Source organism: Haemophilus sp. CCUG 66565 (genome assembly GCF_001679495.1).
GTDB classification, from domain to species: Bacteria; Pseudomonadota; Gammaproteobacteria; order Enterobacterales; family Pasteurellaceae; genus Haemophilus; species Haemophilus haemolyticus_K.
The window spans coordinates 1-115,343 of record NZ_LZOX01000016.1; the positions used below are offsets into that span (position 1 = coordinate 1).

The following is a 115,343-nucleotide window of genomic DNA, read 5'->3' on the forward strand; positions in this document are numbered from 1 at the left end:
AAAAACAACGACGCACTTGGAAACTTAAAAACTTCACAACAGTGCGTCGTTGTGTGCGGTGCATTATAGGGATTTTCAAATCCCTTGCAAGTACTTTTTGGTAAAAATATTTAAAAAAATGTTCTTTTGGATAAAGTTAATACAAAAAGGTCTATTTAATATCAATTTTAGTCTATTTTTATTACATCTAAAGATTCAAATCCCCATAGGTGTAAAGCTTTTTTAAATTGAGATTCTTCAGAAAAATGGTCGGTACAAAACATTTGATTATGTTTTTCACCTTGAGCACGTATACTTTTACCATCGAGCAAATATTTTATCCGCTTAGCAATCGCCGCTCCAGGATCCATAAAATATTTAATTTGTGGCAAGCACAACTGAATTTCATCTTTGATGAGTGGAAAGTGAGTACAACCTAAAACTAATGTATCCAAATCTGCCATGTCTGCCCATGGAGATAACTCATCTTTTAAATCAATTAGATCAACGGAATGACCACGAATTTTTTGCTCCGCAATTTCTACTAATTTTGTTGTCCCCAATCTCTCAACAATACAATCTTGCGCAAATTTATCAATCAAATCATTGACATAATGACGTTTTACAGTACCCTTTGTAGCTAATAAACCAATATGTTTTGTCTTTGTCATTTCTGATGCAGGTTTAATAGCGGGCACAGTCCCAACGATAGGAATATCAAAAGCAGCTCGCAAAGGCGGAAGCACAACAGTACTCGCTGTATTACAAGCTATCACGATTGCATCTAATGGATAACGTTGATTAATCAGTTGGCAAACCTCTAAAGTGCGGTGAATAATACTTTCTTCTTCGCGTTCTGAATAAGGGAAGCCGGCATTATCAAAACAATAGAGATAATGCCAATTTGGTAATAACTTTCTGGCTTCACGATATACGCTAAACCCACCGACTCCAGAGTCAAAAAAAAGTACAGTTGGGCGTTTTTCTTTTGTATCCATTTAAAACTCTTTGAAAATTGACCGCACTTTTAAGCGTTTGAATAAATCTCTTTATTATTTAACCAACGACGAATCAGACTTTCTGCTAGATCAGGGTATTTTTGGATAAGTGATTTCGCATAAAATTGCACCGTTGGTATCATTTTTCTATCTCGCATTAAATTTGCTACTCGCAATTCAGCGATGCCCGTTTGTTTCGTTCCAAGCACTTCACCTGGTCCGCGAATTTCTAAGTCTTTTTCAGAAATAACAAACCCATCTTGGCTATCTCGTAGCACTTGCAAACGTTTTTGCGAAACTTTACCGAGCGGAGGTTTATACATTAGCACACAAAAAGAAGCCGTACTGCCTCGACCGACCCGCCCTCGTAATTGATGAAGCTGAGATAAACCTAAACGCTCTGCATTTTCGATAATCATCAAACTAGCATTCGGAACATCAACACCCACTTCGATTACTGTCGTCGCCACCAATAAATCCAATTCTGCATTTTTAAAACGCATCATGACATCTTGTTTTTCTTGTGGTTTCATCCGCCCGTGCACTAACCCAATATTTAACATAGGTAATGCCTTAGTTAAATCTTCCCAAATCGCTTCAGCAGCTTGAGCTTCTAACACCTCTGATTCATCAATTAATGTACACACCCAATAGGCTTGGCGTTTTTCATTAACACAAGCGTTTTTTACACGCATTACAATTTCAGCACGACGTTCTTCAGAAACAACTACGGTTGTTATCGGCGTACGTCCTGGAGGCAATTCATCAATAATTGATGTATCCAAATCTGCATATACGGTCATTGCCAACGTTCTTGGTATCGGTGTGGCCGTCATAATTAACTGATGGGGATAAAATCCCGCTTTTTCGCCTTTCTCACGCAACATTAATCGTTGATGCACCCCAAAACGGTGTTGTTCATCAATAATCACCAATGCTAAGTCGGAAAACTCGACTTCTTCTTGGAATAAAGCATGCGTCCCCACCACCATTTGTACGGCACCAGTTTTGATTTTTTCAAGCTCCGCTTGTCTTAATTTTCCTTTTACTTTACCGGCTAACCAACCAACTTCAATACCGAAAGGCTCAAACCAACGTCGAAAATTATTCGCGTGCTGTTCTGCAAGAATTTCTGTTGGCGCCATTAAGGCGACTTGTTTGCCATTATCAATTGCAGTTAAAGTAGCCAATGCGGCAACCAATGTTTTTCCCGATCCTACATCCCCTTGCACTAAGCGCATCATCGGATAATCTTTGATAAGATCTTGTTCAATATCCGATACGACTCGCTTTTGCGCATTAGTTGGTTGAAATGGCAAGGTGGCTAAAAATCGCTGTTTCAAATCTGTTTGATAATGTAGCGGTAAAGCAGAAAATTGCTGCGTTCCTAACCGCACTTTTTGCATAGCGAGATTATGCGCCAATAATTCTTCAAAAATTAATCGTTGTTGTGTAGGATGCTTACCTTGCTCTAACATTTCTAATGAAATATCAGGCGGCGGACGATGCAATAATCGTAATGCTTCTTTTAAACTATATTGATGTGGATTAAATTCATTAGGCAAAATTTCTGCAATCTGAACTTTGTCGAGTAATGCCAAAGCCTGCTCCGTTAATTTTCGTAATGAATTTTGTTTGAGCCCTTCCGTCGTAGAATAAATCGGCGTTAGGGTTTCTTCCAATACTATAGGCGCATTATCTCGCACAATTTGATATTCTGGATGATGAATTTCAGGCATGTGACGCCCACGTTTTACCTCTCCAAAGGCCTTTACTCGCACACCTACTTGAAAACTATTACGCATTCCCGCATTAAAATTGAAAAAACGTAACATAATTTTCGATGTGCCGTCTGACAAACTCACGGACAGAATCGGGCGACGGCCAAAAGTAACTTCACAGGTTTGAACAACGCCCTCGATTGTAAAATATTGTTCGGGGCGAAGATTAGCGATTGGCGTAATTCGCGTACGATCTTCATAGCGAATAGGTAAATGAAAGAGTAAATCTTGCAGGTTATGAATACCGATTTTAGCCAGTTTATTAGAAATGGCCGCACCAACACCAGAGAGGCTGGTCAAAGGTACGGCATCAAGAAGTTCAAGGCTCATAGCTCATTAATATTGCGTTTGACATTAACGACGCCAGTGATGCCTTTAATGCGATGAACGATATTGGCAAGGTGTTTGATATCTTTTACACATACCTGCAAAATCACAAGCAATAAATTGTTCTCTAATTCTTCCGTCCAAATATTTTGAAGACTGCTTTCGCTCGCAGAAATTGCAGTCATTAAACTAAGCAAGGCATTCTGCTCATTCAATATTTCTATTTGTAATTCTGCCTCAAAATTCACCGCACTTTGAACGTTATCCCATTTAGCCAGCGATTGGTGACAAGCATTTTTCAAACTTGCACAATGTTGATGGTGTACTACAACTGTGTTTTCTTGTGTACTACATCCCACAATAGGATCACCAGGGATTGGATGGCAACATTGAGCAAATTGTGTTTTACCCACTTGCATTGGTGCAATAGTGAGTATTTTGGATTCAAATTTAAAATTCTGAGTATTAGAAGATTCTAACGGCACGCCCACAAATTGATGCGCAATTATGGAGGCAGACTGATTACCTAAACCAATTTCTCGTAATAATTCATCTAAAGAAGAAAGTGCTAAAGCATCTAATACAGTTCTAATTTGTTGAATAGAAAAATCACCTAAATTATGAGGCTGTAATGCTACATTAAGCTCAACCTCACCTAATTTCACGGCATCCTCTTCACAACGCTGTTTGAGATAATGGCGAATCCGTGTTTTCGCACGAGCCGTTACGACGAAATTTAACCATGCAGCTTCAGGATGAGCATTTGGATCGGTGATGATATTGACCGTTTGCCCAGACTCAAGAGCTTGCGAAAGCGGATAAGGTTTATGCTCAACAGTCACACCAACACAAGTATTTCCCACATCTGAATGCACGGCATAAGCGAAATCTACTGCTGTTGCGCCCATTGGCAATTCAACAATTCGACCTTTTGGCGTAAAAACATAAATTTCTTTCGGGAAAAACTCTGATTTTACATTCTCAATAAACTCAAACGAATTACCTACACTTTGTTGAATTTCGACCAAACTTTGCAGCCAGCGTTGTGCGCGAATTTGTGCGGTTGTACTGTCGTTTTTACCATTTTCTTTATAAACCCAATGCGCAGTAATGCCCATTTCGGCGACTTGTTCCATATCCTCAGTATGGATATGAACTTCTACGGGGACACCTTTCGGCCCAATCATTGAAGTTTGCAAAGATTGATAGCCATTTGCTTTAGGTACCGCGATATAATCCTTTACTCGGCCAGGTCGTGGCTTATAAAGATTATGCATTTGGCCTAAAACGCGATAACAATCATCAACATTTTTTACAATCACACGGAACGCATAAATATCCATAATCGAGTGGAATTCTTGATCCTTTATGCGCATTTTTTGATAGATCTTGTAAAGGTGTTTTTCACGCCCCCACACACGAGCAAAAATCCCCGCATTTTCTAACCGCACTTTAATCTCTTGTGAAATACGTTCGATTAAATCTTGTCGATTACTACGCGCCACATCAATGAGTTTTTTTAACACCTCATAACGATGTGGATGCATTGCTTGAAAAGATAAGTCTTCTAATTCATTTTTGATATGCTCAATGCCTAAACGATGAGCAAGCGGACAATAGATTTCAAGCGTTTCTTTCGCAATACGACGGCGTTTATCCGGTCGTAACGCACCAAGCGTGCGCATATTATGTGTGCGGTCAGCAAGCTTGATTAACACAACGCGAATATCACGCGTCATCGCCAAAATCATTTTGCGAAAATTCTCGACTTGCGCCTCTTGGCGAGTACGAAATTTCAACTTATCGAGTTTTGATACACCATCCACAATTTCAGCCACACTGGCACCGAACTCTTCTTTCAGTTGTTCTTCCGTATAAGGTGTATCTTCAATAACATCGTGCAAAAGCGCAGCCATTACCGCTTCGTGATCTAAATGTAGTTGAGCAATAATGGAGGCTACCGCCACAGGATGAGTAATGTAAGGTTCGCCGCTGGAGCGAAATTGTCCTTCGTGCGCATCTCTTGCAATCACAAACGCACGCTTGATGAGTTCAATTTTATCTGCGGGCAAATACCCTTGAATAATTCGATCTAAATCCGCAAACAGTTCCAAAGGAGACCTACTTATCGTTGAAAGAGAAAGTGCGGTTAAAATATCGTGATTTTTTACCGCACTTTTAAAAGATTATTCTGTAATTAATGCAACAGCTGCTTCTTCCGTTTCTTGCACTTTCGCCATTTCTTGGAATTCTTGTGCATCCATAATATCTTGATTAATCAAACCTTTTTCGATTTCACGCAGTGCGATTACTGTTGGTTTGTCATTATCTTCTGGCACTAACGGCGCACTTTGGTTAAGTTGTAATTGTCTTGCACGACGCGCAGCCGTTAAAATTAAATCAAAACGGTTACCAATTTTTTCTACTGCATCTTGCACAGTAACACGAGCCATAATTTACTCCGATTTGTCAAAAATTACTCTATTGAAAGGGCGTTATAATACTCAATTTCGCCCTATTTTGCTAGTAGCTGTTGAATTAACATTGCATTTTGTTTTTGTTGATAATCTTTAGTTAAGCGTTCCGATTGCAAAATACTTTGTAAATCTTTTAATGCTTTCTCAAAATCATCATTCACAATGACATAATCATATTCGTCATAATGCGAAATTTCACTTATCGCTTTTGACATTCGTTCAGCGATAACCTCTTCACTATCTTGCCCACGACCAATTAAACGACGCTCCAATTCAGGCAATGAAGGCGGTAAAATAAAAATGCTTTTTACTGAAGGCACTTTTTTACGGATTTGTTGAGCCCCCTGCCAATCAATATCTAAAAATACATCAATGCCTTTTGCTAAATTTTCTTCAATCGCAGGTAAAGAGGTTCCATAATAATTGCCGCCAAAAACTTTGGCATATTCTAGAAATAAATCTTGCTCAATGAGTGATTCAAACTCTTCTTTTGATACAAAATAATAGTGTACGCCTTCAACTTCACCTGGACGTGGGGCGCGGGTCGTATGTGACACAGACACCATTTTTTGAGTTGAACTATCTGATGCCAATAATGCTGAAATTAATGAAGATTTTCCCGCACCACTTGGTGCAGACAAAATATAAAGATTACCTTGAGACATAGAACATTTAACCTTCTCTAACAATTTCAGTCTATTATGCAGATTTCTCTATAAAAAATCATCAAAAGTGCGGTGATTTTTTACGGTACTTTTTCATTCTAATCATGATTTGATATAGATCACAAAAAAGTAGTAGGGTTTATAGTTTTATAAAAATGCTCGTGCTATACTCTGTGCGCTGTCTTACTGAGTGAGCAGTATTACTCAAAGCAAACAGATTTGTTTAACTTAAATAAAAGGTGAAAATCTTATGGCAATTAAAATTGGTATCAATGGTTTTGGTCGTATCGGCCGTATCGTATTCCGTGCAGCACAACACCGTGATGACATCGAAGTTGTAGGTATTAACGACTTAATCGACGTTGAATACATGGCTTATATGTTGAAATATGATTCAACTCACGGTCGTTTCGACGGCACTGTTGAAGTGAAAGATGGTAACTTAGTGGTTAATGGTAAAACTATCCGTGTAACTGCAGAACGTGATCCAGCAAACTTAAACTGGGGTGCAATCGGTGTTGATATCGCTGTTGAAGCGACTGGTTTATTCTTAACTGATGAAACTGCTCGTAAACACATCACTGCAGGCGCGAAAAAAGTTGTATTAACTGGCCCATCTAAAGATGCAACCCCTATGTTCGTTCGTGGTGTAAACTTCAACACATACGCAGGTCAAGATATCGTTTCTAACGCATCTTGTACAACAAACTGTTTAGCTCCTTTAGCACGTGTTGTTCATGAAACTTTCGGTATCAAAGATGGTTTAATGACCACTGTTCACGCAACAACTGCAACTCAAAAAACTGTGGATGGTCCATCAGCTAAAGACTGGCGCGGCGGCCGCGGAGCATCACAAAACATCATTCCATCTTCAACAGGTGCAGCGAAAGCAGTAGGTAAAGTATTACCTGCATTAAACGGTAAATTAACTGGTATGGCTTTCCGTGTTCCAACTCCAAACGTATCTGTTGTTGACTTAACTGTTAACCTTGAAAAACCAGCTTCTTACGATGCAATCAAACAAGCAATCAAAGACGCTGCTGAAGGTAAAACTTTCAATGGCGAATTAAAAGGCGTATTAGGTTACACTGAAGATGCGGTTGTTTCTACTGACTTCAACGGCTGTACTTTAACTTCTGTATTTGATGCAGACGCTGGTATCGCATTAACTGATTCTTTCGTTAAATTAGTATCTTGGTACGATAACGAAACTGGTTACTCAAACAAAGTATTAGACTTAGTAGCTCACATTTACAACTACAAAGGCTAATTAAAACTTTGAAAAAATTAACCGCTCTTCGGAGCGGTTTTTTATTATCTAAAATTTAGTTTACGATCTAAAAATGAACAAGGGATCACTAAAAATAATTTAAAACAATCAATATACTTCTAGCTTTTATTCCTATTTAAGATTATATTAGCGCACAACTGTTCGCTCAATAAAATCAAAAAATAGGGTTAATATGAATCTCGATCTCCATTTTGTTCATCGTATTCAACAACAAGCCAAAACTCGTGCAAATATGACCGCACTTCGCTATAAAGAACACGGCTTATGGAGAGACATCTCTTGGAAAAATTTTCAAGAGCAACTCAATCAACTTTCTCGTGCATTGCTTGCTCACAGTATTGGCGTGCAAGATAAAATCGCTATTTTCGCACATAATATGGAACGTTGGACAATCGCTGACATTGCGACGTTACAAATTCGAGCAATCACAGTACCTATTTACGCAACCAATACAGCCCAGCAAGCAGAATTTATCCTAAATCACGCCGATGTAAAAATTCTATTCGTTGGAGATCAAGAGCAATACGATCAAGCATTGGAAATTGCTCATCATTGTCCACAATTACAAAAAATCGTGGCAATGAAATCCACCATTCAATTACAACAAGATCCTCTTTCTTGCTCTTGGGAAAGTTTTATTGAAACAGATTCAAACGCCCAACAAAATGAACTAACCCAGCGCTTAAATCAAAAACAATTATCGGATTTATTTACGATTATTTATACCTCTGGCACTACTGGAGAGCCAAAAGGTGTCATGTTAGATTACGCTAATCTCGCTCATCAATTAGAAACACACGATCTTTCACTTAATGTGACAGATCAGGACATTTCACTTTCTTTCTTACCGTTCTCTCATATTTTTGAACGAGCTTGGGCGTCTTATATTCTTCATAGAGGTGCAATACTTTGCTATTTAGAAGACACCAATCAAGTGCGGTCAGCTTTAACGGAAATTCGCCCAACTTTAATGTGTGCCGTCCCACGTTTTTACGAAAAAATTTATGCAGCCGTATTGGATAAAGTTCAAAAAGCACCAAAACTTCGCCAAATAATGTTCCATTGGGCAATTTCCGTAGGACAAAAACATTTTGATTTACGTGCGAATAACAAAGCTATTCCGTTCTTATTGAAAAAACAATTTGCTTTGGCGGATAAATTAGTGCTCTCAAAACTTCGCCAATTATTGGGTGGTCGTATAAAAATGATGCCTTGCGGAGGAGCAAAATTAGAACCCGCTATTGGGCTATTTTTCCATGCTATTGGTATCAATATTAAATTAGGCTATGGCATGACAGAAACAACTGCGACCGTTTCTTGCTGGCATGATTGCCAATTTGACCCAAATTCAATCGGCACACTGATGCCAAAAGCGGAAGTGAAAATTGGGGAAAATAATGAAATCCTCGTGCGTGGCGGAATGGTGATGAAAGGCTATTACAAGAAGCCAGAAGAAACGGCTCAAGCCTTCACAGAAGATGGTTTCTTAAAAACTGGCGATGCGGGAGAATTTGACGAACAAGGGAATTTATTTATTACCGATCGCATTAAAGAATTAATGAAAACCTCAAACGGCAAATATATCGCGCCACAGTATATCGAAAGCAAAATCGGTAAAGATAAATTTATCGAACAAATTGCGATCATCGCCGATGCGAAAAAATATGTATCCGCGCTTATTGTGCCTTGCTTTGATAGTTTGGAAGAGTACGCTAAACAGCTCAATATTAAATATCATGACCGTTTAGAATTATTAAAAAATTCTGAAATTCTAAAAATGTTTGAGCAGCGTATTAATGCGCTGCAAAAAGAATTGGCTCATTTCGAGCAAGTAAAAAAATTCACGTTACTTTCTCAAGCATTTAGCATCAAATTAGGTGAAATTACACCAACATTAAAATTACGTAGAAAAGTGATTTTAGAACGTTATCGTAAGCAAATTGAAGATATGTATAATTCAAAAGAATCAAAAAATTCATAACTAAAAGGCTCTCGTTTGAGAGCCTTTTTCTTGCCAATTATTCAGGAAATTTTTCTTCCAAAATTAATGCTAGCCCATCTTCATTATTAGTCGCGGTGACTACATTTGCAGCTTGTTTAATTTCATCAGGTGCATTTCCCATTGCCACCCCAAGCCCCGCATGTTCTAGCATATCCAGATCATTAAAGTTATCACCAAACGCAATCACCTCATTGGTTTGTACGCCAAAATAATCTTCCAAAAAACGAACCGCACTTCCTTTGGTTGCACTCTTATGCATCACCTCTAAAAAATTAGCATGGGAACGGCAAATACTCAGATGTGGAAATTTTTCCTTTAAAATAATTTCAATCTCGATGATTTCTTCAGCTTCCCCAATAATTTGAATTTTATGCGGCGAACGTGTCGCCACTTCATCGAAAGGATGAATCTCAATTTTTGTGACGCCACGTTCAAAAATCACCCATTTATTTTCTACGTCACGAGCATGGCAATCATTATTTGTATAATAATTCACGCCAAGCAAAGGATGAGCCGCCAAAACGGTATTAATGTCTAAAATATCTTTTGGATCGATTTGTACGCTATAAATTGGTTCAAGGTGTTGATTCAAAATAAGCGCGCCACTAAATGCAACAAGCACATTATTCGTTTCAAGCTGTTTCCAATAAGGCAAAATACCTAAAGGAGAACGCGCCGAAATTGGCACAAAAGGAATACCATTCGCCGTTAAACGCTTAATTGCTGCAACAGTTCGAGGGGAAATAGTATGTTGAGAGGTTAATAAGGTGCCATCAAAATCACTAAATACCGCTTTATACATCATTACTCCGAATAAAGATTATTTCTCTGCTAGATAAGGATCATCAAAACCTAATCCTTGCATAATTTGGGTTTCTAAACTTTCCATTTCTTCCGCTTCATCGTCTTCAATATGATCATAACCGAGTAAATGTAAGCTACCATGCACGACCATATGTGCCCAATGTGCCATTAATGGTTTCTCTTGTTCTGCGGCTTCTCGCTCCACGACTTGACGACAAATAACGAGATCCCCTAGCAATGGCAACTCCACCTCATCAGGGCATTCAAATGGAAATGAAAGTACGTTAGTCGGGCGATCCTTGCCACGATAAGTTAAATTTAATTCATGGCTTTCGGCTTCATCCACAATACGAACCGTCATTTCAACTTCATCCCCTTCCGGTTGAACTGCAGCTGTTGCCCACTGCACAATCTGTTCTTCTGTTGGCAAACCCTCTATATTTTCTGTGGCAATTTGCAGATCAACGAATATACTTCCCATTTTACTCTCCTAAATTCTTTTCAATTTCTGACCGCTCTTTTTCACGTTCGGCTTTACGAAGCTCCACTAATTCTTTTCGACGAATTTTATCTTGCACTTCCCATTCTTCGTATGCTTGCACGACTTTAGCCACCACCGGATGGCGCACAATATCTTTACTATCAAAATAGTTAAAACTTAATTCTGGTACTTTTTCCAACACTTCAATCGCATGGCGTAAACCAGATTTTGTGCTACGAGGTAAGTCAATTTGCGTAATATCGCCCGTAATCACGGCTTTAGAATTAAAACCAATGCGGGTTAAAAACATTTTCATTTGCTCAACTGTCGTGTTTTGGCTTTCATCTAAAATAATAAAACTATCATTAAGTGTACGCCCACGCATATAAGCCAAAGGCGCAATTTCAATAACATTACGTTCCATTAATTTTTGCACTCGCTCAAAACCTAGCATTTCAAACAAAGCATCATAAAGCGGACGTAAATAAGGTTCGATTTTCTGACCTAAATCCCCCGGTAAAAAACCTAGCTTTTCGCCCGCTTCTACCGCAGGGCGAGTAAGTAAAACGCGACGAATTTCTTGACGCTCTAAAGCCTCAACTGCTGCAGCAACCGCTAAGAATGTTTTCCCCGTTCCTGCTGGGCCAATACCAAAACTAATATCGTGAGTTAAAATATTATGTAAATATTGAACTTGATTTTCGCCTCGAGGTTTAATCACACCTCGCTTAGTTTTAATCGTTGTACTGAAAACATTATTTTCAGCACGGTTCGGTTCAACTTGAGATAGCATTCGGCTTTCTTGTAAAGCCATATGCACATCTTCCAAATCTAACTCTTTCACTTTACCTTTTACGGGCGCAGTTTCAACATATAAATCTTGAATTAATTTCACCGCACTTTTTATCAATTTTGCATGATAAGGTTTTGGATCCTCTTCCACACTATCAATATGAAACGTGAAATTATGACGAGCAATGACAAGGTTAAATTCTTTTTCAATAAGTTTTAGATGATCATCAAATGCACCGCATAAAGATTGCAAACGTGCGTTATCTTGAGGTTCGAGAGTAAATGAAAGCATGGGGATACTAAGCTGGTGAAAATTGCGGTTATTCTAGCGTAATTACCACTTCATGGGAAACAATCATCACTTTGTTTTCACCCATATCCCCACTATAATATGCATCCTTGATTATGTGACAAGCTGAATATATTATGACTGAACAAAATAACCCTTACGACGAACTTAGATACTACTCAAGACCCTTTTCTTATACGAGCATTGCGCTTCTGGAAGGGAATGCAACATTATGGGGATTAACCCCTCCAGCACTCAAAGGTGCTAAAGTATTAGAATTAGGTTCTTCTTTTGGTGGAAACTTAATTTCTCAAGCGGTTTATTATCCAGATACTGAATTTGTAGGTATTGATTTAGCAGATAGTCAAATTACTCAAGGTAATGAAATTATTCAATCAATGGGATTAACAAACGTTCGTTTAGAAACAAAAAATATTCTCGATATTACGCCTGAATTTGGCATGTTTGACTACATCATCGTGCATGGTATTTATTCTTGGGTACCTGATAATGTTAAAGATAAAATCCTTAAGGTTTGTCGTGAGAATTTAACGCCAAATGGTATTGCTTATATTTCTTACAACACCTATCCCGGTTGGAAAAGCCGCGAAGTTGCACGGGATATTATGCTCTATGCTAATAAATACACTCAGAATTTACCACTCTCTGAGCAAACTCGTCGTGGCAAAGCCGTTGTTCAATTATTCTCAGATGCAATTAAATCGATTGAGTCTGAAAAAAACAATAATAAGAGCCGAATCAATAACTTCGATAATATTCAAACTAAAGGCGATCATTACATCGCACATGAATATCTCGAATATCACAACCACCCTTTCTATTTGAATCAATTTGTTGATAGCCTACATCAACATCAATTAGCTTATATTGGCGATACGGATTTTCAACTTTCATATATTTCTTGGATGCCACAACATCTACGTGACATGATCAATCAATTATCCGAAACAGATTATGTTGCACGTGAGCAATGCCTTGATTATCTTTACGATGTAGCATTCAGAAGAAGTTTACTATGCCATGCTCATTTACAAGATAAAATTAACCGTACAGAAACTATTGATAAAGCATTATTAAATAAATTAACTTTTATTGGACAGAACAAAGAAAATAATCTGAGCCATATATTCAATAATAAAGACGTAGAAAAATTACTTGAATACTTTATCTATCAAGTAGTTCATTTCACTATTCAATCATTAATTGATCACGTTGCTGAGCATAAAGAATTTGAAAATCTCACAGAGAATGAAATTTACTCTTCCGTATTGTTAGCAATTATCTTCGGTTATATCAATGTTTTTCTCACACCTTATCAAACATATACGTTTGAAGATAACAAAACTTATGTACCAAAACGATTTACTCAATATGTACAGGTCTTATTAGAAGGTGCAGATCAATATATCGGTGCAGGCAATATGTATAATGGAGGCGTTGAAAATTTAAATGAACTGCATGTTTATATGATGTCTCAAATGGAAAAACCGACAACTAAAGCGGAACTTAATGCGTCACTCAAAGCATATTTAATTGAAAATGGCTACAAAGATATGAACAACAACGAAAAACTCATTGATGAAGAATATGATTGTTCAGGATTATGTGATTCTATTTGTAAAGTATTAGCAGACTTAGGTTACATCCAACCTGCTACACCATAAGCAAAAAGCAAAATTGAAAGCAAGTAACATACTAAAGGAGATCGATTAGCTCTCCTTTTTTTGTCCCAATCGCAAAATTCAAATTGAAAACTATTTGCATTTATTGGATTTTAGAAATAGAATGAAGCCAATTCAATATAAATTAAGATCCATTCTCAAAAACAAGGAGTTTTCAATGACGTTAAAATCATTCAAAATTGCGACACTCGCTGCCGCACTTACATTCTCAGCAAGTAGCTTTGCAGATATTACTGTCTATAATGGTCAGCATAAAGAAGCAGCAAAAGCTGTTGCTGATGCTTTTACACAAGAAACGGGTATTAAAGTTACTTTAAATAGTGCTAAAAGCGAACAGTTAGCAGGTCAACTTAAAGAAGAAGGCGATAAAAGCCCAGCCGATGTATTCTATTCAGAACAAACCTCTCCATTTGCCACACTTTCTGAAGCAGGTTTATTAGAACCACTTTCAGCCAATACGATCAAACAAACCTCTCACCAAGGTGTACCAGTAGCACCTAAAAAAGATTGGATTGCATTAAGTGGTCGTTCTCGTGTTGTAGTTTATGATCACACTAAATTATCTGAAAAAGATATGGAAAAATCAGTACTTGATTACGCGACACCAAAATGGAAAGATAAAATCGGTTATGTACCAACCTCTGGTGCATTCTTAGAACAAGTTGTCGCTATTGTTAAACTAAAAGGCGAGAAAGTTGCACTTAATTGGTTAAAAGGCTTAAAAGAAAATGGTAAACTTTACGCGAAAAACAGTGTTGCATTGCAAGCTGTTGAAAATGGCGAAGTGCCTGCAGCCTTAATTAATAACTACTACTGGTATGCATTAGCAAAAGAAAAAGGCGCAGAAAACTTAAAAACTCGTTTGTACTTTATTCGTCATAAAGACCCTGGTGCATTAGTCACTTACTCTGGTGCTGCAATCTTAAAATCATCTAAAAATAAAGAAGAAGCGAAAAAATTCGTGGACTTCTTAGCAAGCAAAAAAGGTCAAGAAGCTTTAGTTGCTGTACGTGCAGAATATCCATTACGTACAGATGTGACTTCTCCATTCAATATGGAACCTTATGCTAAATTGCAAGCGCCAGTAGTTTCAGCAACTACTGCTCAAGATAAAGAACAAGCAAATAAATTAATTGAAGAAGCTGGTTTAAAATAAGCCCGCTAACGTTGCAACTGTATTTTCACCAAAAGTGAAGATACAGTTGCCACATATAAAGGATTATCTTTTGACCCGAACTCCCCCACTTTGGCTCACCATCATTATTTTACTTATTGGTTTACCGCTCTTATTACCATTTCTGTATATTCTTTTCCGTGCGATTGAAGTCGGATTAGATCGTAGCTTTGAGCTTCTTATTCGCCCGAGAATGGCGGAATTACTGAGCAACACAATGCTTCTCATGGTCTGTGTAACCATTGGTTCCATTTCTCTCGGTACTCTTTGTGCATTTTTACTTGAACGCTACCGTTTTTTCGGCAAATCATTTTTTGAAGTGGCGATGAGCTTACCACTTTGTATTCCAGCCTTTGTGAGTTGTTTTACTTGGATCAGCCTAACCTTTCGAGTAGAAGGTTTTTGGGGAACGATTGGCATCATGACATTAAGCTCTTTCCCACTCGCTTACTTGCCTATTTCAGCTACACTTAAACGACTTGACCGCTCCCTTGAAGAAGTAAGCCTTTCATTAGGAAAAAGCCAAACTTACACCTTTTGGCACGCAATTTTCCCACAATTAAAACCAGCAATCGGTAGTAGTTTATTGCTAATAGCATTACATATGCTGGTAGATTTTGGTGCGGTTTCTATTTTGAATTACCAAACATTCACCACAGCTATTTTCCAAGAATATGAAATGTCTTTTAATAACAGCACCGCAGCACTACTTTCTGCTGTATTAATGGCAATTTGTAGCATTATTGTGCTGGGAGAAACATTCTTCCGCGGTAAACAAACACTTTACAACAGTGGAAAAGGTGTCACTCGTCCTTATCCAGTAAAAACACTTTCCTTTGGCAAACAATGTTTAACCTTCGGATTTTTCTCTAGTATATTCATCTTAAGCATTGGCGTGCCTGTGATTATGTTAATTTACTGGCTTATAGTGGGAACTTCACTCGAAAGTGCAGGTGATTTTTCAGAATTTTTATCGGCATTCAGTAATTCATTTATCATTTCAGGACTAGGCGCATTGCTTACCGTAGTTTGTGCTTTGCCATTGGTTTGGGCAGCTGTACGCTATCGTAGCAAATTAACCGTTTGGATTGATCGCTTACCTTACCTATTACACGCCGTACCCGGCTTAGTTATCGCATTATCACTGATCTACTTTACGATCAACTATGCCAACAGCTTATATCAAACCTTTTTAGTTATCATCGTGGCTTACTTTATGCTCTATTTACCAATGGCACAAACCACACTTAGAGCCTCACTTGAACAACTTTCTGATAATATTGAGAAAGTAGGACAAAGCCTAGGACGAAGCCCATTCTATATTTTCCGAACTTTAACATTACCAGCAATGCTACCAGGCATTGCGGCGGCATTCTCTCTAGTATTTTTGAATTTAATGAAAGAGCTTACGGCAACACTTTTGCTCACGCCAAACGACATCAAAACCCTTTCGATTGCCGTTTGGGAATATACTAGTGATGCGCAATACGCTGCAGCAACGCCTTATGCACTCATGCTCGTTCTCTTTTCAGGGATTCCTGTGTTTTTATTGAAAAAATATGCATTTAAATAAAATGATAAATAATCCGTTATTAGCCGTTAAAAATCTCAATAAATTTTTTAATGAACAACAAGTTCTTCACGATATTTCCTTTACCTTGCAACGAGGTGAAATCCTCTTTTTGCTTGGTGCCTCTGGTTGTGGAAAAACAACGTTATTGCGAGCGATCGCAGGATTTGAACAACCTAATACGGGCGAAATTTGGCTAAAAGAGCAGTTAATTTTCGGCGAGAATACAAATGTGCCAACGCAACAGCGTCATCTAGGTTATGTGGTACAAGAAGGCGTGCTTTTCCCTCACTTAAATGTCTATCGCAACATTGCTTATGGATTAGGGAATGGAAAAGGGAAAACGGATGAAGAGAAAATGCGGATTGAGCAGGCAATGCAACTCACTGGAATTAGTGAATTGGCAGAACGTTTTCCTCATCAGCTATCAGGCGGACAACAACAACGAGTGGCTCTTGCACGAGCATTGGCGCCGAATCCAGAACTGATTTTATTAGACGAACCTTTTAGTGCCTTAGATGAACATCTTCGCCAGCAAATTCGTCATGATATGCTGAAAGCGCTGCGTCAAAGTGGTGCATCAGCGATTTTCGTCACCCATGATCGTGATGAAGCATTACGTTATGCGGATAAAATCGCTGTTATCCAACAAGGAAAAATTTTACAAATCGACACGCCTCGTACACTTTATTGGTCGCCTAATCATATTGAAACCGCAAGTTTTATTGGTGAAAACATCGTGCTATCGGCGAATCTGATTGATGAAAACACAGTTCAATGCCAATTAGGTAATATTCCTGTAAAAAACAAATCAATCTCGCTGAAACAAGGTAAGATTTTACTTCGCCCAGAACAATTTAGCCTGTTTAAAACATCGGAAAATCCAACCGCACTTTTCAAAGGGCAAGTAAAACAAATCGAATTCAAAGGGAAAATTACCGCTATTCAAATTGAAATTAATGGCTACGCAATATGGATTGAGAACATCATTTCCCCCGATTTATCTATTGGCGATGAGCTACCAATTTATTTGCATGGAAAAGGGCTTTTTTACGCCTAAGAATAAAGCCTTATCTTCACGATAAGGCTTTATTTTTAAACAATATATTCAGAAAAAATTTGTTCAAGATTTGATATTAAACAGTCTGCGCCTAAAATATTTTCCTCTTTCCATGCCTGTTGCAAAATGTCTGGAGAAAATTGCTGACTTGCCAATTCAGCTAACGGCAAATAACTGATATGCCAAGGCTCCCGCCCCACTTTCTTATTGGACTGTATATTCATAAAAGGCAAAGCAAAATCAAAGTGCGGTAAATTTTCGGTAAGAAACTCACTCAATTCAAAGAAGTAGCCGCCTTTTTCATATTCCCAAGGCTCCAGTTGTAAAGATTGCCCCTGTGGCAAAAGATCAGGATCGAAAATATCCACTTCCGTTCCCCAATGATGACGGCTAGCCCCTGGCAATGCAGACCAACGTAAAATCGCCTGACATTTTTGCCAGTCATCTAATTGGCTCAACTCTAATGCTTTGCCTGTGTCATCATGGACTTTTCTCTCGCCCTTAAATTTACTATTCCAAATAAGCTGTTGGCGTTCAAAATCACGAAAACTGCTCGCTGGCTGTAAATTAAAGCCATTTTTTGCCGCACTTTTTTGCAGCCCTTGAAATGCGTTCACCGCTTGCGTTTGCAAAAAATGATTTGATGAATGATTTGCGGGTAAATTGACTAAATGCTCACGAGACTTTCCTGTAAGCATTTCTGGCGTTAATTTCATTTTAGCTATCCAATAAATTCACTAACATTTTGTGATAAATCTCACCGCACTTGCCAAGATCTTCTACACTGACACATTCATTTACTTTATGAATTGTTGCGTTAAGTGGACCAAATTCCACCACTTCAGCGCCCATCAATGCAATAAAACGACCGTCTGATGTACCACCACCTGTTTCAGCCTTTGGCTTTATGCCTGTAGTTTCCTCAATAGCGGAGGTTATCGAATCTAATAATTTACCTGGTTTTGTTAAAAACGGTTTACCTGATAAATTCCATTCAATACGATATTTCAAATTATGTTTTTCTAGCATTTCAGCTACTTTTTGCTTAATGATTTCATCTGTTACTTCTGTGCAATAACGCAAATTGAACTGAATATATAACTCGCCTGGAATCACATTATTACTTCCTGTTCCCGCATGAATATTAGCAATTTGTAGGCTTGTTGGAGGGAAAAACTCATTACCTTCATCCCATTGATAGGTCGTCAATTCTTGCAAGAATGGGGCGGCTTTATGGATTGGATTTTCAGCTAAATGCGGATATGCCACGTGTCCTTGAATCCCCTGAATATAAAGGTTTCCTGTAATTGAGCCTCTACGACCATTTTTGACAACATCGCCTAAGTTTTTAGCACTCGATGGCTCGCCAACCATACAATAAGTAATTTTTTCACCACGCGCCATTAAAGTCTCAACCACACGCACAGTGCCATCTTTTGCGGCGGCCTCTTCATCAGACGTAATCAATAATGCAATTGTGCCTTTATGATTAGGATTTGCTTTTACATATTCTTCAGCCGCCACAATCATTGCAGCAAGGGATCCTTTCATATCCGCCGCACCACGACCATAAAGCATGCCATCAATAATCTCAGCAGAAAACGGAGGAGACGACCACTGATTTTCATCACCTGTAGACACAACATCCGTATGACCTGCAAAAGCAATAACTGGCTCACCCGTTCCGTGTTTTGCCCACAAATTCAGCGTATCATTAAAAGGCATCCATTCAATTTGAAAACCTAACTTTTCTAAACGTTCGGCAATAATTTGCTGACAGCCTTGGTCATTCGGGCTAATAGACGGGCGACGAATTAAATCTTGCGCCAACGAAATCACTTTTTCTCTCATAAAAACTCCTAAGAAAATAACCGCACTTTAAGCAAAAGCAACCTGATATTCCTTTTCATTAAATCCAATTAATGCCTTCCCATCTTGTAAAATAATTGGGCGTTTAATTAAGGTTGGATTCTCAGCCAACACGGAAAGTGCGGTAGCTTTATCAAGAGAATTTTTAACTTGCTCATCCAAATTACGCCAAGTTGTACTGCGTTTATTCACCAACACATCCCAGCCAAATTGAGCTTCTGCTTGGACTAAAAAATTCGAATCCAAACCATCAACACGGTAATCATGGAGTTTGTGTTCAATATTGTGATCCGCTAGCCATTTCAACGCTTTTTTTACTGTATCGCAATTTTTAATGCCGTAAACTGTAATCATGTTTCACCTAAAAAAATAAGAAAAATCCTCAATCTAATCAGACTGAGGATTTTAACCCTTATACTACTTCATCTCAAATGAATTAACCTAACAACTTATTTATGCGTTTAATAAATGCAGCTGGGTTTTCCAAAGAGCCACGCTCTGCTAGCATAGCTTGTTCAAGTAATAATTCCACCCAATCAGCAAATTCTGTTTCATCTGCAATATCAGCTACTTTTTTCACTAAGTGGTGTTCTGGATTAAGTTCAAAAGTGTATTTTACGTCAGGTACAGGTTGCCCTGCGGCTGCGAACAATTTCGCCATTTGGGTCGTCATTTGATCGTTATCTGTCGAAACCACCGCTGGTGTATCTGTTAAATTGTGGGTTAAACGCACCGTTTTCACTCGTTCACCAAGTAAATTTTTCACACGCTCAATAAAACTACCAAAGGCTTCATCTTGTTGTTTTTGCGTTTCAGATTCTTTATCAGCTAAATCGCCTAAATCCAAATCTGCTTTTGTGATACTTTGTAATGGTTTACCATCGAATTCAGTTAAATAGCTTAACATCCATTCATCAATGCGGTCGGAAAGCAATAAAACCTCAATGCCTTTTTTATTGAATAATTCCAAGTGTGGGCTATTTTTCGCTGCAACATAACTATCCGCTGTAATGTAATAGATAGCTTTTTGCCCCTCTTTCATACGAGAAATGTAATCTTCTAAAGAGACAGTTTGCTCGCTGCTATCATTATGTGTTGAAGCAAAACGCAATAACTTCGCGACAGTTTCTTTGTTAGCAAAATCTTCTGCAGGGCCTTCTTTCAAGACTAAACCAAACTCTTTCCAGAATTGAAGATATTTTTCTGCATCATCTTTTGCTAATTTTTCTAGCATTTGTAATGAACGCTTAGTTAATGCTTTGCGTAATGCAGCAGTAATTTTGTTATCTTGTAAAATTTCACGAGATACATTTAATGGCAAGTCATTGCTATCGATTAAACCACGCATAAAACGTAGATAATTCGGCATAAATTGCTCAGCATCATCCATAATAAATACACGTTGAACATAAAGTTTTAAGCCGTGTTTATGTTCGCGATTAAATAAATCCCAAGGTGCTTTCGCTGGCACATAAAGCAAACTAGTATATGCTTGATTTCCTTCCACTTTGTTATGCGCCCAAGTCACAGGATCAGCAAAATCATGGCTTAAATGTTTGTAAAACTCTTTATATTCCTCATCGGAGACATCATTTTTAGAACGCGTCCAAAGTGCATCGGATTTATTAATTTTCTCCCATTTTTCACCGCACTCTTTGCCTTCATCATCATATTCTTTCGTTAGCATTTCTACTGGCAAGCCAATATGGTCAGAATATTTACCGATAATTTCACGTAAACGCCATTCATTTAAAAATTCTTTTTCATCTTCGCGTAAATGTAAAATCACATCAGTGCCACGGGATTTTTTCTCAATATCCGCCACAGAATATTCGCCTTCACCCGCAGATTCCCAAAGTACAGCTTTATCCGCCTCTTCGCCAGCTGCTCTAGTTTTTACAGTCACTTTATCTGCCACAATAAAAGCTGAATAAAAACCCACACCAAACTGCCCAATAAGTTGGCTATTTTTTGCTTGATCCTGGCCAAGTGCGGTTAAAAATTCTTTTGTTCCTGATTTTGCAATCGTACCTAAATGATCGATGACTTGCTCGCGAGTCATACCAATGCCGTTATCGCTAATTGTAATAGTGCCTTTATCCGCATCAAAGCTAACACGCACACGCAAGTCACCATCACCTTCATATAAAGCAGGGTTGGAAAGTGCTTTAAAGCGTAATTTATCTGCAGCATCAGAGGCATTAGAAATTAATTCACGTAAGAAAATTTCTTTGTTGGAATACAAAGAATGAATCATTAATTGGAGGAGTTGTTTGACTTCAGATTGAAAGCCGCGAGTTTCTTGATTTTGTGACATAATTTTTTCCTTCATAAAGATAAAAATTGAACGTCACAGATATAAGAATAAAAAGAAAGATTTCAAGGGGAAAACCAAAGTGCGGTGAATTTTCACCGTATTTTATTCAAACATTTTCCTAAAATATCTAGAAATGAATAACGGTGATCACCATAAGCAATCACCGTTAAACCAAAAGTGTTTTCTTAAGGAGATTTGGGTACTCTAAAAATTAGAATCCGTAACCCACACCAACTTTTGCACCATAGTTATTAACTTTAGTATTATCAAAACTACCTAGACGATTGTATTCAACACCGCCATTTGCATACCAGTTACCATCTAATTTATATTTAGCACCCGCTACAACACCATAGCCAATTTTAGTTTCAGAAGAACTTTTATATACTTGGTTAGCTCGATTATCATATTTGAATTGGTTAGCTGCAACACGAGCGCCTACATAAGGTTCAACTTTAGAATTCGTGTCAAAATCATATAATACTGATGCACCTAAACCGTGAATTTTCGCACCATCAACTTTTCCGTGATGAGTATAATCACCTGCGACACGTGTATTTCCTAATTTATAACCAACCGCTACACGAGGTTCAACTCGAGTATTATTGCTACCGTTTGCTTGAGTTTGAGATAAACCGATATCGCCTTCAGCATAGATATTCGCATTTGCAGCAGAAGCAAAGGCAAATGCCCCAACAATAACGGCTAATAAAGATTTTTTCATTGGATAACTCCTTTATTTATTGAATAAACTGGAAAAATATATCACAAAAATTATTCTATTTCATCGACAAAAACTAATTTTCCCTTACATTTTCTACATAAATATTCAATCTTTTCTCTTACTATTCTAGTATGACGGCGAATACTTAGAAAATGTGGTTGGCACGCACAACGATATTCAAAGGTTTTACCTCGCACATTTTTTATATCAAATTGATGACAAGTATCCGCAGGAAGCTTAAAAATTTCATTCATTACAATCTGCCATTCCCGACCATGAGGTTTTACACGACCAAACATTTGATACACAATCAAATGCGCAAGCTCATGTGGCACGACTTGTCGAATAAATTCATCTGCATTTTCTAATAACAAAGTGTGGTTAAATTTTATTTCATTTTTTTGTAGGTAAGCCACGCCTGCCTTTATTCCACGTAACTCATAATTTACCTCAGGCATTGTAAATTTTCGCTTAAAATAAGCCTCTGCAAGCTGCAAAGACTGATTCAATTTACGTTGCACTTGCATTTTTAAATGACGAAATGGAATTTGCTCTATTGATGTCATGATTGAAAAGAAAAAACCGCTAGATAAGCGGCTTTTATATAATTTACTAAATTAAAAAATAAGATTATTTTAATCCTGCTGCAACACGTAATTCTGCTGCACGATCCACTTTTTCCCAAGGGAATTGCTCACGACCGAAATGACCATAAGCTGCTGTTTCACGATAGATTGGTTGAATTAAATCTAACATTTTAATCAAGCCATAAGGACGTAAATCAAAGAATTCACGAACTAATGACACTAATAATTCATTCGCAACTTTTCCAGTTCCAAAGGTTTCTACCATGATAGATGTTGGATCTGCCACACCAATCGCATAAGAAAGTTGGATTTCACAACGATCTGCCAAACCTGCTGCCACAATATTTTTTGCGACATAGCGTGCAGCATAAGCTGCTGAACGGTCAACTTTAGATGGATCTTTTCCTGAGAATGCGCCACCACCATGACGAGCAGCACCACCGTAAGTATCTACGATAATTTTACGACCAGTTAAACCACAATCGCCCATTGGCCCACCGATAACAAAACGACCAGTAGGGTTGATGAAGAATTTTGTTTCTTTAGAAAGCCATTCACTTGGTAATACAGGTTTGATAATATCTTCCATCACACCTTCATGTAAATCTTTTTGGCTAACTTCTTCAGAATGTTGAGTAGAAAGCACAACCGCATCCACACCAACAATTTTATTATCTTCATATTTTAACGTTACTTGGCTTTTCGCATCTGGGCGTAACCATGCTAATTTACCGCTTTTACGCACTTCAGCTTGTTTTTCCATTAAGCGATGTGCATAAGTAATAGCTGCTGGCATTAATACATCCGTTTCATTGGTGGCATAACCAAACATAATACCTTGGTCGCCTGCGCCTTGATCTAATGGATTTTCACGATCAACGCCTTGATTAATATCTGCAGATTGTTTACCAATCGCATTAAGCACTGCACAAGAATGGCCATCAAAACCCATTTCAGAATGCTCATAACCAATATCACAAATCACTTTACGCGTTAAATTCTCAATATCGACCCATGCTGATGTGGTAATTTCACCACCCACCAATGCCATACCAGTTTTTACGTAGGTCTCACAAGCTACTCGTGCTTTTGGATCTTGTTTTAGGATTTCATCAAGTACCGCATCAGAAATTTGATCGGCAATTTTATCTGGATGCCCTTCAGATACAGATTCAGATGTAAATAAATAGCTAGACATATTTTCTCTCTTTTTTAAATTTAGATGTATTGACGTATAGACGTCTATAATACGTATTTTAGCTTAATAAGCAAGCGCTATTATTGATTTATCGTCGTAGGAATAGTCAACCAATTACGCAAAATTTGCTCACCAAAGTCTGACATATAAGATTCAGGATGAAACTGAACCCCATAAATTGGTAAAGATTTATGCTGCATAGCCATTACCACGCCTTCATCACAAAATGCTGTGATTTCTAGGCTGCAAGGAAAATCGTCTTCCTGTACGCCCCAAGAATGATATAGCCCGATATTAAATTCGCTTGGAAGGCTAAAAAATAATGGAGAATTTGACCGCACTTTTAAAATTCGTTTTTGGCCATGACGGACTTTCTCTAAGTTATACAATGTACCACCAAAAAATTCACATAAGGTTTGATGCCCTAAACATACACCTAAAATAGATTTCTGCTGATAATATTTTTCCAACATAGAAAAAAGTTGTGGATAAGCTCGTGGCACATCAGGCCCTGGTGAAATCAATATATGACTATATTTTTCTGCTGTACTTTCCTTTAAATCTTCCACGTTTAAAACATCATAAGGCACATTTAATTTTCGAATTAAATCTACCAAGTTAAAAGTAAAAGAATCGTGATTATTAATGATGAGTAATTTCATAACCGCTCGGCATTCGTTATAATCGGGCAATTTTACGCAAAATGGCACAAAGCACAATGCAACATTTTATTGAACAGGCTAATCATTATGGCAAACAACGTACGCCATTTTTCTTTCTCATTGATTTTGAAAAAGAAAAACCATTGATTTGTCCACTCGAAAATTCTGCACAACAAGGCATTTATTTTGATATTTTAGGGAAAAGAAATAGCACGGTTTCTCCACAACCTCTCCCTCTTAATTTTACCAAACATCCAATGCTCTTCTCGCGTTATCAACAAGGTTTTAAACTTGTTCAAAGTGAATTGCAGAAAGGCAATTCTTATTTATTGAATCTCACCTGCCCCACTGAAATTTCAGGTAATCTGTCACTTGAACAGATTTTTCATCAAACAAATGCACCTTATAAATTGTGGTTACAAGACCAATTTGTTTGCTTCTCACCAGAATGTTTTATCAATATTCATGACAACCGCATTTTTACTTATCCCATGAAAGGGACAATTAATGCGTCTCTGCCCGATGCAGAAAATCAGTTACTCACAAATGAAAAAGAACAACGCGAGCATCACACAATTGTTGATTTAATGCGTAATGATTTATCCATGGTGGCAGAAAACATTCAGGTGAAAAAATTTCGTTATATCGATCGCATCAAAACACAAAAAGGCGAAATACTGCAAACCAGTTCTGAAATTTACGGAAAATTGAATGAAAACTGGCAAAATCAAATTGGGGATATTTTAGCGAAACTCTTGCCGGCTGGTTCTATTAGTGGCGCCCCAAAAGAAAAAACCACACAAATTATTCAACAAGCAGAAAAACAAAAACGCGGTTATTACACAGGAATTTTTGGCATATTTGATGGTGAAACACTACAAAGTGCGGTAGCAATTCGATTTATTTCTCAAATAGATGAAAAATTTTATTTTCATAGTGGAGGTGGAATTACCATTCATAGCAATGTGCAAGATGAATATGAAGAATTGTTAGAAAAAGTCTATTTACCGATTGAAGGGGCTCATTAATGTATCCTCTATTTGAAACCCTTTGTATTGAAAACGGGAAAATTCAAAATATCGATTTACACCAAGCACGATATGAACGTAGTTTGCATGAATATTATGGCAAAAGTGCGGTAAAAATTTTTAATCTTTTTTCACTCATTCAACTGCCAGCCCTCTTACAAAATCAATTAGTTCGCTGCCGCATTGATTACAATGCCGAAACCACACAAATTCAATATTTTGAATACTATCGAAAAATTTACCGTACTTTCCAACCTGTAATTTGTGACAATATCGAATATAGCTTGAAATATTCTGATCGCAGTTTAATTAATAAATTGTTTGATCAACGAGGCTCTTGTGATGAAATTATTATTATCAAAAATGGAAAAGTGACAGATTGTTCCATTGGTAATTTAATTTTCCGCCAAGGGAAAAAATGGTACACACCAGACTCGCCATTGCTTTTAGGCACACAACGAGAAAAATTATTACAAGAGGGGAAAATTCAAGAGCGCACAATATTCCAAGAAGATATTGTCAATTTTGATGAAATTAAAATCATTAATGCAATGAATACGCTCTAAAACGGGTATTACCTCTCTTTACAAAATTTTTTTAAAATTTTATATTGCCTAGCGACTTGGCTTAACATGACACTATAATCATAAGGAAAAATATGGCACAACCTCTCCAAACATCATTAAAACTCACTTCACTTCTTGGACTAGCTGTACTAAGTGCTACCTCTACCGCTCAAGCTGCAGGTAAACTTACCGTCTATTGCAGTGTTCAAAATACAACTTGTGAACAAGTGACAAAAGCATTTGCTCAAAAATATCAAATAGAAACACAGTTCATTCGTAATAGCACAGGGACCATTTTAGGTAAAATCAAGTCTGAAAAAGAAAATCCTCAAGCAGATGTTTGGTATGGGGGCACTATTGAACCGCATTTACAAGCAGCCGAGTTGAACTTGCTTGAAAAATACCGCTCCCCAATACAAAAACAGATTATGCCCAAATTCAAATCCTTAATGGCTCAGCGCGGTGATTTCACATCTGTTATTTACCTAATGGAAATGGGAATTGGCATTAACACTAAAAAACTAGCCTCATTGGGGATTACACCACCAAAATGTTTCGCCGATTTAACCAAACCTGAATTCAAAAATGAAATTCAATACGCAGACCCACGTGTTTCAGGAACCGGTTATTCGTTATTAAGCACGCTCATTTCTCTATGGGGTGAAGAGAAAACGAATGATTACTTAAAAGCCTTGGATCACAATGTTTCCCAATATACAAAAAGTGGGCTCGCAACTAGTTATTTGGCAACGGGTGATGTCGCAATTGATATAGGTTTCATGCTCAATTATGCTAAAGAAAAGAATAAAGGCGCACCCGTTGAAGGTGTTTTACCTTGTGAAGGTGTTGGATACGCATTAGGGGCTGCAAGCATTATTAAAGGGGCGCGTAATTTAGATAATGCAAAATTATTTATTGATTTCGTGTTAAGCAAAGAAGCTCAAGAAATTCCTTGGCGATTTGGCGATTCTTATCAGTTACCGACCAATATTTATGCCCAACCAGCACCAGGCTTTACACCCGCAGACAAACTTAAGCTTATAGATATGAATTTTATAAAATTTGGATCTGATAAAGAAGGTAAACGCTTGATTCAACAATGGGTATCAGACATTAAAGAAAGAGGTTAAATATCCCTAAACAAAACAGGAAATAGAAGAGGCACATTACCCTATTTCCTGTTTTATATTCACTAAAATTTCAACCGCTCTTTACCACAGTACACATTCCCCCGCCCTTCTCTCGCAAACCCAATTAGGGTTAAATTATGCTCATTCGCCATTTTCACCGCCAAATCTGTAGCCGCAGAAATTGTCACTAACATCTCTATACCGCAAGCTATTGTTTTTTGAACCATTTCATAACTCGCGCGACTAGAGGCTAAAATAAATCCCTGAGGTTTATCAGTTTTTGCACACCAACCAAGTAGCTTATCTAGTGCAACATGTCGCCCTACATCCTCACGAATTGCAAGCATATTGCCTTGTAAATCAAAAAAAGCACAAGCGTGTGTCGCTCCTGTTTGTTGAGCAAGTTGTTGATGAATTTGTAATGTAGTTAAGCAACTATCTAACCGATTAATATCAAGCTGAAAGGTTTGCTCTAATTTTGGGAAGTGTTTATAAACTTGATTAAGCTGCTCTGTACCACAAATACCACAGCCAGTTCTCCCAGTCAGGTTTCGACGATGTTCTTTTAATGTCATAAATTTTCGACTAGAAAGTTCAATTTGAACTTCTATACCATTACAAGCTTCTATCACGTCAATACCATAAATATCCGAAGGTTTATCAATAATTCCCTCTGTTAGAGAAAAACCCAATGCAAAATCTTCTAAATTCTTTGGTGAGCACATCATCACGGCATGAGAAATACCGTTATAAACAAGAGAAACGGGGATTTCAACAGCAAGATCATCCTCTTTCTCGGTTAAAAGTGCGGTAATTTTTTCTTCTTTTTTATTTGTTCTAAACAAATAGATTGAGTGTCGTAAAAGCCAGTTCATTTCTTGTTATATCCATTACATACATGTAATAATTTTGTTAAATTTGTTTCATTTTTATGATCTAGATCACTTATTTTTAGCAATCTAATGTAATTTGATTATAGATTTATGGTTAAAAAATCGTTATCCTTAGGCCCACTTAAATTGGTGTTTTTTGCTATCGCCTTTTTATGTGACCTTTCGATAAGGCTATTTTATCGAAATCAATCAAATTATCTAAGCGAATTTTTTACTATCTAAAAATCTAAAACACATTAACGCTCACTGTTAATGTAAAGGAGTGATTATGCAGATCTCAAGAAGAAAATTCTTTAAGGTCTGTGCAGGTGGTATGGCGGGAACTTCAGCCGCAATGTTGGGCTTTGCGCCTACAAGTGCATTGGCTGCACCGCGTGAATATAAATTATTACGCGCATTCGAATCTCGTAACACCTGTACATATTGTGCCGTAAGCTGCGGTATGTTGTTATATAGCACTGGAAAACCTGCTGATACATTAAGTGGCCACACCAGCACAAATACTCGTTCTAAATTATTTCACCTTGAAGGTGATCCAGATCATCCAGTAAGTCGTGGTGCACTTTGCCCTAAAGGTGCTGGTGCATTAGACTATGTAAATAGTGAAAGCCGTTCTTTATATCCTCAATATCGTGCACCTGGTTCTGATAAATGGGAACGAATTTCTTGGCAAGATGCTATTAAGCGTATTGCCCGTTTAATGAAGGATGACCGTGATGCTAACTTTGTTGAAAAAGATGCAAGTGGCAAAACCGTGAACCGTTGGACAACTACAGGTATTATGACTGCATCAGCCATAAGCAACGAAGCCGCACTACTAACTCATAAATGGGTGCGGATGTTGGGTATGGTACCGATGTGTAACCAAGCGAATACTTGACACGGACCAACGGTAGCAAGTCTTGCTCCATCATTTGGTCGCGGTGCGATGACAAATAACTGGGTTGATATTAAAAATGCCAACCTTATCATTGTTCAAGGCGGTAACCCTGCTGAAGCTCACCCTGTTGGCTTCCGTTGGGCAATTGAAGCGAAGAAAAACGGTGCGAAACTTATTGTCATCGATCCACGCTTTAACCGTACAGCCTCTGTTGCAGATTTACATGCGCCAATTCGTTCTGGTTCAGATATCGCATTTTTAATGGGTGTCATCCGTTACTTATTGGAAACAAACCAAATTCAACATGAATACGTTAAACACTATACTAATGCTTCATTCTTAGTTGACGAAGGTTTCAAATTTGAAGATGGTTTATTTGTAGGTTATAACGAAGAAAAACGTAACTACGATAAATCTAAATGGAACTATCAGTTTGATGAGAACGGACAGGCTAAACGTGATATGACATTACAACACCCTCGTTGTGTCATTAATATCTTAAAAGATCATGTTTCACGTTATACCCCTGAAATGGTTGAACGTATCACGGGTGTAAAACAAAAACTCTTCCTACAAATCTGTGAAGAAATTGGTAAAACCTCTGCCCCAAATAAAACGATGACGCATCTATATGCGTTAGGTTTTACTGAGCATTCAATCGGTACACAAAACATTCGCTCAATGGCGATGATCCAATTACTTTTAGGTAATATGGGTATGCCTGGTGGTGGTATTAATGCATTACGTGGTCACTCCAATGTGCAAGGTACAACAGATATGGGCCTATTGCCAATGTCTTTACCAGGTTACATGCGTTTACCAAACGATAAAGATACCTCTTATGAGCAATACATTAACGCGATTACACCAAAAGATATTGTTCCAAACCAAGTGAACTATTATCGTCATACTTCAAAATTCTTTGTTAGTATGATGAAAACCTTCTATGGTGATAAAGCAACTAAAGAAAATGGTTGGGGTTTTGATTTCTTACCAAAAGCAGATCGCTTATATGACCCGATTACTCACGTTAAATTGATGAATGACGGCAAATTACACGGTTGGATTTTACAAGGCTTTAACGTATTAAACTCATTACCGAACAAAAACAAAACTGTTGCAGGAATGAGTAAGTTAAAATTCTTAATCGTGATGGATCCGCTTCAAACTGAATCCTCTGAATTCTGGAAAAACTTTGGTGAATCAAACAACGTGAATTCTTCAGAAATTCAAACTGAAGTCTTCCGCCTACCAACAACCTGTTTCGCAGAAGAAGATGGTTCAATTGTAAACTCAGGACGTTGGGCGCAATGGCACTGGAAAGGTTGCGATCAGCCAGGTGAAGCATTACCAGATGTTGAAATTCTTTCTATGATTCGTGAAGAAATGCATCATCTTTATCAAAAAGAAGGTGGTCGCGGTATTGAATCCTTTGAAGCAATGACTTGGGACTATGCTCAACCACACTCACCAAGTGCGGTAGAATTAGCCAAAGAATTAAATGGTTATGCGCTTGAAGATCTTTATGATCCAAACGGTAACTTGATGTACAAAAAAGGCCAATTACTCAATGGATTTGCACATTTACGTGATGATGGTACAACAACATCAGGTAACTGGTTGTACGTTGGTCAATGGACTGAAAAAGGTAACCAAACCGCAAATCGTGATAATTCAGACCCATCAGGTCTAGGTTGCACCATTGGTTGGGGCTTTGCATGGCCTGCAAACCGTCGTGTACTTTATAGCCGTGCATCATTAGATATCAATGGTAATCCTTGGGATAAAAACCGCCAATTAATCAAATGGAATGGTAAAAACTGGAACTGGCATGATGTAGCAGACTATGGTACACAACCACCAGGTTCTGATACAGGACCATTTATTATGTCTGCGGAAGGTGTAGGTCGTTTATTTGCAGTTGATAAAATTGCAAATGGTCCAATGCCTGAACACTACGAGCCAGTTGAAAGCCCAATAGATACTAACCCATTGCACGCTGCAGTGGTAAGTGATCCTACAGTACGTATTTATCCTGAAGATAAAGAATTTATCGGTTCAAATAAAGAGTTCCCATTCGTGGCAACAACTTACCGATTAACGGAACACTTCCATAGTTGGACAGCACAATCTGCATTAAATATCATCGCACAACCACAACAATTTGTGGAAATCGGTGAAAAATTAGCGGCAGAAAAAGGCATCCAAAAAGGCGATATGGTAAAAATTACTTCTCGTCGTGGCTATATTAAAGCTGTTGCCGTGGTTACAAAACGTCTTAAAGATCTAGAAATTGATGGACGTACCGTACACCATGTAGGTCTTCCAATTCACTGGAATATGAAAGCCTTAAATGGTAAAGGTAATCGTGGATTTGCTACTAATACCTTAACACCATCTTGGGGCGAGGCAAACACGCAAACACCAGAATATAAAACATTCTTGGTGAATATTGAAAAAGTTGGGGAGGCATAATATGGCAGGAACTGCTCAAGGCGTTCAAACGCAAGACGTTATTAAAATCTCCGCAACTTCAGGCTTAACACCTGCACCACACGCGCGAGATCATAAAGTTGAAGTCGCAAAATTAATCGATGTTACTACCTGTATTGGCTGTAAAGCTTGTCAGGTAGGCTGTTCAGAGTGGAATGATATCCGCTCTGATGTCAATGCTCAATGTGTAGGGATCTATGATAACCCTGTTGATCTCAATGCAAAAGCATGGACAGTAATGCGTTTTAACGAAGTAGAAGAAAACGATCGTTTAGAATGGTTAATTCGTAAAGATGGTTGTATGCACTGTGCTGAACCAGGCTGTTTGAAAGCTTGTCCATCACCAGGCGCAATCATCCAATACGCCAATGGTATTGTAGATTTCCAATCTGATAAATGTATTGGTTGTGGCTATTGTATCGCAGGATGTCCATTCAATATTCCTCGAATGAATCCTGAAGATAATCGAGTATACAAATGTACCCTTTGCGTGGATCGCGTATCTGTAGGTCAAGAGCCTGCTTGCGTGAAAACCTGTCCAACTGGTGCAATTCGTTTCGGTTCTAAGGAAGAAATGAAAGTATACGCAGAACAACGCATTGCTGAATTAAAAGCACGTGGTTATGAAAATGCGGGACTTTACGATCCTGAAGGTGTTGGTGGTACGCATGTAATGTATGTATTACATCATGCGGATAAACCTGAACTTTATTCAGGTCTTCCTAAAAACCCAAGCATTGATCCAAGCGTTACTTTATGGAAAGATGTGTTAAAACCAGTTGCGGCAGTGGCAATGGGTGGTTTAGCCCTTGCAGAAATCGCACACTACTTAACTGTTGGTCCAAATGTAGAAGAAGATGTGGAAGATCATCACCACGAATTTGAAGAAGAAAAATCAACTAAGGGGGAAAACCATGAGTAAAATTGAAATTAGCAACGATACTCGCGTTATCCGCCATAGAACGCCTGCGCGTATCAGCCACTGGATGTTGGTAATTTGCTTTTTTATGACAATGTTCACTGGGGTTGCCTTTTTCTTCCCAGATTTTGCGTGGTTAACAGAAATTTTGGGAACACCACAAATTGCACGTGCAGTTCACCCGTTCACGGGGATATTAATGTTCTTTGCTTTTATTTACTTAGCTTTATTATACTGGGATCACAATATTCCAGAAAAAAATGATATTCGCTGGGCAAAAGGCATATTAGAAGTATTAAAAGGTAACGAGCATGCTGTAGCTGATAATGGTAAATATAACTTTGGCCAAAAAATGTTATTTTGGACATTAAATTTAGCTATGGTGACATTATTAGTAACAGGCATCATTATGTGGCGCCAATACTTCTCACATTACTTCTCAATTCCAGTATTGCGTATTGCAATTTTGCTTCACTCATTAAGTGCTTTCATGCTATTCACTGGCATCCTAGTACATATGTATATGGCATTTTGGATCAAGGGCTCTATTCGTGGTATTGTTGAAGGATGGGTAACTGTTCGCTGGGCGAAAAAACACCATCCAAAATGGTATCGTGAAGAGGTGTTAGAAGCACTAGAGAATGACCTTATTAACGAAAAAAATGACAAAGGTGGGAAAACCAAAGTATTATTTAAAGGCTTTGGAAAATAACCCCCTAGTATGAAAAAGTGCGGTTAAATAACCGCACTTTTTATTAGTGACAATCAAGAGTATCTTATGAGTATTAAAATTCTTTCAGAGGATGAAATTAAACAAAAAAAGAACGCTTATGATGTTCCACCTGTTTTATTTGCGAATCCTAAAAACCTTTACCAGCGTCGTGCAAAACGTCTGCGTGATTTAGCGAAAGATCATCCACTAAGCGATTACTTAAATTTTGCTGCAGATATTGTAGAAAGCCAACTTTCTACATTAGAAAAAAATCCTTTACCTGCTCATCCATTTAAACAGTTAAATGAAATTGAGCCCTTAAATGCAAAAACTTTTCAACGAAATAATATTTGGAGAGAATATCTCACAGAAATTATTCACGAAATAAAACCTAAAGCTAATGAACAAGTATTAGCAACCATTGAACAGCTTGAAAAAGCATCATCTTCAGAATTAGAAGATATGGCAACTAAACTTCTTACTCAAAAATTTAACTTAGTAAGTAGCGATAAGTCTGTTTTCATTTGGGCAGCCCTGTCCCTCTATTGGTTACAACTCACTCAACAAATTCCACATAATAGCCAACTGGAAAATACTGAAAATCTCCATCACTGCCCAGTTTGTGGCTCATTACCTGTCGCGAGTATTGTACAAATTGGTACATCACAAGGTTTACGCTACTTACATTGTAATTTATGTGAAAGTGAATGGAATTTAGTACGCGCACAATGCACCAACTGTAATAGTCATGACAAACTTGAAATGTGGTCATTAGATGAAGAACTTGCACTTGTTCGTGCTGAAACTTGTGGTAGCTGTGAAAGTTACTTGAAAATCATGTTCCAAGAAAAAGATCCTCATGTAGAGCCAGTAGCCGACGATTTGGCTTCTATTTTCTTAGATATTGAAATGGAAGAAAAAGGTCTCGCACGCAGTGGATTAAATCCCTTTGTTTTTCCTGCAGAAGAAGCATAAAAAAATATAGCCTAGGATAAACATTCTAGGCTATATCATTTGTATCTATAAATAACAGGCCATTACTACGGCATTTTCTCGTCCACCACTGGGGTTTGGATAATAATTTTTTCGAATATCGGCTTCATTAAAACCAATTTTTTCATACAAGAAACGAGCTGGATTAGACTCTCTGACTTCTAGCCATAAGGTCTGTACACCTTTTTCTTTCAACTGAGCGATTAACTCATTCAACAATAATTTCCCCAATCCATTACCTTGATGAGACGGTACAATAGCAATATTAAACAACGTCGCTTCATCCAATACTGTTTGGCAAATAGCAAAACCGATAATCTGATTATTCTCAATTAATTTTAAATTGAGATAACGATCCCCTTGATTATTTTTTAATGTACCAAATGACCAAGGAACCAGATGTGCTTGCTGCTCGATTTCATACAATCGGTCGAAATCACTGGCTTCAATTTGGGAAATAATAGACATAATTAAGGCTGCTGAATTTGTTGCCATAACTCTCGTTTGGCTTGGTGATTAAATTGAAATTGTTGCCAACTTGGCGAACGATAAACGCGCTCAGCCTGCATACAAAATGATAAAGTGCGGTCAATTTGGTCGCTATTTTCTGATAATAACCAATAACGAATAGGCTGCTTACATTCGATATGCTGGATTTGATCGTAATTCAAACATAAGCAATCTTCTTTTTTAAGATCAAGGCTGAGTAGCACATCAGCCAACAAAGGCGAGCCACTTATATTTTTATCAGAAACAGTGATAAAGCGGATATTCTCAGCAACACTAATTCCTACCGAACCTTGTAGCACCTCTGGACGATATAACGTCCACTGGGAAATGCCCATTTCTTGTAAAAGAAGATCGCGTCTATTCATATTAACGAGCAATACTATCAAATGGATAATCGACTAATGCCTTAATAATCGCACGTTCTTCAGCCTGTGTAGGTTCTACTTGATATGAGGTATAACTACGATAAGCAATAATATTTTTATCTTTATGCACTAAAGCAACATAACGTTTAAATTTATCACTGGCACAAGCATAATAATCATGAATATCTGATTTCACAGCCTGTAACTGACAGGTTTCTTTATTTTTTGCAAAATAACGTTCCGTAATAGCTTTCTCATGAGAAACATCAGTTAAATAGAATGTATCACTTAACACGGCTTTACGTGACTCACTATTTTTACTTAATGCTAGACTCACAAAACGAGGATCGTCACCTTTTACCGCTTGTGTTTGTTTCACATATTTCTCGCCATTGAATTCAATTTCGATACCTTTAGCTGAAATACGCTGAAACTGCGCATCTAACTTTTGTAATACTTCAGTTTGAGCAGGAGTTAATATCGGCTTTGATACTTTAGATGCCTTTTGAGGCGTACCTTGAACAAGATCGAGAACTTGACATCCAGATAGTAACGTCGCCATTAAGGCTGCAGAGAGAATTTTTTTCATAAAGGATTTTCCTAAAATAGTTTTAATCAATTTTTATTAATAATTTTGCTAAAATAGCGCGTAATTTTAACTAATAACCCACAGGATTCAAAGCGTGATTTCTCTAGAGAGCCAAGTTTTAGAACGACATCTTTCATTTTTTGATGGTAAATCAGTATTATTTGCTGGAGGTATTTCTGATAATTTTCCTCAAACATTAACCTCTAAATGCCAATCAATCCAAATTTGGAGTTGCTATTTTGACTATGCAAGAACGCAAAGTGCGGTCAATTTTTCCGTTGAATTTCAAGGTCAAGCTGATTTAATCGTTTATTATTGGACTAAAAACAAACAGGAAGTCAATTTCCAACTGCTTCAACTATTAGCTCAAGCACCTATTGGCCAAGAAATATTAATTATTGGAGAAAACCGTTGTGGCGTGCGTTCAGTAGAAAAAACATTAGAACCTTATGGTGAAATAGCGAAAATTGACTCTGCTCGCCGTTGCGGTTTATATCATTTTTCACTACAAAACAAACCGCGCTTTGAACTTAAAAATTTCTGGAAAGCCTATCAACATTCAACACTTGAAGACTTAACTATATATAGTTTACCTGGGGTATTTAGTGCAGCAGAATTAGATACGGGCACGGAACTATTACTTTCAACCATTGATAATAAAATAAAAGGAAAAGTGCTCGATCTTGGCTGTGGGGCGGGAGTAATTGGATCTATGATCAAAAAACGCGCGCCTAACGCACAAATTACCATGACTGATATTCATGCGATGGCATTAGAATCAGCGCGTAAAACTCTTTCTGAAAATCAATTACAAGGAGAGGTTTACGCCAGTGATGTCTTTTCTGATATAGAAGGAAAATTTGATTTGATTATTTCGAATCCTCCATTCCATGATGGTATTGATACCGCCTATCGAGCAGTGACAGAACTCATCACGCAATCAAAATGGCATCTCAATCAAGGTGGAGAATTACGCATTGTCGCCAATGCATTCTTGCCTTATCCCGAATTACTTAGACAACATTTCGGTGATTACGAAGTTGTTGCTCAAACAGGAAAATTTAAAGTGTATTCAGTTAGAAATTAACTACAATAAAGGCGGATTTTTCCGCCTTTATCATTAATGAGTAAATTCTCTTACTAATGAAAGCACTGTCTGAATATCAGAGGCAGACAACTGGCCTTCCTTTACAAATTTTACTTTACCATTTTTATCTAATACGATAATCGCACTTTCTTTGGCATTTAAAGCCCATGCATTTTTTACCGCACTTTTATCATCTAACACGACTTGGCTATGTGGATTCTCTACCTTGCCTTTTTCCGCACTACTTTTCACAAACATTCCTGTACCAACAATAGCATCATCAGCATTAATAATTGTTGTTGTTTGATATTTTGCAGGATTAAAATGTGACGCCTTAATTGCATCAATCATTGCTTGATTTTTCTCTTTTGCTGAAGTTCTTCCCGCTAAATGATGCACGATTCTCACTTTTCCAGGTAGCGTAGAAGATGTCCAAGATTGGAATGCAATATCCTTTCCATTTAACACAATTTCCCCATAATCAGATACTTTCACAGCAGGTAATAATTGATCTATTTGTAAATTATGTGCAAACGTAGAACTGCTCAACATCGCTAACCCCAATCCCAGCACTAAAAATTTTTTTTTCACGTAATTTCTCCAAAACTTTATCGAAAAAAAGCCCACCTTAGTTTATTTTGGCGAACTTGACATTTTTTGCTATACTCGCGCGCCTATTATATGCTAACCAAGAAGGAAAACCCAATGGATCAAATGCCTGCTTGTCCAAAATGCCAAAGTGAATATGTTTATCACGACACGGTTAATTTTGTATGCCCTGATTGTGGTAATGAATGGAATAGTAATGAACAAATTGAAACTGATGATGATCAACTCATCGTCAAAGATAGTAATGGTAATTTACTTGCCGATGGTGATGATGTGCTACTCATTAAAGATCTAAAATTAAAAGGCTCATCAGAAGTATTGAAAAAAGGAACAAAATTCAAAAATATTCGCCTAGTTAATGGTGATCACAACGTAGATTGCGGCAAAATTATGCTTAAATCTGAGTTTTTGAAAAAAGCTTAATAAAAAATAAACCGATTCTTATTCAGAATCGGTTTATCATTTAGGCAATTCCACCTGATTTCATCAATTCAGCATGTGCTTTTTTCTGCTCTTTCATCTTAGCACTTGTTTCTCGACGCTGCTTTGAAAGCTCTGCATTACGAATAGTGTAATCATCCACTCGTCCTTCATAATCATCTCGCATACTTTCAATAATTCCGCGCACTTCTTCAATGCTCATATCGTCACGAATATATTGATTCAAATTATCTAACAATAATACTCGTTTTTGGTTATCACGAATTTTACGGTTGTTGTCTTCCATATCACGTTTAATCTTATTCTTTAAACGATACATTCGGACATACTCCAACACATCCTGGAAAGATTGCTTATTTACATTTTCCATAATTACTCTCTTTTAAATAGACAAAGTGAACTTCACTAATTTAGCTTTTTTTCATCTATTCGTCAAAACCTTACCAATAACTTTTAACAACATTCCCCCAAATTGATGGATTTATTTAAAAAGCGTTGATTATCCGCTTTTGTAGTGATAAAAAGAGACCAATATCATTCATAAAAATAAGGAAACACAATGTCACAAGTCTTTAATTTTAGTGCAGGTCCTGCAATGATTTTCCCAGAAGTTCTTCATAAAGCACAAAGTGAGCTCACAAATTGGCTTGATCAAGGGGTATCTGTCATGGAAGTCAGTCATCGTGGCAAATACTTTATGGAGCTTATCACTCAAGCTGAAAAAGATTTGCGTAATATTTATCATATTCCTGATAACTACCGTGTCCTTTTCTTACAAGGTGGTGCGCGTGGTCAATTTGCTGCAATCCCAATGAATTTAATTGGGAAAAAAGGGAAAGCACTTTATTTAAATAGTGGGCATTGGTCTGCCACAGCAGCAAAAGAAGCGCGTAATTTCGGAGAAATTGATGAAATTACAATTGTAGAAAACGGAGACAAAACGCGTATTGCTCAACTCGATTTTAGTGATATTGCGGAACAATATGACTATGTTCACTATTGTCCGAATGAAACTATTAGCGGAGTTGAAATTTTTGATATTCCTAAAGTGGGAGATGCCGTATTAGTTGCAGATATGTCATCAAATATCCTCTCTCGCCAAATTGATATCAGCAAATTTGGAGTGATTTATGCCGGTGCACAAAAAAATCTTGGCCCAGCAGGGATTACATTAGTCATTATTCGTGACGATTTAATTGGTCATGCCCGCAAAGACACGCCCTCTATTTGGAACTATGCGGTACAGCGTGATGCCGATTCAATGATAAATACGCCACCAACCTTTGCATGGTATCTATGTTCTCTAGTATTTAAACATATTCAATCAATAGGTGGCTTAGACATTATTGCTAAACGCAATACATTAAAAGCGCAAACGCTTTATAATTACATTGATTCAAGCAAACTATATAGAAATGTTATTGCAAAAGAAAATCGCTCAACTATGAATGTGACTTTTATCACTGGTAATGCTGAACTCGATGCAAAATTTGTAGCTGAATCAACGGCAGCAGGCTTACAAGCATTAAAAGGACACAAAGTCCTTGGAGGAATGCGTGCATCTATTTACAACGCCATGCCATTAGAAGGGGTAGAAGCGCTGATTAAATTTATGAAAAAATTTGAAGCAGAAAATAGCTAATCAGAACAGGCTTAACGCCTTTTTCTATAATATCCACAATATGAATAAAAAAACGTATAAAAACAATGCAGTACATTAACATCGCCAATCAAGGGGTTAAATTCCTTTCACCTTACCAAGCAGGAAAGCCAATAGAAGAACTCGAACGTGAGCTCGGCATTTCAAATATTATTAAACTCGCCTCAAATGAAAATCCATTTGACTTTCCCGAAAGTGCTAAACGCGCTATAAATGCACAACTAAATCAACTCACACGTTATCCCGATGCCAATGGTTTTGAACTCAAACAAACTATTGCTCAAAAATTTGGTGTTCAACCTAACCAAATTACACTTGGAAACGGATCAAATGATTTATTGGAACTCTTTGCCCATACTTTTGCTAGTGAACATGATGAAGTCATTTATTCACAATATGCCTTTATTGTGTATCCACTAGTCACTAAAGCAATTAATGCAGTAGCAAAAGAAATTCCTGCTAAAAATTGGGGACATGATTTAAACGGATTTTTAGCCGCTCTTTCTGATAAAACGAAGCTTATTTATATTGCGAATCCAAACAATCCAACAGGTAACTTTTTAACTGAGCAAGAAATCGATGCTTTTTTAGCGCAGATTCCTGAAACTGTCATTGTTGTGTTAGATGAGGCTTACACAGAATTTACCCAAAAAGAAGAGCGCATAGATTCTTTTAGTCTTTTAAAAAAATACCCTAATCTTATTGTTTCTCGCTCACTTTCTAAAGCTTACGGATTGGCAGGATTACGTATCGGTTACGCAGTATCTAATCCCGAAATTGCCGATTTATTAAATCGTGTTCGTCAACCTTTTAACTGTAATGCATTAGCATTAACGGCAGCAGTTGCCGTGATGAATGATGATCATTTTGTTGAAAAAGTGGCGGAAAATAACCGCTCAGAAATGATTCGCTATGAAACATTCTGCCAAAAGCACAACTTAGAATATATTCCTTCAAAAGGAAATTTTATTACGATTAATTTTAAACAACCTGCCGCACCAATTTATGATGCCTTATTGCATGAAGGTGTGATTGTTCGTCCAATAGCAGGCTATGGAATGCCAAATCATCTTCGTATAAGTATTGGTTTACCAGAAGAAAATGATCGATTTTTCACCGCACTTTCTAAGGTGCTACATCTCCCTCTCATAAAATAGGAGCTTTTATGACAAAAGTAACAATGATGGGTAATCCCATTGAAGTAAAAGGCCATTTCCCACAAAAAGGCGAAAAAGTAGAAAATGTACACTTTACAAATAAAGATCTAGCTGATGTAAGCTTAGGGGATTTTTCTGGTAAACGTAAAGTCCTTAATATTTTCCCAAGTATTGATACTGGTGTATGTGCAACGTCTGTACGAGTATTTAATCAAAGAGCAGCCACATTAGAAAATACTGTCGTACTCTGTATTTCAGCGGATCTCCCTTTTGCACAAGCACGCTTTTGCGGTGCCGAAGGAATTGAAAATGTACAAACATTATCAACCTTCCGCCATAAATCCGTACATGATACGTTAGGCGTTAATATCACTACAGGTCCAATTGCAGGATTAACTGCGCGTGCAGTCATTATTCTTGATGAAAATAATAATGTCATACACAGCGAATTAGTCTCTGAAATTAAAAATGAGCCGAATTATGATGCGGCTTTGGCTGTGCTATAACTTACATTAGCTAATTAAAATATCCCCTATTTGCAAAAACTAGGGGATATGATAAAAGTGCGGTCAATTTTCTTAATATTTTACACATCCACTAAAATCAAAATTGCCGCCTCACCGCCCCATTCTCTTGGCGCTTGATGTAATGCCCGCACTTTGGGATGTTGTACTAGCCAACTTGGAATTTGTTTTTTCAATGTAAAGGTGCCATAGCCCGTCATGATACTGGCACAATCAACATGCTCATTTTCACAAGCTAGTAAAAGTGCGGCTAATTCTTGCTTAGCTTGTTCACGGGTTAAACCGTGTAAATCTAAAAACAATTCTGGTGAAAAATCTCCACGACGAAGTTGTTTTAATAAATGGGAATCTTCCCCATCACGTAAATATTTCACAACACCATCATGCTCATTCAGTAACGGTTCATATTCATCAGAAAAATAGAACAATGTATCTTCTTTCGCTCGTAATTCTTTCAATTCTATTTTTTTCTGATCACGTTTTTGGCGGGGGGCAACAAAAGTATCTTGTTTAATTGGCTTAATACCTTTGGTTTCCGCTCGGAATAAATCAAATTCGTCTTGCATTTTTTCTCATTAATTTCAAATTTTGCGTATCATATCATAGTTCTACATTCTCATCTGTGGTATAACTACGCCAAATTTTCATACCGAATTTTATGCTAACTTTTCTACTCACTTTTATGGAGAAATGCGATGGAAACCTCACATAACCAAGAATTAGTTGCAACTATCTTGGAAGATAATGTTGCAAACGAACTGCAAACCATCCAAGATTTTCTGCGTTGGACGTATAGCATTCTCAATCGATCTGATATTTACTTCGGGCAAGGGCACGATAATCCTTGGGATGAAAGCCTGCAACTCGTTTTAAGTGGCTTACATTTACCCATTGATTTACCTACCGAATTATTTAACAGTCGATTAACCCCATCTGAAAAAGAAACCCTAGTTCAACTTGTATTAACCCGAATCGAACAACGTGTACCAGTGGCATATTTAACAAATAGCGCTTGGTTCTGCGGTCACGAATTTTATGTAGATGAACGAACCATTATTCCACGTTCTCCAATTAGTGCGTTAATTCAAGATCGCTTTGAAGATTTAATTTCACAAGAGCCGAATCATATTCTCGATCTATGCACAGGTAGCGGTTGTATTGCCATTGCTTGTGCTTATGCTTTCCCGAATGCGGAAGTAGATGCGGTAGATTTATCAGTTGATGCACTTAATGTCGCGGAGATCAATATTTCACGTCATCAATTAGAACATCGCGTATACCCGATTCAATCAAACTTATTTGAAAATATTTTGGGTCAAAAATACGATCTTATCGTGACCAATCCACCTTATGTGGATGAAGAAGATCTTGCCGATATGCCGGAAGAATTCCATTTTGAACCAGAGTTAGCCTTAGGTTCTGGCCATGATGGCTTAAACATTACCAAACAAATTTTAAAACAAGCGCCAGATTACTTAACCGAAAATGGCGTATTGGTGTGTGAAGTGGGCAATAGCATGGTAAGCTTAATTGAGCAATATCCAGATGTACCATTTGAATGGGTAGAACTTAAAAATGGCGGACTAGGCGTATTTGCTATTCAGCGTAAAGATTTAGTGAAATATCACGATCTATTTTAATCTTTCAAGTGTGGTGAAATTTTAATATCAATTTCAACCGCACTTATAAAACTTATGGCGCGCGTTATTCAACGCGTGCTTTTCTTTTTTATCATTTGACTCTATGAATTTACAAAAACTTTTACTTACTCGGCGTTTCTTTTCCACCCTTGCATTTTTTTCTGTGCAAACGGTATTTCTGATTTATCTACAAAGTAAAGGATTGAGCAACAGCGAAATCGCCTTTTCCTTATCACTACTCTTTTTCTCAAACCAAGCCCTTTCCATTCTTGCTGGTATTTGGGGCGATCGTTATGGTTTAGCCAAAATGATGTTGCTCGGCTGTTTTTTAGATGTAATCGCTTATATTTTCTTTCTCGCAGCAGATAATTATTTATTACTTCTTATTGCGACCACTTGTTTTGGTTTAGGCAGTTGCTTATTTGGAACCAATGCCAAAGCGTGTTTGCTTGTGCTGGCTGGGGATGAATACAAAGAAAAAACGCGCTTGCAAGGGAAATATCTAAAAGTGACCTCCATGTCATCCATGTTTGCGCCGCTTTTAGTCATTCCATTTATTAAATACGAACATATCGACTTGCTCATTTGGGTCTGTTTTTCAATGGAAGCCATATTATTCACCTTAATGGTGAAGCCTTTCTATCAAATTCAAACCTTACAAACGTTGGTGAAATTTCGTTTTACTCAAATTAAAGAAATTATTACAAAAGAATTTCTTATGGTGCATTTAATGCTCTTTTTACCTCTTGCCATTGCGAGCTCTTTCTTTGTCATTTTCCCATTTTTATTTAACAATAAACTTGGCATGCCTGAACATTCGCCGATAGCATTATTTGGCAATGGCTTACTTACCGTACTATTACAAAGCTATTTTTCCCGAAAAATTAATTTAACAATCAAACAAGCCGCATGGGTTGCCCCTATATTGGCTATTGGAATTATCGTACCTTGGTTTATCACCTTACGTTATCTTTCTGTATTTTCAGCCTATACCTATCTTGTCATTTTTACCGTCATTGAAGTGTATGCCCTCACAGCGATGGCAAACTTATTAGTAAAATTTGATAATGGCACTAATCGTGGTTTTATTTTTGGCGCATCAAGATTATTGCTTTCCATCGCGACAGTTGGTGTGATGAACCTTGTTCCAGTTCTATTTTTAGTATAAAAGAGTGCGGTTGAAATTCTTATTAAATTTCAACCGCACTTTACACCATATAAATAAAATTATTTCACTTCTAATTCAATGCCTTCAAATAATCGCTTCACGGCATTGTTATCACGCAAATGTTCCGCCTTTTCAACAACAGGACGCGTTAAGTGTGGCGAAAAATATTCCATAAAATCATACATATAATTACGTAAAAACGTACTATGTTTAAAAGCAATATTTGTCATACTGGCACGGAATAAATGACTCGCATCAATTGCAACAAGATCCTTGTCAAGCTCAGTATGCGCCATTGATGCCATAATACCCACACCTAATCCTAAGCGCACATAAGTCTTAATGACATCCGCATCAGTAGCGGTGAATACAATATTAGGCAATATTCCTGCGCTATTAAAAGCATAATCTAGATCGGATACGCCTGTAAAACCAAAGGTGTAAGTAACAAGAGGATATTTTCCTAGTGCTTCAATCGTTAGTTTTTCTGCATTAACTAAAGGGTGATCTGGTTTTACAATGACGGAACGGTTCCACCAATAACAAGGTAATTGAATTAAATCATCATACAAATGTGGGGCTTCAGTTGTAATCGCCAGATCCACTTCACCGGACATTAACGCATCGTGAATTTGTGTTGGTGAACCTTGATGAATATGTAAACTCACATCTGGATATTGTTTAGAAAAACGTTCAACAACTGCAGGTAGCATATAACGAGCCTGCGTATTCGTTGTCGCAATACGTAGTACCCCATGGTTAGGTTGCGTATATTCATCTGCTACCGCACGAATCCCCTGTGCTTTCACTAATAATTCACGCGCAATCGCAACAATTTTCTTACCAGCAGGTGTTACTGCCTTAATATGTTTGCCATTTCGCTCAAAAATCTCAAGTCCAAGTTCATCCTCTAACAGACGCACTTGCTTACTTATACCGGGCTGAGAGGTATAAAGCGCATTCGCGGCTTCTGTGACACTCAAATGTTGATTTACAATCTCAACAATATAGCGCAGTTGCTGCATTTTCATAAAAAAAGTCCTTATTTTTTATAACGTTTGCTCAGTTCAGAATAACGTTTTACCGCTTTACGAATTTGTCCAGATTTTGGACGACGACGTGGTTGTGTAACATCTAATTTCGTTTCGGTTTCAGCTGGTAATCCTACAAGTTCACGCAAGTAATTGACGTTTTCAAGATCCATTTCTTCCCAGCCACCACGAGGCAAACCTTTCATCAGTTTGATATTTCCGTAACGAATACGAATCAAGCGGCTGACTTGAATCCCTTGAGATTCCCATAAACGGCGAACTTCACGGTTACGTCCTTCCATCAAGGTTACGTCATACCATTGGTTAATACCCACACCGCCTGTAAATTTAATTTCTTTAAAGTTAGCAGGGCCATCTTCAAGCTGAACGCCTTTGCGTAAACGTGCCAACATTGCATCATCTACTTGACCAAATACACGAACCGAATATTCACGTTCCACTTCACGGCTTGGATGCATTAGGCGATTTGCTAATTCACCATCAGTAGTGAAAAGCAACAAACCTGATGTATTAATATCTAAACGCCCCACCGCAATCCAACGAGATCCCGTTAAACGAGGCAAACGATCAAACACGGTCGCGCGCCCTTCTGGGTCACTACGAGTACAAAGTTCACCTTCAGGTTTGTAATACATTAACACGCGGCAAATTTCTTTTTGTGCGTGGCTAAGATTAATGATTTGGCCATCAATACGCACTTTCACGCCAGAATGTACGTCAATACGATCACCTAAAGTCGCAATTTTACCCTCTACGCTCACTCGGCCTGCGGCAATCATCGTTTCAATTTCACGACGAGAGCCTTGCCCAGCACGCGCTAAAACTTTCTGTAATTTTTCGCCCTCTACTTTAGATTGATTCGAGGCTTTTACAACAGGTTTCGCTTTTGGCTTAGATAAAAATTTGTTGTCATAATTAACCGCACTTTTTTTCGTATTTGCTGTTTCTACGCGAGCAGTATGAGACACTGAACGTCTATCATTTTTAGCTGAAAAATCACTTTTCTTTGCTGAATCTTTGGAAAAGTGCGGTTGTTTTTGAGTTTGTTTTTGACTAGGTTTCATTGTTTTCCTTAAATAATGGAAAGGTCGCTTTCACAAGCGTCTATAAATTAAATAAAAGGATCAGTGCTTCCACTTCCTTCGCGCAAAATCACTGGCGATTCTTCCGTTAAATCCACCACTGTTGTAGGCTCTTGCCCTAAATATCCACCATGAATAATTAAATCGACTTGGTGCTCTAAACGATCTCGAATTTCCTCAGGATCAGATTGCGTAGTATGTTCTTCATCTGGCAACATTAACGAACAAGATAAAATCGGCTCACCTAAAGCTGAAAGTAAATCTAAAGCGATTTTATTATCTGGTACGCGTAAACCAATAGTTTTACGTTTTGATGTCATTAAACGACGCGGTAATTCTTTCGTTGCTGTAAGAATAAAAGTATAACGCCCTGGCGTATTATTTTTAATCAAACGATACGCAGTATTGCTCACCGTTGCGTAAGTTGAAAGTTCCGACAAATCACTACACACCAACGTAAAATTATGTCCTTCAGGCAATTTACGAATCGCCACAATGCGATCCATTGCATGTTTATCGCCCATCATACAGCCTAAGGCATATCCCGAGTCCGTCGGATACACAATCACACCGCCTTTTTGTAAAATCTCTACGGCTTGATTAATCAAGCGCGCTTGTGGATTTTCAGGGTGGATATAAAAAAATTGGCTCATCTGTTTCTTCCTTAAAAAGTATGCGCTGATTATAGCAGTTTTGCGCGCACTTTATAATGGCGAGCATATAAAAATAAAGGCGTAGAGAGTCAATCTACGCCTTGTCAAACCAAAGTGCAGTTAATTTTCTGAAATTATTTTAATACCTTTCTCAAGGCTGCACCAATTTCAGCGAGACTTTTTACACAGGTCACACCTGCGGCCTCAAGCGCTGCTATTTTTTCTGCGGCAGTGCCTTTTCCACCACTAATAATGGCACCAGCATGTCCCATCCGTTTACCTTTTGGCGCAGTGATACCCGCAATATAGGCTACCACGGGTTTAGTGATATTATCTTTAATGAAGGTTGCCGCTTCTTCCTCTGCGGAACCGCCGATCTCGCCAATCATCACAATAGCTTCTGTTTCAGGATCTTGTTGAAATCTTTCGAGAATATCAATAAAACTAGAACCTGGAATAGGATCGCCACCGATACCCACACAAGTCGATTGCCCAAAACCTTCATCTGTAGTTTGTTTTACCGCTTCATACGTTAAAGTACCAGAACGAGAAACAATACCCACTTTGCCTTTTTTATGTATGTGTCCGGGCATGATGCCGATTTTACACTCATCAGGCGTAATCACACCTGGGCAATTTGGCCCAATCATTACAACGCCAGTTTCATTTAATTTTTGTTTTACCTTAAGCATATCCAATGTAGGAATGCCCTCAGTAATGCAGACAATTAACTTAATCCCTGCATCAATGGCTTCAATTATGGCATCTTTACAAAATGGTGCTGGTACATAAATGACTGTCGCTGTTGCCCCCGTATTTTCGACAGCTTCATGAACAGTATTAAATACAGGCAAACCAAGATGGGTAGTTCCACCTTTATTTGGTGATACGCCACCGACTAATTGCGTTCCATAGGCTAATGCTTGTTCAGAATGAAAAGTCCCTTGTCCACCAGTAAAACCTTGGCAAATCACTTTGGTATTTTTATCAATTAAAATCGCCATTAGTGTTCCCCTTTTGCTGCATTCACGGCTAATTCTGCGGCTTGTTGTAAACTGTGCGCGGTAAGAATATTAACGTCGCTTTCCGCTAAAATTTGGCGACCGATTTCAGCATTCGTTCCTTCTAATCGCACAACCACAGGCACTCTCACGCCCACTTCATTTACTGCAGCAATCACGCCTTCAGCAATCAAATCACAACGAACAATGCCACCAAAAATATTCACTAAAATCACCTTCACGGAAGGATCGGTTAAAATAATTTTGAACGCTTCAGAAACCCGCTCTTTCGTTGCACCACCACCGACATCAAGAAAATTTGCAGGCTTTCCACCATAGAGTTTCACAATATCCATTGTTCCCATTGCAAGCCCTGCTCCGTTTACCATACAACCAATATCGCCCTCTAAAGCCACATAGTTTAACTGGAATTTTTCAGCTTCTGCTTCACGGGCATCGTTTTGAGTTAAATCTTGCAATGCAAGGAGATCTTTATGACGAAATAAAGCGTTATCATCAACAGATATTTTGGCGTCGAGACAAACCAAATTGCCTTGTTTAGTTAGAACAAGCGGATTGACTTCCACTAAAGATAAATCTTTTTCTAAAAACAAACGAGATAATCCCATAAAGATATCGGTAAACTGTTTGTTTTGAGCACCACTTAACCCTAATTTAAATGCCAATTCACGGCCTTGATAAGGCAATCCTCCAAATAAAGGATCAATAGTGACTTTGTGGAGTAAGTGCGGTGAATTTTGCGCGACTTCTTCAATATTCATTCCACCAGCAGGAGAAGCAATAAACACCACTTTTTGAGAAGCGCGATCAACAACCGCACTTAAGTAAAATTCTTTATCAATATCGCAAGTTTCTTCAAAATAAATCTGGTTTACTGGCTGACCTGATTTATCCGTTTGAAAAGTGACTAAACGTTGTCCTAACCATTTTTCTGCAAAAGATCTTGCTTCCTCTACATCATGTACCAATTTAACGCCACCCGCTTTACCACGTCCACCAGCATGAACTTGACATTTCGCTGCCCACTTATCGCCTGAAAGTTGAGCCAGTACCAAATCTACTTCATCAACAGATTGACAGACCGCCCCATTTTTTACGGGTAATCCATAATGCTCAAATAGTTGTTTTGCTTGGTATTCGTGTAAATTCATTCGCGACGTCCTTTTTGGTTATGAAAACAATTCACTCAAGGTTTTAATGCTATATGTACCGTGATTTCTTCACGATCGTGATATAAATGTTTTGCTTGAATATCAAAATTTAAATTCTGCTCAGCCAACATCACAGCCAAATTTTCTAAGCATAATATCACTTCTTGATAACGTTTTTTCATGGGTAATTTTAAATTGAAGATCGTTTCTCGGCACCAACCATTCAACAACCATTTGCCAATCAATAAAGAAATACGACTTGGTTGTTCCACCATATCACAGACTAACCAATCCACTTTTTTCCTTTTTGGGGGCTGAAATTTAAAACCATCTTCCGCACAATGTTCAATGCGCCCCGTATCATGCAAACTCGCCGCCATTTTTCCGTGATCAACTGCATAAACAAATAAACCGCGTTTGACTAATTGATACGTCCAACCGCCAGGGCAAGCCCCTAAATCAACGCCAATCATATTTTCATTTAAACGTTTATTCTCTTCTTTACGCGGAATAAAAGTCAAAATAGCTTCTTCCAGTTTTAACGTAGATCGACTCGGCGCATCTGCCGGAAATTTTAAACGAGGGATTCCCATAAAATGAGGAGAATGATTATCTACATAAGAATATCCCACATAACAGCAATTCGGTTTCACAAAAAAACAATGTAAAAATTGACCGCTCTTTTGACTCGCCTTTGCCGAAAGCCAACCTTGTTTTTTCAATGCCTGACGTAAAGGCACGGTAAATTTACGACAAAAAGTGGAAAGCTCCTTCGCTTCATTTGTATCTGCAGTTTCTACAAAAAGCTCGCTAGATTGAGCAAAATTAATTTGTTGTGATAATTCTTCAAACGCCGCGACGATGGGACTAATACGATCAGCGGGATCTAAATCTTCCAATAAGTCGGAAATAACCATCATCTGACGAGCAAAAATCAAACGATTAAAAGGAATATCTCGAGCAAGGCGATCAGCCTCATCAGGTTGATAACATTCAAAAATGACATAGCCCGAATTATCTTGTACTCGTGCAAAACCAAATACACCTAAATTACTTGCTTGATCGGTGATCTCTGCGGCGACTTCTTTCTCAAAACCTGGGCGACAATATAATGCGAGTTTATTCATTTTCTTCTTGTTTAATTGAGTTAATAATCCACTGACGAAATGCTTGAATTTTTTGGTCATCAAGGCGATCAAGATGATTGACCACATAAAATGATTTTGGATCAGGTAAATTGGTTGGCAATACCACTTTTAAGGAGCCATTTTCAATTTCTTGCAAGGCTAATAAGCGATTAGCTAATACAATGCCTTGCCCATGAATAGCCGCCTGTAACGCCATAAATGTATGACTAAATAACGGCCCTTGCTGAATATTTAAATCATCTAACTGTAAATGATTTGCCATCGCTTGCCAATTATCACGCGTATGAATGTGAATTAATGTGTGTTTTTTTAAATCTTCAGGCTGAATAATTGGATTTTCTGCTAACAATTCAGGCGACGCTAAAATCAATAAATTTTCTCCGCCAAGACGATCCACTTGGAGATTCTGCCAATTACCCAAACCATAATAAATAGCAAGATCAATTTCTTTATTTAACAAGCCTTCATCTTGATCCACACCAGTTAAACGAACCTCAATTTGCGGATAAAGCTGATTAAATTCACTTAAATGTGGCACGAGCCATTGGATACCAAAAGTTTGTGGCACACTAATATTTAAATGAGGATCCGTTTTTAACGTTAACAATCGCTCTGTTGCTTCATTTAAACGACGTAGAATTTTATTAATATCAACAAAATAAGCTTTTCCAAGCTCTGTTAATTCTAAAGAACGATTCTTTCGCTTAAATAATTCAATTCCTAAGAACTCTTCTAATAATTTAATTTGATGACTAACTGCCGCTTGTGTCACACAAAGCTCATCTGCCGCTTTAGTAAAACTTAAATAACGAGCAGCTGACTCAAAAGCTTTTAGCGAATTCAACGGTGGCAAACGTTTATACATAAGTATTTCCATTCATAAAATTTTTGTCTATAATAGACAAGATTTAATTCGGATTAGTTTTTCTAATACTTCAAATAAAAAAACGTCATTTGTCCTTTTCTACCCTTTTTCCTTACAATACAAACATACTTAATGATTGGTAATTCCTTACTAGTTAATGAGTTTCGGACTTAAGTATGATGTTGTGTTTGCATATAGTTCGGGTAACCGAACTTGAGTAACAAAATCAAGTTACTCATTTACTTCCTGTATATTTAAACCTTATTGGTTAAACGCTACTCTTCTTGAGTGGCGTTTTTTTCTTCCTGATTCTATCACAGTTGCATCTTGATTTTCTGATCGACTTCACAAATTTCACAATTATTAGTTAATTTTCTAAAAATTAACCAATTTTGAAAATTTAAGATTCAAATTCCCATAATAATGATGTAGATTAACCCCTATTTCATTCATAAAAATAAATTAAGGAAGCAAAATGAAAGACTTAGACTGGAATAACCTTGGTTTTAGTTATATTAAAACAGATTACCGTTTCATCGCTCACTGGAAAGATGGCAAATGGGACAAAGGCAAACTCACCACAGACAATACCTTACATATTCACGAAGGTTCTACCGCACTTCACTACGGTCAACAATGCTTTGAGGGCTTAAAAGCTTATCGTTGCAAAGACGGCTCAATCAACTTATTCCGTCCACAAGAAAATGCAAAACGCATGCAACATACATCAGATCGTTTACTCATGCCACAGGTGCCAACAGAATTATTTATCCGTGCATGTAAAGAAGTAGTGAAAGCAAACGAAGAATGGGTCGGACCTTACGGCTCTGGCGCAACCTTATACTTACGCCCATTCTTAATTGGTGTAGGTGAAAATATCGGTGTGAAAGCTGCGCCAGAATTTATTTTCTCTGTATTCTGCTGCCCTGTTGGTGCCTATTTCAAAGGTGGTTTAACACCATCTAACTTTATTACCACCGAATACGATCGTGCAGCGCCTATGGGAACCGGTGGCGTAAAAGTGGGTGGTAACTACGCAGCAAGCCTTCTGCCACACGTATTAGCAGCAGAACAAGGTACGCCAGAACGTAAATTCGCTGATGCCATTTATTTAGATCCAAAAACACACACTAAAATTGAAGAAGTCGGTGCGGCAAACTTCTTTGGAATCACAAAAGATAATAAATTCATCACACCAAAATCAGAATCTATTTTACCAAGTATCACCAAATACTCTCTTTTACATATCGCAAAAGAGCGTTTAGGTATGGAAGCAATTGAAGGCGATGTTTATATCGATGAGCTAGATCAATTTGCTGAAGCTGGCGCTTGTGGTACTGCAGCAGTCATTTCACCCGTTGGAGGAATCCAACATAAAGGCAAATTCCATGTGTTCTATTCTGAAACTGAAGTTGGCCCAATAACACGTCGCCTTTATGAAGAGCTCACAGGCATCCAGTTCGGTGATGTCGAAGCGCCTGAAGGCTGGATTGTGAAAGTAGAATAATAAATAAGTGCGGTGACTTTTCACCGCATTTTCTTTATCTCATCTTATTCCATTTCGCTATAAATCATTCATTTCAATTCTTTCTCAACATAAAAAATCTCTTTTATTATCTTTTTACAAACAATGCTTTCATAAAAAGAAAATGAACTGGGATTATATCATTAACGTTTTTCCGCGATTTGTAGATGCAACATTAATGACACTTGCTCTCTCCTTTTGGGGAATCTTACTTTCGCTGATTATCGGCACTATTTGTGCAGTGATAAGTACTTACCAAGTGAAATCATTAAGCTGGCTAGTTAAAAGCTACATTGAACTTTCTCGTAATACCCCACTTTTAATTCAAGTGTTTTTCCTTTATTTCGGCTTATCTAAAGTTGGCATTAAATTAGATGGATTCACTTGTGGTGTAATTGGATTAGCTTTTTTAGGTGGGAGCTATATGGCTGAGGCCATTCGCGGGGGATTAGAAGCAGTATCAAAAGGGCAAATAGAATCTGCACTTAGCATCGGTTTAACACCTTTTCAAGCTTTCCGCTATGTGATTTTACCTCAAGCCTTTGCTATTTCTATGCCAGCTATTGGAGCAAACTGTTTATTTTTAATGAAAGAAACCTCCGTTATTAGCGCAGTTGCTGTCGCAGAATTAATGTTTATTGCAAAAGAAATCATTGGTATGGATTACAAAACAAATGAGTCCTTATTTTTATTGGTTGTATTTTATCTAATTATTTTATTACCGATGTCAATTTTGATTCGCTATTTAGAAAAACGTACTCGGAGAGCAAAATATGGGGCTTGAATTATTATTCCAAGGTAACCAATTAAACCGCTTACTCCATGGGCTTTGGATTACCGCTGAAATTGCATTTATTTCAGTATTTTTTGCTTGCTTCTTCGGGATTATTTTAGGCGTACTGATGACAAGTAAAAATAATATTATCAAAGCAATTACAGGCTTTTATCTTGAATTTGTACGCCTTATCCCATTATTAGTGTTGTTGTTTCTTGCCTATTTTGGATTAGCAAAATGGTTTGATATCCATTTAGATAGTGTCACCGTCTGTATTCTTGTCTTTATTTTTTGGGGAACAGCAGAAATGGGAGATCTCGTGCGTGGTGCGCTCACCTCCATTGAAAAGCACCAAATTGAATCGGCTTACGCCCTAGGCTTAACGCCCTTGCAAACGTTCATTTATATTTTACTTCCTCAAAGCCTAAAACGAGTGACACCAAGTATGATTAACTTATTCACACGTATGATAAAAACCAGTTCACTTGCCATGTTAATTGGTGTGGTTGAAGTTATCAAAGTTAGCCAACAAATTATTGAACATTCTCTTTTCACTAATCAATCCGCTGCCCTTTGGATATACGGTGTAATTTTCTGTTTATATTTTTTAATTTGTTATCCACTTTCATTATTTTCTCGTTATTTAGAAGCGCGTTGGGAAAATTAAGGAACCAAAATGGCATTATTAGAAATCAAAAATCTTGTTAAAAATTATGGCGATGTAGAAGCATTAAAAGGAATAAGTCTTTCTGTTGAAAAAGGGGAAGTTGTCGTAATTTTAGGACCATCTGGCTGTGGGAAAAGCACTTTTTTACGCACACTAAATGGCTTAGAACCAATAAAGAGTGGTCAATTATTACTGCAAAATGCAGGCCTACTTGGCAAAGACATCAGTTGGGTAAAAGCGCGCCAACGTATTGGTATGGTGTTTCAAAGTTATGAATTATTTGCTCATTTATCGGTGATCGACAACATTCTACTTGGACCATTAAAAGTACAAAAACGCGATCGTGCTGAAGCAGAAAAACAAGCAGATGAATTACTCAAACGAGTGGGATTATATGAGCGTAAAAATGCCTATCCACGCGAGCTTTCAGGTGGGCAAAAGCAACGCATAGCCATTGTGCGTACCCTATGTATGAATCCTGAAATTATTCTATTTGATGAAGTGACCGCTGCATTGGATCCAGAAATGGTACGCGAAGTACTCGATGTTATTTTAGGTCTAGCCAAAGATGGCATGACAATGTTGATTGTGACACATGAAATGAATTTTGCACGTCAAGTCGCACATCGCATTGTATTTATGGATAAAGGTCAAATTATCGAACAAGCCAAGCCTGAAGATTTCTTCACGAATCCGACCACGGATCGGGCGAAAACATTCTTAAACATCTTAAACTATGAACCAAGAGGGACAAACTATGAAGAAAACATTTAAAAAATTAACCGCACTTTTTGCCACGGCAGCACTTGCTTTTGGATTATCGGCCTGTAACGATAAAGAACAGGTCAAAGAAACGAAACAAGCTTCTGCAATTGAACAAATCAAACAAGCAGGCAAAGTACGCATTGGCGTATTCAGTGATAAACCGCCATTTGGCTATGTAGATACCCAAGGAAAAAGCCAAGGTTTTGATGTGGAAATCGGTAAAGCGATTACGAAGGATCTATTAGGCGATGAAAATAAAGTGGAATTTGTGCTTGTAGATGCGGCAAACCGCGCTGAATATTTACTTTCCAAGAAAGTAGATATTATTCTAGCGAATTTTACTGTCACCGCAGCACGTAAAGAAGTGGTCGATTTTGCTAACCCTTATATGAAAGTTGCACTTGGCGTGGTGTCTAAAAATGGTGAAGTCATCACAAACCTTGAACAATTAAAAGATAAAACCCTGATTGTGGATAAAGGGACTACCGCGGATATTTTCTTTACCAAAAATTATCCCAACATCAAATTACTTAAATTTGAACAAAATACCGAAACCTTTGAAGCATTACGTGACGGACGTGGTGATGCACTTTCTAATGACAACACCTTCTTATTTGCTTGGGCAAAACAAAACCCAGGCTACACAGTAGGCGTAAAAAGTTTTGGCGATCAAGATGTTATTGCCCCTGCAGTACGCAAAGATGCGCCAGATTTACTCAATTGGTTAAATACTGAAATTGTGAAACTTTCTAAAGAAGGCGTATTAAAACAAGCCTATGAAAAAACATTATTGCCAGTTTATGGTGATAGCGTCAGCGAAAGCGATATTGCGGTTCAATATAAATAATAAATGCAAATAAAAATAAGCGCTGGGAAACCAGCGCTTTTTTATGAATGAAAATAGGGCTAAAACCTACCGCGCTTTATGGGTTCATTCCCCAATGACGTGTATTTTTATCAAATTTGATTCCAGAATGCGAACCTTCCGCCCCATTAAAATACACATCTTTATTCGCACAAGCTGAAACAACTAATGCAGCAGCGACCACTAACAACCATTTTTTCATGATTTATCCTTTATTGAAAATTGAATGATGGAAAAATTATAGCATATAGATTTAAACTTTGCCTGACTTTCTACCCTCATTAAAATTCAGGTGTATTAAAAAAGGCACTTAGTGAAGAATCTTGAGCCAGTCTATCTGCTTGCTTACGCAAAGTGGTTTTATAACCCTCCGCTAACACATCACACTGTAAGGTTTGTTCTAAAAAGGCTTTATTTAAAGTATTGGCTGGTTTTGAAAGCAGTTCATGCACTGCCATCACAGTTAATGCTGGATAAGGACGTTTAACCAAGACCAGTTCATCATCTTGATGAATTTCACCTGCCTCTAATACACGCGCATACCATCCCACCAACCCCATTTCTACCACCACTTTTCGTGTTTCTGGTACATTCGTATTTTGAGATAACGTATTACACGGCTTGCGGGGTTGGCAAACTTCAATTAACGCTTCGCCAATACGAAACTGATCGCCAATACAAACATTATTTTCATCCAAATCAGACACCACAAAATTTTCGCCAAAACGTGAATCTTGTAAATAATCATACGACAAAGCCAAAAGTGCGGTCAGTTTTTCTAAACTTTTTTGTCCATTGAAAAAAATAGCTTTATCAACCCCACCATGATGTTTAATGTTCGCCACTTCATCCCCAACAGGGCCCAAACGTTCAACCCGAATGTGCGATACCGAATGTTTACGAATAGCCGTTGTAATTTGTTTACCATCAGATAATGTGAGCACGCTCGCTTTGGCGGCTTTCACGGCTAGAATTTTGCTCATTTATATTACTCCAAGTTTCATCTAAACCTTATTCCCAGATTTTATCATGAACCATCATTTCTTTAACATATTGTAGATAAAAAAGCGCCCAGCATTTGCCGGGCGCTTCACTTACTTTAGAGATTTATTATTGTTATTAGATTACCATTGGTATCCGTATGCGGCACCAACCATCGCATCTTTTTTACCAGAAAGGTTAGATGCACCGCTGAATTTGATAATGTGTTTACCATTATCAGATAAGCGAGAATAACCCACCGCTAAAGATTGCTGACCACGATAGCTTGTCGTTGCCGCAGAAACCATTGAACGACCTGAAATATGTGGCTGCGGTAACATACCCATTGCACCAGCAGTCGCGATACCACGGCTTGCGCGTTTATCCACACCATCAATTTTGTTGTTCAATTTACCCATTTTACCATCAATATCACCTAAACGATTGTTAATATGATCGATTGCTTGAGTATTTTTATTTACTTGCTGAGCAACTTTATGTAATTGATCACCATTTACTGCATCTTTCGATCCTGCTTCAACTTTACCGCCATTTACTTGAAGGTTATTGATCACAGTATTTCCACCAGCAGGGTTATTAATGTTCATTATAACATCTTTGTTATCCACTTTTTCGCCTGTTGGGTTGCCGTTAGCATCCGCTTTTACGTAATTGCCATTATCATCACGAACAACATTGTTACCATTTTTATCCGTGAATTTAATGCCATCTACATCAACAGAAATTGAGGTTTCATCAGATGCAGTTGGTGTTGCACCTTTTTTCGTTACCGCTTTCACCGTTGTGCCGTTACCATTTTTGAAGTTAACGGTATCTTTCGGGGTGACTTTTTCTGTTTTGGTTAATGGATTGCCGTTAGCATCTAAGGTGTTTTTGCCATTTTGTTTAATTGCAAAACCAACATCCTTATTATTCAATACATTCTCAATATTATTGCTGATATCATTTGCAATATTTTGCTTATCGGCATCAGTTAAACCACCTTTAATAGTTACAGTGTTATCTTTACCTAAGCTTACTGTTACACCATTTTCACCTTTAAATGTGACTTTATCATCTTTAATTGGGTTTTCATTTTTACCATCAGAGATAGTCCATGCACGGTTGCCAAGAGCCGTGACGTTTGTATTGATATCACCTAACTTAGTATTAATATTTGCAATATCACCTTCATTTTTAGTTACACGACCATCAAGATTTTTAATATCGTCCTCATTTTTAGTCACACGAGTGTCAAGCGCAGATGTCATACCATAAAGCTGCGAACCATTGATTGCATCGGTTGAGTCTGCATCAATCCAACCAGCTGCAACGTGTTTGATTTGACGTTCCTCACCTTTTTTACCAATAGAAACAAAGCGACCTTGTTTATCTCCAGCGGCATCAGCAGGTTTACCATCTTTATCTTCACCACCTAAATTACCCTTAAACCCTGAGTAAGTAGTTTTACCAACTGTTGCTGAATTCACAGCTTTAACAGTATGTTCTTTACCTGTACTATTATGACCTAATACTACTGCTCCGTTACGTGTTTTACCGTTATTATCAATTTCAACATTGTTACCTAAAACCATCACTTCTTTGGTATCTACAATATTATTTGTACCGATAGCAGTGCTGTCTGTACGTGTGTTACCGAATGTTTTACCAACAATTGTTTTATAACCTATAGCATTTGAGCGATCACCTTCAGCTCTAGCCTCATAACCAACAGCATTTGAACCTGCTCCGTAAGCTCTTGCTAAGCGACCAATTGCCGTTGTTTGATAGTTGTTAGCATGAGCGCTAGAACCAATCGCTATAGAAAATTGAGTATTACTATCTTTATTGGAAAGACGAGTTGCATCTTTCTTCGCTCGTTCGATTGCTAGATTGATTCTTTCCAATGTAGCTGTCGCAGAAGCTACTTTGAATTTATTTTCAGCAGAGCCATCATCTTTTAGACGATCTTGAGCCTTATCTAATACGTCTTTAGCTCTGCCCCACAATGCTTGTAAACGAGCAATTTCACCATCATTTTCCTTTTTCATTTGCTCTACTTCAGCCTTAGTTAAACCACCCGCAAGAGCATTATCACCTATCGCAAGGGAGTTATCTTTTACAGCGTGTGCACGTACACCAACAGCCGTTGAGTTTTCACCAAACTTCGTATTTGCAACACCAGTTACCGCTTCAAAACCTAAAGCTGTTGAAGCACCACCACGTGCACCAGCTTTATAACCAACCGAAGTGAGACCTTGACGGACATTACTTGGACCATAACTTTCTAAAATTTGATATTTAGCTTTATCTTTACCTGCTTGATCAATTCCAGGATTAAATTGTTCACCAATACCGCGATCTTCCCAATCCGCTGCTGCACCAGAAAGCGCGCCTATAGCAACAGAATTATCATAGTTTGCAGCCGAAAGTGCACCAATAGCAGTAGTGCCATTTTTATTATCTGCGGCCAAAGCGAAAGGTCCGACTGCAACAATACCTTCTTTAACTGAATCCCAACCTTGGTATGCTCGCATATCTGAACGAGCACCAACCCCCATTGCTACAACAGGGCCTACAGCTTGAGAACCATAACCTACCGCAGTACTAAATGAATCTTGAACATTTTTAGCTGTATCACCAGCAGTTGTACCATCAGAACCACCTAAGGTAATGTGATGACCGATAGCAACGTCCCCAGCCTTGCCTGCTGATTTCCCGTTTTCACTATAAACTTGAGCAGGGCTATTGATTTCATAACCAATTAAAATTTGCCCATCATAAACTTGCTTATTTTGTGAACCAACTACAATAATATGCTTAGGATTACCATCCTTACTATTTGTTTCAGTCGTAACACTATTTTTACTATCGTTATTAATTATAATAATCGTTTTTCCATCTTTAGTAACGATATTAGTAGCAGGTGTCTGTTCGACAGATGTTAATTTTGGCACTGCATTGTCTGCCGCCATTGCACTTGATACGCCTAATATGGATACCACAGAAAGTGTGGCTAATGTTGAAACTGTTTTTGATGCACTTTTGCCTTTTGCAGATGCTAATTCTCCTGCCACAGTCCATGATTGAGTAGCAGCATTCCAGATAGTTTTATAAATTCGATTCATTGTTTTATCCTAAAATAGTTAAACCGATAATGGTTAAATATGGTTCTAAAAGTTCTTTAGATAACCCAATAACCATACATTATTCCCGATTAATCTAAAGACGCGTGAATTATAGTGTTTTTCTTAAGGGAATAAAGTAAATTTACAATTCTTTACATTATATTTACATTCCGCTTTTCACCGGCACTCACAATTCAGCATAAAATCCCTTTTCCTAACTGACATTATCAACATTATTAAGCACCTAAATTAAATGACAAAGACTGTAAAATATTTAAACAATATTGATTATTTTTATAGCAAATATAAGTGGAACAAAAAGGCGGACTTAAGTCCGCCTAATGATTAATGATTGGCAATGCCTTTATGTCTTAACAACGCATCTAATTGCGGTTCACGGCCTCGGAAGCGTTTGAAGAGTTCCATTGGTTCTTCTGAGCCACCACGAGTGAGAATTTCATCTAAGAATGATTTGCCGGTGATTGGGTTGAAAATACCTTCTTCTTCAAAGCGTGAATAAGCATCAGCCGATAAGACTTCAGCCCATAAATAGCTGTAATAACCTGCAGCGTAGCCCCCTGCAAAAATATGGCTGAAGCTGTGCGGGGTTCTTGCCCAATCTACACCTTTTATGACGGCTACTTGTGATTTTACCGCTTTAAGTGTTTCTAGAATTTGATTGGTTTTTTCCGCATCAAAGGTGTGATGCAAACGGAAATCAAAAATCCCAAATTCAAGCTGGCGTAAGATAAACATCGCGGCTTGGAAATTTTTCGCTTTTAACAATTGCGTGAGTTTTTCTTTTGGCAACGGCTCGCCTGTTTCGTAATGCCCTGAAATAAACGCCAAAGCCTCTTCTTCCCAGCACCAGTTTTCCATAAATTGACTTGGTAATTCCACGGCATCCCAAGGCACACCGTTAATCCCCGCCACATCAGAGACATTAACTTGCGTAAGCATATGATGAATGCCATGACCAAATTCGTGGAATAGCGTAGTAACTTCATCGTGCGTAAATAACGCTGGCTTATTCCCTATCGGTGCGTTGAAGTTGCAAGTTAAATAAGCCACAGGAGTTTGAATACTGCCATCGAGTTTACGCTTGCGCCCAATACAATCATCCATCCACGCACCACCACGTTTGTGTTCGCGTGCATATAAATCAAGATAGAAACTGCCACGGAGTTGATCATTTTCATCAATTAAATCAAAGAAGCGCACATCTTTATGCCAAGTATCCACGCCTTTGCGTTCAACTGCACGAATATTGAAAATGCGTTTAATTAATTCAAACAACCCTGAAATTACGCGATTTTCAGGGAAATATGGGCGAAGTTCTTCATCATTAATGGCGTATAAATGTTGTTTTTGTTTTTCGCTGTAAAAACCAATATCCCAAGGTGCAAGTTCAGTGACACCAAATTCTTTTTCGCAGTAATCTTTCAATTCTTGTAACTCTTTTTCGCCTTGTGGTTTGGCACGTTCGGCAAGATTATCTAAGAAATCAAGCACTTGTTGTGGGTTTTCTGCCATTTTGGTGGCAAGTGAAAGTTCGGTGTAAGTATTAAAACCGAGTAATTTCGCCAATTCCACGCGTAATGTAAGAATTTCTTCCATGACTTTACTGTTATCCCATTTGCCTGCGTTAGGGCCTTGTTCAGAGGCGCGTGTTGCATAAGCACGGTACATTTCTTCACGCAATGCACGATTTTCGCAGTAAGTCATTACAGGCAAATAACTTGGGATTTCTAACGTAAAACGATAACCTTTCAATCCTTTACTTTCGGCAGATTGTTGTGCTGCTTGCAGTGCAGATTCAGGTAAACCAGTAAGTTCTGCTTCGTTTTCAATGAGTTTTTCCCAGCCCATTGTTGCATCTAATACGTTATTACTAAATTGTGAATTTAATTCGGATAAGCGCGCCACAATTTCGCCATAACGTTGTTGTTTCTCTTCTGAAAGCCCGATACCTGAAAGTTCAAAATCACGCAGTGAATTTTCAATGGCTTTCTTTTGCGCAATAGAATAGTCCGCAAATTCAGCACTATTTTTTAAAGCTAAATAGGCATTATAAAGCCCTTTATGCTGACCAACCCAAGTGCTGTATTCAGAAAGTAACGGTAAGCACGCTTGATAGGCTTCACGTAATTCAGCACTGTTTTTTACTGAGTTGAGATGAGAAACGGGTGACCAAGCACGATTTAAGCGATCATTGGTTTCCGTTAAAGGTAAAATGAAATTTTCCCAAGTAAAGTGCGGTTGTTTTAACACTTGTTCTATCGTATCGCGACAATCTTGAATTAATTTTTCAATAGCCGGTTGAATATGTTCTGGCTTGATTTGTGAAAATGGCGGTAAGCCTTGAATGTTAAGTAATGGATTTGACATAGACATAAATGTTCCTTTTTTGAAAACTACTTTTTATGTGACGGCAAATTCTATAATATCAAGGTTGAAAAATCTAAAAAATCAGTAATAATGGTTCGCATTTTCTTTTTATTAGGAACATTATGAAGTTTATTTACATTGTTTTAGGTTTTCTTTCTCTTGCACTTGGCATTATTGGAATTTTCCTTCCTATTTTACCTACCACGCCTTTTTTATTACTTACTTTATTTTTCTTTGCAAAAGGTTCAAAACGCTTAGAACAATGGTTTTTAGGCACAAGTATTTATCAAAAACATCTTAAGTCTTTTAATGAAAATCGATCATTAAAGAAAAATACCAAAATTTGCATTTTGAGTTTTGCGACAACCATGCTACTCATTGGCTTTTACTTTACGCCAAGCGTGGTGGGGAAAAGTATTATTGCGGTATTAATTTGCATTAAATTTTGGTTCTTTTTATTTTGGGTTAAAACCGAGAATGAATAATTTTCTAACTTTGTGCCAGCGAAGTGCGGTTATTTTTTCCATTATTTTTACGGTGGTGGCTTGTGATAAATTGGATAATCCCAAGCCTGTTTCGCCACAAGTTGAGGCACCGAAAAATCCTCAATTGGAATCTAACCGTGTTGAATTAAAACGTGGCGTTTATGGCGATTTGACTTTGCAACCTTGGCAAGCAAAAAACGAAGAACAAACCCAATTATTACGCGATCTTTTTGAAGGCTTAACGGCTTATGATGTGCAAGGTAATCTTGTTCCTGCCGTAGCAGAAAGCTGGCAAACTAAAGATAATAAAACGTGGATTTTTACTTTGCGTGAAAATGCCAAATGGTCAAATGGTGAAGCCGTAACCGCATCTGATTTTGTGCAATCTTGGCAAGCACTTTCTCAATCTGAAAGCCCACTTAAAAATTATTTGGCTTTCATGAATGTGAAAAATGCGAAGGCAGTATTGGAAAAAACACAAGCTGTGAAATCGCTTGGATTATTTGCCGAAAATGACCGCACTTTACGCATTGAATTAGATAAAGCATCACCATATTTACCTTCTATGCTGGCGCACGTCAGCCTTTTACCTCACTATACAAAATCGACTAAAATGCTTATCAGCAATGGCGCCTATCAATTACAAAGTCAGGCTGAAAATCAGCACATTTTAACTGCCAATCCTTATTATTGGGCGAAAGAAAAAGTGATATTTCAGCAAGTGAAGTATCAAAAAATTGTAGCAGATACAGATTTGTCTGATTTTGATATTGTATTAAATCCACAAAAAACCGTTCAAAATATCCAAGATTATCCTCAACTTTGTACTTACTTTTATGAGTTTAATCTTGCCGATCCTATGTTGCAAAAAAGTGCGGTAAGAAAAGCGATTACTTCGATGGTTTCCACAAAAAATTTGGTTGCCGATATTGCTCATCTTCATCCTAGTAATACTTTTTTACCAAAATCTATGCTAGGTGAACAAGAATCTGTTTGGGAGCCTGTTGTTGCAGAACAGCTTCTTTCCCAAAATCAAATTAGTGAAACTCATCCGTTGAAATTACGCATTCGTTATGATGATTCTTCTCTGAATCAAACCATTGCAATGCGATTAAATCGCCAATTATCGCAATCAGATTTATTACGAGTTGAAAATCAAGGGATGAGCTGGCAAGAATTGCAAACAGCTCGCACAAAAGGCGATTTTCAATTAATTCGTTCTGGCTGGTGTGCTGATTTTAATGATCCCGTCGCTTTCTTAAATTTGTTCTATTCCAAAAGCCCTGATAACAAAAATGGCTATAAAAATGCAGAATTTGATCGTTTATTTGAAAGTGCAATGACGACGACATCCGAAAAAGTGCGGTTAGAAAATTACGCAAAATTAAAAGGGATAGTTCAACAAGAATATTTAGTATTACCCATTTTTCAATATAGTACACCAGTTTATCTCGCACCAAGTATAATGGGCGCGCAAGTAAATTCTGTGGGAACCATTTATAGTAAAGATTTATGGCGAAAGGTTAAAAATTAGTAATCTCGCTTGCAATCAAGGAAAGAATTCTTTAAGATTGGAGGCATTGGGGACAACTCCGACATCGTCCCCGTAGCGATTATCTTAGATAACTGTTCCGGAACAGCTAACTAAACAACAGATAATCAAGAAAATGAAAAAGAGCGTTTTTTTCATTTTACTTACTCCTGATAAGCCCCGATCTTTGGAATACGAGACGGGGTTTCTCGTTTTTAGCTATATGCTAAAAAATCTTTTGATTATTCCATGGCATAAAGTTTAAATAAAAAAGCCACACTGTTCAATACAACAGTATGGCTTTTTTAACATGTATTATTTTATTAAATAATCTCTTCCTGGCAATGCGGGCAGGTCATTAAATGTTGCTCATCATTGTTATGCACAATGTAATGCCCCATTTTTTTCGCTTTGGTATCAAGATATTTTGTGTTGTAGCGGTTTTCGCCCACATTAAGCGGTACTCGTTCAACCACGTTGATACCTGCTTTTTTCATGGTTTCTACTTTTTCTGGGTTGTTGGTCATCAAGCGAACTTTTTTGACACCAAGTTGCTCGAACATATCGGCACAGACCTCAAAGTTACGTTCATCTGCTTTGAAACCTAAAGCGAGATTGGCTTCAATGGTATCCATTCCTTTATCTTGTAAAGAATACGCGCGGATTTTATTAATCAAACCAATTCCGCGGCCTTCTTCACGATGATAAATTAAGACACCGCGACCTTCTTCTTGAATTTGTTTCAATGCTGTCGCTAGTTGGAAACCACAATCGCATTTTAAGCTGTGGAGCGCATCACCAGTTAAACATTCAGAATGGATGCGCGCTAATACAGGTTCATCCACATTAGAAATATCGCCCATCACTAAGGCTACGTGCTCTTTTTTAGTATCTGGAAATTCAAACCCCACCATTCTGAAAAGACCGTATTCAGTGGGTAAATTGGCTTGCGTAACTAACTGAATTTTTGCCATAAAGTGATCCTTATTCGTCATCATTTCTGCTAAAATGCGCGCGTTATTTTTTATTCTCAAGGGGCGAGCATGTTTAAAAGGCTGTCATTATATACGTTATTACTTTGTCTTGTACCATTTTTTATCTGGGGTATTTCCTATCAGTGGCATGGCAATAGCCAATTAACTGAAGCTGATTATTGGCTTTATTTACTCACTGAAACAGGAAGTGTACCTTATGCGTTGATCACCTGTGTGTTATTTGCGCTTTTGTTTGCGTTTTTATTCAAAAATCCAAAACAGTGGATATTAGGTGTAATTGTGATGGGGATTTCAGTTATTGCCACTCAAGCCGCAAAAACGGGGGCAAAAGCATTGTTTGAAGAGCCTCGTCCGTTCACCGTTTATCTAGCTGAGCAAACTCATTCAACACCTGAAAACTTTTATAAAAATGACCGCACTTTGCGTGCAGAAATGGCTAAGAATTTTTATTCGATGGATGCTATCACTCCAGCTTGGTTAGTCCATCATTATGAAAATGAAACAGGGTATTCATTCCCTTCTGGACATACGATTTTTGCAGCAACTTGGCTAATGCTTGCTGTTGGCTTCACCCAATTATTGGGTAACCGTTCTTTTAAAGCAAAATTACTGGTAGCAGGTATTGCTGTGTGGGGCTTGTTAATGTTGATTAGTCGCGTGCGATTAGGCATGCATTACCCAATAGATTTATTGGTGGCGACATTGCTGGCATGGTTGATTAATAGCATTATTTTTGCTTTTTTAAAGAAAAAGGCAATTTTTGCCACTAAATCATGATTTAAGTGCGGTTAAAATTTTTCCTAATTTTAACCGCACTTCTTTATAAAGGAGCAGACTATGTATTATGGTTTAGATATTGGCGGTACAAAAATAGAGCTTGCCGTATTCAATGAAAAATTAGAAAAATTATATTCTGAACGGGTGCTAACACCTAAAACCGACTATGAAGAATGGCTTAACACGATTGTAGATTTAGTCAATCGTGCTGATGAAAAGTTTGGTGAAGTGGGCACAGTAGGTTTGGGCATACCAGGTTTTGTAAATCAACAAACTGGATTAGCCGAAATTACCAATATTCGTGTGGCAGATAATAAACCAATTTTACGCGATCTGTCTGCGCGTTTAGGGCGTGAAGTGCGGGCAGAAAATGATGCAAATTGTTTTGCGTTATCTGAAGCATGGGATACGGAAAATCAGCAATATCCGACTGTACTTGGTTTAATTCTTGGGACCGGTTTTGGTGGCGGCTTTGTCTTAAATGGTAAAGTTCATTCAGGTCAAGTGGGAATGGCGGGAGAGCTTGGTCATTTACAACTAAATTATCATGCCTTGAAATTATTGGGATGGGATAAAGCCCCAATTTATCAATGCGGTTGTGGCAACAAAGCTTGTTTGGATAATTATCTGTCTGGTCGTGGTTTTGAAATGCTTTATCGAGATTTGAAAGGCAAAACATTATCTGCTCGTGAAATTATTGATTTGTTCTATCAAGGCAATGAAAGTGCGGTAGATTTTGTGAATCTTTTTGTTGAATTAGCGGCGATTTCTATTGGCAATATCATTACGGCATTTGATCCGCATATGATTGTGCTAGGTGGTGGATTATCTAATTTTGATTACCTTTATGAGGCTTTACCAAAAGCATTACCGCCTCACTTGATGCGGACAGCAAAAGTTCCGCCAATTAAAAAAGCGAAACACGGCGATTCTGGTGGTGTACGTGGTGCGGCCGCCTTATTCCTTTCAAAATAATCTTACTCTCGCCTATCCGATTGTTAGGATAGGCGATATAAGAACGCATTGTTATTCAACTAACATATCCTGAAGTACTTCATCATATTACGTCTTAGTCAATTCGCACGATGATAAAAAAGTATGGCTATTATTCACCGCACTTTTATGCGCTATACTACTCTTTCTTCAATAAGAAAATACCGTGATCAGATAAATTTACATAAGCTTGTTTTAAATCGGCATTAAAATCTTCTGGCTTACAATTCACCAATAAATCTTTTCCTGCCCAATTTGCGACAACTTCCCAATGATTACCCATATAAACCGCACTTTTAATCTCACAACGTTGTGCATCACTGCCCTCTGCAGCAAGATAAATTGCTTCTGGACGAATACCTACTAAGCATTCACCATCGGGTAAATTAAACTGTGCAGCGTCTTTTAAAGATACATTATAGCCATTAATATCCACCACGCTATTTTCTAATTTTCCATCGAAAATACTGGATTCACCCATAAAGTTTGCTAAGAACAAAGAATTTGGTCGGAGATAAAGCTCTTTCGCTGGCGCTTTTTGCATAATTTTACCTTTATGCATAACAATAACTTCATCAGATACAGCAAAAGCTTCTGTTTGGTCGTGTGTCACATAAAGCGAGGTAATGCCTAAACGTTGTTGCAATTCACGGATTTTTTCACGCATTGAACGACGTAAGTTTGCATCCAAATTACTTAATGGCTCATCAAACAATAGGACTTTTGGTTTCAATACCAAAGCACGAGCCAATGCAACACGTTGTTGTTGACCGCCAGAAATTTGATCTACAAAGCGGTCTTCAAAGCCTTCTAAGTCCACCAATTCTAAAGCTTCTTTTACACGTTGAGCACGTTCTTCTTTGCCAATGCCTTGCATTTTTAAGCCGTAGCCTACGTTATCGCCAATGCTCATATGCGGGAATAGTGCATAAGATTGGAAGACGATACAAATATCTCGATTCTGAATAGAAGATTTTGTTACATCTTCACCATCAATAAATATTTGACCAGATGTTGGATTTTCTAACCCCGCAACCAAACGCAATACAGTTGTTTTGCCGCAACCTGACGGCCCCAACAATGTCACCATCGTGCCACGTTTGATCGTTAAATCTAAATTATCAATGACGACTGCTTTACCAAATGCTTTGGTGATATTTTTTAATACTAAGAAATCATTATTACTCATAATATTTACCTACAACTTAACGAGTTAATTCATTTTTTTCGCTTTAGAACGAGAGATACGTGTATCACCTACAATCCAGTCGAAGAATAAAATAATTGCCATCATGACAACAATTAAGATTGAGCCGTACGCAATAGCAATACCGTATTCGCCATCTTCAACGCGATTTAGGATATAAGCTGTTGCAACCCGAGTATCTGCTGTCACTAAGAATATAATTGCGCTCACTGTCGTCATTGCACGAACGAAGCTGGTAACAAGCGCTGAAAGCAATGCTGGTTTTAATAATGGCAAGACGATATACCATAAGGTTTTCCACGAACTTCCTTTTAAAGAAAGCGATGCTTCATCAAGAGATTTATCAAGCTGCCCTAACCCTGCAATCGCTGCTCGCATACCAATTGGTAAATCACGCATAACCATTGAAATAATCACGATAATGCTGGTGCCCGTAATATAAAGCGGTGCATTGTTGAAGGCTAAAATGTAAGACACCCCAGCCACTGTACCCGGTACGGCAAAACAAAGCATGGTTAAGAACTCAAGGGATTTTTTACCTTGGAAATCTTTACGCACAACAATGTACGCAATTAATAATCCAAAGAATGCGGTTAATGGTGCGGCAATACCTGCATAGATTAAGGTATTGATCAGTGACGGCCACGCGCCATCGCTCAATCCTTGCCCGAATAACATGGCATAGTTTTTCAAGGTTAAAGTGTAATCTACGCCCCAGTTTACAGTGAAGCTTCCGTAGAAAATACTTCCGTAAAGCGCCATATTAAAGATTACCCAGAATCCAAGCATACCGATGATGGTATATTTCAAACCAGTTGGAAGATCTTGCACATCACCACGATAAGATTTACCTGAAACGGTGACATAAGAGCGGTTACCAATCCAAATGTATTGAATGATAAAAATCGCTAGAGAGAAAATTAATAATATTGAACCTAAGGTACTTGCTGATGCGTAATCTAATTGTGAACCCGCAATATAGAAATAAATCTGTGTTGCAATCACATCAAAGCTACCACCCAATACCAATGGGTTACTAAAATCTGCAAGCGATTGGATAAATACAATTAAAAATGAGTTCGCCAATGCTGGGCGTAACAATGGGAAAATGATGTTATAAAAAGTTTGATAGCGATTGGCTCGTAACGTATAAGAGGCCTCTTCAATAGACGGGTGTACCGATTTCAATGCGCCATCTAAAATCATAAAAGAAATAGGAGCAAATGCGAGAATTTGAGCAATTGCAATCCCATTAAAACCATACAACCAGTTATGATTGGTGAAACCAAAATTCGTACTTAAAAATTCGGTTACATAACCAGAACGGCCAAGCATTAAAGTTACCCCTAATCCCACAACAAATGGTGGCGTAACAATTGGCAAAATAGAGAAAATTTTTCCGATAAATGCCGTTCTACGAGCGATACGCGTAGTATAAAGCGCAAAGGCTAAACCAAATACAGTAGAAACGATGCCCACAAAGCCCGATAAGAAAAGAGAATTGGTAATTACGCGAACAATATAGCTCTGCGTTAAAATACGCATCACTTGTTGTGGCGCAAACGTATCACCGTCATAAAACATTGAAACGAAAATCGCCAATGTTGGATAAACGATAAAGAAGAAAATAAGCAAAATAATGCAAAGTAAAGAAGCGATAATAAACTTATCCCCTTGCATTACTTTAAGTTTGGCCAATGAAAGCGTCGCCAATGCTGTATATCCTACAAGCAACACGATCACAGAATAGCCCATACTAATTTTGTACAGCGTCGCACTGATAAACATAAACAGTACAGAAAGTGCGGTCAAAAATAGCTCTGTTTTTGCTTGAGTTTGCTGTGGCAATCTCAATAACGGCAAAGCACCATACACAATAACAGGCAGGAACCAAGCCCAAGTTAAATTGAAAGAAGCCCAGCCCATTGCATCTAAATATTCATCTGAAGTACTTTCAAACAAACCGTAATCAAGTGCATTGGAAGGCAGAAGCGCAAACGCTAACAAGGATAAAATAATCCAAAAATAAGCAGAATGCATTATGGAAAGTTTTTTTGCGTTCATACAACCTCGCATAAGGTAAAAAAACGAAGCGATATGCGACATATCACTTCGTTAGTGACATCATTATTTGGCTAATTTTACTTCATCAACCCATTTTGTGATTAAGCGTTTACGTAAATCAGTCGCACCGTATTTATCAAAATCATAGTTAATTAAATTAATAGATTTAAAATCTAACGCATAAGGCGATTGTTGTGCAGTGGTGTTCGTTAAAATGGAATACGCCTCACCTTTTTGCCAAGTTAATTCTTGCGCCTCTTTGGATAACGCCCAATCAACAAAAAGTTTCGCATTATCTAAATTACGCGCCCCTTTAATGACACTCACACCACCAATTTCATAGCCAGTACCTTCACAAGGTACAACTAATTCTACTGGCGCGCCTTTCGCTTTTTCTAAAGAATATTCATGTAAGAAACCAATGCCAATTGCCGTTTCTCCTCGCGCTGTATTACGTGTTGCCGTATTACCAGATTTGGTATATTGCGATACGTTTTTATTCAACTCTTTTAAAAATTTAAACGCCTCGTCTTCTCCCCAAAGTTGCATATAAGTGGCTAGCTGAGTGTAACCCGTACCAGAACTTTGTGGATCTGCGGCTTGAATTTCATTTTTGTAAATTGGGTTAGCTAAATCCTTCCAGCATTTTGGAATAGGTAAATTCAATTTTTTCAAACGTTCTGGATTCACGCCAAAACCTAACACGCCTAAATAAATCGCCGAAGAATAATTCCCTTTCATTTTGGCTGGATCACGGAATTTTTCTACGATCTGAGGAAGATTGGATGATTTATAAGGTTCTAATAACCCCATTTCCCCTGCTTGAGAATGAGGATCCATCGTTCCACCATACCAAACATCACCTTGTGGATTATCTTTCTCAGCATCAATTTTCGCTAGAATAGTACCTGTTCCACCACGAATAAAACTTGTTTTAACATCAAATTTTTTCTCAAATGCCATCGCTTCTTGCTCGCACATCGTATTTTGCGCACTGCAATAAATGACTAAGCGTCCTTTTGCAAAAGATGAATTACTTAACACTAATCCACTTAGCATCACACCAGACAAGGTTACTGCGATTTTTGATAGTTTCATCTGATTATAACTCCCTTATGAATGAAAATTTTGCAATCTCTTAGAGAGAAAACGAAATCACATTAAAAATACGAAAAAGTGCGGTCAAAAAATTCAGTTTTTTTACCGCACTTATTCACCGCTATTTCGCCAATTTAACTTCTTGTACCCATTTTTCAATTAAGGCTTTACGTTGTTCTGTTGCACCGTATTTTTCAAAGTCATAATTGATCAATTTAAGTTTATTTGGATCAAATGCAGTTGGTGATTGTTCTGCGGTCGTGTTAGTTAAGATTTGTAAAGAATCCCCTTGTTTCCAAGCTAATTCTTGGCCTTCTTTTGATAAAGCCCAATCGACAAATAATTTTGCATTATCAATATTACGCGCACCTTTTAAAATACTCACGCCACCTAACTCATAACCAGTTCCTTCACAAGGCACGACTAATTCTAACGGTGCACCGTTGCGTTTTTCTAATGCATAATCATGTAAGAAACCTACCCCAATTGTCGCTTCGCCACGCGCAGAGTTACGTGATGGCGTAATACCCGATTTGGTATATTGAGAAACGTTAGGATGCAAGGCTTTTAAGTATTCAAACGCCTCTTTTTCACCCCATAATTGGACAAAAGTTGCCAATGCTGTGTAAGCTGTCCCCGCACTTTGAGGGTCTGCAATTTGAACTTCGCCTTTTAAGCGTGGATCTGTTAGGTCTTTCCAACATTTCGGCACTTCTTTAATGCCTAATTTAGCCAAACGTTCAGTATTCACACCAAAACCTAAGATCCCCATATAAATTGAGGAAACATAGTGACCTTTCGTTTTCGCTGGATCACGGAAACGTTCTACGATTTCATCAATGTGTTTGGATTTATAAGGCTCAATTAAGCCTAATTCTGCAGCTTGAGCTTGAGGGTCAAAAGTACCACCGAACCAAACATCCGCTTGAGGGTTATTTTTTTCAGCTTCAACTTTGGCAAAAGTACTGCCTGAACCATTACGAATAAAGGATGTTTTCACATCATATTTTTCGCCAAACGCCTTCGTTGTTGCTTCGCATAGCGCATTCGTTGCACTACAATACACTACCAATCTACCCTTTGCACTAGCCGAACCAGAAATTGCTAAGCCAGCCGCTAAAAGTGTGGCAGAAACAGAAAGAGAAATCTTGTTGAACTTCATAATAAATACTCCTTATTGGATAAAAACATCAAAATCTTACGTTAAACCCCAAAATAATACCGTGATGAAGTTCACAGTTTTAGAAATTATCAGAAAAAAATAAACGTGAAATTCACCGCACTTTTACTTATAATTGCCGAAATTTCCCTTACATCAAAACACAATTATGTCAGATTCTTGTATCATCATCGCCATCACTGGCGCATCCGCATCAGGAAAAAGTTCTATCGCCTCTACCGTTCACAAAGAACTCTGTAATGAATTAGGCTGCCAGGAAATTGGAATTATTGCCGAAGACAGTTATTACAAAGATCAAAGCCATTTAGAAATGAGCGAACGCATAAAAACAAATTACGACCATCCGAGCTCAATGGATCGCGATTTGCTCATTCAACATTTAAAAGATTTAAAATCAGGCAAAACGGTTGATGTGCCTGTTTATAGCTATGTTGAGCATACTCGTACAGGTGAAACCACAACATTTACACCAAAACGTATTGTGATTTTAGAAGGGATTTTACTGCTTACTGATGAACGCGTTCGTCAACTTGCGGATATTTCCGTATTCGTGGACACACCATTAGACATTTGTTTTATTCGTCGTTTACAACGCGATATGGAAGAACGTGGTCGCTCCCTACAATCGGTTATTGATCAATATCGTGCAACCGTGCGCCCAATGTTCTTACAATTTATTGAGCCTTCTAAACAATATGCGGATATTGTCATTCCTCGCGGTGGTAAAAACCGTATTGCAATCAATATGTTAAAAGCTCAAATCCTTCATTTATTGAATCAAAAATAGGAAATCTTATGCGTCTTTGCGATACTGATATTGAACGCTATCTCGATGATGGCATTATTTCTTTAACGCCTCGTCCAAATAATGACAAAATCAACGGCGCGACAATTGATGTTCGCTTGGGTAATTCTTTCCGCGTATTTCGTGAGCATTCCGCGCCTTTCATTGATTTAAGCGGCCCGAAAGAAGAAGTATCCGCCCAGCTTGAATCTGTAATGAGCGATGAGATTATTATTCCAGACGGAGAAGCATTTTTCCTACATCCAGGTACTTTAGCGTTAGCAACCACACTTGAATCCGTGAAATTACCCGCCAATATTATCGGTTGGTTAGATGGTCGCTCTTCTTTAGCGCGTTTAGGCTTAATGGTACACGTCACGGCACACCGTATTGATCCAGGTTGGGAAGGAAAAATCGTGTTGGAATTTTATAATTCAGGGAAATTACCATTAGCATTACGCCCAAATATGGTGATTGGTGCATTAAGCTTTGAAATATTAAGTGGCGAAGCGAAACGACCATACAGTAGCCGCAAAGATGCAAAATATAAAAATCAACAAAGTGCGGTTGCGAGTCGTATTGACGAAGACAAGGAATAATCGATGAAAAAGTTCGCGCTTGGCGTAGGGATCGTCGCTTTGACGATCTTTTCTTTTTTGTATATCCAGCTTTATCGAGCACAAAGTTCCATCTCTGCACAACTAGCACAACAAAATATTGCGGTTCAATCAGTCAATCTATCTCTATTTCCACCCGCACTTTCTCTCGAGAAAGTTCAGTCTGAACAATTTTCTGTGCAAAAGATTGAAAGTCAATTCAACCTTTTGCCACTTTTTTACGGTAATATTAACCTTTCCTCACTTCAACTTAAACAGCTCAAATTAGGCAATAAAGCACAAAATCTAGCCGATATAAAAATGCATTTTTCAGCGCTTTCTTTAACGCAATTATTGGCAAAAAAAATAATTTTAAATGGTAATAATCAAATATCTATTAAGTTAGAAAAACCATTTTATGGGAAAAATAAAACCTTTGATTTTACTTTTACTAAAGCTAATATTGACCTCTCTAATGAAAAATCATCGCTCATTCAGTTTGTCAATGCCAAATTAAATAATCAATCACTTGGTTATATTGAAGCTCATGGTGATTTTAACAAGCCATTAAAACGGCTTGTTACCTATATCAAACCACAATGTGATAATAATTGTTTAGCTATAGTTAATTATCAGAGTGTGGGTGATCAAAGCATGATCAATTTTTCTGGTAAGGAGTTTCCTGTCAAGCCATTGCTTAGCTTATTGAGCTTTCCTGAATCCTTGAGTGGTTACACTGATTTTAAAATCAATTTAGGTTTTAAGAATTCTGAAATAACACAAGGAAAATTCAATTTTCAGGCAAAAAATGGCGAAATTATCGGTGTAAATTTATTAGATATTGTCTCACAATATTTCCCGATTAATTACAGCAATGATTTATTAGCGAATAAAGAATTAAATACGCCGTATGAACAATTTCAAATACAACTCTCACTGTTAAAAGATCAATTAAATGCTGAAAAATTTGAATTAAAAACCCCCACACTTTTGGGAAGTGGTACTGGTGTTGTCTCATTAAATCAAATGCAATGTGATATAAATCTTACAATACGTTCTACAAATAAAAATTATCAAAATCTTATCTTACCAATCCGATTCTTTGGGGATTGTTATTCACCTCAATATAAATTTAATTTTACAAGAGAATTTCGTCATCAACTCATAGACATCATAAAAGAGAAGCTACATTAATGTCACCACTAAATATAAGAAAAATTCAATCATGGCGAGTCCTATTAATGGCATTCGCAGGGTTTATTTTTAATACAACTGAATTCGTCCCTGTTGCAATGTTAAGTGATATAGCAACCAGTTTTGATATGCAAACTGCCGATACAGGACTAATGATGACAGTATATGCCTGGACAGTACTTATTGTATCTCTTCCAGCAATGCTTCTAACAGGTGAAATGGAGCGGAAAAATTTACTTACCAAGCTCTTTATTATTTTCATCATAGGGCATATTTTATCTGTTATAGCATGGAATTTCTGGATTCTACTTATTGCTCGGGTTTGTATTGCTATTGCCCATTCTGTCTTCTGGTCTATTACGGCTTCGCTTGTGATGCGAATCGCACCGAAAGATAAAAAGACACAAGCGCTAGGAATGCTTGCTATAGGAACATCCCTTGCAACAATTTTAGGGTTGCCTATTGGAAGAATTATAGGACAACTCGTAGGCTGGCGTGTTACTTTCGGAATTATTGCGCTTTTAGCATTCTTCGTTATGCTACTAATAATTCAACTCTTACCAAAACTACCAAGTAAAAACGCAGGTTCTATTGCAAGCTTACCAATACTTGCTAAGCGTCCGTTACTCATTGGGCTTTATATCGCCACAATGCTGATTGTTGCCGCACATTTTACGGCTTATACTTATATTGAGCCTTTTATGATTGAAATAGGCCATTTGGATCCAAATTTTGCAACTTTTGTACTTCTTATTTTTGGTATATCTGGCATTTTAGCTAGCCTTTTATTCAATCGATTACACCGTTTTGGCCCTACTAAATTTGTTGTTGTCGCAATGGCTTTGCAAAGCCTTTCTCTCTTACTATTACTCCTTTCAACAGAATATATCATCACAATGCTTGCTCTTTCTTTTCTTTGGGGAATTGGTGTTGGTTGTATTGGTCTTGCTTTACAAATACGCGTATTAAGACTTGCACCTGATGCAACAGATGTGGCTACGGCTATTTACTCTGGTATTTATAATGCAGGTATCGGTACTGGGGCATTATTTGGAAATCTTGTGGCAACCCATATAGGGCTAGACAAAATTGGCTATATTGGCGCAATGTTAGGATTATGTAGCCTTATTCTTTTTATTGGATCACATTTAAAATATCGTCATACATTTCTCTCTAAATAATTGAAGCCCTGAATATTCAACAAAAAATAACCGCACTTTAATTTCTCAAAGTGCGGTTAAATATTTCAAGATTTCAATTAGCCGTGATAACGCCCTACACCTAATTCATCTTCTTTACGTGTACGATTCATCACTTCTTGTGGAGACTGTGCAATACGTAACCCCATTTCATCTTCAGTACGCACCACTTCTCCACGTAGAGAATTGGTATAAACATCAGTGATTTTCACGTCCACAAATTTTCCAATCATTTCTGGAGAACCTTGGAAATTGACAATACGATTCGTTTCAGTACGTCCCGTTAATTCCATGATGTCTTTCTTCGATGGCCCTTCAACCAGCACACGTTGTTCTGTGCCAAGCATGCGACGGCTAAACTGTGCAGCTTGTTGATTAATACGCTCTTGTAACACATAAAGGCGCTGTTTCTTTTCATCTTCTGTTACATCATCTGGCATATCTGCAGCTGGCGTACCTGGTCGGGCTGAGTACACAAAACTGAAACTCATATCAAAGTTCACTTGTGCAATCAAATTCATAGTTTGCTCAAAATCTTCCGCAGTTTCACCAGGGAAACCAACAATAAAGTCAGAGCTGATTTGAATATCAGGACGTACAGCACGAAGTTTACGAATAATAGATTTATATTCTAATGCTGTATGACCACGTTTCATCATTGTTAATACACGATCAGAACCAGCTTGGACTGGAAGATGTAAGAAACTCACCAATTCAGGCGTATCACGATATACATCAATAATATCATCTGTAAATTCTATTGGATGACTGGTTGTAAAACGTAAACGGTCAATACCATCGATAGACGCTACAAGACGAAGCAACTCAGCAAAGCTACAAATTTGACCATCATGTGTCGGACCACGATAAGCATTCACGTTTTGTCCAAGTAGGTTAACCTCACGCACACCTTGATCCGCAAGCTGCGCAATTTCAAATAAGACATCATCCACAGGACGGCTGACTTCTTCACCGCGTGTATAAGGTACAACACAGAAAGTACAGTATTTATTACAGCCTTCCATAATCGAAACAAATGCCGTTGGACCTTCTGCGCGAGGTTCAGGTAAGCGGTCAAATTTCTCAATTTCAGGGAAACTTACATCTACAACAGAACTCTTACCACCACGAATTTGATTAATCATTTCAGGCAGGCGGTGCAAAGTTTGCGGACCAAAAATAATATCTACATAAGGCGCACGATGACGAATATGTTCACCTTCTTGAGAAGCCACACAGCCGCCTACGCCAATCACTAAATTTGGATTATTTTTCTTTAATTCTTTCCAACGACCAAGTTGGTGGAACACTTTTTCTTGTGCTTTTTCACGAATAGAGCAGGTATTCAATAATAATACGTCTGCTTCTTCAGGAATTTCGGTAAGTTCTAATCCATGAGTACTTAATAAAAGATCTGCCATTTTAGATGAATCGTATTCATTCATCTGGCAGCCCCAAGTTTTAATATGTAATTTTTGAGTCATTTTCTACAATATCGTCAGGTGTTATAAATAATTAGTCGAATAAAACGGTCGGCTATTTTACAGGCTTGCAATAATTCTGGCTAGTAAATATTCGGTGAAAAAAATATCAAAAATAAACCGCACTTTTGTGACATGCCAAAAGTGCGGTTTAATTCAGCGCAATTTTTAATTACTTCACCAATCCGCCACTGGCTTGTAAATCAGCATGATAAGAAGAGCGAACAAATGGCCCACAAGCCGCATGTTCAAAGCCCATTTCATTGGCTTTTTCACGGAATTCATCAAATTCAGCTGGCGGTACATAACGGGCCACTGGCAAATGATGGCGGCTAGGTTGAAGATATTGCCCCAACGTGAGCATTGTCACACCGTTATCACGTAAATCTTGCATGACTTGTAAAATTTCCTCGTTGGTTTCTCCTAATCCCACCATTAAACCAGATTTAGTTGGGATATTCGGGAACATTTCTTTAAATTCACGCAATAATTTAAGTGACCATTCGTAATCTGCTCCAGGACGAATCTCTTTATATAGGCGCGGGACGTTTTCTAAATTATGGTTAAAGACATCTGGCGGATTATCTTTTAATTTTTCCAATGCCTGTGTAATGCGACCACGGAAATCAGGCACTAAAATTTCAATCTTAATGTTAGGATTAAGTTCGCGCACCGCTTTTACACATTCTGCAAAATGACCTGCACCACGATCAGGCAAATCATCGCGATCCACCGATGTAATCACCACATATTTAAGTTTCATATCTTGGATAGTTTCAGCTAATTTTTGTGGCTCTTCAGGATCTGGCGGTAATGGTTTCCCATGCGCAACATCACAGAACGGACAACGGCGCGTGCAAATTGCGCCTAAAATCATAAAAGTTGCTGTTCCATGATTAAAACATTCGTGTAAATTTGGACAAGATGCTTCTTCACACACGGAATGTAAACCATGACGACGCATTCCATTTTTGATGCTTTCAATTTTAAGTGAATTTGCTGGAAGTTTAATTTTCATCCATTCTGGCTTTTTTAATAGCTCTTGGTTTGGATCAATATTTTTAACTGGAATAATCGACGTTTTTGCCGCATCGCGATATTTTACACCGCGTTCCATTTTGAAAGGCGTTGACATAAGCGTTCCTAAATAAAAATGCCCAAACCGGGCATTTTTGATCATTAAATATTACAAATTTGTTACATTATAGCCTAAAAGCTCAGCAAAGTGTTTAATTAATTTTGGTGAAACCTTATCGCAATTAGCTTCATCCTGATTAACAAAATCTGCCAATTGACACATTTCAAGACCAGCATAGCCGCATGGATTAATATAATGAAATGGATTCAGATCCATATTGATATTCAATGCTAACCCGTGAAAAGAGCAACCACGACGAATACGCAGTCCAAGAGAACAAATCTTTTTTCCATCCACATACACGCCTGGTGCATCAGGTTTTGGATAACTTTCAATGCTATATTCAGCTAAAGTTTTTACCACCGTTTGTTCAAGTGCGGTAACTAATTGACGTACATTTAAATTCTCATGACGCCTAATATCAATGAGCACATACATCACTTGCTGACCGGGTGCATGATAGGTTATCTGCCCACCACGATCGGACTGCACCACAGGTATTTCACTACGTTGTAAAAGATGTTCAGGTTTACCTGCTTGCCCTTGAGTAAATACAGGGGGATGTTGCACCAACCAAATTTCGTCTTGCGTTTCCACGGTGCGGCTATCTGTAAAATTCTGCATTTTATGCCAAATTTCTTGATAATCTTGCAACCCTAACTGACGAACGATAAGGGAATTATTCATGCTAGATAACCATTTTTACGCCTTCAACTTTAGCAAGTTCTTTATAAAGTGTTTCTACCTGCTCAAAGTTTTCAGCAATAATGTCGATTGAAACCGAATTATAGGTACCTTTACTACTCCGTTTTTCCTTAGGAATATAATCGCCTTTAACATATTTTTGGACGACCTGAATTAGATCTTGCGCTAACCCCTCGCGATTAATTCCAGCAACTTTAAATGTCATTTTTGCTGGAAATTCCATTAATTCTTTAAGTTTTGCGTAATCGTTTTCTGTTGTCATATCATTTCCCAATAATAAAAATGATGTGTGGATGGTACACTACCCACACATTACGAATGCCTCAGTTAAAAATGAAAAAAGTGCGGTAAGTTTCTGGCATATTTTATGCAAATAAGCCTTTTACAGTGAGCACGAGCCAATCCCAAGCTTTTCCGAAAATACTAGCTTCGCCCACTTCATCCATCACTTGTAAGTTTACCGCTGCAATATCTTTACCTTCTAATTGATAAATGACTTTACCAACGACTTGTCCTTTTGCTAAAGGCGCTTGTAAGTTTTTACTTTCTAACTCATATCGAGCTTTAAGCTCATTTTGTTTACCTTTCGGAACAGTGATAAAACTATCTTGTAAGGTTCCTAATTTCACACTACCTTTATTACCATAATAAACAGGTTGTTCTGAAACTTCTTTGCCTGCCTCTAAAGTTTTAAATGTTTCGAAATTAGCAAAGCCCCATTGTAAAAGTTTTTTACTTTCTACTTCACGACCTTTGTAAGTTGGAACACCCATTACTACAGAAATTAAACGCATATTGTTTGGTGTAGTCGCTGAGGCAACTAAGTTATATCCTGCTTGGCTAGTATGGCCTGTTTTCATTCCATCAACATTGATGGTTTTATCCCATAATAGGCCATTACGGTTAGGTTGTTTGATTTTATTAAATGTAAAATCTTTTTCTGAGTAAATTTTATATTCTTCAGGTAAATCACGAATAATATGTGCTCCAATAAGCGCCATATCACGAGCAGAAGAATATTGATTAGGATCGTCTAAACCATGCGGCGTAGTGAAATTTGTATTTTTCAAACCAAATTGTTGAACATATTTGTTCATTGTTTCTACAAAGTTCGGTACATTGCCAGAAATATGTTCAGCCAATGCCACTGTTGCATCATTACCGGATACAACAATCACACCACGATTCAAATCTGCTACAGATACTTGTGTATTTAAATCTAAAAACATTTTTGATGAGTCAGGGAAATTACGCCCCCACGCACTCTGACCAATAGTTACCATATCGGTATTGTGAATTTTACCCTGTTTTAAAGCGCTCCCTACCACATAACTTGTCATCATTTTTGTTAATGATGCAGGATATTGACGCTGATCCGGATTAAGTGCGGTTAGAATCGCACCTGAATTATAATCCATCAATACATAAGTTTGCGCTGTAATCTGTGGTGGTGTTATGCCATATTGGATATCTTCTGCAGAAGCAGAAAAAGTTACACTTGCCACTAATCCTGATAAAATTAAAATTCTTGTTGTTTTCGTTAACATAATGCATTCCTACAATAACTTAGTTTTTATATGTATAAACAATTAATGGCTTATTGCTCACCATTTTTTGTAATTGGCTTCTAACCTGAGTCAGTTGTTCCTTATTATCAAAAGGTCCAATATGAATTTCATACTTACTTCCAGCACGATTGACTTCAGTTTTCACATTTTCCAAAGATAATTGTGTGATCAACTTATCAGCCTGACTACGTGAAGTTAGCTCAAGCATTTTTAATCTATAACTATCTTTTTCAGAGATATTTTTTGCGGCTGTCTGGCTGACTAATATATTTTTATTTAATCTCAAACGTTCTGCAGCCTCTTTTGTTTTAGCATGCATTGCTAAAGTTTTGGTTGCAGCCCCTGACAATTGTCCATTTTTCGCTACATGTAAAGCCTCAATTCTTACTTGTCCTGTTCCTTGAGCAATTAACCCTAATTCCTTAGCCGCCGCATGAGAAAGATCAATTAAACGTTTATCACTAAAAGGTCCTCGATCATTAATACGTACAATCACTTTTCGATTATTATGTAAATTCGTCACCAAGGCATAAGAATTGATTGGAAGCGTTTTATGTGCTGCAGTAAATAGAGATGAATTATAAATATCTCCGCTTGCAGTTTTGTTTCCGTTAAACTTTAAATGATAATAACTGGCTAAGCCCTCTTTACTGTAATTTTTTGCTTCATCAGCATCTTTTGTTGTATATATTTTTCCTTTCACAGAATACGTATTGGGAGCGGGAACAGTCGTCGCAATAGATAATTTATCGCCTTGAATACCATACATTTTCTGAGGATCCGCTTGTGATGGGAAAGTCGTCACTAATACAAAAAATGCAAGTGCGGTTAAATTTAATAACATTTTTAATTTCATACGTCTCTCATTCTTTTATTTCATATTTATATAAGAAAAGCAAAAATGAAATTAGTTCCCTTTCATAAATTTGCTCTTATGTGTGTGAATTGACATAAGCAATCCAAAACTTGCCATAATCGCGACATATGACGTCCCGCCATAACTAAATAATGGCAAGGGGACACCTACCACAGGCAAAATACCACTTACCATTCCAATATTCACAAACACATATACAAAGAAAATTAGCGTCGTTGCGCCCGCTAAAATACGACCAAAAGAAGTTTGCGCATTTACAGCAATCATTAAACCTCTCACTATAATAAACATATAGATTACCATTAAAATGAGGAAACCGATCATCCCATGTTCTTCACCCATTACCGCAAAAATAAAATCGGTATGAGGCTCTGGTAGAAACTCAAGTTGAGATTGCGTTCCTTGCATCCAGCCTTTTCCCCAAAGCCCTCCTGAACCAATCGCAATTTTTGATTGTAAAATATGATAGCCTGCTCCTAAGGGATCTTTTTCTGGATCAAGCAATGTCAGAACTCGCGTTCGTTGATAATCATGCATCAAATAAAGCCACATAATTGGTATAAATCCCGCCAATCCAACAACTGCAGCTAAAATTATCCACCAACTCATCCCAGCTAAAAATACTACAAATAAACCTGAGGCGCTCACTAATATTGAAGTCCCCAGATCAGGTTGAATCGCGACCAACAATGTTGGTACCATAATCATCGCTATCGCTATAAATGTTTCACTTAATTTAGGAGGAATCGGACGATTTCCTAAATAAACGGCAACCATTAAAGGCACTGCAAGCTTCACAATTTCAGAGGGTTGGAAACGAATAAAACCAAGATCGAGCCAACGTTGAGCTCCTTTACTTGTCGTACCAATCGCATCCACTAAAACTAACATTGCAAATCCAATTAGATATAAATATGGCGCAATACGTTGATAAAACTTAGGTGGAAATTGCGCGATAATCAGCATGACCATAAATCCAAGCATCACCTGTATAATACGGTTTTGGAACATGGTTTCACTCGCACCAGTAGCGCTATAAAGCACAAGCATGCCATAGGCTGTTATTGCAACTAAGCCAATAAAAAGCCAAAAATCAATATGCAAACGTTGCCATGCGCGCAACCAGAAAGGGATTTTATCTTCCATTTATCTGCTCGCCCTCTTGTGGTAAATCTTCTTTTTGCTGAATATTTGCATTATATTTTTCAACTTGTGGTAAACGCTGATTTAAATAGTAATCCATCACTTTACGCGCTAACGGTGCGGCATTACTTGAACCACCACCCGCATTCTCTAAAATAACTGTCACAACCAATCTAGGGTTTTCATAAGGTGCATATGCGGTAAACCATGCGTGATCGTGCAATTCTTTTTTCAATCCAGCCGCATTGTATTTTTCATTTTCTTTGAGACTAAAAACTTGTGCCGTACCAGACTTACCCGCAACTCTATAATTAGCACCGGCAAATGCCTTTCGTCCAGTGCCTGCAGCAGAATTAACAACATTATACATTCCACGTTTTGCTGCATCCCAATAATTTTGTTTTGGCTCACTAATATCAGGATAAATCAATGGATCTTTATAAGGTGATAATTCCGCACCTTCAATAGCTTTCATTAAATGTGGTGTATTTACTTTACCGTTATTTACTAATATTGCTGTTGCTTTTGCTACTTGTAACGGCGTAGCAGTCCAATAACCTTGCCCAATACCAACTGAAATCGTATCACCCAATACCCAAGGACGTTTATATCGTTTTTGTTTCCATTCACGACTTGGCATATTGGCAGCCGCTTCTTCCTGAATTTCAATTCCTGTTGGCATGCCGAAACCAAAGCGTTTCATCCATTCCGAAAGACGGTCTATCCCCATATTATGAGCAACTTGATAAAAATAAGTATCGGATGATTCTGTAATCGCCTTATTTAAATCCGTATATCCATGACCTGATTTTTTCCAATCGCGAAAACGTTTTGAGGTATTCGGTAAAATCCAATAGCCTGGGTCAAAAATGGTTGTATTTTGCGTAATCACATTTTCAGTTTGTGCGGCTACGGAAATAAAAGGTTTCACTGTAGAAGCGGGAGGATATACCCCCTGTGTAGCCCGGCTATACAATGGACGGGCTGGATCATTTAATAAACGTTTATAATCTTCAGATGAAATGCCATCCACAAAAAGATTATTATCATAACTCGGTGTCGAGACCATTGCTAACACGCCACTATCTTTTGGATCTAGAACAATAATTGCACCTTTTTGCCCAGATAAAAGCTCCGTAATATAGCGTTGTAATTCTAAATCAATGGTGAGATGAATACTTTTTCCTGCTATAGCAGGTTGTTCTCGTAATTTACGAATTACCTTTCCACGGTTATTAATTTCAACCTCTTCAAATCCCGTTACACCATGTAAACTATCTTCATAATAACGCTCAATACCTAATTTTCCCATATCACTCGTTCCCGAGTAATTAGCAAATTTTTCCTCTTTTTTCAGGCGCTCTACATCTTTATCATTAATTTTTCCCACATAACCTAAAATATGCGTCATAATCTCGCCATATAAGTAATAGCGTTTGAAATAAGGACGTACATCTAAACTCGGATATTGATAGCCACTCACCGCAAAACGTGCGATTTGTTCTTCTGTTAAATTCGGTTTCAATAAAATAGGCGTGTAACGCGTTCCGCGGCGACGTTCCTTTTTAAAATTTTCAATATCGTTATCCGTCAATCCCACAATGTAGCGTAATTCATCTAAAGTGCGGTCTAAATTTTCAGTTTTTTCTGGCACAATGTATAAACCAAAAAAAGTAAGATTTTCGGCTAATAATTTGCCGTAACGATCATAGATCAAGCCACGTGTTGGAGGTAAAGGTAATAATTTAATTCGGTTACCATTAGAACGCGTTTGGTAAGTATCGAAATTAACAATCTGTAGCTGATAAATATTAGTGAATAACACCCCTGTTAGTAGCAAAATCCCCAAAAAAGCCACTAAGGTTCGGCGTGCAAAAAGGTTACGCTCCGCTTTTTTATCGCGGAACGGCTCATGAGTTGGCGTATTGAAGAATCTTTTTAAATTCATCTGACTAAAAATGAGGATTTACTATTCTCGGTGATAAGGATGATTAGTCGTGAGCGACCACGCACGATACAAACTTTCAGCCACCACAACACGAACAAGTGGGTGAGGTAATGTCAAGGGTGAAAGCGACCAGCTTTGCTCTGCAGCAGCTTTACATTCAGGTGAAAGTCCCTCTGGACCACCAATCAACAAACATACATCACGACCATCATTTTTCCACGCTTCTAGTTGCTCGGCTAACTGCGGGGTGGTCCAAGGTTTACCTGGAATATCTAACGTCACAACTTTGCCTTTTCCACAGGCCGCTAACATCGCTTTACCTTCTTGTTCTAAAATACGTTTAATATCAGCATTCTTTCCACGCTTGCCCGCTGGGATTTCAATCAGTTCAAAAGGCATATCTTTTGGGAAACGGCGTTGATATTCCTCAAAACCCGTTGTAACCCAAGAAGGCATTTTTGTTCCAACAGCAATTAACGTGATTTTCACAAGTCATCCTTATCTAAAAGTGCGGTTATTTTACACCGCACTTTACTAAAGTTTACGCCCAAAGTTTCTCTAATTGATACATTTCACGCGCATCACGTTGCATGATATGTACGATTGCTTGACCAAGATCCACCACAATCCAATCTGCAGTATTTTTACCCTCTTCACCAAAAGTTTCAAAACCTGCTTTTTTACATTCTGTAATTAAATTATCTGCCATTGCAGAAACTTGGCGGCTCGATGTACCCGTGCAAATAATCATATTATCCGTAATCGAGGATTTTCCACGTACATCAAAATGTACAATATCTGTTCCCTTTAAGCCATCTAAGGTTTTCATCAAAAATTCAACTAACGCCATTTTGTTCTCGCTTCGAAATAAAAGTGTGAGATTCTATCATTGAATACCCTCTCGCGCAAAATCCACGCAAAAAATAAGCGCGAAATTAACCGCGCTTTTGTTTGTATAAATTGAACTTATTTTGACTATGCTACCCACAATAGCACTGCTAATAACTGCGGCGACATTATCCGCAAGAACATCACCAATGGATACACAGTGGCATAAGAAAGTGCTGCTGCACCGTTATCTTCTTTAATTTCATTAGCAAATGCTAAAGCTGGAGGATCTGTCATGGAACCTGCAAGTAAACCACAGATTGTAAGGTAATTCAGTTTGCCATATAGACGAGCCAAAATACCGGTAATCATTAATGGAATAAAGGTGATAAAAATACCGTATCCCATCCATTCAAGGCCTGAACCATTCAATAAGGTGTCAAAGAAACTTCCGCCTGATTTTAAACCTACCACAGCCAAGAAAAGAACAATCCCTATTTCGCGCAATGCCAAGTTAGCACTAGGTGGCATAAACCAGTAAAGTTTACCAATCGTGCCAATTCTCGCTAAGATCAACGCAACCACCAATGGCCCACCAGCAAGTCCTAATTTTAACGCGACAGGGAAACCGGGAATATAGAATGGAATCGAACCAACGAGTACCCCTAAACCAATACCGATAAACACAGGTAACATTTGCACTTGAAGCAATTTTTGTTGTGCATTGCCAATTACGGAAATAGCTTTGTTTAGCACATCGGTATGCCCTACCATATGAAGTACGTCACCAAATTGCAAGGTTGTATTCGCTGTTGGCACTAATTCAATACCCGCTCGATTCAAGCGAGAAATCACTACGCCATATTTTTGATGAATCCCCAAAGTGCGGATCTTTTTACCTAAGACTTTTTCATTAGTAACCACTACGCGTTCGGCGCGAATCTCTCCACTATAAGAGGATGTCGGTGCATCTACCTCATGACCAATAATCAAGCGCATTTTTGAAAGCGCAACATCATCGCCGACTAATTGCAAAATATCATTGGTACGAATTTCTGTGCTAGCCTTTGGAACAATTTCCATGTCCTCACGTTTTAGGCGAGAGCAAACCACTTCCTCATCACTAAACCCAGGCACTTCAATCAGGGTTAAACCATCTAAATTTTGGTTCGTTACTTTCACAGAAATGCTATGCAAACTTTCTTTTTCTTGACCGCTCTCTGCATTAAAACGAGCGGCTTCATCGTCCACTCTGACTTTAAAAAATAAGCGGATTAACCACATTGCAAGTAAAATACCACAAATCCCGAATGGATAAGCCATCGCATAAGACATCCCCATTGTCACTGTAGTTTGTTGCACGCCAAGTTCAGTCAAAATTTGCTGACCTGCACCAAGGGCTGGCGTGTTAGTTACTGCCCCTGCGTAAATACCAAGTGCAATATCTAACGGAACATCAGCAACCTTATGCACGATCACAGCAGCAACAGAACCGAGCACAACGATTAAAATGGCAAAAGCATTGAGTTTTAAACCTGATTTTCTTAAAGATGCAAAAAAGCCAGGCCCAACTTGAATCCCAATCGTATAAACGAACAGGATCAAGCCAAATTCCTGCACAAAATGCAACGTACGTGCATCTAATTGCAAGCCATATTGATTAGTGAAATGAGCCACAATGATGCCGCCAAACAGCACACCACCGATACCAAGCCCAACCCCACGGATCTTCCAATGCCCGATCCATAAACCAATTACGGCAACAAGGGCAAGAAGGCTAATCGTGATTGCAATATCACTCATATTGACCCCTTAAAAATGAAATTTAACTCCTTCGGATTATATCCAAGTTGTTTTTTGAAAACCTTAACCAAACTCAAAAAATGCTACGTTCGTCACATTTTTTCTTGCGAAATTGAGCATAGACTCTACAATACCGAAAATTTTTGACCCTTTTACAAAAAGTGCGGTTATTTTTCACCGCACTTTTATCTCGGATGGAATATTTATGGATTACGGCCAAGAAGCCATTACTTCTCTTATTTGGATTTTGCAAACGCTAGCCATCACCTCTGTCGTCTTTAGTTTTGGCATTTTTCTTTTGGTGCGTTTTACCCAATGGGGAAAACAATTTTGGATGTTTGCAGGTGGCTATCTTTCACCTAAACGCAGCATCAAACCTATCCTATTCTTTCTGCTTATCGTTGCGATGACATTACTCAGTGTGCGTATCAGCCTTGTACATTCTGAGTGGTACAAAAATATGTACACATCATTGCAAGAATTTAATGAACATGTATTTTGGCAACAAATGGGCTTGTTCTGCGTCATTGCCGCAAGTTCTGTTTCAGCAGCATTAGTAAGCTATTATTTAGAGCAACGTTTCGTCATCAACTGGATTGAGTGGCTTAACGAACAGCTTGTTGATAAATGGATGGCACACCGAGCCTATTACAAAACACAGTATTTATCAGAAAATCTAGATAACCCCGATCAACGTATTCAACAAGATGTCCAATCTTATGTAAAAACCACGCTTTCTTTAAGCACCGGAGTGATTGATGCGGTCACTTCGATGATCTCTTACACAATTTTGTTATGGGGATTAGCGGGTCCTATGATGGTACTTGGCGTGGAAATTCCACACATGATGGTGTTCTTAGTGTTTGGCTATGTCATTTTCACTACCCTCATCGCATTTTGGCTCGGTCGTCCATTAATATCATTGAATTTTATTAATGAACGCCTAAACGCAAACTACCGTTATTCTTTAATTCGCATAAAAGAATATGCCGAAAGCATTGCTTTTTATGCAGGTGAAAAGGTAGAAAAAAATCAGCTTTATCAACAATTCAATTCTGTCATCCATAACATGTGGGTAATCGTATTTAGAACACTAAAATTTTCAGGATTTAACTTAGTTGTAAGTCAAGTTTCTGTTGTTTTTCCGTTGTTAATTCAAGTTGGACGTTACTTTGAAAAACAAATAAAACTCGGTGACTTAATGCAAACTTTACAAGTATTTGGAAAATTGCACAGCAATCTTTCATTTTTCCGTAATACTTACGATAGTTTTGCTGGGTATAAAGCGACACTCGATCGTTTAACTGGTTTCAGCTATGCCATTGAAATGGTTAATCATGAATCGCAGACACAAATACACAATCACCCTACAGATGTGATTTTCAAAAACTTAAGTGTTAAAAATCCATTAGGTCACACTCTGGTAGAAAATCTCAATATTACACTACCGCAAGGAACGAGTTTACTCATTCAAGGAAAATCTGGTGCAGGAAAAACGACACTTTTACGAACAATTGCTGGACTTTGGAGCTACGCAGAAGGTGAAGTGATTTGCCCAACAAACAGTCAACTTTTCTTATCGCAAAAACCCTATGTGCCACAAGGAAATTTGATTTCAGCATTAACTTATCCCAATAAGCCAGACAATATTTCACATACGCAAGCGGTAGAAATATTAAATAAAGTGCAACTAGGACATCTGGCTGAACAATTAGAAAAAGAACAAGACTGGACGCGTATTCTTTCGCTTGGTGAGCAACAGCGTTTAGCATTTGCTCGTTTGATTCTACACAAACCTGCCGTAGCCTTCTTAGATGAAGCCACAGCAAGCATGGATGAAGGTTTAGAATTTGCGATGTATCAACTATTAAAAAAAGAGCTACCAAAAACCACGCTAATCAGTGTTGGCCACCGTTCAACGCTAAAAGCTTTACATCAGCAACAACTGACTCTACAAGATAAAGGCCAGTGGCAACTAACGTAAAAAACACGAAAAACAACTGTAATTTCAACACATTTTTTGGTACATTTAGCACAATTTTTTTGCGTGCTTGGCGATGAGATAATTTCACTTTTTCAGCCAAGCAAAATTAACTCTGATTTTAGAATAGGATAATTATGTTATTTAAAAAAATTCGTGGACTTTTCTCAAATGATCTTTCTATCGACTTAGGTACTGCAAACACATTAATTTATGTGAAAGGTCAAGGTATTGTCTTAGATGAGCCTTCGGTTGTTGCCATTCGACAAGATCGCGTTGGTTCACTAAAAAGCATCGCGGCTGTAGGTAAAGAAGCAAAATTAATGCTTGGACGTACACCAAAAAGCATCGCTGCCATTCGCCCAATGAAAGATGGTGTAATCGCAGACTTCTTTGTTACAGAAAAAATGTTGCAATACTTTATCAAACAAGTTCACAGCGGTAATTTTATGCGTCCAAGCCCTCGTGTACTTGTCTGTGTACCTGCTGGTGCAACACAAGTAGAACGTCGTGCAATTAAAGAATCCGCAATCGGTGCTGGTGCGCGTGAAGTATATTTAATTGAAGAACCAATGGCAGCAGCAATCGGCGCTAAATTACCTGTTTCTACTGCAGTTGGTTCTATGGTAATTGATATCGGTGGCGGTACAACTGAAGTTGCTGTTATTTCCTTAAACGGTATCGTATATTCTTCTTCAGTTCGTATCGGTGGTGACCGTTTTGATGAGGCAATTATTTCTTATGTTCGCCGCACTTTTGGTTCTGTTATCGGTGAACCTACTGCTGAACGCATTAAACAAGAAATTGGTACAGCCTACATTCAAGAAGATGATGAAATTAAAGAAATGGAAGTGCATGGTCATAATCTTGCTGAAGGTGCGCCTCGTTCATTCACCTTAACCTCACGTGATGTGTTAGAAGCTATTCAACAGCCCTTAAATGGTATTGTTGCAGCTGTTCGAACCGCACTTGAAGAATGTCAGCCAGAACATGCTGCAGACATTTTTGAGCGTGGTATGGTATTAACTGGTGGTGGTGCACTACTACGCAATATCGATATTCTCCTTTCTAAAGAATCGGGAGTGCCAGTCATCATTGCTGAAGATCCATTAACCTGTGTTGCTCGCGGTGGTGGTGAAGCGTTAGAAATGATCGATATGCACGGTGGCGACATTTTTAGTGACGAAATTTAATGTAGAACAAAAATAAAAAGTGCGGTTAAAATGACCGCACTTTTCCTTTTAATCTTTTTATCTCAACGTAGGACGCTTAATGAAGCCTATTTTCGGTAAAGCCCCCCCGCTTGGCATTCGATTATTATTAGCTGTAGCCGCTTCCCTTTCTTTAATCTTGGCTGATGGTCAAACTAATTCCATGACTAAAGCTCGTAGTGCCATGGAAACTGCAGTGGGTGGACTCTATTATCTTGCCAATAGCCCTCGTACAGTATTAGATGGGGTATCAGATAATTTAGTGGATACCAATAAATTACAAATCGAAAATAAAGTATTACGCGAACAATTGCGTGAAAAAAATGCCGATTTACTCTTACTAGATCAACTCAAAGTCGAGAATCAGCGTTTACGTTTATTATTAAATTCCCCTTTACGCACCGATGAATACAAAAAGATTGCTGAAATTTTAACTGCAGAAACAGATATTTATCGTCAACAAATTGTTATTAACCAAGGCGAAAAAGACGGTGCTTATGTAGGTCAGCCTGTAATTGATGAAAAAGGCGTTATTGGTCAAATTATTTCGGTGGGCGAGAACACCAGCCGAGTACTACTCTTAACTGATGTCACTCATTCTATTCCAGTACAAGTTCTACGTAACGATGTTCGTGTCATTGCGAGTGGTACAGGGCATACCGATGAGCTAACTCTTGATAATGTACCTCGTTCTGTGGATATTGAAAAAGGCGACTTACTTGTAACGTCTGGTCTTGGTGGTCGTTTCCTTGAAGGCTATCCAGTAGCGGTTGTACAAAGCGTTTCACGCGATGGTTCCAATTACTTTGCGACAGTCAAAGCTAAACCTCTCGCCGCCCTTGAACGCTTGCGCTATGTACTACTGCTTTGGCCAAGCAATTTAGATATGTCTAAAGTAAAATCTATGTCTCCAGAAGAAGTGCGTAATTTAGTGCAAAAACGTTTAGAAAGCCAAGCGAATGAAGCTGATTACAAAGTAAAAAAAGCCCCGTTAACAGACGATAATCTTCAGGAAAATAAGGATAAATCAACGGTTGAACCTGAAATTCCAACCGATGTACCGCAAAATGAAGAAGCTGTACCGTCAGAACAACAAGAACATAGGGAAGAAGACTAATGCAAACTCGCTTTATTTTACAATGGCTCACTATTTTTAGTTTCTTTGTGGTGTCATTAGTGCTAGAACTCGCACCCTGGCCACTTGGTTTTCAAGCATTTAAGCCTGCTTGGTTAGTTCTCGTTTTACTTTACTGGGTTCTAGCTATTCCAAATAAAGTCAGTATTGGATGGACATTTTTGTTAGGGCTTGTATGGGATTTAATCCTAGGTTCCACATTAGGCATTCATGCTTTAGTCCTTTCTGTGACAATTTATTTTGTGGCAAAAAACTATCTGGTACTCAGAAATTTATCACTTTGGTTTCAAAGTCTTTTAGTGATTGCGTTTGTGTTTATTGTCAGATTAGCTATTTTCTTAGTCGAATTCTCCCTACATACCGCATTTTTTAACTGGCAAGAAATTTTTGGGGCTTTAGCATCGGGAATACTATGGCCATGGGTATTTTTATTAATGCGTAAAATGCGCCGAAAAGTTAAATTACATTAAAAAAGAGAGATAAATATCTCTCTTTTTTTATGACTTACGAGTATCTAAAAAACTAATTCAACTGCTTATTAGAATCCATCAAAGAATCACATTCCCAGCCGATATACTCTCCCGCAAATTGTCCAGCCAGTTTTTCAAACCGTTCTACTTGTTCAAAAATTTCACCATTATCTAATGAAATTTCTTGCTCTAATTTCACCAAGAAATAAGGCTCATCATCTTCATTAAACTGAATCGCTTGCGCAGAATATTGTAATGTCGTGAAAGAATAATCCCCTAAACTAAGCTCATCCATAAAAGGGAACATTTTCTCTTCTTCATCAAAATGAAAACTATGCTCCACCAGATACGTATCACTTAAATCACGACCTTTATTTTTCAATAAATCAAGCAACTCTTCCGTTGCATTTAACTTAATCTCTAATGGTGAAGCGAGCAAAAAGTCAAAATAAGTATCCCAACTTAAATCCTTTTGCACATTAATATCTTTAACAAAATCAATTTGTTGTAAAGTTTCTACAATAAGATTTTCATGCTCACAGTAAAAATGCATTTTCGCTTGAGAATTACAAATAAAATGTCCCGCAAAAAATACATTCGGAAGTGCGGTTAATTGTGCCAGAATTTTAAATACACGATTAATTAACTTATCGTATTCAACTTCTGAAGGCAAACCGGTTTCATCATCTGCCTTATAAGCGATAGTGAATTGCACTATTTTATCGAGATCTTTACCGTGATATTTTTCAACATCTTCAATATTTGCGGTAAACACGGCGGGCATACCATTCACGGTAGAACGATAATTCTGCCAATTAGCCATATCCATTTCGCTTTCCTATTTAAATTCAGCCCAAATCGGTGCGTGATCAGAAGGTTTTTCCATTGCTCGAATATCTAGTGCAATGCCCACATCGACACAGCGTTCAGCCAATTTTTGGCTTACTAAAATATGATCAATTCGTAAACCTCGATTATCATCAAACCCTTTAGAACGGTAATCAAACCACGAGAATTTATCATTTGCTGTTGGGTTCAGCTTACGGAAACTGTCTTCTAATCCGTAATCATACAAACGTTGATACCACGCTCTTTCTTCTGGTAAGAAAGAACATTTACCCGTGCGTAACCAACGTTTACGATTTTCATCTCCGATACCAATATCTAAATCACTTGGGCTAATATTCATATCGCCCATAATTAAAATAGGATTCGATTTGTCGTGTTCTTTTTCTAAATACTGTTGAAGATCTGCATAAAATTTCTCTTTAGCTGGAAATTTAGTCTCGTGCACACGGCTCTCCCCCTGAGGAAAATAGCCATTAATGACAGTCAACAAACCAAAATCAGTTTCAAGATCAGCCATAATAATGCGTTTCTGCGCATCTTCATTGTCTGTTGAAAAACCACGACGAACCGCTTTAGGTTCTTGTTTAGTCAATAATGCTACGCCATAGTGACCTTTCTGCCCGTGATGAAATACGTGATAACCTAAGTTTTCTGTAATTTCATAAGGAAAAGCCTCATCAGCGACTTTAATTTCTTGCAAGCCGATTACATCCGGCTGATATCTTTCAATAATGGCTTCAAGTTGATGTGGTCGAGCACGTAAACCATTTATATTAAAAGAGATAAATTTCATTTTTGTTCCTATTAAAGAGTAAAATTGTCTTTATTATACAGAGATTTCTATTTTGATAAAAACGGCTTTGCCAGATAAGCCTTAATTTGCTCAAACACACTGGATTTAATCCAAAATTGACCTTGAGAGGGTAAACAAGTTACCGAAATAAAATCATTCAAATAATCAAATTCCAATTGAGCAGCATGCAAATAAGTGCGGTCAGTTTTTTCAATGTTTTTAGTATAAAGTCCATCGCCTAAAATTGGACTACCTAAACTTTTCATCGCAACACGTAATTGATGCGTTTTCCCCGTTTGTGGTTTTAAAATAAATAAACGTAAATTAGGTTCACAGCTTACACTTGCAAAACGCGTAATTGCGGGATTTTCTTTTGTTTGACAAAGTTTCCAAGCGCCATCTCGAGCTTTCTTCATATCCCCGATAATCAAACCTTGTTTCTTTTTAGGCTTTTGGTTACTTAATGCCAAATACGTTTTATGAATTTTATGTTCAGAAAAAAGTCGTGAAAATTCAGCCGCACTTTCAGTATTCAATGCCAAAATCAATAAACCCGATGTAACTTTATCCAAGCGATGAACTAACCAGACTTGAGGCACATTCAGTTGTTTTGCAACAAGTCCTGTTAAACCTTGTTCTGCTTGATCTTTATGAACGCTAATACCTTCCGGCTTGTTGATAATAATAAAATCGCTATGTTGATAAACAACCTCGATTTTCATCAAACTTGCTCCTTTTTGTAAATTTTATTTTTACCGAGAACAATATCTTTCACCGAGCTAAGTAATTCCTGTTGAATATGTGAGAGCTTTGGTTTTTCATTTAATTGAAATGCTAATGGGCGACAAAGCTCCATTGCTTTCACGCCTAATCTAGCAGTGAGCAATCCCACGCCGATTCCTTGAGCTATGCGCGCAGAAAGTTTTGCTGTTACATCTTGAGAAAACCAATCCATTCCAATATCTTGTGCCACTTCGGTTGCTCCAGCAAAAGCAATATTGACCAATACCATTCTTAACAATCGAATACGTGAAAAATACCCTAATTCAATTCCATAAATCTCAGCAATCTTATTCATTAATCGAAGATTTCTCCACGCAATAAAAAACATATCCACCACAGCAAGCGGACTAATCGCGACAATCACAGCTGATTCTGCGGCCATTTTACTAATCAATTTTTTAGCTTGTGAATCAAAAGTAGACAAAACATTACGACTGAATAAATGAGTAATTTCTTGCGCAGAATAAGCTTCATTTAATTGGTGTTGCCATTGAATTACCTCTGGAGAATCATTTTCCAAACGTAGAGATTTTGCAATATCTAAGCAAAGCACTTTACTTTTTTCTGCGTTATGAACAGAAAAAACATCACCATTTTTTACCGCACTCTCTAACCAAATTTGCTGACTTTGTTGTTGCAATTGCTCACGTTTTTTTAAACGAACTAAACGTCGCCACTCACCAATAATCTCTTTAATACCCAATAAAATGACAATTAAACTAACTAAAGCAAAAGCAAGATAAATCCATTGATGCTGTTGATAGCTATCCCAAATCCACTGCACGGATTGAGCAACTGTCGCAGCACCAAATAAAAGTGCGGTAAATTTTAATAAAGTTTTTCCAAAACCTGATTTTGGTTTCAATGCCTGTTCAAGTTGAGCATCAAGTAATTCCCCTTCCAAGGGTTCATCCAGCTTTGTTTCTACATAATGAAACTCTTGCTTAGGCTGATATTGTTCTTCCTCAACGTTGACTGCATGTTCAAAAATTTGTTTTTCCATTGCCTATTCCAAAAAATAACCCCACTGAAAAGTGGGGTCACAACGTCAAAATTCAATCATTATTCATCGCTTGAGAAGATAGAAAGTAATCTTAATAAACTCAAGAATAAATTGTAGATTGAAACATAAATATTCACTGTTGCGCGAATGTAATTCGTTTCACCACCATGGATGATATTACTCGTTTCATACAAAATAGTCATTGTAGAGAACACAACAAATAATGCACTAATTGCGACTGATAACGCAGGAATTTGGAAGAAGAAACTCGCCACCATACCAAGCAATAGCACAATAAATAATGCAAACATTGCGCTTGATAAGAATGACATATCTTTTTTCGTGGTTAACACATAAGCTGAACATGCGAAGAACACAATTGCAGTTCCAGCGAATGCAAGCATAATCAAATCTTCCATTCCACGTGCCACATACATATTTAAAATTGGCCCGATGGTGTATCCCATAAACCCAGTGAAAGCAAAGGCCGCCAAAATACCTGCAGGGCGATCAGCTAATTTATTTGTTAAGAAAAGTAAGCCATAAAAACCCACTAATAACACAATAATATTTGGATATGGCAAGTTTAGACTCATTGAAATAAACGCAACAACCGCTGAAAATGCCATTGTTAATCCCAATAAAAAATATGTGTTACGCAACACTTTATGTGTGCTGAGTAGCGATTCCTGCTGCGCATCCACAATAAGACGTGATTGCATAAAAGCTCCTTGTAAAATAAGTAAAAAGTCTCCTGTAAAGTAAGGGCTAGAGGTAAAAAAGTCAATGGTATTGATAGAATTAATTTCATCAAAATGAATAAATTATCATCACCTAAACTTAAATCATGAGATTTCTGTTTACATCAATAAAATATTCATTATACTACGCCCATCAATCACGGAGGAATGGTCGAGTGGTTGAAGGCACCGGTCTTGAAAACCGGCGAGGGTTTACGCCCTCCTAGGGTTCGAATCCCTATTCCTCCGCCATCAGAATTGAAAAATCCCTAAGTCGAAAGGCTTAGGGATTTTTACATTTTGTAAGCCATCTTTTCGCCTGTAAGCTTGATTATAGTTTAATATAAACGAATATGGTAATTTTTACAATTTAAGACAATCCCAAACAAACCCTGTATAATCACCACACATTTTTATAGAGAACACCCCATGCAAATCAACTTTACCCACATATTACAAGATAGTTGGAATTTTTTTAGAAACCAACAAAAAGTCATGTTTCAATTTGTCTTAATTTTATTTATTTCACAAAATGTAGGAGCACTATTAAGCTCCCCACTCAATAATGAATCCCATAGTAATTTAAGTGAACTAGCCAATATAAATATTGAAAACATAGCCTTTTCTATTGTTATCACACAACTTTTAACAAGTTTTATCTCTGCATGGGGACTCATTTCAATCCATAGTATTAGCCAGCAAAACTACCAAACTTTAACTAAAGCGTTTACTCTCGCATTACGTCGTTTTCTTGGTGTTATTGTACTTAATTTACTCATGACAGCCCCAATGCTACTTGGATTAAGTGAGGCATTCGCTGCATTATTAACAAAATCCTCTCCATCAATAATATCACTTATCGCAATGCTCGTAGGAATATGGTTCTTTGTACGCTTAAATTTAACTGCAGTACACTACCTTTCAACCCAAGATGATATAAAACAAACAATCCAAAAAATTTGGATTAAAGGAAGTTCTCGTAAGAATGTATTATTTATTTATACACTATTGGTTTATTTCCTAGCTCCTATCCTAGTTTTCCAACTTACTACATTTTCAAATAATGTATTATTTGATATGGTAATCAGCATCCTTAGCGCCGTATTAAATGTTTTTATGTTAGTAATAACTTATCGCTTTTATAGTTTATTTATAAAGGAAGAATAAAGATGAAACAACTACTTGAATTTATCCCTTTAGTACTATTTTTTGTTACATACAAACTTGCCGGCGTACGCGATGCAGCCATCGTACTTGTGATCGCAACCATTATTCAGCTAATTGTTTTGAAATGGAAATATAGCAAAATTGAAAAACAACAAAAAATCATGGCTGGTTCAGTTATTTTCTTCGGTTTATTAACTGCATATTTCAATGAAATTCGCTATCTTCAATGGAAAGTAACAATTATTAATGCATTATTTGCTATTATTTTATTAATTGCACAATTCCAATTTAAAATACCCTTAGTAAAAAAGTTACTAGGAAAAGAAGTGCAATTACCAGATAAAGTATGGAATACTCTAAATCTCGGCTGGGCACTATTTTTTATTATTTGTATGTTGGTAAATATTTATATTAGCCATAATATGTCAGAAGAGGCATGGGTAGATTTCAAATCTTTTGGTATTCTTGGAATGACTGTGATCGCGACTCTTATTTCAGGTGCATATATTTATCGCTATTTACCCAAAGATAAAACGCATTCAAAAGACGGAGAAAAATAATGTCTTCTAATTTTCTTATTGATAAAAACGGGCGACAGTCAAAAGGTGTTCTCTTATTAAGAACACTTGCAATGCCATCAAACACTAACGCCAATGGTGATATATTCGGCGGTTGGATTATGTCTCAAATGGATATGGGGGGAGCAATTTTAGCTAAAGAAATAGCTCATGGTCGAGTCGTAACCGTTGCTGTTGAAAGTATGAATTTCATCAAGCCTATTTCAGTTGGAGATGTCGTTTGTTGTTACGGCCAATGTCTAAAAATAGGCCGTTCATCCATTAAAATAAAAGTAGAAGTTTGGGTAAAAAAAGTTGCTAGTGAACCTATTGGTGAACGCTATTGCGTGACAGATGCAGTATTTACTTTTGTTGCTGTCGATAGCAATGGTAAATCACGTACAATTCCGCGTGAAAATAATCATGAATTAGAAAAAGCACTAGCTTTGATTGCAGAACTTGAATCTGAACAAACTAATCAATAAAGGGAGCCATTATGTACTACGTTATTTTTGCTCAAGATATTCCAAATACGTTAGAAAAACGTCTTGCCGTGCGTGAGCAACATTTAGCCCGCTTAAAACAACTTCAAAAAGAAAATCGTCTACTCATTGCTGGCCCAAATCCAGCAATTGATGATGAAAATCCTGGTGAAGCAGGTTTTACAGGTTCAACAGTCATTGCACAATTTGAAAACCTGCAAGCAGCCAAAAATTGGGCTGCGCAAGATCCTTATGTGGAAGCAGGCGTATACGGTGAAGTAATTATAAAACCATTCAAAAAAGTGTTTTAGCATTTCTAGATATGTGAATTCGAAAGGCTTATCCAAAAATAAAAATGTGTGTGAAATCAGTATATTTCACACACTCATATACGATTCCATGAATAAAAAACATTTCATTCTATGAAAAAACAAGTTCTTATTTTCCTCACTGTTTTTACTATACTTTCCACATTGGCTGAAGAGCCTCCTATAACCAATAATCCCTCCGTTATTAATCTAGAACAAGAAAAGCAAATTTGGAAACAAACACAACACCAATCGTATTTGACTCACTTAGCGCAACGTGAGACTTTCTTGCAAATTGAAAACCTATTAAAAAGTGCGGTTAAAAATCAACAATTTTCTGAAAACACCCAAGAACTTACGAAGAATTTAATTAGATCAATCCCAGAGTATCCTTTACAAATGGATCTTATTTTACGTTTTTGGGAAACAAAAATTCGATTTTTGAAATCTAATGATGAAAAAAATATATCTCTGGCAAACAATGAACTCGACAAACTTATCGCTCAAAATCCCCTATTTATAACCAAATCATTGAAAGAGTTAAAACAAAAATTGAAAAATCTTATCAGTGATTCCAAGGATATTTCAGGTCAAACTATACAAAATAAAGATTTACAGGATAAAGTGGTTCAAATAGAGGATCCGGCTAAGTTACCTGAAATTATAGAAAATAGCGATCCCTCTACCTTAAAAAAAGATGTTTTACTTGAGGCCTTCCCTCGGTATCTAAAAACACGTCCAGAAAAAATACAGAACCCAAGTTTTGTACCTTATCAACAATGGGCTGAAATTTGGCGACTTTCAGAAGATGAGCTAAAACAATGGAAAATCGCATTTTTGACACGTTTTTTTGATAACGAAAATACTCATTTCCAAGCATGGCGGGATACACAAATAACTCAATTAAAAACCGATAATCTTACTGAACGTCGTTTACGAATGGCTATCTGGCAAAAAAATGACCTCACCCCCTGGCTTTCTTTGCTTTCTGATACAGCAAAAGAAAAACAAGAATGGCGTTACTGGATAGCCAAAAATGATAAACAAAATATAACAGAAAAACTTACCGCGCTTTCTCAAGAACGTGGTTTTTATCCTATGTTGGCAGCTGCTCAATTAAAAAAAATTTATAAATTTGACATCCCTCACTCACCTAATCTTAGCATAGAAGAACAAAAATCATTTGAGAGCGCATTTAATATAATTTCTGAATTACGTGAGCTGGGGCGATACGGATTAGCCAAACAACGTTGGAGAGTATTATTAGATAATACTGATTTCAATACACAGCTAAAACTTGCAAAATATGCACAAGAACAACAATGGTATGAATTGTCAGTTGATAGTACCATTGTCGCTAAAGCTTGGGATTATCTTAATTTGCGTCTGCCAAACGCTTATTCTGATTATTTTGATATTGCGTTAAAGAACTTAAACATCAGTAAAACCTTTTCTATGGCTATTGCTCGTCAGGAAAGCGCTTGGAATCCAATGGCTCTATCATCAGCAAATGCCAAAGGACTCATGCAACTTTTACCAGCAACCGCTAAATTAACTGCTGAAAATAATCAAATTCCATATTTAAATGAACAAGATTTATTTAAGCCATTAAATAATATTTTGCTCGGAACGGCACATTTGAATGACCTTAATAACCTGTATCCAAATAATAGAATATTAATTGCCGCATCTTACAATGCAGGTACAAATCGAGTAAATCAATGGCTCTACCGTGCCAATAATAAGCTAACATTAGATGAATTTGTCGCATCAATTCCGTTTTATGAAACTCGTGATTATGTTCAAAATACTATTGTCTACGATTTTTACTATCAAATTTTACAACAAAAAGAAAATCCACAAATGTTTAGCCAAGAAGAATGGGATCGGCTATACTAAACGCACTAGTTTAATAGTGTAAGGTGATAACATGTATATTAGTCGCAATTTAGAACAATGGAATGCATTTTTGTCCATGCTACAGACTGCTTTTAAAGAAAACAAAGCTCAAGAATTGCTAACCTTGTTATTAACTGCTGACGAGCGCGACGCAGTGGGATTACGCCTACAAATTGTTTCACAATTATTGGATAAAAATCTTTCTCAACGTGAAATTCAACAAAATTTGAATACAAGTGCCGCCACTATTACACGTGGTTCTAATATGATAAAAATAATGGACTCAGATTTTATGAAATGGGTGAAAGAACATCTTGATAACATTGAAAAAAAGTAAACGGATTTTTACCGCACTGTCTCACTTATCTCTTCCCCAATGGTGGCAAAAAAATTGGCAACGCGTTGCCTTTCTATTTTTCCTCACCATTTTTATTTTTTTATTCATTTTTCGTTTTCTGCCTATCCCCTTTTCAGCCTATATGGTACAACAAAAAATTGGGCATATTCTACAAGGTGATTTTCGTTATAAAACGCAATATGATTGGGTGAATTTAGAAAACATATCCCCTTCTGTTCAACTCGCTGTTATTGCATCTGAAGATCAACGCTTTCCTGATCACTTTGGTTTTGATTTTGAGGCGATTCAACGAGCCATAAAATACAACGAAAAATCTCCCAAAAGGGTTCGTGGTGCCTCTACAATCTCTCAGCAAACTGCAAAAAATCTCATTCTTTGGCATGGGCAAAATTGGTTACGTAAAGGATTAGAAGTTCCTGCAACCCTACTACTCGAAATCACTTGGTCTAAAAAAAGAATTTTAGAAGTCTATTTAAATATTGCTGAGTTTGGTAATGGAATATTCGGTATTGAAGCAGCAAGTCACTATTATTTCAAAAAGTCCGCAAAAAATTTAACCTCAAATGAAGCTGCGCTTCTTGCCGCTATTTTACCTAACCCGATTATTTATAATGCGAATAAACCAAGTGCTTTAATACGTAAAAAACAAGCATGGATATTGCGTCAAATGAGAAATTTAGGTACCGAATATCTCAACGGTTTATAATATAAAAAGGGGAATGATTCTAGTCCTCCCCCTTTTTAAATCCCGTTCAACATCATTGTTACTGATGATAACTTTCCAAAAATCTTCCTAATTTTGTAATGGCTTCTTCAAGCTGATTTACATAAGGAAGAGTCACAACACGGAAGTGATCAGGTGAATGCCAATTAAATCCTTTACCGTGCACAAGTAGTACTTTTTCTTGGCGGAGCAAATCTAGTACCATTTTTTCATCACTGTGAATATTGAATTTTTTCACATCAATTTTCGGGAACATATACATCGCCCCCATTGGTTTCACGCAAGTAATGCCTGGAATTTGAGTGATGAGATCATAGGCTTTATTGCGTTGCTCAAGTAATCTGCCGCCCGGTAAAATAAATTCATTAATACTTTGATAGCCACCAAGTGCAGTTTGAATTGCATGTTGCATTGGTACGTTAGCGCATAAACGCATTGATGCCAGCATATCCAAGCCTTCAATATAACCTTTCGCATTATGTTTTGGTCCGTTCAAAATCATCCAGCCTTGGCGGAAGCCTGCAACTCGATAAGCTTTTGATAAACCATTCAGCGTAACGGTTAATAAATCAGGAGCAAGTGCGGCAATGTGATGATGTACTGCGCCATCATATAAAATTTTGTCGTAGATTTCGTCTGCGAAGATAATCAAATTATTTTGGCGAGCGATTTCCACAATTTCTTGCAATAATTCTTTGCTGTACACCGCGCCAGTTGGGTTATTAGGGTTGATGATGACAATCGCTTTAGTCTTCGCATTCACCTTGTCTTTAATATCATCAATAGCGGGAAACCAATTTGCTTCTTCATCACAAAGGTAATGAACAGCCTTGCCGCCAGAAAGTGTTACCGCAGCAGTCCAAAGCGGATAATCAGGCATCGGCACGAGTACTTCATCACCATCATTGAGTAATGCTTGCATGGCCATTGTAATAAGCTCAGAGACGCCGTTACCAATATACACATCATTGACTGTCGCGCCATGAATCCCTTTTGATTGATAATATTGAACAATGGCTTTACGAGCAGAATATAAACCTTTTGAATCACAGTAGCCTTGCGCTGACGGCAAATTACGTAATACGTCAACCAAAATTTCATCGGGTGCTTCAAAGCCGAAAGGTGCGGGATTGCCGATATTAAGTTTTAAAATTTTATTGCCTTCTTCTTCTAAGCGTAGTGCTTCTTTGTGTACTGGCCCGCGAATGTCATAACATACGTGTTCTAATTTGTCGGATTTTGGGAATAATCGCATAGTGAAATCCTTTTGTTTCTAATAAATTTTTCGAGAAAAGTGCGGTTAATTTACGCTGAATTTTCAATATTGAAAAGATTTTGTAAAAAAATTTTTTGTCATTAACAATCTGCGGTAGAATACGGCTAATTTTTTGTGTATTTAAAACAAAATCTAATGAGTTATTTAGCGCAGGCAATAGGCGAGTTAAAATCGCAAATTTACGCATATTTACAGCAATCAACGAATGAACTTGTCCGTTTTCAGGTGAAACTGGACAAGGTCGATTTGTTGGCGTGGCTGAAAGGTCAATCTGCGTATCCACAATTTTATTTACATTTTCGAGATGAAGCAAAGGCATTAGCTGCTATGGGTGAAGTGCGGTCATTTTCACAGTTAAATTTAGCTCAAGAATTTATCAAAGAAAGTGGTTTTCCATTAGTCGGTGGTTTGCAATTTCAAGGTGCTGCACAATTTGTATTACCCAAAATTCTTGTTGAACAGGGTGAGAAAGGTGCATTGGTATCATTTTTTGTGAAAGATGAGCAAAGTGCGAATGATACTTTAGCCCACCTCAAAACTTTTGAAAATCTCACCGCACTTTCTGCTTTGCCAAAACAGATTCCTTTGCATACAGAGCCTAGAGCTAACGAAAGAACTTGGTGTGATTGGGTAAATCAGGCTTTGGTAGAAATTAAAAGTGGGGAACTGACAAAAATTGTATTAGCCAATGAAACTACTTTTCATTTAAAGCAAGCGATTAATGCGTACGATTTTTTAGCTGAAAGCGAACAACAAAATCAAGGTTGTTATCATTTTTTGTGGGCTGAACATCCTCATTCAGTTTTTGTCGGTTCTACGCCAGAACGCCTATTTGCTCGTGAGTATAACTTGTTGCTAACCGAAGCTTTGGCGGGGACAGCATCGGTTTCTGAAAGTGAGGAAGAAACGCAATCTCAAGCTAATTGGTTATTAAATGACGAGAAAAATTTAAAAGAAAATTGGTTGGTCGTAGAAGATATTTCGCAGAATTTACGTAAGCAAGTAGAAAGTTTTGATGTAAGCAATGTGGAATTGAAACCGTTACGTAAAGTACAACATTTGATTCGTAAAATTCGTGCAAATTTGTCCGCACATTATGCAGATGTAAATATATTAAAAGCGATTCATCCTACAGCTGCGGTATCTGGTTTGCCACAGCAACAAGCCAAAATGAGTTTGTCAGAAATTGAAACCTTTGATCGAGGCTGGTATGCGGGAACATTGGGGGTGATGAGTGATGTATGTTCAGAGTTTTGTGTGGCGATTCGTTCTGCCTTTATTGAAGGTCATCGTATTCGAGTATTTGCTGGCGCTGGCATTGTGGCGGGCTCGCAGCCATTGGAAGAATGGAAAGAAATTGAACGTAAAGCGGCAGGGTTGATTTCCTTGTTTGCAGAAGAAAATGATAACGGAGAAAAAAATGTCGGTAAGCGTGTTTAATCGTTGTTGGTCGAAAGTGATTTTAGAAACCTTGGTACGCCAAGGCATTTCTCACGTTTGTATCGCGCCAGGTTCGCGTTCGACACCTTTAACTCTTGAAGCCGTACGTTTGCAAAATGCGGGTTCAGTCACTTGTCATACGCATTTTGATGAACGTGGTTTAGGTTTTTTTGCCTTGGGTATTGCTAAGGCAACTCAATCACCTGTTGCAATTATTGTTACATCAGGCACGGCGACTGCAAACCTTTATCCCGCAATTATTGAAGCACGCCAAACTGGTGTTAATCTATTTGTTTTAACTGCTGATCGTCCACCAGAACTTTGGGAGTGCGGTGCAAATCAGGCTATTTTGCAGCAAAATATGTTTGGTCAGTATCCAGTTGCAAATGTTAATTTACCTAAACCGAACGAGGATTATTCTGCGCAATGGTTGATTTCTCTACTTGAACAGGCTGCCTTTCAACAAAAACAACAGGGTGGCGTTGTTCATATTAATGTGCCATTTGCCGAGCCACTTTATGATGCAACTGATGAGGAAGTAGATTCTCACCCTTGGCTTCAGACGTTACAGCGCTGGTTAATTCAAACTAAGCCTTGGATGAATGTGGAAGCGCAACAGAACGAAGTATTAATACATGAGAACTGGGATCATTGGCGTACCAAACGTGGTGTCGTTGTGGTTGGTCAATTACCTGCAGAACAAGCAATGGGCATTAATTCTTGGGCAAGCGCTATGGGCTGGGTATTACTGACGGATATTCAATCCGGTGTTGTTCCAACGACGCCTTATGAAGATATTTGGCTAGCAAACCAAACTGTTCGTGAAAAACTTCTGCAAGCTGATATTGTTATTCAATTTGGTGCACGCTTTATTAGTAAACGAATTAATCAATTCTTACAGGCGTTTAAAGGTGAGTTTTGGTTGGTTGAACAAAGCGGTAAAGCATTGGATCCTTACCATCATTCATTGACAAGATTTAATGCTAAAGCACATCATTGGTTGCGTGCGCATCCTCCTTTACGCCAAAAGCCTTGGTTGCTTGAGCCGTTAGCTTTATCTAAGTTCTGTGCGACCTTTATTGAACAGCAAGTAGGCGGAAATTTAACGGAAGCCTCGCTTGCATTACGTTTACCAACACTTTTACCTTATAACGGTGTTTTATTTTTAGGTAATAGTTTACTTGTTCGTCTGGTTGATGCGCTAACGCAATTACCAGAAAGTTATCCTGTTTATACGAATCGTGGCGCGAGTGGAATTGATGGTTTGTTGGCTACTGCTGCGGGAATTGGTATTGGTTCAAATAAACCTGTTGTTGCGGTGATTGGCGATACGTCCACTTTATATGATTTGAATTCTTTCGCATTATTCAAAAACGTTACGCAACCAACGGTAATCTTTGTGATCAATAATAATGGCGGTGCTATTTTTGATATGTTACCTGTGGATGAAGAAGTCAAAGATCAGTTCTATCGATTACCGCATAATGGCGATTTTTCTCAAATCGCGGCAATGTTCGATCTTAAATACGCTCATCCTTATACTTGGGCAGATCTTAATTCTGTTGTTAAACAGGCTTATAGTCGTCGCAAGGCAACGTTAATTGAAATTAAAACGAATCCGAGTGATGGTAGCAGTTTGTATAAACGCTTAATCGAGCAAATTAGCCACGCAGTGATTGGTGCTTAAGTATTCTGTAGGCGGGCTTTAGTCCGCCATATTTTATTATTTTCTATCAATAATCCTTTCAATGATAAACATCATTTTTCTTCACGGACTTCTTGGTACAAAAAACGACTGGCAAAAAGTCATTGAAAATTTACCGCACTTTAATTGTATTGCACTAGATTTACCTTTTCACGGGCAAGCTAAAGATATTGAAGTCACAAATTTTGAAGAAACGGCGGAGTATTTGGCTCAGCAAATTAAAAGTGCGGTGAAAAATGAACCTTATTTTCTTGTTGGGTATTCTTTAGGCGGACGGATCACTTTGTATTATGCGCTGCAAGCTCAAGTGGAAAGATCTAATTTGCAAGGTGTTATTTTAGAAGGGGCGAATCTAGGTTTAAAAACAGACGAAGAAAAGCAGGCTCGTTTTCAGCAAGATTTTGCTTGGGCGCAACGTTTTATGCAAGAATCACCAGAAAATGTATTAAATGATTGGTATCAACAGCCCGTATTTTCTCATTTGACTGCAAAAGAACGACTGCAGTTAGTTGAAAAACGAAAATCAAATTGCAGTGAAAATATTGGCAAGATGCTGATGGCGACAAGTCTATCTAAACAACCTGATTTTAGTGAAAAAGTGCGGTTAAGTTCTTTGCCATTTTTTTATTTTTGTGGGGAACGAGATCATAAGTTCCAGGTTCTAGCCAAAGAAAATCAAATAGATTTAGTAACCATTCCTTCCGCTGGGCATAACTCACATTTAGAAAATTCAAAATATTTCTCTAAAAGAATCGAAAGTTGCGTATTAAAAATTGCTAGACCTTAGTTAAAATGCTAGGATTCGATCCTTTATCTTTATAAGAAACTACTAAGGAAACACAATGTCTACACAACTTCGTAATAATCCGATGAAAGTGGCGTTAGCCTCGATGGTCGGTACGGCAATCGAATTTTTTGATTATTATATCTATGCGGCTGCCGCTGTATTAGTTTTCAATACGCAATTCTTCCATAGCGATGATCCGCTTTCTAATGATTTACTTTCTCTTTCTACGCTTGCGCTTGCATTTTTTGCACGTCCTATTGGTTCTGCATTATTTGGTCATTTTGGCGATAAAATTGGTCGTAAAAAAACCTTGGTTGCCTCCCTTGTTTTAATGGGCGGTTCAACAGTGGTTATTGGTTTACTTCCTAACTATGCTCAAATCGGTATCTGGGCGCCAATTTTGCTTTGCGTATGCCGTGTTGGTCAAGGTATTGGACTCGGTGGTGAATGGGGCGGTGCAGCTTTAGTTGCAACAGAAAATGCGCCGGAAGGTAAACGTGCATGGTATGGTACTTTCCCTCAATTAGGTGCGCCAATCGGCTTATTTGTAGCGAATGCAACATTCTTCTTAGTTAGCTATTTCCTCGGGCAAGATGCTCTTGTGGAATGGGCATGGCGTATTCCGTTTGTATCTTCCGTTTTATTAGTCGCTGTCGGCTTATATGTTCGCTTGACCTTGCATGAAAGCCATGTATTTGTGGAAGCGGAGCAAAAAGGCAAAAAATTGAATGCACCAGTGAGTGTTGTTTTTACTAAACACTTAAAACCAATGATTATTGGCACATTTATTATGGTGGCAACTTATTCTTTGTTTTACATTATGACGGCTTTTGCTCAGGCATATTCTCGAACCGCACCAAAGATTTCTGAAGCAGGTTATGCGCTGGGCTTAGGCATCCCAGCAAATACTTTTACTGGCCTGTTATTAATTAGTGCCATTGTATTTGGTATTTTTATCAGTATTTCTGGTGTTTATGCCGATAAAATTGGTCGCCGTAAATGGTTGATTTGGGTGACTGTTGCTGTTGGTGTGCTCGGTTTAACAATGCCATTCTTCTTAGAAAATGGTACTCCAATGAGTGTATTTGCATTTTTAGTAATTGGTATGGCGATCATGGGGATGACATTTGGTCCAATGGCTGCGCTATTACCAGAATTATTCCCAACAGAAGTGCGTTATTCTGGTGCATCTCTTGCTTATAATTTAGCATCAATTATTGGTGCAACGATTGCAGCGATGATTTCTTTAAAAATTAATGCATCATTTGGTGTGATGGGCGTAGGTATTTATTTAGCAATCAATGCCCTCATGACGCTATTGGCATTATTAGCATCAAAAGAAACCAAAAATGTAGATTTAACACAAATCTAATCCTAGTAAGAAAAAAGAGCGGTAAAATTTCACCGCTCTTTTGCTTTTCTTTCTTTAGTTTATTTTCAATATTAACTTTCAAACGAATCTTTTAAGCGTTCATCTGCTCGGCGAGATTCACTTTTATGTTGAAGTTTATTAAGCTGGCGCTCTAATTTTTCTTCAACTTCATTAATTGCTTTATACATATCATCTGAGGTTGCACTGGCCAATAAATTGCCCAGTGGCGTGCCAATAGATGCCTCTACAGTAAATCCATTCGGTACTTTGTTTAAAACAAAATGGGGGTTAATTAACTGTGTTTGCCATTTACCTAATTTCGCGAGTCTTTCCTCCACGTGTTCACGAATTGCAGGGGTGATTTCCATTTGTTTGCTGGTGATATTAAGTGTCATAGCATTTACCTCTTTGTTGCGTGATTTATAGTTTTCTTTAACTACAAAATAGCTTTCTTAATTCGGGTTTTCAAGGGTTTTAAGAGAAAATGTCAAAGTAATTTTTAAAAATATGATCTATGTCTAATTTCTGAAAAAAGCTGCTTTTCTTTCTAAGATAAGTTGTTAAGATGGGAAATTGTGATAAGAAAAAGGTGTGGATATTGACTGTATCTACACCTTTTTTCATTTGATTATTCTACGATTTCATCTTGATCGTGATGATTTATTTTCAATCGTTGGAAATAATCTTTTGTTTCTTCAATCACAACTTTTCGCAATCCAATGAGTGCGATGAGATTTGGAAAGGCCATTAAACCATTTACGATATCGGCGATAATCCATATTAAATTTAAGTGTAAGAATGACCCTAACCCTACCAACACAATATAAGCTAAACGATATAGTTTTACGCCACGAATACCAACGAGATAAACAAAACAACGTTCACCATAGTAACACCAGCCTAAAATAGTTGTGAATGCAAAAAATAATAAACCGACAGTTACAATTGTTGCGCCAATTGATGTCCCTAAACCTTGTGCAAAGGCGTAGTTTGTTACTGTTGCACCCGCTAACTCAGGGTTATTCCAAGCGCCTGTTAACACTAATACAATACCTGTCATTGTACAAACGATGATGGTATCCAAGAATGTACCTGTCATGGAAATTAAGCCTTGGCGAACAGGTTCACGAGTTTGTGCCGCTGCGGCTGCAATTGGTGCGCTTCCTAAACCTGATTCATTGGAGAAAATGCCTCGAGCAACGCCTGATTGAATAGCCTTCATTACGGTAAAGCCAACAGCCCCGCCTAGCGCAGCTTGCGGTTCAAAAGCGCTATAAATAATTAATGAGATCGCATCTGGTACTTTTTCTATATTTAAGAGGATAATAACCAGTGAAGTAGTGACGTATAAAATCGCCATAAACGGTACAATTACCGATGATGCGGTTGCGATACGTTTTACACCACCAAGAATGATTAAGCCGACTAAAAGAGTCACAATAATTGCAGTAACTAAAACCGGAACATTAAAAGTATCTTGCATTGCATAGGTAATCGCATTGACCTGTGGGAATGTACCGATTCCGAAAAAGGCAACCATTACACCAAATAATGCAAATAATTTTGCTAGCCACTTGATACCTAGACCGCTTTCAATGTAATACATTGGACCGCCAGCCATAAAGCCATTTTTATCGCGAACACGATATTTAACTGCGAGTAAACATTCGGCATATTTTGTTGCCATTCCTAACAAGGCGACTAGCCACATCCAAAAAATGGCACCAGGTCCACCAGCTTGTACAGCAGTTGCAACGCCCACAATATTCCCTGTTCCGATCGTTGCTGCTAATGCGGTACAAAGTGCGGCAAAAGATGACACATCACCTTTTCCACCTTTATCTTTTTTAAATAAATAACCTAGCGCACGTGGTAAATAGCGAATTTGAATAAAGCCTAAACGTAGCGTTAAATAAAGCCCTGTTCCCGATAAGAGTATGAGTAGCGGTGCGCCCCAAATAAAGCTATCAATAGCTGAAAGAATTGACTCAATTGTCATGTGATTCCTCGTCGTTTAAATCAAAAATAAACACGACAAGAAGACGAAAAGATACAATGGAAAAGAAAGTGCGGTGAAAAGATAGATAATTTCCACACTTACGATAGATTGTCTTTTGCCCCTGTCCTTTTGCCTGAGCGTTTGAAAAACGATTGAAAAATTAACCGCTCTTTTGCGCCTTCGGCGTCCATTTCTAAAATGGATCTCTCCAAGGGTTCGTCCAGTAACAGTCCCTGCCATCGCACCTGAAAGATTTTACATCGTCGGTGTGGGGTCAATTCCCCGCTCTCCAGCTACCTTCATCCGAACTCACTTTTCATCCCTATATAAGAGATAAAAAGTGTATGAATTCTAACAAAATAAGAAATAAATTTCAAAAATCATTTTGAATAATAAGTTAAGTAATAAAAACTTAGTACGTTTTTTGCTTTATGCGACTCAAAAATAATGCTCCTATGAAAAATATCGCTTGTAATAAAATAATACAAGCACCAGTTGACGCATCAAAATGATAGCTCAATATTACACCAATTAGGCTTGATGTAATGGAACTGACAATAGCAATCCATAACATTTTATCAAAAGATTTTGTGAGCGTAAGTGCGGTAATTCCTGGTGCAATTAACATTGCCACCACCAAAATAACACCTACCACTTGCATCGTGCTTACAATGGTTAAAGCAAGCAACATTAATAAGCCATAATGTAAAATTTTAGGAGAAAGCCCTGCAACACGGGCGTGACTTGGGTCAAAACAATAAAGCAAAAAGTCTTTACGTTTAAAGACAATCATACAAAAAATTACCGCAGAAATAACCGCACTTTGAATAAGCTCTTGATGACTTACGCCCAATACATTACCAAACAAAATATGCGTTAAATGCTGTTCTGTTTGAATTTTGGTGAACATAACAAGACCAATGGCAAACATTCCAGAAAATACAATGCCCATTGCTGTATCTTCTTTTATACGACTATTTTCTTTCAAATATCCCACGCCAAGCGAGCAAAAAATGCCTGAGAAAAATGCCCCAATAGCTAAAGGGATTCCCGCTAAATAAGCAAGCACAATACCGGGTAATACAGCGTGAGAAATGGCATCACCCATCAATGACCAGCCTTTCAAGACTAAATAACAAGAAAGTAATGCACAGATAATCGAAACAATCAATGCGGTCAATAAGGCATTTTGCATAAACTCAAATTGTAGCGGTTCTAAAATCCAATCAAACATTTTCTACCGCCTTTTTATTACGAGTTAATAAGCCATATTTTGGTGAAAATAAGAAAGCGGCCAAGAATAATAATGTTTGCAATGTGACAATCACACCGCCTGTGGCACCATCTAAATAATAGCTAATATAGACCCCAACAAAACTTGTCACCGCCCCTAAAATAATAGCGATGATTGACAAGGTTTTGAATTTATCTGTCAGTAAATATGCTGTCGCACCCGGGGTAATGACCATCGCAATCACTAAAATTGCGCCTACAGTTTGCAAGGCAGCCACCACACAAGCACTTAATAGAGTAAAAAACAAAACTTTATAAAATAATGGCGAAAGCCCTACCGTTCTTGCTTGTGTTTCATCGAAAAAAATCAACAGTAAATCTTTCCAAAATAATAAAAGTAATACTAAACAAACACCGATGATAATTGCCACTTGGTAAATATCTTCGTCGGCAATACCTAAAATATTGCCTAAAATGATACTTTGCACATTTACTGCAGTTGGATTTAAAGAAATGATCAATAGACCTAATGCAAAGAAAGTACTGAAAATAAACCCGATAACGGCATCTTCTTTCAGTTTAGAAATGGATTTAATCCAAAGAATGGAAAGTGCGGCTAAAATTCCGGCAAAAAATGCACCAAGGGCATAAGGCAAAGAAAAGGCATAAGCTATCGCGACACCAGGCACAACCGAATGAGAAAGTGCATCGCCAATCAAAGACCAGCCTTTAAGCATTAAATATGAAGACAAAAAAGCACAAATCCCACCAACTGCTGTACTCAAGATCATCGCCTTGAGCATATAATCATAGGAGAAAGGTTCTAATAATAATGCTAACATGCCTTACTCCTTCTCTTTTTTGACCGCACTTTTGCAAGGACAGTCTTCAAAATGGCAATCCTGAGTTGTTGGCGCTGGAGGATCTTGCTTAGTTTCGCCATAGAATACAACGGCTTTTTCATCATCCGTTAAGACGGTAACGGCACGTTTATCTTCATCGTTATGTAAATCCTCACCCAACAATTTAATATGGCGTAATACCCCACCAAACACAATTTCCAAATTATGTTGGTTAAAGGTATCTTCCGTTTTCCCTGCGGCAATCACCGTACGATTAATCATCACCACTTGATCACAGAAATCAGGAACAGACCCTAAGTTATGAGTTGAGACAAGAATAAGATGACCTTCTTCTCGAAGCTGTTGAAGAAGATCAACAATGGCATTTTCAGTTTTCACATCAACGCCAGTGAAAGGTTCATCCAATAAAATAATTGGACTTTGTTGTGCTAAAGCGCGGGCTAAAAACACGCGTTTTTTCTGCCCGCCAGATAACTCACCAATTTGACGATGCGCGAGATGTTCAATGTTCACTCGCTGCATCGCCTCTTGAACTTTTTGTTTATCAATCGCTTTGGGGATACGAAGGAAATTCATATACCCATAACGCCCCATCATCACGACATCATACACTGACACCGGAAATTGCCAGTCTACTTCTTCAGATTGTGGAACATAAGCAACTAAATTACGTTTCAGTGCTTGGGAAATTGGCAGATCACAAAGTTTGATTTCACCTTGTTGTGGCTTCACAAGCCCCATTATGCTTTTAAATAACGTAGATTTACCACTGCCATTCACACCCACTAATGCACAAATAGTTCCACTGTTTAATGAGAACGTCATATTGTGAATAGCTGTGTGGCCATTGTTGTAACGAACAGTTACATCATTAACCCAAATTGATGTCGAGAAAGAGTCCATTATTTTCCGAATCCTTTAACAATGGTTGATACAGTGACGTTAAGCAAATCAATATAAGTTGGCACAGGGCCTTTTTTCGCAGAAAGTGAATCAACGTACAACACACCACCGTATTTTGCGCCACTTTCTTTCGCTACTTGTTGTGCTGGTTTTGCTGAAATTGTACTTTCACTAAACACAACAGGAATATTGTTTTTACGAACTAAATCAATCACTTTACGCACTTGTTGTGGTGTGCCTTGTTGTTCAGCATTAATTGGCCATAAGTAGCCTTCTTTTAAGTTGTAATCTTTCGCCAAATAACTGAAAGCACCTTCACTTGTCACAAGCCAGCGTTGCGCTTCTGGAATCTGTGCCAATTTTGCACGAAGTGGTTCATCAAGTTGTTTGATTTTTTGAGCGTAGTCAGCGGCATTTTTTTCATACACTGCTGCATTTTGTGGATCGTATTTCACCAATGCATTTTTAATATTTTCAATATAAATTAATGCATTAGATGGCGACATCCAAGCGTGTGGATTAGGCGCATCTTTATACGGGCCTTCATAAATAGACAATGGTTGAATACCTTCTGTCACCACCACAGCTGGTTTATCTTTAATATTTTGGAAGAAACGCTCAAACCAACGTTCCAAATTTAAACCATTCCATAAAATTAAATCAGCAGATTGTGCTTTCACAATGTCTTTTGGAGTAGGTTCATATTCATGAATTTCAGCACCTGGTTTGGTGATAGATTCTACTGTAGCTGCATTGCCTGCCACATTTTGTGCAATATCTTGAATCACGGTGAAGGTGGTGACGACTTTGAATTTTGCATTAGCCTGCATTGCAAACAAACCAAGTGCAAGTGCGGTCATAATTTTTAATGAATTTCGCATAAGATGTCCTTATAAAAAAAGTATAGAGGTTGGATGCCTGAATAATCGCTCAACAATTATTCATCAAATATCATACTATCACCTTTTAACTTAATCTCAAATAAAAATGATTATCAAGTTAAAGTTTTTTCTTATAACTTATGAAGAGCATAACAAAAATAATGATAGGTTTTCTCTATGGTTATAACACTTATTATCCTGAAATTCTTTTAATTAAATTATTTAATCCTTCTTCATCATAGCCCTCTTCATATTGTGCCTCGCCTTCAACATCATGAATGGTTCGTCCATTCAATGCCGTACAACCATATTTCTCTAATTTGCTTTTAGTAAAGCTAGAACGATATGCCGAAGAAGAATTATTGAGACTAATTACACCGATGGTGGAACTTTTACATGGGTGTTTATTAATGAAAACAAGGTTATAACCAGATTCTCGAATGTAGCCTGTCTTATTTACTACAGCATCAAAAATTTCATCACGCACTAATTTATTTGTATTTTTCATTAATATGCTATGTCTTCCAGCTTGAATATTTGTAGCACTGATATTGGATAATTGTCGAATTTCAGGTTTATTTAAAGAATGTTTAGCAAGTTTAACTAAATCCATAGGACTAGAGATATTGCTACTCGATAAACCAGAACT

Annotated in this window: 111 protein-coding genes, 1 tRNA gene, 1 pseudogene and 1 riboswitch (1 of these 114 running past the window's edge); of the genes and pseudogenes, 50 read left to right on the forward strand and 63 right to left on the reverse strand. The window is 37.7% G+C overall.

What is annotated here, in order from left to right; all coding sequences use genetic code 11:
- Nucleotides 1-167: 167 nt before the first annotated feature.
- The 5 genes from murI to gmk all read right to left on the reverse strand — a co-directional run bounded on the left by murI (nucleotide 168) and on the right by gmk (nucleotide 6,227).
- Nucleotides 168-977 carry a glutamate racemase gene (gene murI / locus A9501_RS05490; RefSeq protein WP_065265214.1) on the reverse strand — a complete coding sequence of 270 codons (810 nt, stop codon included), beginning with the start codon at nucleotides 975-977 and terminating at the stop codon, nucleotides 168-170.
- 29 nt (nucleotides 978-1,006) lie between these two features.
- The gene (gene recG, locus A9501_RS05495; protein WP_065265215.1) at nucleotides 1,007-3,088 is read right to left on the reverse strand and encodes an ATP-dependent DNA helicase RecG; all 2,082 of its coding nucleotides are present in this window, start codon (nucleotides 3,086-3,088) and stop codon (nucleotides 1,007-1,009) included.
- Nucleotides 3,085-5,199 carry a bifunctional GTP diphosphokinase/guanosine-3',5'-bis pyrophosphate 3'-pyrophosphohydrolase gene (spoT, locus tag A9501_RS05500; protein ID WP_065265216.1) on the reverse strand — a complete coding sequence of 705 codons (2,115 nt, stop codon included), beginning with the start codon at nucleotides 5,197-5,199 and terminating at the stop codon, nucleotides 3,085-3,087. The genes recG and spoT overlap by 4 nt, the downstream gene beginning before the upstream one ends.
- 72 nt (nucleotides 5,200-5,271) lie before the next feature.
- The gene (rpoZ, locus tag A9501_RS05505) at nucleotides 5,272-5,538 is read right to left on the reverse strand and encodes a DNA-directed RNA polymerase subunit omega (RefSeq protein ID WP_005625717.1); all 267 of its coding nucleotides are present in this window, start codon (nucleotides 5,536-5,538) and stop codon (nucleotides 5,272-5,274) included.
- 62 nt (nucleotides 5,539-5,600) lie between these two features.
- On the reverse strand, nucleotides 5,601-6,227 hold the full coding sequence (gene gmk, locus A9501_RS05510; RefSeq protein WP_005634932.1) for a guanylate kinase: 627 nt from the start codon (nucleotides 6,225-6,227) through the stop codon (nucleotides 5,601-5,603).
- Between the two features lie 250 nt (nucleotides 6,228-6,477).
- Here gmk and gap point away from each other — a divergent pair, with 250 nt between their 5' ends.
- Nucleotides 6,478-7,497, forward strand: a complete 1,020-nt coding sequence (gene gap / locus A9501_RS05515; protein ID WP_065265217.1) for a type I glyceraldehyde-3-phosphate dehydrogenase — start codon at nucleotides 6,478-6,480, stop codon at nucleotides 7,495-7,497.
- A gap of 193 nt (nucleotides 7,498-7,690) precedes the next feature.
- Nucleotides 7,691-9,499: an AMP-dependent synthetase/ligase gene (locus A9501_RS05520; protein ID WP_065265218.1), complete on the forward strand. Its 1,809-nt coding sequence runs from the start codon at nucleotides 7,691-7,693 to the stop codon at nucleotides 9,497-9,499.
- 37 nt (nucleotides 9,500-9,536) lie between these two features.
- Here the strand turns inward: A9501_RS05520 and A9501_RS05525 are convergent, their stop codons facing one another.
- The 3 genes from A9501_RS05525 to A9501_RS05535 are packed head-to-tail and all read right to left on the reverse strand — an operon-like array spanning nucleotide 9,537 to nucleotide 11,889.
- Nucleotides 9,537-10,322 carry a Cof-type HAD-IIB family hydrolase gene (locus A9501_RS05525; RefSeq protein WP_065265219.1) on the reverse strand — a complete coding sequence of 262 codons (786 nt, stop codon included), beginning with the start codon at nucleotides 10,320-10,322 and terminating at the stop codon, nucleotides 9,537-9,539.
- Nucleotides 10,323-10,340: 18 nt separating this feature from the next.
- Nucleotides 10,341-10,805: an rRNA maturation RNase YbeY gene (ybeY, locus tag A9501_RS05530; RefSeq protein ID WP_009766889.1), complete on the reverse strand. Its 465-nt coding sequence runs from the start codon at nucleotides 10,803-10,805 to the stop codon at nucleotides 10,341-10,343.
- Between the two features lies 1 nt (nucleotide 10,806).
- On the reverse strand, nucleotides 10,807-11,889 hold the full coding sequence (locus A9501_RS05535) for a PhoH family protein (protein WP_065265220.1): 1,083 nt from the start codon (nucleotides 11,887-11,889) through the stop codon (nucleotides 10,807-10,809).
- A 134-nt stretch (nucleotides 11,890-12,023) separates the two neighbouring features.
- Between A9501_RS05535 and A9501_RS05540 the strand changes: the two genes are divergently transcribed.
- From A9501_RS05540 to fbpC (A9501_RS05555), 4 genes are all read left to right on the forward strand, one after another.
- On the forward strand, nucleotides 12,024-13,571 hold the full coding sequence (locus tag A9501_RS05540) for a class I SAM-dependent methyltransferase (protein WP_065265221.1): 1,548 nt from the start codon (nucleotides 12,024-12,026) through the stop codon (nucleotides 13,569-13,571).
- 175 nt (nucleotides 13,572-13,746) lie between these two features.
- Nucleotides 13,747-14,745 carry an iron ABC transporter substrate-binding protein gene (locus A9501_RS05545; RefSeq protein WP_048953703.1) on the forward strand — a complete coding sequence of 333 codons (999 nt, stop codon included), beginning with the start codon at nucleotides 13,747-13,749 and terminating at the stop codon, nucleotides 14,743-14,745.
- A 70-nt stretch (nucleotides 14,746-14,815) separates the two neighbouring features.
- On the forward strand, nucleotides 14,816-16,336 hold the full coding sequence (locus A9501_RS05550) for an ABC transporter permease (protein WP_065265222.1): 1,521 nt from the start codon (nucleotides 14,816-14,818) through the stop codon (nucleotides 16,334-16,336).
- On the forward strand, nucleotides 16,323-17,393 hold the full coding sequence (fbpC, locus tag A9501_RS05555) for a Fe(3+) ABC transporter ATP-binding protein FbpC (protein ID WP_065265223.1): 1,071 nt from the start codon (nucleotides 16,323-16,325) through the stop codon (nucleotides 17,391-17,393). The genes A9501_RS05550 and fbpC (A9501_RS05555) overlap by 14 nt, the downstream gene beginning before the upstream one ends.
- A gap of 35 nt (nucleotides 17,394-17,428) precedes the next feature.
- Here the strand turns inward: fbpC (A9501_RS05555) and A9501_RS05560 are convergent, their stop codons facing one another.
- From A9501_RS05560 to A9501_RS05595, 8 genes are all read right to left on the reverse strand, one after another.
- Nucleotides 17,429-18,109: a M15 family metallopeptidase gene (locus A9501_RS05560; RefSeq protein WP_065265224.1), complete on the reverse strand. Its 681-nt coding sequence runs from the start codon at nucleotides 18,107-18,109 to the stop codon at nucleotides 17,429-17,431.
- Nucleotide 18,110: 1 nt separating this feature from the next.
- Nucleotides 18,111-19,244, reverse strand: coding sequence for a succinyl-diaminopimelate desuccinylase (dapE, locus tag A9501_RS05565; protein WP_065265225.1), 1,134 nt, complete (start codon nucleotides 19,242-19,244; stop codon nucleotides 18,111-18,113).
- Nucleotides 19,245-19,271: 27 nt separating this feature from the next.
- Entirely contained in the window at nucleotides 19,272-19,616 is a 345-nt protein-coding gene (locus A9501_RS05570) for an ArsC family reductase (protein WP_065265226.1), read from the reverse strand.
- 82 nt (nucleotides 19,617-19,698) lie between these two features.
- Nucleotides 19,699-21,579: a molecular chaperone HtpG gene (gene htpG / locus A9501_RS05575; RefSeq protein ID WP_065265227.1), complete on the reverse strand. Its 1,881-nt coding sequence runs from the start codon at nucleotides 21,577-21,579 to the stop codon at nucleotides 19,699-19,701.
- 211 nt (nucleotides 21,580-21,790) lie between these two features.
- Nucleotides 21,791-22,303: an OmpW family outer membrane protein gene (locus A9501_RS05580; protein WP_048953715.1), complete on the reverse strand. Its 513-nt coding sequence runs from the start codon at nucleotides 22,301-22,303 to the stop codon at nucleotides 21,791-21,793.
- 50 nt (nucleotides 22,304-22,353) lie between these two features.
- Nucleotides 22,354-22,869 carry a SprT family zinc-dependent metalloprotease gene (locus A9501_RS05585; protein WP_065265228.1) on the reverse strand — a complete coding sequence of 172 codons (516 nt, stop codon included), beginning with the start codon at nucleotides 22,867-22,869 and terminating at the stop codon, nucleotides 22,354-22,356.
- A 64-nt stretch (nucleotides 22,870-22,933) separates the two neighbouring features.
- Nucleotides 22,934-24,088 carry a methionine adenosyltransferase gene (gene metK / locus A9501_RS05590; protein ID WP_065265229.1) on the reverse strand — a complete coding sequence of 385 codons (1,155 nt, stop codon included), beginning with the start codon at nucleotides 24,086-24,088 and terminating at the stop codon, nucleotides 22,934-22,936.
- A gap of 80 nt (nucleotides 24,089-24,168) precedes the next feature.
- Nucleotides 24,169-24,750, reverse strand: coding sequence for an anthranilate synthase component II (locus A9501_RS05595; RefSeq protein WP_065265230.1), 582 nt, complete (start codon nucleotides 24,748-24,750; stop codon nucleotides 24,169-24,171).
- Between the two features lie 41 nt (nucleotides 24,751-24,791).
- Between A9501_RS05595 and A9501_RS05600 the strand changes: the two genes are divergently transcribed.
- The 3 genes from A9501_RS05600 to A9501_RS05610 all read left to right on the forward strand — a co-directional run bounded on the left by A9501_RS05600 (nucleotide 24,792) and on the right by A9501_RS05610 (nucleotide 27,474).
- Entirely contained in the window at nucleotides 24,792-25,778 is a 987-nt protein-coding gene (locus A9501_RS05600) for an aminodeoxychorismate synthase component I (RefSeq protein ID WP_065265231.1), read from the forward strand.
- The gene (locus A9501_RS05605; RefSeq protein ID WP_065265232.1) at nucleotides 25,778-26,344 is read left to right on the forward strand and encodes an aminotransferase class IV family protein; all 567 of its coding nucleotides are present in this window, start codon (nucleotides 25,778-25,780) and stop codon (nucleotides 26,342-26,344) included. Before A9501_RS05600 ends, A9501_RS05605 begins: the two co-directional genes overlap by 1 nt.
- A gap of 92 nt (nucleotides 26,345-26,436) precedes the next feature.
- On the forward strand, nucleotides 26,437-27,474 hold the full coding sequence (locus A9501_RS05610; protein WP_065265233.1) for an ABC transporter substrate-binding protein: 1,038 nt from the start codon (nucleotides 26,437-26,439) through the stop codon (nucleotides 27,472-27,474).
- Nucleotides 27,475-27,536: 62 nt separating this feature from the next.
- Here the strand turns inward: A9501_RS05610 and fdhD are convergent, their stop codons facing one another.
- The gene (fdhD, locus tag A9501_RS05615) at nucleotides 27,537-28,349 is read right to left on the reverse strand and encodes a formate dehydrogenase accessory sulfurtransferase FdhD (RefSeq protein WP_065265234.1); all 813 of its coding nucleotides are present in this window, start codon (nucleotides 28,347-28,349) and stop codon (nucleotides 27,537-27,539) included.
- Between the two features lie 286 nt (nucleotides 28,350-28,635).
- Between fdhD and fdnG the strand changes: the two genes are divergently transcribed.
- From fdnG to fdhE, 4 genes are all read left to right on the forward strand, one after another.
- Nucleotides 28,636-31,722 carry a formate dehydrogenase-N subunit alpha gene (gene fdnG, locus A9501_RS05625; RefSeq protein ID WP_140449752.1) on the forward strand — a complete coding sequence of 1,029 codons (3,087 nt, stop codon included), beginning with the start codon at nucleotides 28,636-28,638 and terminating at the stop codon, nucleotides 31,720-31,722.
- A 1-nt stretch (nucleotide 31,723) separates the two neighbouring features.
- Entirely contained in the window at nucleotides 31,724-32,662 is a 939-nt protein-coding gene (fdxH, locus tag A9501_RS05630; protein ID WP_048953725.1) for a formate dehydrogenase subunit beta, read from the forward strand.
- Nucleotides 32,655-33,371: a formate dehydrogenase subunit gamma gene (locus A9501_RS05635; protein ID WP_048953726.1), complete on the forward strand. Its 717-nt coding sequence runs from the start codon at nucleotides 32,655-32,657 to the stop codon at nucleotides 33,369-33,371. The genes fdxH and A9501_RS05635 overlap by 8 nt, the downstream gene beginning before the upstream one ends.
- A gap of 66 nt (nucleotides 33,372-33,437) precedes the next feature.
- Nucleotides 33,438-34,346 carry a formate dehydrogenase accessory protein FdhE gene (fdhE, locus tag A9501_RS05640; protein WP_065265237.1) on the forward strand — a complete coding sequence of 303 codons (909 nt, stop codon included), beginning with the start codon at nucleotides 33,438-33,440 and terminating at the stop codon, nucleotides 34,344-34,346.
- A gap of 45 nt (nucleotides 34,347-34,391) precedes the next feature.
- On the opposite strand, the gene rimI is transcribed toward fdhE, so the two are convergent.
- From rimI to A9501_RS05655, 3 genes are read right to left on the reverse strand one after another with little or no spacing between them, the layout of a single operon-like run.
- On the reverse strand, nucleotides 34,392-34,832 hold the full coding sequence (gene rimI / locus A9501_RS05645; RefSeq protein WP_083071923.1) for a ribosomal protein S18-alanine N-acetyltransferase: 441 nt from the start codon (nucleotides 34,830-34,832) through the stop codon (nucleotides 34,392-34,394).
- Nucleotides 34,833-34,834: 2 nt separating this feature from the next.
- Nucleotides 34,835-35,239, reverse strand: a complete 405-nt coding sequence (holD, locus tag A9501_RS05650) for a DNA polymerase III subunit psi (protein ID WP_065265479.1) — start codon at nucleotides 35,237-35,239, stop codon at nucleotides 34,835-34,837.
- Between the two features lies 1 nt (nucleotide 35,240).
- On the reverse strand, nucleotides 35,241-35,828 hold the full coding sequence (locus tag A9501_RS05655; protein WP_065265239.1) for a lipoprotein: 588 nt from the start codon (nucleotides 35,826-35,828) through the stop codon (nucleotides 35,241-35,243).
- Between the two features lie 94 nt (nucleotides 35,829-35,922).
- Here A9501_RS05655 and rsmC point away from each other — a divergent pair, with 94 nt between their 5' ends.
- Nucleotides 35,923-36,915, forward strand: a complete 993-nt coding sequence (gene rsmC / locus A9501_RS05660) for a 16S rRNA (guanine(1207)-N(2))-methyltransferase RsmC (RefSeq protein WP_065265240.1) — start codon at nucleotides 35,923-35,925, stop codon at nucleotides 36,913-36,915.
- A 33-nt stretch (nucleotides 36,916-36,948) separates the two neighbouring features.
- Here the strand turns inward: rsmC and A9501_RS05665 are convergent, their stop codons facing one another.
- The gene (locus tag A9501_RS05665) at nucleotides 36,949-37,506 is read right to left on the reverse strand and encodes a YtfJ family protein (RefSeq protein ID WP_083071912.1); all 558 of its coding nucleotides are present in this window, start codon (nucleotides 37,504-37,506) and stop codon (nucleotides 36,949-36,951) included.
- A gap of 114 nt (nucleotides 37,507-37,620) precedes the next feature.
- Here A9501_RS05665 and A9501_RS05670 point away from each other — a divergent pair, with 114 nt between their 5' ends.
- Nucleotides 37,621-37,947, forward strand: coding sequence for a zinc ribbon domain-containing protein YjdM (locus A9501_RS05670; protein WP_065265241.1), 327 nt, complete (start codon nucleotides 37,621-37,623; stop codon nucleotides 37,945-37,947).
- A gap of 40 nt (nucleotides 37,948-37,987) precedes the next feature.
- Here A9501_RS05670 and A9501_RS05675 read toward each other — a convergent pair whose 3' ends face one another.
- Nucleotides 37,988-38,335 carry a DUF496 family protein gene (locus tag A9501_RS05675; protein WP_065265242.1) on the reverse strand — a complete coding sequence of 116 codons (348 nt, stop codon included), beginning with the start codon at nucleotides 38,333-38,335 and terminating at the stop codon, nucleotides 37,988-37,990.
- 189 nt (nucleotides 38,336-38,524) lie between these two features.
- Here A9501_RS05675 and serC point away from each other — a divergent pair, with 189 nt between their 5' ends.
- The 3 genes from serC (at nucleotide 38,525) to tpx (ending at nucleotide 41,288) form a co-directional block, all read left to right on the forward strand.
- Nucleotides 38,525-39,607, forward strand: a complete 1,083-nt coding sequence (gene serC / locus A9501_RS05680) for a 3-phosphoserine/phosphohydroxythreonine transaminase (protein ID WP_065265243.1) — start codon at nucleotides 38,525-38,527, stop codon at nucleotides 39,605-39,607.
- A 65-nt stretch (nucleotides 39,608-39,672) separates the two neighbouring features.
- Nucleotides 39,673-40,782: a histidinol-phosphate transaminase gene (gene hisC / locus A9501_RS05685; protein ID WP_065265244.1), complete on the forward strand. Its 1,110-nt coding sequence runs from the start codon at nucleotides 39,673-39,675 to the stop codon at nucleotides 40,780-40,782.
- 8 nt (nucleotides 40,783-40,790) lie between these two features.
- Entirely contained in the window at nucleotides 40,791-41,288 is a 498-nt protein-coding gene (gene tpx, locus A9501_RS05690; RefSeq protein ID WP_048953743.1) for a thiol peroxidase, read from the forward strand.
- 80 nt (nucleotides 41,289-41,368) lie between these two features.
- Here the strand turns inward: tpx and smrB are convergent, their stop codons facing one another.
- A complete protein-coding gene (smrB, locus tag A9501_RS05695; RefSeq protein ID WP_065265245.1) occupies nucleotides 41,369-41,872 on the reverse strand; it encodes an endonuclease SmrB in 504 nt (167 codons plus the stop codon).
- A 129-nt stretch (nucleotides 41,873-42,001) separates the two neighbouring features.
- Between smrB and prmB the strand changes: the two genes are divergently transcribed.
- Nucleotides 42,002-42,946 carry a 50S ribosomal protein L3 N(5)-glutamine methyltransferase gene (gene prmB, locus A9501_RS05700; protein WP_065265246.1) on the forward strand — a complete coding sequence of 315 codons (945 nt, stop codon included), beginning with the start codon at nucleotides 42,002-42,004 and terminating at the stop codon, nucleotides 42,944-42,946.
- 103 nt (nucleotides 42,947-43,049) lie between these two features.
- Complete coding sequence (locus A9501_RS05705) at nucleotides 43,050-44,114, forward strand: MFS transporter (protein ID WP_065265247.1); 1,065 nt, start codon at nucleotides 43,050-43,052, stop codon at nucleotides 44,112-44,114.
- A gap of 59 nt (nucleotides 44,115-44,173) precedes the next feature.
- Here A9501_RS05705 and cysB read toward each other — a convergent pair whose 3' ends face one another.
- The 7 genes from cysB to A9501_RS05740 form a co-directional block, all read right to left on the reverse strand.
- Nucleotides 44,174-45,145, reverse strand: a complete 972-nt coding sequence (gene cysB / locus A9501_RS05710; protein ID WP_065265248.1) for an HTH-type transcriptional regulator CysB — start codon at nucleotides 45,143-45,145, stop codon at nucleotides 44,174-44,176.
- Between the two features lie 11 nt (nucleotides 45,146-45,156).
- Entirely contained in the window at nucleotides 45,157-46,230 is a 1,074-nt protein-coding gene (gene rluB / locus A9501_RS05715; RefSeq protein WP_065265249.1) for a 23S rRNA pseudouridine(2605) synthase RluB, read from the reverse strand.
- Between the two features lie 47 nt (nucleotides 46,231-46,277).
- Nucleotides 46,278-46,901: an L-threonylcarbamoyladenylate synthase gene (locus tag A9501_RS05720; protein ID WP_065265250.1), complete on the reverse strand. Its 624-nt coding sequence runs from the start codon at nucleotides 46,899-46,901 to the stop codon at nucleotides 46,278-46,280.
- A 134-nt stretch (nucleotides 46,902-47,035) separates the two neighbouring features.
- Complete coding sequence (gene sucD / locus A9501_RS05725; RefSeq protein WP_065265251.1) at nucleotides 47,036-47,905, reverse strand: succinate--CoA ligase subunit alpha; 870 nt, start codon at nucleotides 47,903-47,905, stop codon at nucleotides 47,036-47,038.
- The gene (sucC, locus tag A9501_RS05730) at nucleotides 47,905-49,074 is read right to left on the reverse strand and encodes an ADP-forming succinate--CoA ligase subunit beta (RefSeq protein ID WP_065265252.1); all 1,170 of its coding nucleotides are present in this window, start codon (nucleotides 49,072-49,074) and stop codon (nucleotides 47,905-47,907) included. The genes sucD and sucC overlap by 1 nt, the downstream gene beginning before the upstream one ends.
- A 35-nt stretch (nucleotides 49,075-49,109) precedes the next feature.
- Nucleotides 49,110-50,201, reverse strand: a complete 1,092-nt coding sequence (gene rlmM, locus A9501_RS05735) for a 23S rRNA (cytidine(2498)-2'-O)-methyltransferase RlmM (protein ID WP_065265253.1) — start codon at nucleotides 50,199-50,201, stop codon at nucleotides 49,110-49,112.
- Nucleotides 50,194-51,087, reverse strand: a complete 894-nt coding sequence (locus tag A9501_RS05740; protein ID WP_065265254.1) for a transcriptional regulator GcvA — start codon at nucleotides 51,085-51,087, stop codon at nucleotides 50,194-50,196. The genes rlmM and A9501_RS05740 overlap by 8 nt, the downstream gene beginning before the upstream one ends.
- A 475-nt stretch (nucleotides 51,088-51,562) precedes the next feature.
- Here A9501_RS05740 and A9501_RS05745 point away from each other — a divergent pair, with 475 nt between their 5' ends.
- The 5 genes from A9501_RS05745 to A9501_RS05765 all read left to right on the forward strand — a co-directional run bounded on the left by A9501_RS05745 (nucleotide 51,563) and on the right by A9501_RS05765 (nucleotide 55,666).
- Nucleotides 51,563-52,594, forward strand: a complete 1,032-nt coding sequence (locus tag A9501_RS05745; protein WP_065265255.1) for a branched-chain amino acid aminotransferase — start codon at nucleotides 51,563-51,565, stop codon at nucleotides 52,592-52,594.
- Nucleotides 52,595-52,736: 142 nt separating this feature from the next.
- Nucleotides 52,737-53,396 (forward strand): amino acid ABC transporter permease, encoded by a 660-nt coding sequence (locus tag A9501_RS05750; protein ID WP_065265256.1) that lies wholly within the window; start codon nucleotides 52,737-52,739, stop codon nucleotides 53,394-53,396.
- Complete coding sequence (locus A9501_RS05755; RefSeq protein ID WP_065265257.1) at nucleotides 53,386-54,054, forward strand: amino acid ABC transporter permease; 669 nt, start codon at nucleotides 53,386-53,388, stop codon at nucleotides 54,052-54,054. The genes A9501_RS05750 and A9501_RS05755 overlap by 11 nt, the downstream gene beginning before the upstream one ends.
- A gap of 9 nt (nucleotides 54,055-54,063) precedes the next feature.
- Complete coding sequence (locus A9501_RS05760) at nucleotides 54,064-54,828, forward strand: amino acid ABC transporter ATP-binding protein (RefSeq protein WP_065265258.1); 765 nt, start codon at nucleotides 54,064-54,066, stop codon at nucleotides 54,826-54,828.
- A complete protein-coding gene (locus A9501_RS05765; RefSeq protein ID WP_065265259.1) occupies nucleotides 54,812-55,666 on the forward strand; it encodes a cysteine ABC transporter substrate-binding protein in 855 nt (284 codons plus the stop codon). Before A9501_RS05760 ends, A9501_RS05765 begins: the two co-directional genes overlap by 17 nt.
- Nucleotides 55,667-55,742: 76 nt before the next feature.
- Here the strand turns inward: A9501_RS05765 and A9501_RS05770 are convergent, their stop codons facing one another.
- The 4 genes from A9501_RS05770 to prlC form a co-directional block, all read right to left on the reverse strand.
- Nucleotides 55,743-55,886, reverse strand: a complete 144-nt coding sequence (locus A9501_RS05770) for a hypothetical protein (RefSeq protein ID WP_048953769.1) — start codon at nucleotides 55,884-55,886, stop codon at nucleotides 55,743-55,745.
- 79 nt (nucleotides 55,887-55,965) lie between these two features.
- Entirely contained in the window at nucleotides 55,966-56,667 is a 702-nt protein-coding gene (locus tag A9501_RS05775; protein ID WP_065265260.1) for an MOSC domain-containing protein, read from the reverse strand.
- A 141-nt stretch (nucleotides 56,668-56,808) separates the two neighbouring features.
- A complete protein-coding gene (locus A9501_RS05780; protein WP_065265261.1) occupies nucleotides 56,809-59,793 on the reverse strand; it encodes an ESPR-type extended signal peptide-containing protein in 2,985 nt (994 codons plus the stop codon).
- A 345-nt stretch (nucleotides 59,794-60,138) separates the two neighbouring features.
- Entirely contained in the window at nucleotides 60,139-62,181 is a 2,043-nt protein-coding gene (gene prlC / locus A9501_RS05785) for an oligopeptidase A (RefSeq protein ID WP_065265481.1), read from the reverse strand.
- 122 nt (nucleotides 62,182-62,303) lie between these two features.
- Between prlC and A9501_RS05790 the strand changes: the two genes are divergently transcribed.
- Both A9501_RS05790 and A9501_RS05795 read left to right on the forward strand, forming a co-directional pair.
- Nucleotides 62,304-62,666 carry a YbaN family protein gene (locus A9501_RS05790; RefSeq protein WP_065265262.1) on the forward strand — a complete coding sequence of 121 codons (363 nt, stop codon included), beginning with the start codon at nucleotides 62,304-62,306 and terminating at the stop codon, nucleotides 62,664-62,666.
- Nucleotides 62,659-64,200, forward strand: coding sequence for a peptide ABC transporter substrate-binding protein (locus tag A9501_RS05795; protein WP_065265263.1), 1,542 nt, complete (start codon nucleotides 62,659-62,661; stop codon nucleotides 64,198-64,200). Before A9501_RS05790 ends, A9501_RS05795 begins: the two co-directional genes overlap by 8 nt.
- A 320-nt stretch (nucleotides 64,201-64,520) precedes the next feature.
- Here the strand turns inward: A9501_RS05795 and ribA are convergent, their stop codons facing one another.
- The gene (gene ribA, locus A9501_RS05800; RefSeq protein WP_065265264.1) at nucleotides 64,521-65,171 is read right to left on the reverse strand and encodes a GTP cyclohydrolase II; all 651 of its coding nucleotides are present in this window, start codon (nucleotides 65,169-65,171) and stop codon (nucleotides 64,521-64,523) included.
- Between the two features lie 69 nt (nucleotides 65,172-65,240).
- On the opposite strand from ribA, the gene A9501_RS05805 reads away from it, so the two are divergent.
- Nucleotides 65,241-65,969: a phosphatase PAP2 family protein gene (locus tag A9501_RS05805; protein ID WP_065265265.1), complete on the forward strand. Its 729-nt coding sequence runs from the start codon at nucleotides 65,241-65,243 to the stop codon at nucleotides 65,967-65,969.
- Nucleotides 65,970-66,029: 60 nt separating this feature from the next.
- Nucleotides 66,030-66,944: an N-acetylglucosamine kinase gene (gene nagK / locus A9501_RS05810; RefSeq protein ID WP_065265266.1), complete on the forward strand. Its 915-nt coding sequence runs from the start codon at nucleotides 66,030-66,032 to the stop codon at nucleotides 66,942-66,944.
- Nucleotides 66,945-67,101: 157 nt separating this feature from the next.
- On the opposite strand, the gene fbpC (A9501_RS05815) is transcribed toward nagK, so the two are convergent.
- From fbpC (A9501_RS05815) to A9501_RS05830, 4 genes are all read right to left on the reverse strand, one after another.
- Nucleotides 67,102-68,151, reverse strand: a complete 1,050-nt coding sequence (fbpC, locus tag A9501_RS05815; protein WP_065265267.1) for a ferric ABC transporter ATP-binding protein — start codon at nucleotides 68,149-68,151, stop codon at nucleotides 67,102-67,104.
- 24 nt (nucleotides 68,152-68,175) lie between these two features.
- Complete coding sequence (locus A9501_RS05820; RefSeq protein WP_065265482.1) at nucleotides 68,176-70,233, reverse strand: ABC transporter permease; 2,058 nt, start codon at nucleotides 70,231-70,233, stop codon at nucleotides 68,176-68,178.
- Nucleotides 70,234-70,296: 63 nt separating this feature from the next.
- A complete protein-coding gene (locus A9501_RS05825; protein WP_065265268.1) occupies nucleotides 70,297-71,331 on the reverse strand; it encodes an ABC transporter substrate-binding protein in 1,035 nt (344 codons plus the stop codon).
- Nucleotides 71,332-71,452: 121 nt separating this feature from the next.
- Complete coding sequence (locus A9501_RS05830) at nucleotides 71,453-72,493, reverse strand: ABC transporter substrate-binding protein (protein ID WP_005634063.1); 1,041 nt, start codon at nucleotides 72,491-72,493, stop codon at nucleotides 71,453-71,455.
- A 166-nt stretch (nucleotides 72,494-72,659) separates the two neighbouring features.
- Between A9501_RS05830 and udk the strand changes: the two genes are divergently transcribed.
- The 4 genes from udk to A9501_RS05850 are packed head-to-tail and all read left to right on the forward strand — an operon-like array spanning nucleotide 72,660 to nucleotide 76,266.
- The gene (udk, locus tag A9501_RS05835; RefSeq protein WP_005637481.1) at nucleotides 72,660-73,298 is read left to right on the forward strand and encodes a uridine kinase; all 639 of its coding nucleotides are present in this window, start codon (nucleotides 72,660-72,662) and stop codon (nucleotides 73,296-73,298) included.
- Between the two features lie 8 nt (nucleotides 73,299-73,306).
- On the forward strand, nucleotides 73,307-73,894 hold the full coding sequence (gene dcd / locus A9501_RS05840; protein ID WP_065245872.1) for a dCTP deaminase: 588 nt from the start codon (nucleotides 73,307-73,309) through the stop codon (nucleotides 73,892-73,894).
- Between the two features lie 3 nt (nucleotides 73,895-73,897).
- Entirely contained in the window at nucleotides 73,898-75,085 is a 1,188-nt protein-coding gene (locus A9501_RS05845; protein ID WP_065265269.1) for a hypothetical protein, read from the forward strand.
- Nucleotides 75,085-76,266 (forward strand): sugar transporter, encoded by a 1,182-nt coding sequence (locus tag A9501_RS05850; RefSeq protein ID WP_065265270.1) that lies wholly within the window; start codon nucleotides 75,085-75,087, stop codon nucleotides 76,264-76,266. Before A9501_RS05845 ends, A9501_RS05850 begins: the two co-directional genes overlap by 1 nt.
- 77 nt (nucleotides 76,267-76,343) lie before the next feature.
- Here the strand turns inward: A9501_RS05850 and miaB are convergent, their stop codons facing one another.
- The 11 genes from miaB to A9501_RS05905 all read right to left on the reverse strand — a co-directional run bounded on the left by miaB (nucleotide 76,344) and on the right by A9501_RS05905 (nucleotide 87,775).
- Nucleotides 76,344-77,768: a tRNA (N6-isopentenyl adenosine(37)-C2)-methylthiotransferase MiaB gene (gene miaB / locus A9501_RS05855; protein WP_005630294.1), complete on the reverse strand. Its 1,425-nt coding sequence runs from the start codon at nucleotides 77,766-77,768 to the stop codon at nucleotides 76,344-76,346.
- Nucleotides 77,769-77,937: 169 nt separating this feature from the next.
- Nucleotides 77,938-78,900 carry a lipoyl synthase gene (lipA, locus tag A9501_RS05860; protein WP_005628755.1) on the reverse strand — a complete coding sequence of 321 codons (963 nt, stop codon included), beginning with the start codon at nucleotides 78,898-78,900 and terminating at the stop codon, nucleotides 77,938-77,940.
- A 51-nt stretch (nucleotides 78,901-78,951) separates the two neighbouring features.
- A complete protein-coding gene (lipB, locus tag A9501_RS05865) occupies nucleotides 78,952-79,590 on the reverse strand; it encodes a lipoyl(octanoyl) transferase LipB (protein ID WP_065265271.1) in 639 nt (212 codons plus the stop codon).
- Nucleotide 79,591: 1 nt separating this feature from the next.
- On the reverse strand, nucleotides 79,592-79,870 hold the full coding sequence (gene ybeD / locus A9501_RS05870) for a DUF493 family protein YbeD (RefSeq protein WP_005646399.1): 279 nt from the start codon (nucleotides 79,868-79,870) through the stop codon (nucleotides 79,592-79,594).
- A 103-nt stretch (nucleotides 79,871-79,973) separates the two neighbouring features.
- Nucleotides 79,974-81,155 (reverse strand): D-alanyl-D-alanine carboxypeptidase family protein, encoded by a 1,182-nt coding sequence (locus A9501_RS05875; RefSeq protein WP_065265272.1) that lies wholly within the window; start codon nucleotides 81,153-81,155, stop codon nucleotides 79,974-79,976.
- A gap of 19 nt (nucleotides 81,156-81,174) precedes the next feature.
- On the reverse strand, nucleotides 81,175-82,032 hold the full coding sequence (locus tag A9501_RS05880) for a septal ring lytic transglycosylase RlpA family protein (RefSeq protein ID WP_065265273.1): 858 nt from the start codon (nucleotides 82,030-82,032) through the stop codon (nucleotides 81,175-81,177).
- Between the two features lie 51 nt (nucleotides 82,033-82,083).
- The gene (gene rodA / locus A9501_RS05885) at nucleotides 82,084-83,199 is read right to left on the reverse strand and encodes a rod shape-determining protein RodA (RefSeq protein ID WP_065265274.1); all 1,116 of its coding nucleotides are present in this window, start codon (nucleotides 83,197-83,199) and stop codon (nucleotides 82,084-82,086) included.
- Nucleotides 83,189-85,144, reverse strand: a complete 1,956-nt coding sequence (gene mrdA, locus A9501_RS05890; protein WP_065265275.1) for a penicillin-binding protein 2 — start codon at nucleotides 85,142-85,144, stop codon at nucleotides 83,189-83,191. The genes rodA and mrdA overlap by 11 nt, the downstream gene beginning before the upstream one ends.
- Before the next feature lie 21 nt (nucleotides 85,145-85,165).
- Nucleotides 85,166-85,633, reverse strand: coding sequence for a 23S rRNA (pseudouridine(1915)-N(3))-methyltransferase RlmH (gene rlmH / locus A9501_RS05895; RefSeq protein WP_005649848.1), 468 nt, complete (start codon nucleotides 85,631-85,633; stop codon nucleotides 85,166-85,168).
- Nucleotides 85,634-85,685: 52 nt separating this feature from the next.
- The gene (rsfS, locus tag A9501_RS05900; protein ID WP_005628770.1) at nucleotides 85,686-85,994 is read right to left on the reverse strand and encodes a ribosome silencing factor; all 309 of its coding nucleotides are present in this window, start codon (nucleotides 85,992-85,994) and stop codon (nucleotides 85,686-85,688) included.
- Between the two features lie 125 nt (nucleotides 85,995-86,119).
- Nucleotides 86,120-87,775: a putative transporter gene (locus A9501_RS05905; RefSeq protein ID WP_065265276.1), complete on the reverse strand. Its 1,656-nt coding sequence runs from the start codon at nucleotides 87,773-87,775 to the stop codon at nucleotides 86,120-86,122.
- Nucleotides 87,776-87,980: 205 nt separating this feature from the next.
- Here A9501_RS05905 and A9501_RS05910 point away from each other — a divergent pair, with 205 nt between their 5' ends.
- The 4 genes from A9501_RS05910 to mreD all read left to right on the forward strand — a co-directional run bounded on the left by A9501_RS05910 (nucleotide 87,981) and on the right by mreD (nucleotide 92,572).
- Entirely contained in the window at nucleotides 87,981-89,759 is a 1,779-nt protein-coding gene (locus A9501_RS05910) for an ABC transporter ATP-binding protein/permease (protein WP_065265277.1), read from the forward strand.
- A gap of 134 nt (nucleotides 89,760-89,893) precedes the next feature.
- Nucleotides 89,894-90,949: a rod shape-determining protein gene (locus A9501_RS05915; protein ID WP_065265278.1), complete on the forward strand. Its 1,056-nt coding sequence runs from the start codon at nucleotides 89,894-89,896 to the stop codon at nucleotides 90,947-90,949.
- 79 nt (nucleotides 90,950-91,028) lie between these two features.
- Nucleotides 91,029-92,084, forward strand: a complete 1,056-nt coding sequence (mreC, locus tag A9501_RS05920; RefSeq protein ID WP_065265279.1) for a rod shape-determining protein MreC — start codon at nucleotides 91,029-91,031, stop codon at nucleotides 92,082-92,084.
- The gene (mreD, locus tag A9501_RS05925; protein ID WP_065265280.1) at nucleotides 92,084-92,572 is read left to right on the forward strand and encodes a rod shape-determining protein MreD; all 489 of its coding nucleotides are present in this window, start codon (nucleotides 92,084-92,086) and stop codon (nucleotides 92,570-92,572) included. The genes mreC and mreD overlap by 1 nt, the downstream gene beginning before the upstream one ends.
- Before the next feature lie 52 nt (nucleotides 92,573-92,624).
- On the opposite strand, the gene A9501_RS05930 is transcribed toward mreD, so the two are convergent.
- Genes A9501_RS05930 through A9501_RS05950 form a run of 5 tightly spaced genes read right to left on the reverse strand, consistent with a single transcriptional unit; the run spans nucleotide 92,625 to nucleotide 96,722 of the window.
- The gene (locus tag A9501_RS05930; protein ID WP_065246871.1) at nucleotides 92,625-93,401 is read right to left on the reverse strand and encodes a TIGR01619 family protein; all 777 of its coding nucleotides are present in this window, start codon (nucleotides 93,399-93,401) and stop codon (nucleotides 92,625-92,627) included.
- A gap of 9 nt (nucleotides 93,402-93,410) precedes the next feature.
- Nucleotides 93,411-94,214, reverse strand: coding sequence for an exodeoxyribonuclease III (xthA, locus tag A9501_RS05935; RefSeq protein WP_065265281.1), 804 nt, complete (start codon nucleotides 94,212-94,214; stop codon nucleotides 93,411-93,413).
- Between the two features lie 47 nt (nucleotides 94,215-94,261).
- On the reverse strand, nucleotides 94,262-94,936 hold the full coding sequence (locus tag A9501_RS05940; RefSeq protein ID WP_065265282.1) for a TIGR01621 family pseudouridine synthase: 675 nt from the start codon (nucleotides 94,934-94,936) through the stop codon (nucleotides 94,262-94,264).
- Nucleotides 94,936-96,000: a YcjF family protein gene (locus A9501_RS05945; protein WP_065265283.1), complete on the reverse strand. Its 1,065-nt coding sequence runs from the start codon at nucleotides 95,998-96,000 to the stop codon at nucleotides 94,936-94,938. The genes A9501_RS05940 and A9501_RS05945 overlap by 1 nt, the downstream gene beginning before the upstream one ends.
- Before the next feature lie 59 nt (nucleotides 96,001-96,059).
- Entirely contained in the window at nucleotides 96,060-96,722 is a 663-nt protein-coding gene (locus A9501_RS05950) for a Bax inhibitor-1/YccA family membrane protein (protein ID WP_005635459.1), read from the reverse strand.
- Nucleotides 96,723-96,902: 180 nt separating this feature from the next.
- On the opposite strand from A9501_RS05950, the gene A9501_RS05955 reads away from it, so the two are divergent.
- The 9 genes and pseudogenes from A9501_RS05955 (at nucleotide 96,903) to mtgA (ending at nucleotide 102,217) form a co-directional block, all read left to right on the forward strand.
- Nucleotides 96,903-96,992, forward strand: a tRNA-Ser gene (locus tag A9501_RS05955).
- Nucleotides 96,993-97,169: 177 nt separating this feature from the next.
- Nucleotides 97,170-97,907 (forward strand): hypothetical protein, encoded by a 738-nt coding sequence (locus A9501_RS05960; RefSeq protein WP_065265284.1) that lies wholly within the window; start codon nucleotides 97,170-97,172, stop codon nucleotides 97,905-97,907.
- Nucleotides 97,908-97,909: 2 nt separating this feature from the next.
- Entirely contained in the window at nucleotides 97,910-98,467 is a 558-nt protein-coding gene (locus tag A9501_RS05965; protein ID WP_048953818.1) for a septation protein A, read from the forward strand.
- On the forward strand, nucleotides 98,467-98,949 hold the full coding sequence (gene yciA, locus A9501_RS05970; protein ID WP_065265285.1) for an acyl-CoA thioester hydrolase YciA: 483 nt from the start codon (nucleotides 98,467-98,469) through the stop codon (nucleotides 98,947-98,949). Before A9501_RS05965 ends, yciA begins: the two co-directional genes overlap by 1 nt.
- Before the next feature lie 11 nt (nucleotides 98,950-98,960).
- Nucleotides 98,961-99,257: a YciI family protein gene (locus tag A9501_RS05975; protein ID WP_048953820.1), complete on the forward strand. Its 297-nt coding sequence runs from the start codon at nucleotides 98,961-98,963 to the stop codon at nucleotides 99,255-99,257.
- A 627-nt stretch (nucleotides 99,258-99,884) separates the two neighbouring features.
- Nucleotides 99,885-100,386: pseudogene (locus A9501_RS09915) on the forward strand (lytic murein transglycosylase); the annotation flags it as partial.
- 32 nt (nucleotides 100,387-100,418) lie between these two features.
- Nucleotides 100,419-101,153 carry a transglycosylase SLT domain-containing protein gene (locus A9501_RS09920; protein WP_441294760.1) on the forward strand — a complete coding sequence of 245 codons (735 nt, stop codon included), beginning with the start codon at nucleotides 100,419-100,421 and terminating at the stop codon, nucleotides 101,151-101,153.
- Nucleotides 101,154-101,184: 31 nt separating this feature from the next.
- Complete coding sequence (trpR, locus tag A9501_RS05985; protein WP_048953822.1) at nucleotides 101,185-101,490, forward strand: trp operon repressor; 306 nt, start codon at nucleotides 101,185-101,187, stop codon at nucleotides 101,488-101,490.
- Nucleotides 101,468-102,217 carry a monofunctional biosynthetic peptidoglycan transglycosylase gene (gene mtgA / locus A9501_RS05990; protein WP_373454864.1) on the forward strand — a complete coding sequence of 250 codons (750 nt, stop codon included), beginning with the start codon at nucleotides 101,468-101,470 and terminating at the stop codon, nucleotides 102,215-102,217. Before trpR ends, mtgA begins: the two co-directional genes overlap by 23 nt.
- Nucleotides 102,218-102,275: 58 nt before the next feature.
- Here mtgA and A9501_RS05995 read toward each other — a convergent pair whose 3' ends face one another.
- Nucleotides 102,276-103,490 (reverse strand): pyridoxal phosphate-dependent aminotransferase, encoded by a 1,215-nt coding sequence (locus tag A9501_RS05995; RefSeq protein ID WP_065265287.1) that lies wholly within the window; start codon nucleotides 103,488-103,490, stop codon nucleotides 102,276-102,278.
- Nucleotides 103,491-103,646: 156 nt separating this feature from the next.
- Between A9501_RS05995 and A9501_RS06005 the strand changes: the two genes are divergently transcribed.
- The 4 genes from A9501_RS06005 to A9501_RS06020 all read left to right on the forward strand — a co-directional run bounded on the left by A9501_RS06005 (nucleotide 103,647) and on the right by A9501_RS06020 (nucleotide 108,815).
- Complete coding sequence (locus A9501_RS06005) at nucleotides 103,647-104,951, forward strand: isochorismate synthase (RefSeq protein ID WP_065265288.1); 1,305 nt, start codon at nucleotides 103,647-103,649, stop codon at nucleotides 104,949-104,951.
- The gene (menD, locus tag A9501_RS06010; RefSeq protein ID WP_048953826.1) at nucleotides 104,932-106,638 is read left to right on the forward strand and encodes a 2-succinyl-5-enolpyruvyl-6-hydroxy-3-cyclohexene-1-carboxylic-acid synthase; all 1,707 of its coding nucleotides are present in this window, start codon (nucleotides 104,932-104,934) and stop codon (nucleotides 106,636-106,638) included. The genes A9501_RS06005 and menD overlap by 20 nt, the downstream gene beginning before the upstream one ends.
- A gap of 61 nt (nucleotides 106,639-106,699) precedes the next feature.
- Nucleotides 106,700-107,443, forward strand: coding sequence for a 2-succinyl-6-hydroxy-2,4-cyclohexadiene-1-carboxylate synthase (gene menH, locus A9501_RS06015; RefSeq protein WP_048953828.1), 744 nt, complete (start codon nucleotides 106,700-106,702; stop codon nucleotides 107,441-107,443).
- Nucleotides 107,444-107,498: 55 nt separating this feature from the next.
- Entirely contained in the window at nucleotides 107,499-108,815 is a 1,317-nt protein-coding gene (locus tag A9501_RS06020; RefSeq protein WP_046942200.1) for an MFS transporter, read from the forward strand.
- 71 nt (nucleotides 108,816-108,886) lie between these two features.
- On the opposite strand, the gene raiA is transcribed toward A9501_RS06020, so the two are convergent.
- The 7 genes from raiA to A9501_RS06055 form a co-directional block, all read right to left on the reverse strand.
- Complete coding sequence (gene raiA, locus A9501_RS06025; RefSeq protein WP_009499739.1) at nucleotides 108,887-109,210, reverse strand: ribosome-associated translation inhibitor RaiA; 324 nt, start codon at nucleotides 109,208-109,210, stop codon at nucleotides 108,887-108,889.
- Between the two features lie 233 nt (nucleotides 109,211-109,443).
- The gene (locus A9501_RS06030) at nucleotides 109,444-110,814 is read right to left on the reverse strand and encodes an alanine/glycine:cation symporter family protein (RefSeq protein ID WP_048953832.1); all 1,371 of its coding nucleotides are present in this window, start codon (nucleotides 110,812-110,814) and stop codon (nucleotides 109,444-109,446) included.
- Between the two features lie 111 nt (nucleotides 110,815-110,925).
- Nucleotides 110,926-111,036: riboswitch (glycine riboswitch) on the reverse strand.
- A 190-nt stretch (nucleotides 111,037-111,226) separates the two neighbouring features.
- Nucleotides 111,227-112,048 carry a metal ABC transporter permease gene (locus A9501_RS06035; protein ID WP_048953833.1) on the reverse strand — a complete coding sequence of 274 codons (822 nt, stop codon included), beginning with the start codon at nucleotides 112,046-112,048 and terminating at the stop codon, nucleotides 111,227-111,229.
- On the reverse strand, nucleotides 112,041-112,889 hold the full coding sequence (locus A9501_RS06040) for a metal ABC transporter permease (RefSeq protein WP_048953834.1): 849 nt from the start codon (nucleotides 112,887-112,889) through the stop codon (nucleotides 112,041-112,043). The genes A9501_RS06035 and A9501_RS06040 overlap by 8 nt, the downstream gene beginning before the upstream one ends.
- Before the next feature lie 3 nt (nucleotides 112,890-112,892).
- Entirely contained in the window at nucleotides 112,893-113,813 is a 921-nt protein-coding gene (locus A9501_RS06045; RefSeq protein WP_048953835.1) for an ATP-binding cassette domain-containing protein, read from the reverse strand.
- The gene (locus tag A9501_RS06050) at nucleotides 113,813-114,694 is read right to left on the reverse strand and encodes a metal ABC transporter substrate-binding protein (RefSeq protein WP_005637458.1); all 882 of its coding nucleotides are present in this window, start codon (nucleotides 114,692-114,694) and stop codon (nucleotides 113,813-113,815) included. The genes A9501_RS06045 and A9501_RS06050 overlap by 1 nt, the downstream gene beginning before the upstream one ends.
- 193 nt (nucleotides 114,695-114,887) lie before the next feature.
- Nucleotides 114,888-115,343, reverse strand: the 3' portion of a protein-coding gene (locus tag A9501_RS06055) for a D-alanyl-D-alanine carboxypeptidase family protein (protein ID WP_065265289.1). 423 nt of this gene lie beyond the right edge of the window; 456 of the gene's 879 nt are visible here — the last part of the coding sequence; its start codon lies off the right edge, out of view; its stop codon occupies nucleotides 114,888-114,890.

Coding starts and splice junctions, on each gene's coding strand:
- murI (WP_065265214.1), bottom strand. CDS start 977: ATGGATACAAAAGAAAAACGCCCAACTGTACTTTTTTTTGACTCTGGA.
- recG (WP_065265215.1), bottom strand. CDS start 3,088: ATGAGCCTTGAACTTCTTGATGCCGTACCTTTGACCAGCCTCTCTGGT.
- rpoZ (WP_005625717.1), bottom strand. CDS start 5,538: ATGGCTCGTGTTACTGTGCAAGATGCAGTAGAAAAAATTGGTAACCGT.
- gmk (WP_005634932.1), bottom strand. CDS start 6,227: ATGTCTCAAGGTAATCTTTATATTTTGTCTGCACCAAGTGGTGCGGGA.
- gap (WP_065265217.1), top strand. CDS start 6,478: ATGGCAATTAAAATTGGTATCAATGGTTTTGGTCGTATCGGCCGTATC.
- A9501_RS05520 (WP_065265218.1), top strand. CDS start 7,691: ATGAATCTCGATCTCCATTTTGTTCATCGTATTCAACAACAAGCCAAA.
- A9501_RS05525 (WP_065265219.1), bottom strand. CDS start 10,322: ATGTATAAAGCGGTATTTAGTGATTTTGATGGCACCTTATTAACCTCT.
- ybeY (WP_009766889.1), bottom strand. CDS start 10,805: ATGGGAAGTATATTCGTTGATCTGCAAATTGCCACAGAAAATATAGAG.
- A9501_RS05535 (WP_065265220.1), bottom strand. CDS start 11,889: ATGCTTTCATTTACTCTCGAACCTCAAGATAACGCACGTTTGCAATCT.
- A9501_RS05540 (WP_065265221.1), top strand. CDS start 12,024: ATGACTGAACAAAATAACCCTTACGACGAACTTAGATACTACTCAAGA.
- A9501_RS05545 (WP_048953703.1), top strand. CDS start 13,747: ATGACGTTAAAATCATTCAAAATTGCGACACTCGCTGCCGCACTTACA.
- fbpC (WP_065265223.1), top strand. CDS start 16,323: ATGCATTTAAATAAAATGATAAATAATCCGTTATTAGCCGTTAAAAAT.
- A9501_RS05560 (WP_065265224.1), bottom strand. CDS start 18,109: ATGAAATTAACGCCAGAAATGCTTACAGGAAAGTCTCGTGAGCATTTA.
- dapE (WP_065265225.1), bottom strand. CDS start 19,244: ATGAGAGAAAAAGTGATTTCGTTGGCGCAAGATTTAATTCGTCGCCCG.
- A9501_RS05570 (WP_065265226.1), bottom strand. CDS start 19,616: ATGATTACAGTTTACGGCATTAAAAATTGCGATACAGTAAAAAAAGCG.
- htpG (WP_065265227.1), bottom strand. CDS start 21,579: ATGTCACAAAATCAAGAAACTCGCGGCTTTCAATCTGAAGTCAAACAA.
- A9501_RS05580 (WP_048953715.1), bottom strand. CDS start 22,303: ATGAAAAAATCTTTATTAGCCGTTATTGTTGGGGCATTTGCCTTTGCT.
- A9501_RS05585 (WP_065265228.1), bottom strand. CDS start 22,869: ATGACATCAATAGAGCAAATTCCATTTCGTCATTTAAAAATGCAAGTG.
- metK (WP_065265229.1), bottom strand. CDS start 24,088: ATGTCTAGCTATTTATTTACATCTGAATCTGTATCTGAAGGGCATCCA.
- A9501_RS05595 (WP_065265230.1), bottom strand. CDS start 24,750: ATGAAATTACTCATCATTAATAATCACGATTCTTTTACTTTTAACTTG.
- A9501_RS05600 (WP_065265231.1), top strand. CDS start 24,792: ATGGCACAAAGCACAATGCAACATTTTATTGAACAGGCTAATCATTAT.
- A9501_RS05605 (WP_065265232.1), top strand. CDS start 25,778: ATGTATCCTCTATTTGAAACCCTTTGTATTGAAAACGGGAAAATTCAA.
- A9501_RS05610 (WP_065265233.1), top strand. CDS start 26,437: ATGGCACAACCTCTCCAAACATCATTAAAACTCACTTCACTTCTTGGA.
- fdhD (WP_065265234.1), bottom strand. CDS start 28,349: ATGAACTGGCTTTTACGACACTCAATCTATTTGTTTAGAACAAATAAA.
- fdxH (WP_048953725.1), top strand. CDS start 31,724: ATGGCAGGAACTGCTCAAGGCGTTCAAACGCAAGACGTTATTAAAATC.
- A9501_RS05635 (WP_048953726.1), top strand. CDS start 32,655: ATGAGTAAAATTGAAATTAGCAACGATACTCGCGTTATCCGCCATAGA.
- fdhE (WP_065265237.1), top strand. CDS start 33,438: ATGAGTATTAAAATTCTTTCAGAGGATGAAATTAAACAAAAAAAGAAC.
- rimI (WP_083071923.1), bottom strand. CDS start 34,832: ATGTCTATTATTTCCCAAATTGAAGCCAGTGATTTCGACCGATTGTAT.
- holD (WP_065265479.1), bottom strand. CDS start 35,239: ATGAATAGACGCGATCTTCTTTTACAAGAAATGGGCATTTCCCAGTGG.
- A9501_RS05655 (WP_065265239.1), bottom strand. CDS start 35,828: ATGAAAAAAATTCTCTCTGCAGCCTTAATGGCGACGTTACTATCTGGA.
- A9501_RS05670 (WP_065265241.1), top strand. CDS start 37,621: ATGGATCAAATGCCTGCTTGTCCAAAATGCCAAAGTGAATATGTTTAT.
- A9501_RS05675 (WP_065265242.1), bottom strand. CDS start 38,335: ATGGAAAATGTAAATAAGCAATCTTTCCAGGATGTGTTGGAGTATGTC.
- serC (WP_065265243.1), top strand. CDS start 38,525: ATGTCACAAGTCTTTAATTTTAGTGCAGGTCCTGCAATGATTTTCCCA.
- hisC (WP_065265244.1), top strand. CDS start 39,673: ATGCAGTACATTAACATCGCCAATCAAGGGGTTAAATTCCTTTCACCT.
- tpx (WP_048953743.1), top strand. CDS start 40,791: ATGACAAAAGTAACAATGATGGGTAATCCCATTGAAGTAAAAGGCCAT.
- smrB (WP_065265245.1), bottom strand. CDS start 41,872: ATGCAAGACGAATTTGATTTATTCCGAGCGGAAACCAAAGGTATTAAG.
- prmB (WP_065265246.1), top strand. CDS start 42,002: ATGGAAACCTCACATAACCAAGAATTAGTTGCAACTATCTTGGAAGAT.
- A9501_RS05705 (WP_065265247.1), top strand. CDS start 43,050: ATGAATTTACAAAAACTTTTACTTACTCGGCGTTTCTTTTCCACCCTT.
- cysB (WP_065265248.1), bottom strand. CDS start 45,145: ATGAAAATGCAGCAACTGCGCTATATTGTTGAGATTGTAAATCAACAT.
- rluB (WP_065265249.1), bottom strand. CDS start 46,230: ATGAAACCTAGTCAAAAACAAACTCAAAAACAACCGCACTTTTCCAAA.
- A9501_RS05720 (WP_065265250.1), bottom strand. CDS start 46,901: ATGAGCCAATTTTTTTATATCCACCCTGAAAATCCACAAGCGCGCTTG.
- sucD (WP_065265251.1), bottom strand. CDS start 47,905: ATGGCGATTTTAATTGATAAAAATACCAAAGTGATTTGCCAAGGTTTT.
- sucC (WP_065265252.1), bottom strand. CDS start 49,074: ATGAATTTACACGAATACCAAGCAAAACAACTATTTGAGCATTATGGA.
- rlmM (WP_065265253.1), bottom strand. CDS start 50,201: ATGAATAAACTCGCATTATATTGTCGCCCAGGTTTTGAGAAAGAAGTC.
- A9501_RS05740 (WP_065265254.1), bottom strand. CDS start 51,087: ATGTATAAACGTTTGCCACCGTTGAATTCGCTAAAAGCTTTTGAGTCA.
- A9501_RS05745 (WP_065265255.1), top strand. CDS start 51,563: ATGAAAGACTTAGACTGGAATAACCTTGGTTTTAGTTATATTAAAACA.
- A9501_RS05750 (WP_065265256.1), top strand. CDS start 52,737: ATGAACTGGGATTATATCATTAACGTTTTTCCGCGATTTGTAGATGCA.
- A9501_RS05755 (WP_065265257.1), top strand. CDS start 53,386: ATGGGGCTTGAATTATTATTCCAAGGTAACCAATTAAACCGCTTACTC.
- A9501_RS05760 (WP_065265258.1), top strand. CDS start 54,064: ATGGCATTATTAGAAATCAAAAATCTTGTTAAAAATTATGGCGATGTA.
- A9501_RS05765 (WP_065265259.1), top strand. CDS start 54,812: ATGAAGAAAACATTTAAAAAATTAACCGCACTTTTTGCCACGGCAGCA.
- A9501_RS05770 (WP_048953769.1), bottom strand. CDS start 55,886: ATGAAAAAATGGTTGTTAGTGGTCGCTGCTGCATTAGTTGTTTCAGCT.
- A9501_RS05775 (WP_065265260.1), bottom strand. CDS start 56,667: ATGAGCAAAATTCTAGCCGTGAAAGCCGCCAAAGCGAGCGTGCTCACA.
- A9501_RS05780 (WP_065265261.1), bottom strand. CDS start 59,793: ATGAATCGAATTTATAAAACTATCTGGAATGCTGCTACTCAATCATGG.
- prlC (WP_065265481.1), bottom strand. CDS start 62,181: ATGTCAAATCCATTACTTAACATTCAAGGCTTACCGCCATTTTCACAA.
- A9501_RS05790 (WP_065265262.1), top strand. CDS start 62,304: ATGAAGTTTATTTACATTGTTTTAGGTTTTCTTTCTCTTGCACTTGGC.
- A9501_RS05795 (WP_065265263.1), top strand. CDS start 62,659: ATGAATAATTTTCTAACTTTGTGCCAGCGAAGTGCGGTTATTTTTTCC.
- ribA (WP_065265264.1), bottom strand. CDS start 65,171: ATGGCAAAAATTCAGTTAGTTACGCAAGCCAATTTACCCACTGAATAC.
- A9501_RS05805 (WP_065265265.1), top strand. CDS start 65,241: ATGTTTAAAAGGCTGTCATTATATACGTTATTACTTTGTCTTGTACCA.
- nagK (WP_065265266.1), top strand. CDS start 66,030: ATGTATTATGGTTTAGATATTGGCGGTACAAAAATAGAGCTTGCCGTA.
- fbpC (WP_065265267.1), bottom strand. CDS start 68,151: ATGAGTAATAATGATTTCTTAGTATTAAAAAATATCACCAAAGCATTT.
- A9501_RS05820 (WP_065265482.1), bottom strand. CDS start 70,233: ATGAACGCAAAAAAACTTTCCATAATGCATTCTGCTTATTTTTGGATT.
- A9501_RS05825 (WP_065265268.1), bottom strand. CDS start 71,331: ATGAAACTATCAAAAATCGCAGTAACCTTGTCTGGTGTGATGCTAAGT.
- A9501_RS05830 (WP_005634063.1), bottom strand. CDS start 72,493: ATGAAGTTCAACAAGATTTCTCTTTCTGTTTCTGCCACACTTTTAGCG.
- udk (WP_005637481.1), top strand. CDS start 72,660: ATGTCAGATTCTTGTATCATCATCGCCATCACTGGCGCATCCGCATCA.
- dcd (WP_065245872.1), top strand. CDS start 73,307: ATGCGTCTTTGCGATACTGATATTGAACGCTATCTCGATGATGGCATT.
- A9501_RS05845 (WP_065265269.1), top strand. CDS start 73,898: ATGAAAAAGTTCGCGCTTGGCGTAGGGATCGTCGCTTTGACGATCTTT.
- A9501_RS05850 (WP_065265270.1), top strand. CDS start 75,085: ATGTCACCACTAAATATAAGAAAAATTCAATCATGGCGAGTCCTATTA.
- miaB (WP_005630294.1), bottom strand. CDS start 77,768: ATGACTCAAAAATTACATATTAAAACTTGGGGCTGCCAGATGAATGAA.
- lipA (WP_005628755.1), bottom strand. CDS start 78,900: ATGTCAACGCCTTTCAAAATGGAACGCGGTGTAAAATATCGCGATGCG.
- lipB (WP_065265271.1), bottom strand. CDS start 79,590: ATGAATAATTCCCTTATCGTTCGTCAGTTAGGGTTGCAAGATTATCAA.
- ybeD (WP_005646399.1), bottom strand. CDS start 79,870: ATGACAACAGAAAACGATTACGCAAAACTTAAAGAATTAATGGAATTT.
- A9501_RS05875 (WP_065265272.1), bottom strand. CDS start 81,155: ATGTTAACGAAAACAACAAGAATTTTAATTTTATCAGGATTAGTGGCA.
- A9501_RS05880 (WP_065265273.1), bottom strand. CDS start 82,032: ATGAAATTAAAAATGTTATTAAATTTAACCGCACTTGCATTTTTTGTA.
- rodA (WP_065265274.1), bottom strand. CDS start 83,199: ATGGAAGATAAAATCCCTTTCTGGTTGCGCGCATGGCAACGTTTGCAT.
- mrdA (WP_065265275.1), bottom strand. CDS start 85,144: ATGAATTTAAAAAGATTCTTCAATACGCCAACTCATGAGCCGTTCCGC.
- rsfS (WP_005628770.1), bottom strand. CDS start 85,994: ATGGCGTTAGTTGAATTTTTGATGAAAACCTTAGATGGCTTAAAGGGA.
- A9501_RS05905 (WP_065265276.1), bottom strand. CDS start 87,775: ATGAGTGATATTGCAATCACGATTAGCCTTCTTGCCCTTGTTGCCGTA.
- A9501_RS05910 (WP_065265277.1), top strand. CDS start 87,981: ATGGATTACGGCCAAGAAGCCATTACTTCTCTTATTTGGATTTTGCAA.
- A9501_RS05915 (WP_065265278.1), top strand. CDS start 89,894: ATGTTATTTAAAAAAATTCGTGGACTTTTCTCAAATGATCTTTCTATC.
- mreC (WP_065265279.1), top strand. CDS start 91,029: ATGAAGCCTATTTTCGGTAAAGCCCCCCCGCTTGGCATTCGATTATTA.
- mreD (WP_065265280.1), top strand. CDS start 92,084: ATGCAAACTCGCTTTATTTTACAATGGCTCACTATTTTTAGTTTCTTT.
- A9501_RS05930 (WP_065246871.1), bottom strand. CDS start 93,401: ATGGATATGGCTAATTGGCAGAATTATCGTTCTACCGTGAATGGTATG.
- xthA (WP_065265281.1), bottom strand. CDS start 94,214: ATGAAATTTATCTCTTTTAATATAAATGGTTTACGTGCTCGACCACAT.
- A9501_RS05940 (WP_065265282.1), bottom strand. CDS start 94,936: ATGAAAATCGAGGTTGTTTATCAACATAGCGATTTTATTATTATCAAC.
- A9501_RS05945 (WP_065265283.1), bottom strand. CDS start 96,000: ATGGAAAAACAAATTTTTGAACATGCAGTCAACGTTGAGGAAGAACAA.
- A9501_RS05950 (WP_005635459.1), bottom strand. CDS start 96,722: ATGCAATCACGTCTTATTGTGGATGCGCAGCAGGAATCGCTACTCAGC.
- A9501_RS05960 (WP_065265284.1), top strand. CDS start 97,170: ATGCAAATCAACTTTACCCACATATTACAAGATAGTTGGAATTTTTTT.
- A9501_RS05965 (WP_048953818.1), top strand. CDS start 97,910: ATGAAACAACTACTTGAATTTATCCCTTTAGTACTATTTTTTGTTACA.
- yciA (WP_065265285.1), top strand. CDS start 98,467: ATGTCTTCTAATTTTCTTATTGATAAAAACGGGCGACAGTCAAAAGGT.
- A9501_RS05975 (WP_048953820.1), top strand. CDS start 98,961: ATGTACTACGTTATTTTTGCTCAAGATATTCCAAATACGTTAGAAAAA.
- trpR (WP_048953822.1), top strand. CDS start 101,185: ATGTATATTAGTCGCAATTTAGAACAATGGAATGCATTTTTGTCCATG.
- A9501_RS05995 (WP_065265287.1), bottom strand. CDS start 103,490: ATGCGATTATTCCCAAAATCCGACAAATTAGAACACGTATGTTATGAC.
- A9501_RS06005 (WP_065265288.1), top strand. CDS start 103,647: ATGAGTTATTTAGCGCAGGCAATAGGCGAGTTAAAATCGCAAATTTAC.
- menD (WP_048953826.1), top strand. CDS start 104,932: ATGTCGGTAAGCGTGTTTAATCGTTGTTGGTCGAAAGTGATTTTAGAA.
- menH (WP_048953828.1), top strand. CDS start 106,700: ATGATAAACATCATTTTTCTTCACGGACTTCTTGGTACAAAAAACGAC.
- A9501_RS06020 (WP_046942200.1), top strand. CDS start 107,499: ATGTCTACACAACTTCGTAATAATCCGATGAAAGTGGCGTTAGCCTCG.
- raiA (WP_009499739.1), bottom strand. CDS start 109,210: ATGACACTTAATATCACCAGCAAACAAATGGAAATCACCCCTGCAATT.
- A9501_RS06030 (WP_048953832.1), bottom strand. CDS start 110,814: ATGACAATTGAGTCAATTCTTTCAGCTATTGATAGCTTTATTTGGGGC.
- A9501_RS06035 (WP_048953833.1), bottom strand. CDS start 112,048: ATGTTTGATTGGATTTTAGAACCGCTACAATTTGAGTTTATGCAAAAT.
- A9501_RS06040 (WP_048953834.1), bottom strand. CDS start 112,889: ATGTTAGCATTATTATTAGAACCTTTCTCCTATGATTATATGCTCAAG.
- A9501_RS06045 (WP_048953835.1), bottom strand. CDS start 113,813: ATGGACTCTTTCTCGACATCAATTTGGGTTAATGATGTAACTGTTCGT.
- A9501_RS06050 (WP_005637458.1), bottom strand. CDS start 114,694: ATGCGAAATTCATTAAAAATTATGACCGCACTTGCACTTGGTTTGTTT.